107 protein-coding genes and 2 pseudogenes (2 of these 109 cut by a window edge) are annotated in these 115,343 nt (G+C 52.8%); 58 read left to right on the top strand and 51 right to left on the bottom strand.

From position 1 onward, the window contains the following. Together prfA and hemA are read right to left on the bottom strand one after the other, a co-directional pair. A protein-coding gene (prfA, locus tag AC6EMZ_RS09945; RefSeq protein WP_498402264.1) for a peptide chain release factor 1 crosses the window boundary here: on the bottom strand, nucleotides 1–345 show its 5' portion. It extends 738 nt beyond the left edge of the window; only the first 345 of its 1,083 coding nucleotides appear in the window; its start codon is at nucleotides 343–345; the stop codon falls past the left edge of the window. Nucleotides 346–387: 42 nt separating this feature from the next. Then, nucleotides 388–1,644 (bottom strand): glutamyl-tRNA reductase, encoded by a 1,257-nt coding sequence (gene hemA / locus AC6EMZ_RS09940; RefSeq protein WP_498402263.1) that lies wholly within the window; start codon nucleotides 1,642–1,644, stop codon nucleotides 388–390. A gap of 210 nt (nucleotides 1,645–1,854) precedes the next feature. Between hemA and lolB the strand changes: the two genes are divergently transcribed. From lolB to dauA, 4 genes are all read left to right on the top strand, one after another. Further along, nucleotides 1,855–2,466 carry a lipoprotein insertase outer membrane protein LolB gene (lolB, locus tag AC6EMZ_RS09935; protein WP_498402262.1) on the top strand — a complete coding sequence of 204 codons (612 nt, stop codon included), beginning with the start codon at nucleotides 1,855–1,857 and terminating at the stop codon, nucleotides 2,464–2,466. Continuing rightward, nucleotides 2,463–3,332 carry a 4-(cytidine 5'-diphospho)-2-C-methyl-D-erythritol kinase gene (gene ispE, locus AC6EMZ_RS09930; protein WP_498402261.1) on the top strand — a complete coding sequence of 290 codons (870 nt, stop codon included), beginning with the start codon at nucleotides 2,463–2,465 and terminating at the stop codon, nucleotides 3,330–3,332. The genes lolB and ispE overlap by 4 nt, the downstream gene beginning before the upstream one ends. A gap of 126 nt (nucleotides 3,333–3,458) precedes the next feature. Continuing rightward, complete coding sequence (gene prs, locus AC6EMZ_RS09925) at nucleotides 3,459–4,406, top strand: ribose-phosphate diphosphokinase (RefSeq protein WP_012017724.1); 948 nt, start codon at nucleotides 3,459–3,461, stop codon at nucleotides 4,404–4,406. A gap of 123 nt (nucleotides 4,407–4,529) precedes the next feature. After that, nucleotides 4,530–6,209 carry a C4-dicarboxylic acid transporter DauA gene (gene dauA, locus AC6EMZ_RS09920; RefSeq protein ID WP_498402260.1) on the top strand — a complete coding sequence of 560 codons (1,680 nt, stop codon included), beginning with the start codon at nucleotides 4,530–4,532 and terminating at the stop codon, nucleotides 6,207–6,209. A 66-nt stretch (nucleotides 6,210–6,275) separates the two neighbouring features. Here the strand turns inward: dauA and ychH are convergent, their stop codons facing one another. After that, nucleotides 6,276–6,551, bottom strand: a complete 276-nt coding sequence (gene ychH / locus AC6EMZ_RS09915) for a stress-induced protein YchH (protein WP_498402259.1) — start codon at nucleotides 6,549–6,551, stop codon at nucleotides 6,276–6,278. 273 nt (nucleotides 6,552–6,824) lie between these two features. Between ychH and pth the strand changes: the two genes are divergently transcribed. Both pth and ychF read left to right on the top strand, forming a co-directional pair. Continuing rightward, nucleotides 6,825–7,409 (top strand): aminoacyl-tRNA hydrolase, encoded by a 585-nt coding sequence (gene pth / locus AC6EMZ_RS09910; protein WP_498402258.1) that lies wholly within the window; start codon nucleotides 6,825–6,827, stop codon nucleotides 7,407–7,409. Between the two features lie 125 nt (nucleotides 7,410–7,534). Then, nucleotides 7,535–8,629 carry a redox-regulated ATPase YchF gene (gene ychF / locus AC6EMZ_RS09905; protein ID WP_498402257.1) on the top strand — a complete coding sequence of 365 codons (1,095 nt, stop codon included), beginning with the start codon at nucleotides 7,535–7,537 and terminating at the stop codon, nucleotides 8,627–8,629. Nucleotides 8,630–8,674: 45 nt separating this feature from the next. Here the strand turns inward: ychF and gadC are convergent, their stop codons facing one another. From gadC to evgA, 4 genes are all read right to left on the bottom strand, one after another. Continuing rightward, a complete protein-coding gene (gene gadC, locus AC6EMZ_RS09900) occupies nucleotides 8,675–10,213 on the bottom strand; it encodes a glutamate/gamma-aminobutyrate antiporter (RefSeq protein ID WP_498402256.1) in 1,539 nt (512 codons plus the stop codon). An 86-nt stretch (nucleotides 10,214–10,299) separates the two neighbouring features. Then, nucleotides 10,300–11,697, bottom strand: coding sequence for a glutamate decarboxylase (gene gad / locus AC6EMZ_RS09895; protein ID WP_498402255.1), 1,398 nt, complete (start codon nucleotides 11,695–11,697; stop codon nucleotides 10,300–10,302). A gap of 170 nt (nucleotides 11,698–11,867) precedes the next feature. After that, the gene (locus tag AC6EMZ_RS09890) at nucleotides 11,868–15,467 is read right to left on the bottom strand and encodes a response regulator (protein ID WP_498402254.1); all 3,600 of its coding nucleotides are present in this window, start codon (nucleotides 15,465–15,467) and stop codon (nucleotides 11,868–11,870) included. 4 nt (nucleotides 15,468–15,471) lie between these two features. Continuing rightward, nucleotides 15,472–16,086, bottom strand: a complete 615-nt coding sequence (evgA, locus tag AC6EMZ_RS09885; RefSeq protein ID WP_498402322.1) for an acid-sensing system DNA-binding response regulator EvgA — start codon at nucleotides 16,084–16,086, stop codon at nucleotides 15,472–15,474. A gap of 325 nt (nucleotides 16,087–16,411) precedes the next feature. Between evgA and AC6EMZ_RS09880 the strand changes: the two genes are divergently transcribed. From AC6EMZ_RS09880 to AC6EMZ_RS09860, 5 genes are all read left to right on the top strand, one after another. After that, nucleotides 16,412–17,575: an EmrA/EmrK family multidrug efflux transporter periplasmic adaptor subunit gene (locus AC6EMZ_RS09880; RefSeq protein ID WP_498402321.1), complete on the top strand. Its 1,164-nt coding sequence runs from the start codon at nucleotides 16,412–16,414 to the stop codon at nucleotides 17,573–17,575. A gap of 3 nt (nucleotides 17,576–17,578) precedes the next feature. Further along, the gene (locus tag AC6EMZ_RS09875; RefSeq protein ID WP_498402253.1) at nucleotides 17,579–19,111 is read left to right on the top strand and encodes a DHA2 family efflux MFS transporter permease subunit; all 1,533 of its coding nucleotides are present in this window, start codon (nucleotides 17,579–17,581) and stop codon (nucleotides 19,109–19,111) included. A 50-nt stretch (nucleotides 19,112–19,161) separates the two neighbouring features. Next, nucleotides 19,162–19,476, top strand: coding sequence for an HdeA/HdeB family chaperone (locus AC6EMZ_RS09870; RefSeq protein WP_498402252.1), 315 nt, complete (start codon nucleotides 19,162–19,164; stop codon nucleotides 19,474–19,476). 317 nt (nucleotides 19,477–19,793) lie between these two features. Beyond that, complete coding sequence (locus AC6EMZ_RS09865; protein ID WP_498402251.1) at nucleotides 19,794–20,351, top strand: helix-turn-helix transcriptional regulator; 558 nt, start codon at nucleotides 19,794–19,796, stop codon at nucleotides 20,349–20,351. A gap of 256 nt (nucleotides 20,352–20,607) precedes the next feature. Beyond that, nucleotides 20,608–21,189, top strand: coding sequence for a response regulator transcription factor (locus AC6EMZ_RS09860; protein ID WP_498402250.1), 582 nt, complete (start codon nucleotides 20,608–20,610; stop codon nucleotides 21,187–21,189). Here the strand turns inward: AC6EMZ_RS09860 and AC6EMZ_RS09855 are convergent. Next, the gene (locus AC6EMZ_RS09855; RefSeq protein WP_498402249.1) at nucleotides 21,186–21,680 is read right to left on the bottom strand and encodes a hypothetical protein; all 495 of its coding nucleotides are present in this window, start codon (nucleotides 21,678–21,680) and stop codon (nucleotides 21,186–21,188) included. The genes AC6EMZ_RS09860 and AC6EMZ_RS09855 overlap by 4 nt on opposite strands. Then, nucleotides 21,664–22,446, bottom strand: a complete 783-nt coding sequence (locus AC6EMZ_RS09850) for a winged helix-turn-helix domain-containing protein (RefSeq protein WP_498402248.1) — start codon at nucleotides 22,444–22,446, stop codon at nucleotides 21,664–21,666. The genes AC6EMZ_RS09855 and AC6EMZ_RS09850 overlap by 17 nt, the downstream gene beginning before the upstream one ends. A 459-nt stretch (nucleotides 22,447–22,905) precedes the next feature. Here AC6EMZ_RS09850 and AC6EMZ_RS09845 point away from each other — a divergent pair, with 459 nt between their 5' ends. The 8 genes from AC6EMZ_RS09845 (at nucleotide 22,906) to AC6EMZ_RS09810 (ending at nucleotide 32,322) form a co-directional block, all read left to right on the top strand. Then, nucleotides 22,906–23,454, top strand: a complete 549-nt coding sequence (locus AC6EMZ_RS09845; RefSeq protein ID WP_498402247.1) for a fimbrial protein — start codon at nucleotides 22,906–22,908, stop codon at nucleotides 23,452–23,454. Between the two features lie 44 nt (nucleotides 23,455–23,498). Then, entirely contained in the window at nucleotides 23,499–24,224 is a 726-nt protein-coding gene (locus tag AC6EMZ_RS09840) for a fimbrial biogenesis chaperone (protein ID WP_498402246.1), read from the top strand. Continuing rightward, nucleotides 24,199–24,759, top strand: coding sequence for a fimbrial protein (locus AC6EMZ_RS09835; protein WP_498402245.1), 561 nt, complete (start codon nucleotides 24,199–24,201; stop codon nucleotides 24,757–24,759). The genes AC6EMZ_RS09840 and AC6EMZ_RS09835 overlap by 26 nt, the downstream gene beginning before the upstream one ends. Before the next feature lie 7 nt (nucleotides 24,760–24,766). After that, nucleotides 24,767–25,471, top strand: coding sequence for a fimbrial biogenesis chaperone (locus tag AC6EMZ_RS09830; RefSeq protein WP_498402244.1), 705 nt, complete (start codon nucleotides 24,767–24,769; stop codon nucleotides 25,469–25,471). A 19-nt stretch (nucleotides 25,472–25,490) separates the two neighbouring features. Next, entirely contained in the window at nucleotides 25,491–26,234 is a 744-nt protein-coding gene (locus tag AC6EMZ_RS09825) for a fimbrial biogenesis chaperone (protein WP_498402243.1), read from the top strand. 53 nt (nucleotides 26,235–26,287) lie between these two features. Beyond that, on the top strand, nucleotides 26,288–28,864 hold the full coding sequence (locus AC6EMZ_RS09820) for a fimbria/pilus outer membrane usher protein (RefSeq protein WP_498402242.1): 2,577 nt from the start codon (nucleotides 26,288–26,290) through the stop codon (nucleotides 28,862–28,864). Between the two features lies 1 nt (nucleotide 28,865). After that, complete coding sequence (locus AC6EMZ_RS09815; protein ID WP_498402241.1) at nucleotides 28,866–29,951, top strand: hypothetical protein; 1,086 nt, start codon at nucleotides 28,866–28,868, stop codon at nucleotides 29,949–29,951. Between the two features lie 73 nt (nucleotides 29,952–30,024). Next, on the top strand, nucleotides 30,025–32,322 hold the full coding sequence (locus AC6EMZ_RS09810) for an FdhF/YdeP family oxidoreductase (RefSeq protein ID WP_498402240.1): 2,298 nt from the start codon (nucleotides 30,025–30,027) through the stop codon (nucleotides 32,320–32,322). A gap of 5 nt (nucleotides 32,323–32,327) precedes the next feature. On the opposite strand, the gene AC6EMZ_RS09805 is transcribed toward AC6EMZ_RS09810, so the two are convergent. Beyond that, the gene (locus AC6EMZ_RS09805; RefSeq protein ID WP_498402239.1) at nucleotides 32,328–33,164 is read right to left on the bottom strand and encodes an AraC family transcriptional regulator; all 837 of its coding nucleotides are present in this window, start codon (nucleotides 33,162–33,164) and stop codon (nucleotides 32,328–32,330) included. A 118-nt stretch (nucleotides 33,165–33,282) separates the two neighbouring features. Here AC6EMZ_RS09805 and AC6EMZ_RS09800 point away from each other — a divergent pair, with 118 nt between their 5' ends. From AC6EMZ_RS09800 to gap, 4 genes are all read left to right on the top strand, one after another. Beyond that, complete coding sequence (locus tag AC6EMZ_RS09800) at nucleotides 33,283–34,023, top strand: AzlC family ABC transporter permease (RefSeq protein ID WP_498402238.1); 741 nt, start codon at nucleotides 33,283–33,285, stop codon at nucleotides 34,021–34,023. Nucleotide 34,024: 1 nt separating this feature from the next. Further along, nucleotides 34,025–34,345, top strand: coding sequence for an AzlD domain-containing protein (locus tag AC6EMZ_RS09795; RefSeq protein ID WP_498402237.1), 321 nt, complete (start codon nucleotides 34,025–34,027; stop codon nucleotides 34,343–34,345). Nucleotides 34,346–34,392: 47 nt separating this feature from the next. Next, the gene (locus AC6EMZ_RS09790) at nucleotides 34,393–35,373 is read left to right on the top strand and encodes a GlxA family transcriptional regulator (RefSeq protein ID WP_498402236.1); all 981 of its coding nucleotides are present in this window, start codon (nucleotides 34,393–34,395) and stop codon (nucleotides 35,371–35,373) included. Between the two features lie 78 nt (nucleotides 35,374–35,451). Continuing rightward, nucleotides 35,452–36,462, top strand: coding sequence for a type I glyceraldehyde-3-phosphate dehydrogenase (gene gap / locus AC6EMZ_RS09785; RefSeq protein WP_498402235.1), 1,011 nt, complete (start codon nucleotides 35,452–35,454; stop codon nucleotides 36,460–36,462). A 41-nt stretch (nucleotides 36,463–36,503) separates the two neighbouring features. Here the strand turns inward: gap and AC6EMZ_RS09780 are convergent, their stop codons facing one another. Further along, nucleotides 36,504–37,691: an MFS transporter gene (locus tag AC6EMZ_RS09780; RefSeq protein WP_498402234.1), complete on the bottom strand. Its 1,188-nt coding sequence runs from the start codon at nucleotides 37,689–37,691 to the stop codon at nucleotides 36,504–36,506. A 114-nt stretch (nucleotides 37,692–37,805) separates the two neighbouring features. On the opposite strand from AC6EMZ_RS09780, the gene AC6EMZ_RS09775 reads away from it, so the two are divergent. Further along, nucleotides 37,806–38,762 carry an AraC family transcriptional regulator gene (locus AC6EMZ_RS09775; protein WP_498402233.1) on the top strand — a complete coding sequence of 319 codons (957 nt, stop codon included), beginning with the start codon at nucleotides 37,806–37,808 and terminating at the stop codon, nucleotides 38,760–38,762. A 12-nt stretch (nucleotides 38,763–38,774) separates the two neighbouring features. Here AC6EMZ_RS09775 and AC6EMZ_RS09770 read toward each other — a convergent pair whose 3' ends face one another. Further along, on the bottom strand, nucleotides 38,775–40,157 hold the full coding sequence (locus AC6EMZ_RS09770) for a carbohydrate porin (protein ID WP_498402232.1): 1,383 nt from the start codon (nucleotides 40,155–40,157) through the stop codon (nucleotides 38,775–38,777). Between the two features lie 440 nt (nucleotides 40,158–40,597). On the opposite strand from AC6EMZ_RS09770, the gene AC6EMZ_RS09765 reads away from it, so the two are divergent. Next, nucleotides 40,598–42,277: an alpha,alpha-trehalase gene (locus AC6EMZ_RS09765; RefSeq protein ID WP_498402231.1), complete on the top strand. Its 1,680-nt coding sequence runs from the start codon at nucleotides 40,598–40,600 to the stop codon at nucleotides 42,275–42,277. A 64-nt stretch (nucleotides 42,278–42,341) separates the two neighbouring features. Here the strand turns inward: AC6EMZ_RS09765 and fusA are convergent, their stop codons facing one another. Beyond that, nucleotides 42,342–44,444, bottom strand: coding sequence for an elongation factor G (fusA, locus tag AC6EMZ_RS09760; RefSeq protein ID WP_498402230.1), 2,103 nt, complete (start codon nucleotides 44,442–44,444; stop codon nucleotides 42,342–42,344). Nucleotides 44,445–44,604: 160 nt separating this feature from the next. Here fusA and AC6EMZ_RS09755 point away from each other — a divergent pair, with 160 nt between their 5' ends. After that, nucleotides 44,605–44,907, top strand: a complete 303-nt coding sequence (locus tag AC6EMZ_RS09755) for an ArsR/SmtB family transcription factor (protein ID WP_498402229.1) — start codon at nucleotides 44,605–44,607, stop codon at nucleotides 44,905–44,907. Between the two features lie 43 nt (nucleotides 44,908–44,950). Here the strand turns inward: AC6EMZ_RS09755 and AC6EMZ_RS09750 are convergent, their stop codons facing one another. Further along, entirely contained in the window at nucleotides 44,951–47,053 is a 2,103-nt protein-coding gene (locus tag AC6EMZ_RS09750; RefSeq protein WP_498402228.1) for a TonB-dependent siderophore receptor, read from the bottom strand. Nucleotides 47,054–47,180: 127 nt separating this feature from the next. Further along, the gene (locus AC6EMZ_RS09745) at nucleotides 47,181–47,435 is read right to left on the bottom strand and encodes a GlsB/YeaQ/YmgE family stress response membrane protein (protein WP_498402227.1); all 255 of its coding nucleotides are present in this window, start codon (nucleotides 47,433–47,435) and stop codon (nucleotides 47,181–47,183) included. A gap of 207 nt (nucleotides 47,436–47,642) precedes the next feature. Here AC6EMZ_RS09745 and ycgR point away from each other — a divergent pair, with 207 nt between their 5' ends. Then, on the top strand, nucleotides 47,643–48,374 hold the full coding sequence (gene ycgR, locus AC6EMZ_RS09740) for a flagellar brake protein YcgR (protein ID WP_498402226.1): 732 nt from the start codon (nucleotides 47,643–47,645) through the stop codon (nucleotides 48,372–48,374). 36 nt (nucleotides 48,375–48,410) lie between these two features. Here ycgR and emtA read toward each other — a convergent pair whose 3' ends face one another. After that, nucleotides 48,411–49,022, bottom strand: a complete 612-nt coding sequence (gene emtA, locus AC6EMZ_RS09735) for a membrane-bound lytic murein transglycosylase EmtA (RefSeq protein WP_498402225.1) — start codon at nucleotides 49,020–49,022, stop codon at nucleotides 48,411–48,413. 113 nt (nucleotides 49,023–49,135) lie between these two features. On the opposite strand from emtA, the gene ldcA reads away from it, so the two are divergent. After that, on the top strand, nucleotides 49,136–50,050 hold the full coding sequence (ldcA, locus tag AC6EMZ_RS09730) for a muramoyltetrapeptide carboxypeptidase (RefSeq protein WP_498402224.1): 915 nt from the start codon (nucleotides 49,136–49,138) through the stop codon (nucleotides 50,048–50,050). A 97-nt stretch (nucleotides 50,051–50,147) separates the two neighbouring features. Then, entirely contained in the window at nucleotides 50,148–51,881 is a 1,734-nt protein-coding gene (locus AC6EMZ_RS09725) for a potassium/proton antiporter (protein WP_498402223.1), read from the top strand. Here the strand turns inward: AC6EMZ_RS09725 and AC6EMZ_RS09720 are convergent. The 3 genes and pseudogenes from AC6EMZ_RS09720 to AC6EMZ_RS09710 all read right to left on the bottom strand — a co-directional run. Continuing rightward, nucleotides 51,825–51,965 (bottom strand): annotated as a pseudogene (locus AC6EMZ_RS09720) (hypothetical protein); the annotation flags it as partial. The gene AC6EMZ_RS09725 and the pseudogene AC6EMZ_RS09720 sit on opposite strands and share 57 nt — an antisense overlap. Beyond that, a complete protein-coding gene (gene dadX, locus AC6EMZ_RS09715) occupies nucleotides 51,923–52,993 on the bottom strand; it encodes a catabolic alanine racemase DadX (protein ID WP_498402222.1) in 1,071 nt (356 codons plus the stop codon). The pseudogene AC6EMZ_RS09720 and the gene dadX, both read right to left, overlap by 43 nt. A 12-nt stretch (nucleotides 52,994–53,005) precedes the next feature. After that, nucleotides 53,006–54,304, bottom strand: coding sequence for a D-amino acid dehydrogenase (locus AC6EMZ_RS09710; RefSeq protein ID WP_498402221.1), 1,299 nt, complete (start codon nucleotides 54,302–54,304; stop codon nucleotides 53,006–53,008). Nucleotides 54,305–54,625: 321 nt separating this feature from the next. Between AC6EMZ_RS09710 and AC6EMZ_RS09705 the strand changes: the two genes are divergently transcribed. Then, nucleotides 54,626–56,158, top strand: a complete 1,533-nt coding sequence (locus AC6EMZ_RS09705; protein ID WP_498402220.1) for a SpoVR family protein — start codon at nucleotides 54,626–54,628, stop codon at nucleotides 56,156–56,158. A 39-nt stretch (nucleotides 56,159–56,197) separates the two neighbouring features. Here the strand turns inward: AC6EMZ_RS09705 and fadR are convergent, their stop codons facing one another. After that, nucleotides 56,198–56,917 (bottom strand): fatty acid metabolism transcriptional regulator FadR, encoded by a 720-nt coding sequence (fadR, locus tag AC6EMZ_RS09700; RefSeq protein WP_498402219.1) that lies wholly within the window; start codon nucleotides 56,915–56,917, stop codon nucleotides 56,198–56,200. Nucleotides 56,918–57,118: 201 nt separating this feature from the next. On the opposite strand from fadR, the gene nhaB reads away from it, so the two are divergent. Both nhaB and dsbB read left to right on the top strand, forming a co-directional pair. Then, nucleotides 57,119–58,657, top strand: coding sequence for a Na(+)/H(+) antiporter NhaB (gene nhaB / locus AC6EMZ_RS09695; protein ID WP_498402218.1), 1,539 nt, complete (start codon nucleotides 57,119–57,121; stop codon nucleotides 58,655–58,657). 144 nt (nucleotides 58,658–58,801) lie between these two features. Continuing rightward, complete coding sequence (gene dsbB, locus AC6EMZ_RS09690; protein WP_498402217.1) at nucleotides 58,802–59,332, top strand: disulfide bond formation protein DsbB; 531 nt, start codon at nucleotides 58,802–58,804, stop codon at nucleotides 59,330–59,332. Between the two features lie 46 nt (nucleotides 59,333–59,378). Here the strand turns inward: dsbB and ycgN are convergent, their stop codons facing one another. The 3 genes from ycgN to AC6EMZ_RS09675 form a co-directional block, all read right to left on the bottom strand. Then, a complete protein-coding gene (gene ycgN / locus AC6EMZ_RS09685) occupies nucleotides 59,379–59,822 on the bottom strand; it encodes a cysteine cluster protein YcgN (protein ID WP_498402216.1) in 444 nt (147 codons plus the stop codon). 93 nt (nucleotides 59,823–59,915) lie between these two features. Continuing rightward, nucleotides 59,916–60,575, bottom strand: coding sequence for a fumarylacetoacetate hydrolase family protein (locus tag AC6EMZ_RS09680; protein WP_498402215.1), 660 nt, complete (start codon nucleotides 60,573–60,575; stop codon nucleotides 59,916–59,918). A gap of 47 nt (nucleotides 60,576–60,622) precedes the next feature. Further along, the gene (locus AC6EMZ_RS09675) at nucleotides 60,623–60,898 is read right to left on the bottom strand and encodes a YcgL domain-containing protein (protein WP_498402320.1); all 276 of its coding nucleotides are present in this window, start codon (nucleotides 60,896–60,898) and stop codon (nucleotides 60,623–60,625) included. A 124-nt stretch (nucleotides 60,899–61,022) separates the two neighbouring features. Between AC6EMZ_RS09675 and minC the strand changes: the two genes are divergently transcribed. From minC to minE, 3 genes are read left to right on the top strand one after another with little or no spacing between them, the layout of a single operon-like run. After that, a complete protein-coding gene (gene minC, locus AC6EMZ_RS09670; protein ID WP_498402214.1) occupies nucleotides 61,023–61,730 on the top strand; it encodes a septum site-determining protein MinC in 708 nt (235 codons plus the stop codon). A gap of 22 nt (nucleotides 61,731–61,752) precedes the next feature. Then, on the top strand, nucleotides 61,753–62,565 hold the full coding sequence (gene minD / locus AC6EMZ_RS09665) for a septum site-determining protein MinD (protein ID WP_498402213.1): 813 nt from the start codon (nucleotides 61,753–61,755) through the stop codon (nucleotides 62,563–62,565). 3 nt (nucleotides 62,566–62,568) lie between these two features. After that, nucleotides 62,569–62,835, top strand: coding sequence for a cell division topological specificity factor MinE (gene minE / locus AC6EMZ_RS09660; protein ID WP_498402212.1), 267 nt, complete (start codon nucleotides 62,569–62,571; stop codon nucleotides 62,833–62,835). Between the two features lie 95 nt (nucleotides 62,836–62,930). On the opposite strand, the gene rnd is transcribed toward minE, so the two are convergent. From rnd to yoaA, 5 genes are all read right to left on the bottom strand, one after another. Continuing rightward, the gene (gene rnd, locus AC6EMZ_RS09655) at nucleotides 62,931–64,058 is read right to left on the bottom strand and encodes a ribonuclease D (protein ID WP_498402319.1); all 1,128 of its coding nucleotides are present in this window, start codon (nucleotides 64,056–64,058) and stop codon (nucleotides 62,931–62,933) included. Between the two features lie 73 nt (nucleotides 64,059–64,131). Next, complete coding sequence (gene fadD, locus AC6EMZ_RS09650; protein WP_498402211.1) at nucleotides 64,132–65,817, bottom strand: long-chain-fatty-acid--CoA ligase FadD; 1,686 nt, start codon at nucleotides 65,815–65,817, stop codon at nucleotides 64,132–64,134. 202 nt (nucleotides 65,818–66,019) lie between these two features. Continuing rightward, nucleotides 66,020–66,601, bottom strand: coding sequence for a Slp/YeaY family lipoprotein (locus AC6EMZ_RS09645; protein ID WP_498402210.1), 582 nt, complete (start codon nucleotides 66,599–66,601; stop codon nucleotides 66,020–66,022). Between the two features lie 37 nt (nucleotides 66,602–66,638). Next, nucleotides 66,639–67,334, bottom strand: a complete 696-nt coding sequence (gene tsaB / locus AC6EMZ_RS09640) for a tRNA (adenosine(37)-N6)-threonylcarbamoyltransferase complex dimerization subunit type 1 TsaB (RefSeq protein ID WP_498402209.1) — start codon at nucleotides 67,332–67,334, stop codon at nucleotides 66,639–66,641. Between the two features lie 65 nt (nucleotides 67,335–67,399). After that, nucleotides 67,400–69,310 (bottom strand): DNA repair helicase YoaA, encoded by a 1,911-nt coding sequence (gene yoaA, locus AC6EMZ_RS09635; protein WP_498402208.1) that lies wholly within the window; start codon nucleotides 69,308–69,310, stop codon nucleotides 67,400–67,402. Between the two features lie 129 nt (nucleotides 69,311–69,439). On the opposite strand from yoaA, the gene AC6EMZ_RS09630 reads away from it, so the two are divergent. Next, nucleotides 69,440–69,784 carry a RidA family protein gene (locus AC6EMZ_RS09630; RefSeq protein ID WP_498402207.1) on the top strand — a complete coding sequence of 115 codons (345 nt, stop codon included), beginning with the start codon at nucleotides 69,440–69,442 and terminating at the stop codon, nucleotides 69,782–69,784. A 6-nt stretch (nucleotides 69,785–69,790) separates the two neighbouring features. Here AC6EMZ_RS09630 and AC6EMZ_RS09625 read toward each other — a convergent pair whose 3' ends face one another. Continuing rightward, nucleotides 69,791–69,976: a YoaH family protein gene (locus tag AC6EMZ_RS09625; protein ID WP_498402206.1), complete on the bottom strand. Its 186-nt coding sequence runs from the start codon at nucleotides 69,974–69,976 to the stop codon at nucleotides 69,791–69,793. Between the two features lie 52 nt (nucleotides 69,977–70,028). On the opposite strand from AC6EMZ_RS09625, the gene pabB reads away from it, so the two are divergent. The 4 genes from pabB (at nucleotide 70,029) to pdeD (ending at nucleotide 75,255) form a co-directional block, all read left to right on the top strand. After that, nucleotides 70,029–71,396: an aminodeoxychorismate synthase component 1 gene (gene pabB, locus AC6EMZ_RS09620; RefSeq protein WP_498402205.1), complete on the top strand. Its 1,368-nt coding sequence runs from the start codon at nucleotides 70,029–70,031 to the stop codon at nucleotides 71,394–71,396. A gap of 3 nt (nucleotides 71,397–71,399) precedes the next feature. Then, nucleotides 71,400–71,978: a CoA pyrophosphatase gene (locus AC6EMZ_RS09615; RefSeq protein WP_498402204.1), complete on the top strand. Its 579-nt coding sequence runs from the start codon at nucleotides 71,400–71,402 to the stop codon at nucleotides 71,976–71,978. Between the two features lie 184 nt (nucleotides 71,979–72,162). Beyond that, nucleotides 72,163–73,527: an L-serine ammonia-lyase gene (sdaA, locus tag AC6EMZ_RS09610; protein ID WP_498402203.1), complete on the top strand. Its 1,365-nt coding sequence runs from the start codon at nucleotides 72,163–72,165 to the stop codon at nucleotides 73,525–73,527. A gap of 129 nt (nucleotides 73,528–73,656) precedes the next feature. Continuing rightward, complete coding sequence (gene pdeD, locus AC6EMZ_RS09605) at nucleotides 73,657–75,255, top strand: cyclic di-3',5'-guanosine monophosphate phosphodiesterase PdeD (protein ID WP_498402202.1); 1,599 nt, start codon at nucleotides 73,657–73,659, stop codon at nucleotides 75,253–75,255. Between the two features lie 6 nt (nucleotides 75,256–75,261). Here the strand turns inward: pdeD and yoaE are convergent, their stop codons facing one another. Then, nucleotides 75,262–76,818, bottom strand: coding sequence for a CNNM family cation transport protein YoaE (gene yoaE / locus AC6EMZ_RS09600; protein WP_498402201.1), 1,557 nt, complete (start codon nucleotides 76,816–76,818; stop codon nucleotides 75,262–75,264). Beyond that, a complete protein-coding gene (locus AC6EMZ_RS09595) occupies nucleotides 76,806–76,964 on the bottom strand; it encodes a protein YoaL (RefSeq protein WP_498402200.1) in 159 nt (52 codons plus the stop codon). Before AC6EMZ_RS09595 ends, yoaE begins: the two co-directional genes overlap by 13 nt. Before the next feature lie 319 nt (nucleotides 76,965–77,283). Between AC6EMZ_RS09595 and manX the strand changes: the two genes are divergently transcribed. The 5 genes from manX to mntP all read left to right on the top strand — a co-directional run bounded on the left by manX (nucleotide 77,284) and on the right by mntP (nucleotide 81,443). Then, a complete protein-coding gene (manX, locus tag AC6EMZ_RS09590) occupies nucleotides 77,284–78,252 on the top strand; it encodes a PTS mannose transporter subunit IIAB (RefSeq protein WP_498402199.1) in 969 nt (322 codons plus the stop codon). 47 nt (nucleotides 78,253–78,299) lie between these two features. Continuing rightward, a complete protein-coding gene (locus tag AC6EMZ_RS09585; RefSeq protein ID WP_498402198.1) occupies nucleotides 78,300–79,100 on the top strand; it encodes a PTS mannose/fructose/sorbose transporter subunit IIC in 801 nt (266 codons plus the stop codon). Nucleotides 79,101–79,112: 12 nt separating this feature from the next. Then, nucleotides 79,113–79,964, top strand: a complete 852-nt coding sequence (locus AC6EMZ_RS09580) for a PTS mannose transporter subunit IID (RefSeq protein WP_498402197.1) — start codon at nucleotides 79,113–79,115, stop codon at nucleotides 79,962–79,964. Nucleotides 79,965–80,018: 54 nt separating this feature from the next. Then, complete coding sequence (locus tag AC6EMZ_RS09575) at nucleotides 80,019–80,477, top strand: DUF986 family protein (RefSeq protein ID WP_498402196.1); 459 nt, start codon at nucleotides 80,019–80,021, stop codon at nucleotides 80,475–80,477. Nucleotides 80,478–80,876: 399 nt separating this feature from the next. After that, nucleotides 80,877–81,443: a manganese efflux pump MntP gene (gene mntP, locus AC6EMZ_RS09570; RefSeq protein ID WP_498402195.1), complete on the top strand. Its 567-nt coding sequence runs from the start codon at nucleotides 80,877–80,879 to the stop codon at nucleotides 81,441–81,443. Here the strand turns inward: mntP and rlmA are convergent, their stop codons facing one another. From rlmA to mgrB, 7 genes and pseudogenes are all read right to left on the bottom strand, one after another. Then, nucleotides 81,444–82,259, bottom strand: a complete 816-nt coding sequence (gene rlmA, locus AC6EMZ_RS09565) for a 23S rRNA (guanine(745)-N(1))-methyltransferase (protein WP_498402194.1) — start codon at nucleotides 82,257–82,259, stop codon at nucleotides 81,444–81,446. 67 nt (nucleotides 82,260–82,326) lie between these two features. Continuing rightward, nucleotides 82,327–84,045, bottom strand: coding sequence for a peptidoglycan glycosyltransferase FtsI (ftsI, locus tag AC6EMZ_RS09560; protein WP_498402193.1), 1,719 nt, complete (start codon nucleotides 84,043–84,045; stop codon nucleotides 82,327–82,329). A gap of 220 nt (nucleotides 84,046–84,265) precedes the next feature. Continuing rightward, nucleotides 84,266–84,475, bottom strand: a complete 210-nt coding sequence (cspE, locus tag AC6EMZ_RS09555) for a transcription antiterminator/RNA stability regulator CspE (protein ID WP_313852280.1) — start codon at nucleotides 84,473–84,475, stop codon at nucleotides 84,266–84,268. Nucleotides 84,476–84,487: 12 nt separating this feature from the next. After that, nucleotides 84,488–84,632 (bottom strand): annotated as a pseudogene (locus AC6EMZ_RS09550) (DUF2627 domain-containing protein). 524 nt (nucleotides 84,633–85,156) lie between these two features. Beyond that, nucleotides 85,157–86,146, bottom strand: coding sequence for an MBL fold metallo-hydrolase (locus AC6EMZ_RS09545; RefSeq protein ID WP_498402192.1), 990 nt, complete (start codon nucleotides 86,144–86,146; stop codon nucleotides 85,157–85,159). Nucleotides 86,147–86,169: 23 nt separating this feature from the next. Further along, complete coding sequence (locus tag AC6EMZ_RS09540) at nucleotides 86,170–86,460, bottom strand: YebO family protein (RefSeq protein WP_498402191.1); 291 nt, start codon at nucleotides 86,458–86,460, stop codon at nucleotides 86,170–86,172. Between the two features lie 74 nt (nucleotides 86,461–86,534). Continuing rightward, nucleotides 86,535–86,678 (bottom strand): PhoP/PhoQ regulatory lipoprotein MgrB, encoded by a 144-nt coding sequence (gene mgrB / locus AC6EMZ_RS09535; protein ID WP_498402190.1) that lies wholly within the window; start codon nucleotides 86,676–86,678, stop codon nucleotides 86,535–86,537. 161 nt (nucleotides 86,679–86,839) lie between these two features. On the opposite strand from mgrB, the gene AC6EMZ_RS09530 reads away from it, so the two are divergent. Then, nucleotides 86,840–87,079, top strand: a complete 240-nt coding sequence (locus AC6EMZ_RS09530; RefSeq protein ID WP_498402318.1) for a YobH family protein — start codon at nucleotides 86,840–86,842, stop codon at nucleotides 87,077–87,079. 64 nt (nucleotides 87,080–87,143) lie between these two features. Here AC6EMZ_RS09530 and kdgR read toward each other — a convergent pair whose 3' ends face one another. Then, entirely contained in the window at nucleotides 87,144–87,935 is a 792-nt protein-coding gene (kdgR, locus tag AC6EMZ_RS09525; protein ID WP_498402189.1) for a DNA-binding transcriptional regulator KdgR, read from the bottom strand. Nucleotides 87,936–88,113: 178 nt separating this feature from the next. Between kdgR and AC6EMZ_RS09520 the strand changes: the two genes are divergently transcribed. Continuing rightward, nucleotides 88,114–89,487: an MFS transporter gene (locus tag AC6EMZ_RS09520; RefSeq protein WP_498402188.1), complete on the top strand. Its 1,374-nt coding sequence runs from the start codon at nucleotides 88,114–88,116 to the stop codon at nucleotides 89,485–89,487. Between the two features lie 55 nt (nucleotides 89,488–89,542). Here AC6EMZ_RS09520 and htpX read toward each other — a convergent pair whose 3' ends face one another. The 4 genes from htpX to AC6EMZ_RS09500 all read right to left on the bottom strand — a co-directional run bounded on the left by htpX (nucleotide 89,543) and on the right by AC6EMZ_RS09500 (nucleotide 93,966). Then, nucleotides 89,543–90,424: a protease HtpX gene (htpX, locus tag AC6EMZ_RS09515; protein ID WP_498402187.1), complete on the bottom strand. Its 882-nt coding sequence runs from the start codon at nucleotides 90,422–90,424 to the stop codon at nucleotides 89,543–89,545. 192 nt (nucleotides 90,425–90,616) lie between these two features. Beyond that, a complete protein-coding gene (gene prc / locus AC6EMZ_RS09510; protein ID WP_498402186.1) occupies nucleotides 90,617–92,665 on the bottom strand; it encodes a carboxy terminal-processing peptidase in 2,049 nt (682 codons plus the stop codon). Between the two features lie 19 nt (nucleotides 92,666–92,684). Further along, nucleotides 92,685–93,371: an RNA chaperone ProQ gene (gene proQ, locus AC6EMZ_RS09505; protein ID WP_498402185.1), complete on the bottom strand. Its 687-nt coding sequence runs from the start codon at nucleotides 93,369–93,371 to the stop codon at nucleotides 92,685–92,687. 97 nt (nucleotides 93,372–93,468) lie between these two features. Then, nucleotides 93,469–93,966: a GAF domain-containing protein gene (locus tag AC6EMZ_RS09500; RefSeq protein ID WP_498402184.1), complete on the bottom strand. Its 498-nt coding sequence runs from the start codon at nucleotides 93,964–93,966 to the stop codon at nucleotides 93,469–93,471. A gap of 132 nt (nucleotides 93,967–94,098) precedes the next feature. Between AC6EMZ_RS09500 and yebS the strand changes: the two genes are divergently transcribed. The 6 genes from yebS to AC6EMZ_RS09470 all read left to right on the top strand — a co-directional run bounded on the left by yebS (nucleotide 94,099) and on the right by AC6EMZ_RS09470 (nucleotide 101,251). Next, entirely contained in the window at nucleotides 94,099–95,382 is a 1,284-nt protein-coding gene (gene yebS, locus AC6EMZ_RS09495; protein WP_498402183.1) for a membrane integrity lipid transport subunit YebS, read from the top strand. After that, on the top strand, nucleotides 95,351–97,984 hold the full coding sequence (locus AC6EMZ_RS09490) for a PqiB family protein (RefSeq protein ID WP_498402182.1): 2,634 nt from the start codon (nucleotides 95,351–95,353) through the stop codon (nucleotides 97,982–97,984). Before yebS ends, AC6EMZ_RS09490 begins: the two co-directional genes overlap by 32 nt. A 76-nt stretch (nucleotides 97,985–98,060) precedes the next feature. Then, nucleotides 98,061–99,506, top strand: coding sequence for a 16S rRNA (cytosine(1407)-C(5))-methyltransferase RsmF (gene rsmF / locus AC6EMZ_RS09485; RefSeq protein WP_498402181.1), 1,446 nt, complete (start codon nucleotides 98,061–98,063; stop codon nucleotides 99,504–99,506). Between the two features lie 101 nt (nucleotides 99,507–99,607). Next, the gene (locus AC6EMZ_RS09480) at nucleotides 99,608–99,847 is read left to right on the top strand and encodes a YebV family protein (RefSeq protein ID WP_498402180.1); all 240 of its coding nucleotides are present in this window, start codon (nucleotides 99,608–99,610) and stop codon (nucleotides 99,845–99,847) included. 104 nt (nucleotides 99,848–99,951) lie between these two features. Then, nucleotides 99,952–100,143 (top strand): YdfD/YebW family protein, encoded by a 192-nt coding sequence (locus AC6EMZ_RS09475; RefSeq protein WP_498402179.1) that lies wholly within the window; start codon nucleotides 99,952–99,954, stop codon nucleotides 100,141–100,143. A gap of 166 nt (nucleotides 100,144–100,309) precedes the next feature. Then, nucleotides 100,310–101,251 (top strand): VirK/YbjX family protein, encoded by a 942-nt coding sequence (locus AC6EMZ_RS09470; RefSeq protein ID WP_498402178.1) that lies wholly within the window; start codon nucleotides 100,310–100,312, stop codon nucleotides 101,249–101,251. Nucleotides 101,252–101,657: 406 nt separating this feature from the next. On the opposite strand, the gene AC6EMZ_RS09465 is transcribed toward AC6EMZ_RS09470, so the two are convergent. The 3 genes from AC6EMZ_RS09465 to yobA are packed head-to-tail and all read right to left on the bottom strand — an operon-like array spanning nucleotide 101,658 to nucleotide 103,261. Beyond that, nucleotides 101,658–101,996, bottom strand: coding sequence for a YebY family protein (locus AC6EMZ_RS09465; protein ID WP_498402177.1), 339 nt, complete (start codon nucleotides 101,994–101,996; stop codon nucleotides 101,658–101,660). 16 nt (nucleotides 101,997–102,012) lie between these two features. Next, nucleotides 102,013–102,885, bottom strand: a complete 873-nt coding sequence (gene copD, locus AC6EMZ_RS09460; RefSeq protein WP_498402176.1) for a copper homeostasis membrane protein CopD — start codon at nucleotides 102,883–102,885, stop codon at nucleotides 102,013–102,015. 1 nt (nucleotide 102,886) lies between these two features. Next, entirely contained in the window at nucleotides 102,887–103,261 is a 375-nt protein-coding gene (gene yobA / locus AC6EMZ_RS09455) for a CopC domain-containing protein YobA (RefSeq protein WP_498402175.1), read from the bottom strand. A gap of 137 nt (nucleotides 103,262–103,398) precedes the next feature. On the opposite strand from yobA, the gene AC6EMZ_RS09450 reads away from it, so the two are divergent. Both AC6EMZ_RS09450 and exoX read left to right on the top strand, forming a co-directional pair. Continuing rightward, nucleotides 103,399–103,629, top strand: a complete 231-nt coding sequence (locus tag AC6EMZ_RS09450; protein ID WP_498402174.1) for a DNA polymerase III subunit theta — start codon at nucleotides 103,399–103,401, stop codon at nucleotides 103,627–103,629. Nucleotides 103,630–103,673: 44 nt separating this feature from the next. Next, entirely contained in the window at nucleotides 103,674–104,336 is a 663-nt protein-coding gene (gene exoX, locus AC6EMZ_RS09445) for an exodeoxyribonuclease X (protein ID WP_498402173.1), read from the top strand. Here the strand turns inward: exoX and ptrB are convergent. Both ptrB and AC6EMZ_RS09435 read right to left on the bottom strand, forming a co-directional pair. Beyond that, nucleotides 104,333–106,393, bottom strand: coding sequence for an oligopeptidase B (gene ptrB / locus AC6EMZ_RS09440; RefSeq protein WP_498402172.1), 2,061 nt, complete (start codon nucleotides 106,391–106,393; stop codon nucleotides 104,333–104,335). The two genes, exoX and ptrB, sit on opposite strands and share 4 nt — an antisense overlap. 87 nt (nucleotides 106,394–106,480) lie before the next feature. Beyond that, nucleotides 106,481–107,131, bottom strand: a complete 651-nt coding sequence (locus AC6EMZ_RS09435; protein ID WP_498402171.1) for a tellurite resistance TerB family protein — start codon at nucleotides 107,129–107,131, stop codon at nucleotides 106,481–106,483. A 182-nt stretch (nucleotides 107,132–107,313) separates the two neighbouring features. On the opposite strand from AC6EMZ_RS09435, the gene purT reads away from it, so the two are divergent. Continuing rightward, entirely contained in the window at nucleotides 107,314–108,492 is a 1,179-nt protein-coding gene (gene purT, locus AC6EMZ_RS09430) for a formate-dependent phosphoribosylglycinamide formyltransferase (RefSeq protein WP_498402170.1), read from the top strand. Between the two features lie 33 nt (nucleotides 108,493–108,525). On the opposite strand, the gene kdgA is transcribed toward purT, so the two are convergent. From kdgA to zwf, 3 genes are all read right to left on the bottom strand, one after another. Further along, nucleotides 108,526–109,167 carry a bifunctional 4-hydroxy-2-oxoglutarate aldolase/2-dehydro-3-deoxy-phosphogluconate aldolase gene (gene kdgA, locus AC6EMZ_RS09425; RefSeq protein ID WP_498402169.1) on the bottom strand — a complete coding sequence of 214 codons (642 nt, stop codon included), beginning with the start codon at nucleotides 109,165–109,167 and terminating at the stop codon, nucleotides 108,526–108,528. Between the two features lie 39 nt (nucleotides 109,168–109,206). Next, entirely contained in the window at nucleotides 109,207–111,018 is a 1,812-nt protein-coding gene (edd, locus tag AC6EMZ_RS09420; RefSeq protein WP_498402168.1) for a phosphogluconate dehydratase, read from the bottom strand. 234 nt (nucleotides 111,019–111,252) lie between these two features. Next, nucleotides 111,253–112,728 carry a glucose-6-phosphate dehydrogenase gene (gene zwf, locus AC6EMZ_RS09415; RefSeq protein ID WP_498402167.1) on the bottom strand — a complete coding sequence of 492 codons (1,476 nt, stop codon included), beginning with the start codon at nucleotides 112,726–112,728 and terminating at the stop codon, nucleotides 111,253–111,255. A gap of 358 nt (nucleotides 112,729–113,086) precedes the next feature. Here zwf and AC6EMZ_RS09410 point away from each other — a divergent pair, with 358 nt between their 5' ends. After that, nucleotides 113,087–113,956 carry a MurR/RpiR family transcriptional regulator gene (locus AC6EMZ_RS09410; RefSeq protein WP_498402317.1) on the top strand — a complete coding sequence of 290 codons (870 nt, stop codon included), beginning with the start codon at nucleotides 113,087–113,089 and terminating at the stop codon, nucleotides 113,954–113,956. Between the two features lie 107 nt (nucleotides 113,957–114,063). After that, a protein-coding gene (pyk, locus tag AC6EMZ_RS09405) for a pyruvate kinase (protein WP_498402166.1) crosses the window boundary here: on the top strand, nucleotides 114,064–115,343 show its 5' portion. The gene runs 163 nt beyond the window's last position; the window shows 1,280 of its 1,443 coding nt (coding positions 1–1,280); it begins with the start codon at nucleotides 114,064–114,066; the stop codon falls past the right edge of the window.

Below are 115,343 nucleotides of genomic sequence, written 5' to 3'. Positions count from 1 at the left end.
AACTTCGACAAAGGCGTTTCGCTCGTCATCCGGATCTTTTGGCAGCAGCAGAACCTGGAGCTCTTGCTCCATCGCTTCGGCGCGAGCTTTCGCATCCTGCAACTCTTCCTGCGCCATCTCGCGCATTTCAGGGTCATCAAGCATCATCTGGGCAGTTTCAATATCTTCCTGAACCTGCTGCCAGTTGGTGAAGCAACGTGAAACATCGCTCAGCTGCGCATACTCGCGCGACAGCGCGCGAAAACGATCCTGGTCTGCAATAGTCGCGGCATCGCCGAGCAGGGCCTGAACTTCTTCATGGCGCTCGTGCAGAGCTTCCAGTTTGGCGACGATAGAAGGCTTCATAGGCGTAAAGTGCACCTTGTCATAGAAAATGGGTATGGGGCGCTATTCCAGCCCGAGGCTGTTGCGCAGAATAGTCAGGCGTTCATCATCCCCGTTACGGGCGGCCTGCTGAAGAGATTTGGTTGGTGCATGGATCAGGCGGTTGGTCAGTTTCCATGCCAGATCCTGCATAATGACCTGCGGATCGCCACCCTGAGCCAGGGCCGCCATCGCTTTAGCAGTCAGGTCATCACGCACCTGTTCTGCCTGGCCACGGTATTCACGAATCGTCTCGCTGGCGCTTTGCGCACGCAGCCAGGCCATAAATTCGCTGGATTCCTGCTCAACAATCGTTTCTGCCTGAACCGCCGCCGCTTTGCGCTGCGCGAGGTTGTGCGAAATGATACTTTGCAGATCGTCCACGCTGTAAAGATAGGCGTTTGCCAGTTTGCCGACTTCCGGCTCGACATCGCGCGGTACGGCGATATCCACCAGCAGCATCGGCTGATTGCGACGCGATTTAAGCGCACGCTCCACCATCCCTTTACCAATAATCGGTAGCGGACTGGCGGTAGAACTAATAATGATGTCCGCGTCTTTTAAACGCGCATCGATGTCGCTCAGCGCAATGACTTCTGCACCCACTTCATCGGCCAGTACCTGCGCGCGTTCGCGGGTACGGTTAGCAATAATCATCTGCTTGACTTTGTGTTCACGCAGATGACGGGCCACTAACTCTATGGTTTCGCCCGCGCCGACCAGCAACACGGTCACCGTCGACAGCGATTCAAAGATTTGACGCGCAAGAGTACAGGCTGCGAAAGCAACAGAAACCGCACTGGCACCAATGTCGGTTTCGGTTCGCACACGCTTAGCCACGGAGAAGGATTTCTGGAACATACGCTCCAGTTCGCTGACTTTAAGATGCCCTTTCTGGGAGTCAGCAAAGGCTTTTTTGACTTGACCAAGAATTTGCGGCTCGCCGAGCACCAGTGAATCCAGGCCGCTGGCTACGCGCATCAAATGGCTGACCGCATCGTTATCGTGATGCCAGTACAGGCTACTGCGCAGCTCGTCTTCGTTCAGACCATGGTATTCGCATAACCAGTGAATAAGCGTTTCGTGCAGGTTATCTTTTTCTTCAACGCTCAGATACAGCTCGGTACGGTTGCAGGTTGAGAGCACCACTCCACCTTGCACCATCGGTTGTGCAAGTAAGCTGTCCAACGCCTGGTCGAGCGTATCCGGCGAAAACGTAACGCGTTCTCGCAGCGAAACCGGGGCTGTTTTGTGGTTAATACCGAGTGCTAAAAGGGTCATGTGAGCGGGAGTAGTACCAGCGTTAATAAGGTTAGCAGGTCGCATCATACAGGATGCGTGAGATCAATAAAAGAGACTGCCCCCTTTCGGAGTAATAGGCCTTCCACGCTAATTTCATGATTTAAGACAATATGAACGTAGACGCTCCTCCGCGCTGGCGCTAGCATTAAGGGTTATAACTGCAACGTATCTCAAGGATTTGTCATCATTATGACCCGAATGATTCGCCTGCTGCCGCTGGCTGCTCTGGTGCTTACCGCTTGTTCTATCACGCCCCCAAAAGGTCCAGGGAAAAGCCCTGACTCCCCGCAGTGGCGTCAACATCAACAGGACGTGCGCAGTTTAAGCCAATATCAAACGCGTGGTGCCTTTGCTTATTTATCCGATCAGCAAAAAGTTTACGCTCGCTTTTTCTGGCAGCAAACCGGCCAGGATCGCTACCGTCTGTTGCTGCTGAACCCGCTGGGCAGCACCGAGCTTGAACTGAAAGCGCAACCGGGTGAAGCGCAGATTACCGATAATAAAGGCCAAACTTATACGGGGACCGACGCGGAAGAGATGATTGGCAAATTGACCGGAATGCCGATTCCGATTAACAGCCTGCGTCAATGGATACTGGGGCTACCAGGTGAGGCAACCGACTATACGCTCGACGATAAGTATCGCCTGAGCGAAATACACTACACTCAAAACGGTAAAACGTGGAAAGTGGTGTACGGGGGTTATGACAGTAACAGTCAACCCGCCTTGCCATCTAATATGGAACTCACCGAAGGCAGCCAGCGTATTAAGCTGAAAATGGATAACTGGATCGTCAAATGATGAGCCAATGGCCCTCTCCGGCGAAGTTAAACCTGTTTTTATATATTACCGGGCAACGCGCTGACGGTTATCACACGCTGCAAACCTTATTTCAGTTTGTGGATTATGGTGACACGATTTTTATTGAGCCACGCGGTGACGGGCAAATTCATCTGCTGACGCCCGTTGAAGGCGTGGCAAGTGAAGACAACCTGATCGTGCGTGCCGCGCGATTGCTCATGAAGGCTGCGGCTGAATCTGGCCGTTTACCTGAAGGCAGCGGTGCTGATATTCGCATTGAGAAACGTTTGCCAATGGGCGGCGGTCTGGGGGGCGGGTCATCAAACGCAGCCACGATGCTTGTCGCGCTTAACCATCTTTGGGGCTGTGGGTTATCAACGGATGAACTGGCCCATCTCGGCCTTGCGCTGGGAGCGGATGTTCCCGTGTTCGTCCGGGGTCATGCCGCCTTTGCCGAAGGCGTCGGTGAAATTCTCACGCCAGCAGAACCGGAAGAAAAATGGTATTTGGTGGCTCATCCCGGCGTAAGTATCCCTACCCCATTGATTTTTAAGGATCCGGAGCTGCCGCGCAATACACCAGTACGGTCAATAGAAACGTTATTAAAGTGTGAATTCAGCAACGATTGCGAGGTTATCGCAAGAAAACGTTTTCGTAAGGTTGATGCGGCGCTTTCCTGGCTGTTAGAATACGCGCCGTCGCGCCTGACTGGCACAGGTGCTTGTGTCTTTGCTGAATTTGACACTGAGCCCGCCGCACGTCAGGTGCTAGAGCAAGCCCCGGAATGGCTGCATGGTTTTGTAGCACGTGGGATGAACACTTCCCCACTACAGCAAGCCATTCTGGCGCAGACTGAGTTTCGGTGACAACGTCACCCTGTTCCAGACGTTGCATCGCGCTCTTTAATACACCGCCTGGATAGCATTTCGCTTAGGCCCCGCAGTTTGCGGCGAATGCTATCCACCATTGGACGCATGCCTGAGGTTCTTCTCGTGCCTGATATGAAGCTTTTTGCTGGTAACGCCACCCCGGAACTAGCACAACGTATTGCCAACCGCCTGTACACTTCCCTCGGCGACGCCGCTGTAGGTCGCTTTAGCGACGGCGAAGTCAGCGTACAAATTAACGAAAATGTACGCGGTGGTGATATTTTCATCATCCAGTCCACCTGTGCTCCAACTAACGACAACCTCATGGAATTGGTTGTTATGGTCGACGCCCTGCGCCGTGCTTCCGCAGGCCGTATCACGGCAGTTATTCCTTACTTTGGTTATGCCCGTCAGGACCGTCGCGTCCGTTCCGCGCGTGTGCCTATCACCGCTAAAGTGGTTGCTGATTTCCTGTCAAGCGTAGGCGTAGACCGCGTTCTGACCGTTGACCTGCACGCTGAACAGATCCAGGGCTTCTTCGACGTTCCCGTTGATAACGTATTCGGCAGCCCAATCCTGCTCGAAGACATGCTGCAACTGAATCTGGACAACCCGATTGTGGTTTCTCCAGATATTGGCGGTGTGGTTCGTGCTCGTGCGATTGCTAAACTGCTCAACGATACCGACATGGCTATCATCGATAAACGCCGTCCGCGCGCTAACGTCTCTCAGGTGATGCACATCATCGGTGACGTCGCTGGCCGTGACTGTGTGCTGGTTGATGACATGATCGATACTGGCGGTACACTGTGTAAAGCCGCTGAAGCGCTGAAAGAACGTGGCGCTAAGCGCGTATTTGCCTACGCGACACACCCAATCTTCTCGGGTAATGCGGTTAATAATCTGCGCAACTCCGTCATTGATGAAGTGGTGGTTTGCGATACCATTCCGTTAAGCGAAGAGATCAAAGCGCTGCCAAACGTGCGTACTTTGACCCTGTCCGGAATGTTGGCCGAAGCGATTCGTCGTATCAGCAACGAAGAATCAATCTCTGCAATGTTCGAACACTAATCGAACACGGCCCAAAAACCCGCTGCGGCGGGTTTTTTTGTCTCTGACTTTTATTTGTATGATTAATGCCAACTTCACCTGCCATTCATATGACAGATGATGCGCTCACGGATGAAGATAATTGTGAAAAACCTAGCAAACTCACATGTTCTGCCCTTTCGCGCCCTCATCGACGCCTGCTGGAAAGAGAAATACACCTCATCACGTTTCCTCCGTGATGTCATTGCCGGGATAACCGTTGGGATCATTGCGATTCCGCTGGCGATGGCGCTGGCCATCGGAAGTGGCGTTCCACCACAATACGGGCTTTATACCTCGGCAGTCGCGGGTATTGTCATTGCTCTGACGGGCGGTTCACGCTTTAGCGTTTCGGGGCCGACGGCCGCCTTTGTGGTCATTCTCTATCCGGTTTCACAGCAGTTTGGGCTGGCGGGGCTATTGGTCGCGACGTTGATGTCGGGCGTCTTTTTGATCTTATTCGGTCTGGCGCGTTTCGGCAGGCTTATCGAATACATCCCCCTTTCCGTGACGCTCGGATTTACGTCCGGGATTGGTATTACCATCGGGACGATGCAAATCAAGGATTTCCTTGGCCTGCACCTCACCCATGTCCCCGAACATTATCTGCAAAAGGTTGGCGCTCTGTTTATGGCCTTGCCGAGCGCAAATATGGGTGATGCGGCAATCGGCATCGTGACGCTGGGGACGTTGATCCTTTGGCCGCGACTGGGCATTCGCCTGCCGGGCCATTTACCGGCGTTGCTATTGGGCTGCGCGGTGATGGGCGTAGTAAATCTGCTGGGCGGACAGGTGGCAACCATTGGCTCGCAGTTCCACTACATTCTGGCGGATGGCTCTCAGGGCAACGGTATCCCACAGCTTTTACCGCAGCTGGTGCTGCCATGGGATATGCCAGGCTCCAACTTCACGCTGAGCTGGGATTCCCTGCGCGCACTGTTGCCTGCGGCCTTCTCGATGGCGATGCTCGGTGCCATCGAATCGTTGCTCTGCGCGGTCGTGCTCGACGGAATGACCGGCACTAAGCATAAAGCCAACGGTGAACTGGTCGGTCAGGGGTTGGGGAATATTATCGCGCCATTCTTTGGCGGTATTACCGCGACCGCTGCGATTGCCCGTTCAGCGGCCAACGTCCGCGCGGGGGCGACGTCTCCTGTATCGGCGGTGATCCACTCTCTGCTGGTTATCCTGGCGTTACTGGCGCTCGCTCCGCTGCTCTCCTGGCTGCCCCTCTCCGCAATGGCCGCCCTGCTGCTGATGGTTGCCTGGAACATGAGCGAGGCGCATAAGGTCGTGCATCTGCTGCGACGTGCGCCAAAAGACGACATCATCGTGATGTTAATCTGCATGTCACTGACGGTGTTGTTCGATATGGTCATTGCGATTAGCGTTGGGATCGTCCTCGCGTCGCTGCTGTTTATGCGCCGGATTGCCCAGATGACCCGCCTCGCCCCGGTTAACGTTGAGGTACCTGACGACGTGCTGGTGTTGCGCGTGATTGGCCCGCTGTTTTTTGCTGCCGCCGAAGGATTGTTTAGCGATCTTGAGTCTCGTATTGGCGGGAAGCGGATTGTGGTACTGAAATGGGATGCCGTTCCGGTGCTCGATGCGGGTGGTCTGGATGCTTTCCAGCGCTTTGTTCAACGCCTGCCGGAAGGCTGTGAACTGAGAGTAAGTAATCTGGAGTTCCAGCCACTGCGCACCATGGCCCGCGCGGGCGTGCAACCTATTCCAGGTCGTCTTGCATTCTATCCAAACCGCGAGGCCGCACTGGCCGATCTGTGATGACCAGAGCAACATAAAAAAACGACTCCGAAAGGAGTCGTTCATTGCGTTTATCGTTGCGCGACACTAGCTGGGTTTATGCTGATCGCGGCGACAGCGTTTATCATAGTGGCGCACCCACCAGTATCTGTCGCTAACTTGTTCATGGCCGCTGATACGCGCACCGGCCAGCCACAATACCGCGCCTAAAAAAATGCTTAAAATTGCGCCATGCGCAAAATATTGCGGCAAATCGAGCTGCGGCAGCTGGTTTAGAATTGAATAACCCACGCCTGCTACCATGACGAACAGGCCTAATCCCATTAGCACGTTACCGAGTCTTGAAGCGTTTTTGCGTTTCATGTGTCACCTCCGGAACCTGGGTTTAAGGGAAAAATGTCCCTAATCCTTGTGTGTAAAGTATAGACAACGCCCCTTTTATGAGTTGCGTGAATGATCACATTAATGACCACCGTCACGACAAAAGTTTACAAATAAGCACCTGAACAACATGAAATTCTAATGATTCAGATAAGTAATTATTCATATCTCTCCATTCCTCACGCAGAATTTTGTCAAGCGGCGCAGCAACCAGTAAACTACGCGCCAGTTCTGGAACTCTTTAGGAAATGAAACGTGACGATTAAACTGATTGTCGGCCTCGCCAACCCAGGTGCGGAATATGCGGCAACTCGCCATAACGCGGGTGCCTGGTTTGTCGATCTGCTGTCCGAGCGGTTACGAGCCCCCCTGCGTGAAGAACCGAAATTCTTTGGTTATACCTCGCGTATTAACCTGGCCGGTGCCGACGTTCGCCTGCTTGTACCGACGACGTTTATGAATTTAAGCGGTAAAGCCGTTGCCGCGATGGCCACGTTTTATCGCATCAACCCTGATGAAATTTTGGTCGCGCACGATGAGCTGGATTTACCGCCCGGCGTGGCAAAATTTAAACTGGGTGGCGGTCACGGCGGGCATAATGGCCTGAAGGACATCATCAGCAAACTCGGCAATAACCCGAACTTTCACCGTTTACGCGTCGGAATTGGTCATCCGGGCGATAAAAACAAGGTTGTTGGATTTGTATTGGGTAAACCGCCCGCTTCCGAACAGAAGCTCATTGACGAAGCGGTAGATGAATCGGTGCGCTGTACTGAGATCTGGCTGCAAGATGGATTAACCAAAGCCACTAACCGTTTACATGCTTTTAAAGCGCAGTAACGGGGCAATAAGGCATTTTTACCGCGCGTGATGCAGGTTACGTGTATAATAGGCAAAGTTATTTACTTTTCTTCAATCGGTTAATGCTAACGGGTTGAATATCAAGATATTAAGGTGATCTAGAGATGGGATTTAAATGCGGTATCGTTGGTCTGCCAAACGTTGGCAAATCCACCCTGTTTAACGCGCTGACTAAAGCGGGCATCGAAGCAGCTAACTTCCCGTTCTGTACCATCGAGCCAAACACCGGTGTCGTACCGATGCCTGACCCTCGTCTGGATCAGCTGGCGGAAATCGTCAAACCGCAGCGTATCCTGCCAACCACCATGGAATTCGTGGATATCGCAGGCCTGGTCAAAGGCGCATCAAAAGGTGAAGGTTTGGGTAACCAGTTCCTGACCAACATCCGTGAGACCGAAGCAATTGGCCACGTTGTGCGTTGCTTTGAAAACGACAACATCATCCACGTGAACAACAAAGTGGATCCGGCTGACGATATCGACGTCATCAATACCGAGCTGGCACTGTCCGATCTTGAGACCTGTGAACGTGCCCTGCACCGCGTGCAGAAGCGTGCCAAAGGCGGCGACAAAGACGCGAAAGCAGAACAAGCCGCGCTGGAAAAATGTCTGCCTCAACTCGAAAACGCGGGCATGCTGCGCTCGCTGACAAACCTGACGGAAGAAGACAAGGCTGCCATCAAATACCTGAGCTTCCTGACGCTAAAACCAACCATGTACATCGCAAACGTCAATGAAGACGGTTTCGAGAACAACCCTTACCTGGACAAAGTGCGTGAAATCGCCGCCGGAGAAGGTTCTGTCGTGGTTGCTGTCTGTGCTGCCGTTGAATCTGATATCGCCGAACTGGACGATGCCGACCGCGAAGAATTCATGGCTGAACTGGGCATCGAAGAACCCGGCCTGAACCGTGTCATCCGCGCAGGCTACGAACTTCTGAATCTGCAAACTTACTTCACCGCTGGCGTAAAAGAAGTCCGCGCATGGACCATCCCGGTTGGCGCAACCGCACCACAGGCTGCCGGTAAAATCCACACCGACTTCGAAAAAGGCTTTATCCGCGCGCAGACTATCGCGTTTGAAGACTTCATCACCTACAAAGGTGAGCAAGGCGCAAAAGAAGCCGGCAAGATGCGTGCAGAAGGCAAAGACTATATCGTCAAAGATGGCGACGTGATGAACTTCTTGTTCAACGTCTAAGCGCTCCCCGCAAATAAAAAATCCACGCCTTAGCGTGGATTTTTTTTAGTCTATTTTCCTGCCCTTCACCACAACGTGGTGCGTTGCGGCAGCCCGAGGGTGGATAAAGAAATGCCCCTCCGGTGCCGACGCTTTGGTTAGCGGCTCAAGCGTCAAACCAGCTACAGCATTGCGTTTGTCATGAGTAGCATAAATGATAAACGGAATTGCCAGCACAATCAGGAAGCTCACCACCAGTACCCCGGTGTAGATATCGTTAGCATCGCCACCCGGCAGCCCGGTCGGCGGGAAGAACGAGACCACGAACGCCACTATCGAAGAGATCAAACCAATCAACGCTACGGTGACTTTCACCCTGTTACCACCGGGAATATTAAAGCTGCGCTTATTTTGCGGCTGCTTGCGGATGAGCTGAATATAGCCCATGAAAAGCATGATATAGCTACACAGATAAATCACTACGGTCAGCGCCAGCGCAATCAGGAACGACATATTATTACCCCCGCCGGTATTGGTCAGCACAACCAGCGCAATAGAGGTAATCACCAGTTGCGAAATAACCAGGGCAACCGGCACGCCGTTTTTGTTCATTCTGGCAAATCGTGCGGGCAGAATACCTTTCTGCGCTGTCACCAGCATTCCGCGAGAAGGCCCGACGATCCATGCTGAGATTTCTGCCAGTACGCCCAACAGCAGTAGCGCCGCGATACCACGAATCGCCCATTCAAATCCCAGACCAAAATGATTAATCAGTACGGTAAAGGTCTGCATGACGCCTGCGGAAAGATTAATCTCGGCGCGAGGAATCACCGCAGCGATGGCCAAACCGCCAATCGAGCTTAGCGCAATAGCCGCAACCATCAGCAGCAGCATCGCCAGCGGGTAGTCCCGACCGGGGTTTTTCATCTCGTTAACGTGGGTAGCCGAGGCTTCGACGCCCATATAGCTCAGGATAAATGCCACAAAGACGACGAGCGTTCCTACCTGGGTAACGTTCGGGAAGAACGTGGCCTCATCCATTTTAATCGCAATGGGCGCACCGGAATGCAGGTAAGAAACAGACAGAACAACCAGTATCGCCGCAGGCAATAAGATCCCGGCAAAGAAACCGATCTTCGCAATTCGCGCGGTATTTTTGGTGCCACCGAACTGGGTAAATGCCAGGCCCCACAGGATAATTAACCCCACAATGCTTTTCACTACCGGATCCTGGTTAAGCTCGGGCCATTTCAAAATATACGAGAGTGCGCCCAGCACGAAGTAAAGCATCGGAATAAACCCGATAGCAATCTGGAGATAGCCAAACGATATCGCCGCGAATCCCCATTTTTCACCCAGCGTTTTAGACACCCAGGTAAACACCCCGCCCTCCTGCCAACCGTCAACGGTTGCCATCTCTGCGGCGCACAGGCCAACGGGAATAAACCACAGAAGCCCGCCCAACAGCAGAAAGAAAATCAGGGAAAAACCGGACGTTGCGAACGTAGGGTATTCATAAACGGCCATCACCATCGACGCGGTAATAGCAAAAAAACCAAAAAGCGTAAGCTGCTTTGGCGCGGCTTGAGTTTGTATACTCGCCATAGCGTTCTCCTGAGAATAAATTTGACGCAGTAAGCCGTCCGGGCAACGGTATCCGCCGCCCGATAACGATATAAATGAGGTGCGCGTTAAGCGTGATTAAAGCCGCCGACCCGCGGTTGCGGCAGTGACGGGGTCAGCGGATGCTCGGCAAAATACGCCAGCGCGCGCTGCATATCTTTCAAAAGCAGACAGGCCAGGTCAAAGCTCACCCCATGGCGCACCAGAATGCGCTGGATAACCAGGTCTTCGCGATCGGCTGGCATGGAATAGGCTGGCACCTGCCAGCCGCTGGAGCGCAGCCTGTCCGCCAGGTCATATAAGGAATAATTGCCTATATTGGCACCTTCTTTCAGCTTCCACGCCAGCGCCGGGATCCCGCTCTGGCTGTCGCCGTCGAAGATCATCTCAAAGGGCCCCATGCTGCCAATCTCTTTCGCCAGATGCTGCGCGGTGGCATAGCAGGCATTGTGGATCTTGGCATAGCCTTCGCGGCCCAGGCGCAGGAAGTTATAGTACTGCGCGACGATCTGCCCACCCGGACGAGAAAAGTTAAGTGCGAACGTCGGCATATTCCCGCCAAGATAGTTCACCTTAAAGATCAGCTCTTCAGGCAGATCGGCCGCTTCGCGCCAGATAACCCAGCCCGCACCTAACGGCGCCAGGCCAAACTTGTGTCCTGAGGCATTGATAGACTTCACGCGCGGCAGGCGGAAATCCCACTCCAGCTCCGGCGCACAGAACGGTGCCAGGAAACCGCCGCTCGCGCCGTCAATGTGCATGGGAATATCCAGCCCGGTATCCTGCTGGAGCTTGTCGAGGGCATCGCTCACCGCTTTTACCGGCTCGTACTGGCAGGTAAAGGTCACGCCGAGCGTTGGCACTACGCCGATGGTATTTTCATCAACGCGCTTAAGCACCTCTTCCGGGCTCATGATCAGGCGATCTTTTTCAAGCGGGATTTCACGCAGCTCAACGTCAAAGTAGCGGGCAAATTTGTGCCAGCACACCTGCACCGGGCCGCAGATAAGATTAGGTTTATCGGTAGAAAGCCCCTGTGTGGCGCGTCTCTTTCGCCATTGCCATTTCAGCGCCAGCCCGCCGAGCATCGCGGCCTCGGAAGAACCAATCGTTGAACATCCGAGCGTTGTTTCCGGCGTGGGTGAATTCCACAGGTCGGCCAGCATTCTCACGCAGCGAGCTTCAATTTCAGCGGTTTGTGGATATTCATCCTTGTCGATCATATTTTTATCGATCGATAAATCCATCAGTTCATGAATTTCGTCGTCAACCCAGGTCTGGCAAAATGTCGCAAGATTCTGACGAGAATTGCCGTCCAGCATTAACTCATCACGAATCGCATTAAATACGTTTCGGGCATTGCGTTCCTGTAGAGGAAATTCGGTGGTGGGAAGCGCTGTTGCTAAATCAGCAGACGCGTAAATATCATCATTTTCATGATAAGACGATGCGGGCTTAAAATTCATAATACTGACCTTTATTCATTTAAAGTTGAGAGAATGCTTTAATCGCGATGCGACAACATGGGGATATTTTACGCAGAGTTGCAGGTCAGAATATATGAGAGGAATAAGTAAGAAATGTCAGTTATGGACTACGGCTGTAGTCCTGGGTCGCTGAGACCCAGGACTGCGTATTAATCGTGGATTACTTGCAAAAAAGCGATGGTGGCTTGGTTCAAGCCGCTTATCTGCTCCTCCAGACTGCGGATATCGCTCAGGATATCGACCGATCGCGGGTCAACGTCTAGCGCGCTTTCAATCTGCTCCGCCAGGCTGTGTATCGCCACCGCACCAAGGATTTGCGCCGTACCGTTGATACGATGAACATGGCGCTGTGCGACATCCCACTCCTCGCGATTAATGGCAGAACGCAGGGCTAAAATATCGCGCTTATTTTCGTTAAGCGACTGCTCCAGCATTTTTCGCATTAGCGATTTATCATTTAGCGCCAACGAGCGTAGCGTTTCCAGATTAATAAATTTTTCGAGCGGATCATGCCCGGCAGGCTTATCTATTTCGCGCAACGCCGCTTTTAATTTTGGCAGGTCAATTGGCTTAATGAGGCACACATTCATACCGCTTGCCAGACAACGTTCCTGGGTTTCAAAAAACGCGTTAGCGGTTAACCCCCAAATGTTGATCTCTTTATTCATGGCGCGCACGCGTCGTGTCAATTCCATCCCGTCCATGTTGGGCATATTAAGATCGGTTATCAGTAGATCGTAAGCCTGTTCATTAATCATACCAAGCGCCTCAACGCCGTCTTTCGCTTCATCAACGCGATAGCCCAGGGTATCTAACTGCCGACGCAGCAGCAGTCGATTAGTGGGATGATCGTCGGCAATCAAAATCCTCAGCGCCTTGAGCGGCTCTTCGCGCTTGTCGGTCACCACTGGCGCATGATCGTCCAGCCTGGTGTATTCCGTCGGTATCGTCACGCTTACACGCGTGCCAACGCCCGGCTGGCTCGTCATACACAGCTGCCCTCCCATACGTTCAGCCAGCTCGCGACAAATCATGAGTCCCAGACCAGAACCGACCTGCTGTTGACCACTTTGCGCCTGTCCAAACGGGGTAAACAGTTTTTTCTGTTCCTCTGCCGAAATACCTACCCCGCTATCCTGCACGTCTATCGTCAGCACGGTAAGATTCTCTGGGCGCGCGTCGAGCCGTACCGACACCTGGACACCGCCCACGTGGGTAAACTTCACCGCATTGCTGATGAGATTCGCAAGAATTTGCTTAACGGCCTGCGGATCGAGCCAGAGCGCCGTATCCTCCTCAATCTGGTCATCCATCGAAAGCTTGATCTTCTTCTGGTCGGCAAGACCTTCAAAATGGCTGATGGTCTGCTCTATTAACGCCCGAGAATCGACCCATTGAGGCGAGAATTCAAACTTGCCCGACTCTATTTTCTCCATATCCAGCACGTCACCGATAAGGCCGATCAGTGACTGCGCGGTAACATAGGCTAGATGGATAGATTCCTTGTTTTCTTCCGGCGTTTGCCTGCGCGTCGTCATCAGTTCCAGGAACCCCATTATCGCGCTGACCGGCGTGCGAATTTCATGACTCATGCTGGCCAGGAAGTTACTTTTGGCGCGACTGGCCTCAATGGCTTTATCTTTCTCGACCTGCAACGCATTCATCAGCCGTCTGGACTCAGTAATATCCTCCCAGCCGCAGATGATTGTCGGAGGCATCTTCGCAGGCATGCGGCAAAGCGTAACCCAGTGCAGAATAAGCCGATCTTCCGTACCGTTGTTCAACATCAGTTGATGTGGAACCACGACGTCCGGCGTTAGCCCTTGCTCAATCGTCTGATGAACCTCAGCAAAGATATTTGCCAATGGATGACGGCGATCGAACATGGAATACCGCAGGGCGGAATGCCGTTCGTCGCTGAAAAATGCGTTAAAGGCGTGGTTGTAACTTTCCAGTCCGCCCTCCGGCGTCATTACGTAGACAGGCACGGGGATGGCGTTAAACAGCGTCTGCCTGAAGCTAAGCTGATATTGCAACGCCGCCTCAGAGGCTTTACGCCTGCGTACGGCGCGCAGCAGGTACGCGCCCCACATCAGGCTACTGAGCACTAGCAGCGTGGCAAGGCCAATGACCCAATAGAACGGACGGCTGTAAAGATTCCACGTCTCAATTTTGACGTTGGTCATTTTTGTCCACTTTCCTGCCATCTCCAGCATCTCTTTCGGCGGGATATCGTCCAGCGCCTTGTTCAGTATGCTCAGCAGTTCAGGGGATTCCCGGGGTACTGCAAAGGTTATTTGCGCAGGAGGTTCGCCGGGAATGCGGCTGTAAATCAGCCGTTCAGGATAGTAGTGGTCAATAATAAAGCGCGATGCGAGCTGGGTGGAAATAACCGCGTCCACCTCTCCCTGGGCAAGACGGCTTAAAGCGCTGCTGGTGTTTCGCGATGTGACCCACTCTACGCCCGGATAGCGCCTTTTTAATTTGCCAGAAAGCGTGTGGTAGACGGGAATAGCCACCTTCATGCCCGCCGATAATTCGGCCACACCGGTTGGAGTCATGCGCGTCACGATGACAAACGGCGTCGCAATAAAGGGGTGGGTAAAGCTGACCAGCTCTTCCCGCTCGGCGCTATAGGTCGCCGTTGGCAGAATATCCCACTCACCCTTGCGCATAATACGAGCCATTTCATCGTTAGAATTGGCAATAATCGGGCTGAAGTCTAAGCCAGTTTGCAGGTTGATAAGGTTCAGTATATCGCCGACCAGCCCCCGAATGTCCTGATGATCGTCCACCATGCTAAAGGGCGCATAGTAAGGATTGACCAGAACCCGCAGCGTGGAATGTTTTCGCAACCAGCGCATCTCTTTGCCGGTTAAATCCAGCGGCCGATTTAGAAATGAAAGATTACCCAGTTGTATCCACGACTGTACAAGCTGATTGTGCATCGGTTCCGTAAGCGACTGTATAAATGCATCTACCATCGCAATCAAATTGTGCTGACTTTTATCCGCCACCAGCGCATTACTGATGAGCGGTGAGCGCCAGTATTTGACCATATTTAGCGTTTGATAAAAGTCGCGGGTAATTATAAAGCTGGTGGTGAGATTATTGCCGAAATAATAATCACTCTGTCCGTTGGCAACCGACGCTAAGGCCTGGTAATCATCTGAATAAGAGACAATACGCGCACGCGGCCATGAGGCTTTAATAAACGCCTCTGAAGGATAATGTTGAGTAATCGCAACGGTGACGTCATGACGGACATCGCTCAGCGGGCTCATCACCTGCCTTTGCCGACTCACAAGCGCAGGATACCCCTTCACCAGCGGCAGTGACGTGACAACGTCGGGATCAAGGGGGCCAACATCGACCGAAGACGTCAATACGAGATCCACCCGCCCGCTTTTAAGCGCATCGTACGCCTGCTGTCGGCCAGCATAACTTTGCACCACAATGGAGATACGCAGCGCTTTTTGAAGTAGAAAAAGATAGTCCGCGTTCATTCCACGATAGCGCCCGGTTGCGCTATTCATGCTCAACGGCGGGGATTCTGGCCCGTAAATGGCGACCGTTAGCGTTCGCTTTTTAGCCAGCCACAGCACATCATGGTTGCTTAGCGGGACCGGAGGCGTAATAACATCGTGGCTGCTGTAAAGGGTTAAGACCGTCGGCTCCTCGTCCGCGGCAAATGCCGGAACGGTAAAGCACAGCACAATGCCCAAAAAAATTGCAGCCAGCCTAATCATATTCTTAACCAATTTTATTTCGATTCGCGAATGAGAAAAGTTCCATTAATGATTTGCAGCCCAGTTTTTCCATCAGGCGGCTTTTATAGGTACTGACCGTTTTATTACTGATAAACATTTCGCCAGCAATTTGCTTATTATCAGCACCAGCCAGAATGGCGCGCATCACCTTTATTTCCTGGCTGGACAGCGACTGGAGCATCTGCTGCTCGCTGGATAATGAACCAACGAACGTATTGAGCGAAAAGGGAAAATAGCTGTAGCCATTCTTCGCCGCGCGGATAGCACACAGAATATTCGTCATCCCTTCTTTTTTGCTAATAAATGCATTAGCCCCGGCGTCTGCGCTACGTTTGCCATAGAAATGGTCGTTTTTTGCAGAAACGACAATAATAATTTGATTGAACTGCTGCTTACGAAGCTTTTCCACCACTTCAATCCCGCTCATCACCGGGATATCGACATCCACGATAACCACATCAGGCTGGAACTTCGCCACGGCGATCAGCGCTTCAGCGCCATCCCCGGCTTCACCAAGAACGCTCATGCCTTCATGTTCCAGCAGGTTGCGGATAGCCATCCTGGCCAAAGGGTGATCGTCAATGATAACTGCACTCATATTCATTTTTTCACTCATTATGGGTTCCTTGCCACCACAAAAAATTACCGCTTATTCATTTTATCACGCTGGACTACAGACGTAGGAAACGGCTTGCAGGTATTTCTGATATCTCTGCTGTGCCGGGACAACCCTATTGTATACAATTTTTCGCGCTGGCACTCCCCAAATGGAAAACAACTTTTATTGCGGTTTCAATTTATTGATGCCGCAATATTTGCGTAACGACCTCTTATCATCTCGCGATGTCTATTTTTTTACGCGGACGGGTCTTCTTCGCACAACCGTTACTGTTTTAAATAATAGAATAGCAGGTTTTGAAATTATGACAGATCGCTTTAATGACGTTAAAAACGTTAAAAACAACATTCAAAAACGTAAAATTATGCTACTTGCCTTGCTGATAGTAATGATTATTGCGGCTGGCCTGGCATCCTGGTGGTATTACAGCCTTCGTGGCACCCAGAATACTGACGATGCTTATGTGATGGGAAATCAAATCACTGTCTCTTCACAGATTGCTGGCAGCGTGGTCACCGTTCATTACACCGATACCGATTTAGTTCATCAAGGCGAAGTGCTGGTCACGCTGGATGATTCCGACGAAAAACTTAGCTATTCAAAAGCAGCCGGTTATCTTGCCAATGTGGTCAGAACGGTTAAGCAGGTTTACATCGCGGATGAAGAGTACAGCGCCAACATCCAACAGGCCAACATTGCCCTGCAGCAAGCGCATGCTGACTATCAGCGCCGCGTACAGCTACGTGGCTCGGCAGCTATTTCAAAGGAAGATTTGCAACATGCAAAGGATGCTGTGAGCAGCAGCAAAGCCGCGCTGGATGTTGCAACCCAAAAATACCGTGGCAACAGAGCACTCATTCAAGGGGATTCGCTCGAAAAGCAACCCGAAATCCTTCAGGCCTCCGAAGCGCTCCGCGAAGCCTGGATCGCACTCCAGCGGACAAAAATACGCAGCCCCGCAACCGGTTATATTGCCCAGCGCAATGTGCAGGTAGGTGAAACTCTGAGCGCGGGCCAGCCGCTGCTGTCTATTGTTCCGACCAGTCAAATCTGGATCGATGCCAATTTCAAAGAAACCCAGCTGAGCGGGGTCAGAATCGGCCAGAAGGTGCAGGTGGTAACCGACCTTTATGGGAACGATGTCATTTTTGATGGAAAAGTTGACGGTATCAGTATGGGTACCGGCGGCGCATTCTCGCTGCTGCCCGCCCAGAACGCCACCGGGAACTGGATCAAAGTTGTGCAACGACTCCCGGTGCGCATCACGCTTGATGCCGGGCAAGTTGCCGAACATCCCCTGCGCATTGGTCTTTCAGCCAACGTTACGCTGAAAGAAGGCGATGAAAGCGGCCAGTCGCTGGCGTCCACTCAGCGCATTAAGCCCGCTTACCATAGCAGCGCCCTGGTCATCGACATGTCGCCTGTTAACAGTGAAATCACCCGTATCATCCACGCTAACGCGAAGTGATTAATGATGACTAACGCTTCCCAACCGCTAAAAGGGTTTGCATTAATCCTGGTGACAATTTCCCTGTCGCTGGCAACCTTTATGCAGATGCTGGACTCCACGATTTCAAACGTGGCGATCCCGACGATCTCCGGTTTTCTTGGTGCCTCAACGGATGAAGGGACGTGGGTGATTACCTCATTCGGCGTCGCCAACGCGATTTCTATCCCCATTACCGGCCGTCTGGCACAGCGTTTTGGCGAGCGTCGGTCATTTTTATCCTCCGTTTCGCTATTCGCCCTCGCCTCGCTATGCTGTGGGATGTCGGATAGCCTGGGTACGCTCATCTTCTGCCGTGTGATTCAGGGGTTGGTTGCGGGTCCATTAATCCCACTGTCGCAAAGCCTGTTGATGCGTAATTATCCTCCAGAAAAACGTAACCTTGCGCTGGCGCTGTGGTCGATGACGGTGATTATTGCCCCCATTTTTGGCCCAATTATCGGCGGCTATATTTGTGATAATTACCACTGGAGCTGGATTTTTTTAATCAACGTTCCTATTGGGATTCTGGTCGTCTTCCTCACCACCTTTATGTTAAAAGGCCGAGAGACCCCGACCGAACCGGTCAAAATTAACTATATCGCCCTCAGTCTGCTAGTGATTGGCGTGGGTAGCCTACAAATCATGTTGGATAAAGGGAAAGACCTGGACTGGTTTAATTCCACCACGATTATTGTGCTGGCCGCCATCGCGGTAATAGGGATTATTACCCTAATTATCTGGGAAGCAACCAACGATAACCCGATCATCGATCTTAGCCTGTTTCGTTCCCGAAACTTTAGTATCGGGGTGCTTTGCATCGCCTGCTCATATTTAATTTATGCCGGTGCCATTGTGTTAATGCCGCAGCTGCTGCAAACGGTCTACGAATACACATCGGTTTCCGCCGGGCTTGCCTATGCGCCCGTTGGCATCATGCCGCTGCTGATCGCCCCGCTCATCGGACGCTACGGCAATAATATTGATATGCGCATCCTGGTGACGTTCAGCTTTATTATGTACGCCGTCTGTTTTTACTGGCGCGCAATCACCTTTAATCTGGGGCTGGATTTCACCTGGATGGTGATACCGCAGTTTTTGCAGGGTTTTGCCGTCGCTTGCTTTTTTTTACCGCTCACCACCATTTCTCTCTCGGGATTAGCTCCGGAGAAATTTGCCGCCGCCACCAGCTTAAGCAACTTTTTCCGGACGCTGTCGGGATCGATAGGCACGACGATAACCATGACGCTCTGGAGTCGTCGTGAGTCATTTCATCACGCACAGCTAACAGAGTCGATAACGCCCTTTAATCCCCAGTCGGTTGGGCTATTTAGTAAATTACAGGGAATGGGATTTAGCCAGCAGCAAATTGCTGCCTATATCAACGATCAAATCACGCAGCAAAGTCTGCTGATGTCTGCCAACGACATATTTTATATGTCAGCGCATATCTTCCTGGTGTTGACGCTATTGGTATGGTTTGCAAAGCCACCCTTTAAAAGCGCATCAGTGGGATGACCAGAAATCTACACCTACTTTTTAAACCCACAACTATTGTAAATGGAAATATGATGAAAAAAACAGTTCACGTAATGTTATTCACGGCCACTGTATTAGCCTTGACGTGTGCAGCGCAGGCAAAAACAGTGAATGCAAATGCGAGCAATGATCCGAATGCGATGACCTGCCAGGAATATATTGATATGAACCCAAAGGCGATGACGCCGGTGGCATTCTGGGTAGTCAATAAAGATACACATTATAAAGATGGTGACTATGTCGATTTAGAAGATGTTGAAACCGTTTCTGCTCCCCTCCTGCTTAACATTTGCCATGCAAAACCGGAAAGCAAGCTGACTCAATGGATCGACAAGATTAAGTAAACGCTTCATCAACGTGTTCGTTATTGGCAGTATATTATGGCGGGCATTATATTGCTCGCCTTTCAGATCTTTCTATTTTTTCCTTCCCTTTATCTTAATTTAGCGGAATTTTTCATTCCCGGAACCGCTAACCTTCTATTTTATATATAAAAATATTGTTTTAATCTCATCACTGCGCAAAAAGGCGGACATTTGACGCCCTTGAATACCCGTGGATATACTCGTTATCGTTAATGATATTAATAAGGTTACCTGAGCAGCGCCCTATTTGCGCACGCTTTGGATGGGACGTTTTTTACCAGGAGGTCAGTATTCTGATGATTTTGATGAATACAAATTATTGCTGTGCATTAAGTCAGGTTGCTTTTCAATCTATTATGGACTCTATCCGGGAAGATACTGAACTGATAAAAGGCTATATTGCCATTGTCGACGGTGATGCTCATGGCATTCACAATGTCCTGAAATCAGTATATGAGATGCGAAGGAAGGGAAAAGTGGTCTATATGGTCACTCTTATCTCGCAGGATAGGAAATGCTCCCCCATCATCTGGCATCTTTCTGATTATGTCATTGAAAAGAAAATAACCTACTGTGAGCTGAAGGAACTGATCGGTTCGATGCTCAGATCGAAACCTAAGCACCTGTCGGATAACGTATTCGGCGATATCCTGGGTGAAATATTTAAGGTTTCACATAAAGAAAACGGAGTGCTGGAACTGCTGCTTGCGGGTCGGTCGCAGTCTGAAATCTCCCAGCTATTAAATATCTCTGTTAAAACCGTCAGTGCTTATAAAATTAGATCCATTCGAAGGCATGGCGTCAGAAATTTCAACGAGCTATATATGCTCAAGCAAAACAATAGTCATTATTGAGCCTTCAATAAAATAGTCAGATGCAAATGTAGCGAACTTCATGCCGCGAAGCGAATTGCGTAAGCATTTAAATCTGATTGATGAGCCTAGGGTTTATAATTTAGCATTAAAACCTATAATTAATGCACAATGCACTATAAGTTACCAGGGAATGGCTTTGTGAGTAGATTATTGCATCAATCGAAACGAAGCCACGCTCAGTGTATTGCTGACTGTCCGGTGCCGTTTTTATCCGATTATTAGTCAGGAAGTTTTTATGCAATTACTTGATACCCCCTACTCATGTTTTTTGAGTCGGCTTGCCTTTAGCTGTCTTATTCAAACTTTGGTTGAGGAACAAAATACCGCCTTCAGCCGCTGCGAAGGTTACATTGTTTTTATCGATGGTGATTCGAAAGATACTTATGGCCTGATAAAATATTTGCACCAGCGCCGTAAAGAAAAAAACGATCTCTACATCATTACGCTGTCATCCAATATCGAAGTGCTCTCTTCCGCTATCAGACACTTATCGGACGGTGTCGTGGATAAAAAAATCTCATATGAAAGTTTGAAGGCTCTGATAGGTAATGTGGGAACGCTTAGGCCGAAGGCGCTTGAGGACGTTATCTTTGGCGATATTGTTGGCGAAATGCTGAGATCGACTCACAACGAACAGCGTGTTCTGGAGCTGCTTGTTGCAGGTTACTCGCAGGTGGATATTGCCCGCATACTAAATCTATCGGCCAAAACCATCAGCGGATACAAGATGAAGGCGGTAAGAAAAAGAGGGGCCAGAAACTTTAATGAGTTGTATATCAGAAAGTTTGGCCAGCCCCCCGAATCAACACGGCGTTAATCAGCCTGGATGCACATAAGCGCGGGCGAAAATGCGTTCCAGATAATATAGCCATTGTCGAGCGAGGTGAGCCTCAGACGTCTTACCTCGCCTGAAAAATCGAATATTGAGGTGTTGAAGCGTTCGTTCGGCATCGTGTCGCTCACCTTTTTACTCACCGCCAGGTGCTGCATAGCCAGATAACCTTCACCTTCGTAGCGGTAGTCAAAGTCGATATCGCGCAGCAGCTTATACTGTTTAGCCCCTGCCGCATCCTTAGCCGTTGCGGAGACATTAATTCTTCCATGCCCTTCGCCGTCAAGGTGCAGCGTGAGCACGCCTTCGGTTTTGATATCCGTCCACGAAGAAAAATAAGAGGTGCAGTCCACTTTTGGCCCTCTTTCCTTTTCATAAAAATGGCGCAGAACAACATTAAGCAGCAAGGCAATAACAATTGGCGCGAGGGCAATCAGCCACAGAGTACGGGGCTTCTTTTCATTCAGAAAAATCATAAATGGCCTTGCAGTCAGAAAAGTGTGTTTCCGTATCGTCATTTTTTATGCAGCGTGTCATAAAGACGCGACCGGTATTTTGATAAAGATCCTGCTCGCTCGATTGAAAGATAAACACAGCGTTGGGAACGCACGCCAGCCTCGACGAGGCTAATCCCAGCGCGAGCTGTTCCTTACGTTTTGAAACTTCCGCAGGACTTTTATTAAGGCTATACAGCGGACAGGCTCCAATTGAGCCAATGCCAAAAAGTTTTGAGTGTGGGAAATCATAATCCAGCGGGCTTAATGCCTGACTAAAAGGCTGGACGATAAAAAACGCTGAAATCATGAGACTGATTGCCACCACTATCCTGCGAAGCCCGCGGCTTGTCTTCCCCGTTTTTTGGGCAGCAGATAAAGGAACAGACGGGTTTTTAACGTCCTCACGCTTTGCTTCATCACAAAAAACTTTATCTCCGGATATATAAAAACCTACTCTGGGAAGGGTTTGAAGGATGTCGCCTTCACACCCAAGTTCGGCCAGCGATTTACGAATCAACGACACGTACTGATTCACGGAATTGTTCGAAGGTTCAAGCCCGTACTTTTCCCAAATGTTGTTAAGCAGTTCTTCTCGGCTAATAATTTTATCTGCGTTATCCAAAAGATAGGTAAAAAGCCGCGCGGGGATAGTCGTCAACGCCACCCTTTTATCGGGTTGTGCAATACTCCACAGCGTCCCGTCTTCACTTCTGAATATAACCGTTTGGGCAATCGTAAAGGTCATAGCGCCCCGTTCTCCGTGGGTTTTAACATGTTTAAAATGCCTTACACATCATAATAGCTCGCGGCTCTACGCCATTCATTAATTTTTTCAATATGCTCTGAGTCATTCTTAAATCACAGGCATGAAGGCCGCGTAGCATGCTTGATCCGATAAAAGGATTCAACTTATAAGTTTTTTTAACTTTTTTTTAAATTTAATTCAAGAAAAGGCCACTCTGCGATCGCTCCCGGAAAATTAAAAATACCACCATAATACATATGGTTATGCATCAATCAATAATGCTTTTGATATTTTTATCAGACAACGGGAAATAAACAAAAGGAATGTCCTATTTTAAAAATATTTAAAATTACTAATATGTCGGCAAATTGCAGCACAGCAATAATGTAGAGAGTAACTCTGAGTATAGCCAAATTATTCCTAAAGGATGATTTAATTTTTTTAAATAAGGTAATGAACATGCGTAAATTTATTTTCACTCTGACTCCTGTCGCTTTAGTGTTGCTGGCAACTTCCGGCGTATCCATGGCGGCGTCCAACGCCCAAATGACGATTACGGCGAACGTTGTCGCCGCGACCTGTGACGTTTCGGTTTCGAACAGCAGCCTGGACCTGGGTAACTTTTCTAAATCCAGCTTCACCGGCGTTGCCACGCCGGTCGCCAGCAGCGTGAAAAATTTCACCGTCGGCCTGAGCAACTGTGAAGCACCGAAAGCGGCAGGCGACACGGCGAAAGTGGTGATTTCCGGACAAACGCTGGGCGGCAACCCAAATATGTTTAACAGCACCGGCACCAACACCGGCGTAATGATTAGCCCGGTATCTGCGCCAAACCAGTACATCAACGCCGGTGACAACCTGCTGATCGCCACCGCAGCCGACCCAGCGGCAGCGGGCGACTTCAACGGAAAAGCACTGAGCCTGCAGGCTGGCCTGGCATCGACTTCTACCACGCCAGATATCGGCATGGTTAGCGCGCCGGTTGTCTTCAGCTTTGTCTACAACTAATGACCTTTCGGCGGGCCTGTGGCCCGCCTTTTCAGGAACGATGTATGATGCGTTTTTTTCTCTTGCCCGCGTTGATGATCGTCGCGCCTGGCATCACCACTCCAGTTTGGGCAGATGGCTTTGGCATTAACGCCACCCGACTCATTTATCCTGAGAAAGCCGCCAGTATCAGCGTAGCCGTGCGCAATACCCAGTCCAGTACCCCTTATCTGGTTCAGGCTGCCGTCAGCGGTACGCAGGACACCCGCACACCCGCTCCGTTCACCGTGACGCCCCCGCTGTTCCGGCTTGAGCCCCAGAGCATCAACCAACTGCGTATTGCCAGGAACCCCGCGTCGCTGCCGACCGACCGTGAGTCCATCTTTTATCTGCATGCCACTGCCATCCCGGCAAGCACAACGTCCACGGCATCGCAAAACGAAGGGGGGATTCAAGGAAGCACCCGTTTTGGGGTGGGTAACATCATCAAGCTGTTTTACCGCCCGGCAGACCTGAAAGGTTCTTCCGTGGACGCTCAGCGCGGCCTTCGCTTCGCGCGCGTACAGGGTGGCCTGATGGTGACCAACCCGTCACCTTACTTTGTCAGCCTGACCTCGCTGAAAGCGAATGGCGTCAAGCTGGCGCTGGATACACCCAACGCGCTGATGATCGCCCCTCGCGGCAGCAATACCTGGCCTTTAAAAACACCGCTCACGGCCAACACCAGGGTGGAATGGCAGACGATTAACGACACCGGAGGCACCGATGCGTTTAGCACCAGCGTTCCTTAACGTGCCGATAGCAGCCGCGCTTAGCCTGTGCTGCTTATTCCCCCAAACCGTTTCCGCCGTGACGCTTAACTTTTCCGCCATGCTGTACAACGGAACCTGCACCCTTAACCTGGACAAAAGTGCGCTGAGGCTGCCCGACGTTTCGCTGTCGAGCCTGGCGCCGCAGCGGCTCTATTCTGCACAGCCTTTTCAGCTTTCGGTGACCGAGTGTACGGGCGGGGGAGCAAGCAACCTCACCCCCATGGTCGCGGTGACCGGCCCGGGCGTAAGCCAGGACAATAAGTGGCTTTTTCGGCAGGCAAACTCCGCACCGGGTATGGGCATCATGGTTTTCCAGACCGACGCTGAGCCAGGCTACGGCTTGGCGGAGCTTCGTAGCGGAGCAACCTTACCGCTGGCAGATGTGGGTAAAAAACCCGTCGATCAGACGCTGGGCTTTTACGCCGCCGCAAGCTGCATCAGTTCACAAAGCTGCGCGGACGTTGGAACCGGTGTTGTCACCGCCAGCCTGATGTTCATTTTTGCCTATCAGTGAGGATGCGATGAGATTGGCTTCTCTCTGCGGCGCGCTGGGCGCGGCGCTGATGCTTAACCTGTCCTGTGCTCATGCGGATCAGGGTGGCATACGCCTGAATCAGACTCGGGTGATTTTTTCTGCCGGCGACAGCGCGCAAAACCTCACCGTTGAGAACTCCGGCAGTCGAACCTGGCTGATTCAAACCCAGATCGCCTCGACTGATGACACCTCAAAGGGCGCGCCTGTGCCCTTTATCGTGACGCCGCCGCTTTTCTCCCTGAAAGGTGACAGCCGACAGCTGCTGCGCATTTTGCCGCAGGATCATTCCCTGCCCGCCGATCGGGAATCGCTGTTTTACCTCTCCGTTTCGGCCATTCCCTCGCAGGACGAGCCCCTGATCGACCGGGGTCGGCTGTCGGTCGGCATGCGCTTTGTGCTGAAGCTTTTTTATCGACCGCGTGGAATGAGCGCCCCGCACGACGATACGGCCTGTCGGTTAGCCATTCGCCGCGACGATAAGGGCGTGAGCGTGACTAATCCTACGCCCTACTTTCAGACGCTGGGCGAACTGTCGCTGGACGGTAAGGCAGTCGATTTGACGCAGCAGCCAGCCATGGTGGCACCGCACAGCAACCTGTCTCTGACATCACCAGGCCGGGCAACGCGGGCGAGCTGGCAAACCATTACCGACTACGGCGGCCTGTCCGGCAGCTGTCAACAAACACTCTGAGAACTCCGGATAACGAATCATGACGCGTCTTCTTAAAATAATATCGGCCCTCCTGTTAATGGGCATGGGCCCAAGCGTGCTCGCGGCGCCGGAAAGCGCCCCGCAGGGCATCTCCTTTTACACCCTGCGGGTGATTTATTCCGCCCATGATAAGCAGGGCGTTTCCCTGACCGCCCATAACAACAGCCCTTCGCCTTACCTGGTGCAGTCCTGGCTTCGCCCGGTGGATAGCGCAACGGGCGACGTGGATCTGCACTGGCAGGGCGAGCCCGGGATACCTTTCGTCGTCACGCCGCCCCTTTCACGCATTGAAGCCAACGGCGAATTGGCCCTGCGCATTCGCCGCAACGACGTTCCGCTGCCTCAGGATCGGGAATCGGTATTTTTTATCTCGATGAAGGCGATGCCGGTACAGCCGCAGAAGTCGGAGCAGGGAAAAATGGTGATGACCGTCGTGAGCAACCTCAAGTTGTTCTATCGCCCCGACGGCCTCAAGCGCCGCGCCGTTGAGGAGATGGCGCCCAAGCTGAAGTTTCACAGGGAAGGTCATGACCTGGTTGCCACCAACCCCACGCCATACTGGCTGACGTTTTCGCATCTTGCTTCGGGTGCGTCCGAACTGGGCAAAGCGGGCCTGCGCCTTATGGTGCCGCCGTTCGGCCAACGGTCCTACCCCATTGACACATCCTCTGGTGCCAGCGTGACGTGGCGACTGATCGATGAAGACGGATGGGATACGCCGGACTTCAACCAGCCTCTGTGAACCGACCGATCCGCGTCGGCTGATTAATTCATTTATCGAAAAGCTTAAAAATAATGAAAATACATCCTCTTGCCGCCGCGCTCCTTGCGCTGCTGGCCGATAGCCTGCTTGATTCCGCCGTCCCGAAGGTCTGGGCTCGCGACTACTTCGATCCCGCGCTACTTTCTCTGGGCGGCCAGACCGTAATTACCGATCTCAGCGCCTTTGAAACGGCCGGGCACACGCCGGCGGGTACCTATCTGGTTACCGTATTCGTTAACCAAAAAGAGTACAGCCAGCGCAGTATGGTCTTTTCTGCCGGGCCAGGCGGAAAGGTGATGCCTGAGCTAACCCCTGCCCTGCTGTCTGAAATGGGCGTGAATACCGTGGCGCTGCCTGCCTTTAGCGGCTTGCCCGAAGACCAGCCCGTGGACGACCTGACGACGCTCATTCCCCAGGCTCGCGTGAATTTCGACTTCCCGCAGCAGCGCCTGGAACTGAGCATTCCTCAGATTGCCATGAAGCCCGACGCCAGAGGATCGGTCGATCCGGCCCTGTGGGACGACGGCATTCCTGCCTTTTTGCTGAATTATTCCCTGAACGCGGGCCATAGCCGACAGGACGGGCAGCTGGGGCAAAGCGACAGCGACCAGACCAACCTTTTCGCCAGCTTCCGCAGCGGGCTGAACTGGCAGGCGTGGCGCCTGCGCAGCGATGTCACTTACACCCGCAATGAAAGCCAGAACGGTAACGATGATTCCCAGCGCTACCAGAAAACGCAGTTTTCGAATACCTATCTGCAACGGGATATTCGCGCCTGGCGTTCAGATATTCTCGCGGGGGAAAGCTATACCAGCAACGATGTCTTCGACAGCATCCCGTTTCGCGGCGTCAAGCTAAGCTCCAGCGAAGATATGCTGCCCATGAGCCTGCGAGGCTTTGCGCCGGTCGTCACCGGTATTGCGCAGAGCAACGCCCGCGTCAGCATTAGCCAGAACGGCAACGTGGTTTATCAGAGCTACGTGGCCCCCGGCGCGTTCCGGATTGACGATTTGTACCAGACCGGCCAGGGCGGCGATTTAACCGTCACCGTGACCGAAGCGGACGGCAGCGTGCGCACCTGGACGCAAACCTACTCCGCATTGCCGGTCATGCTGCGCCCCGGCGGTCTCCGATATGAGATTACCGCCGGACGCTATCACGGCGGCGTCACCGTCGGTTCCCGCGAGGCCGACTTTGTTCTGAGCACCCTGATGTATGGCTTGCCGCAAAACGTGACGCTGTACGGCGGCGGGCTGATGGCCAGGGACTACGCCTCCGTGGTCGTCGGAAGCGGCATATCGCTGGGTTCGCTGGGCGCGCTTTCTGCTGACGTAACCACGTCATCAGCCACGCTGAGCGCCGGGCAGCGCCAAAGCGGGCAGTCGTACCGCGCGCGCTATGCGAAAAGCCTGCTCAGCACCGGCACGTCGGTCGATCTGACAGCCTACCGATACTCCACGCAAAATTACCTCAGCTTTGCTGACTTCAACAATACGGGCTATCGGCTCAATGAAGATCAGGTTCCGTGGGCGCTGGCACGCCAGCGTTCGGTATTTGAAGTGCGAGTGAGCCAGCAGTTAGGCAACTATGGATCGCTGTATCTGTCAGGATCGCGGCAGGATTACTGGGGACAGGAAGAGAGCAACACCGCCCTGTCCGCAGGCTATAACACCACCCTGCGCGGCATCAGCTATGGTCTGGCCTACAGCATCGATCGGGTAAAATCCAGCGACACCTGGCCGCAAAACCGCCAGCTTTCCCTGAACGTTCAGGTGCCTTTCAGCCTGTTTAGCCCGGCGCAGGCTGTGAATCGCAGCTATGCCAACTACCAGGCGACGCACAACAGCCGGGGCGGCGTGACACAGCAGGCCGGGGTAAGCGGCACGGGGCTGGACGACCATCTGTCGTACAGCGTGATGGAAGGCTGGAGCAATGGCCACGATGACGCCGCGACCAGCACGCTTAACCTCGGCTGGCAGGGCACCAAAGGGATGGTAAGCGGCGGCTACAGCCGCAGCCGGACCAACAGCGCGGCTAACGTTAGCGGAAACGGCGGCCTCTTAATCCACGCTGGCGGCGTAACGCTGGGCCAACAGATGGGCACTTCGGTGGCCCTGGTCAGCGCGCCCGACGCGAACGATATGGAGGTGATGGCCGGAAACGTGCGTACCGACAGCCGCGGCTACGCGGTGGTGCCTTATCTTTCCGCCTATCAGCAAAACGCCATCACGCTCAACCCGGCGACGCTCCCGGACAACGTTGACATGACGCACAACAGCGTCAACGTCTATCCAACCAAAGGAGCCGTCGTGAAGGCTGGATTCAATACCCGCGTCGGCTATCAGGCGCTTATCACCCTCACCCGCGCCGGTCGGCCCGTTCCCTTTGGCACGCTGGTGACGCTTGAGGGCGACGACGGTCAGGATCGCAACGGCATCATGGGTGACGCCGGTCAGGTCTGGTTGAGCGGTCTTCCCGAGCAGGGCCGCCTGCGCGCAGTATGGGGCGCGAGCGTGGATCAGCAGTGCCGGGCAGACTTCAACCTGGCCCGCGCAAAGGTGTCAGAAAATAACCCGGTGCGTTCCCTTAAAGTCGATTGTGAGTCATAAAATGAAAAATAATATCCTTAAATTGAGCCTGCTGGCGCTGGCAGCATCGCTGGCGCCCTCCGTATCAGCCGAAGTGATCACTATCGGTAAAGGCAGCGGCGTGGTCTGGGAGGGCATGCCCTTTAATAAGACGCAAAGCGGCCCGTTACAAAACAGTGAGCTGAGGACACGATTTGGACTCCTGTCCGTGTCTAATTCAAGAGGCGCGTGTATGGGTCAAAGTGACCTGAAACAAATTGGCGGCTATATGGCCCTGCCTTTGGGCACCTCCGGTGCGGGACTTGTTCCCCGTGCGACCGGCACAGCAACCTATTATCGCTATAACGGAACCTATGAAACCCTCACAGGGACTGTCGGCCTTCCGCAGACGAAAGGCTCTACGTCGGCGGGGGCAAGCACAACGTCGCCGACTGGTTACGAGTGGTGCTTACCTCCCTCCATGACCGACAATAGCGTTTTTTACAGTGGCTCAAGAAACAGGACGGCGACGCTGGCGGGAACCTGGGCTATCGTCGCTGATGGGAACCAAAAAAATGCAGAGGTCACCGTGCCTGCGATGTATTTCGGAAGCTATTCAAGAATAACGGAGGGCGATCTCACCGTTTCGATTCTGCCTTCAAACATTACCCTGCGCATCTCCACGCTGGAATGCACGGTGAATACGCCGACGGCCATTAACTTTCAGAGCGTGATGCGCGACGTGAAGACAGGTGCTGAACTGTCCTCACTCTCCTACCCGTTGGTGGCCACCTGCGGCCAGGCATCGGACAGAATCAATGCCAACATCAACCTGCAATTCCGCGCGCTGTCCGGACTGGAATCAGGTAACGCTGCCAGGTTAGCCCTGAACCAGGGCGGAGGCTATATCACGGGCGAAATCGATAACGGCGTCACGGGCAGCGGCATATGCACCGCCTCAACCGGCCTGCCCTTTAATAACACGACGGTCAAGATCGGCGCGATAACCAGCGCCGAATCCAGCAAAACCTTCACCAACCAGGTGACATGGCGGCTGTGCTCCGCAGGCAACGCCCTGCCTACCGGCGCGGTGGATGCCGCAGCGGAGATGCTGGTCACCTTTAACTAATATTGATGCAATTTTGTTGTTATTTCGTTAACTCTTGCGGTGTAGACTCTACAAAAACGCCACGGGAGTGCCAATGAACAATAAGAACAACCCAAAACGTGCCGTCCCCGGGATCCGCCATTATGACGGCCCTGCGGGCGGCTGGGGTGCATTAAAAGCGACGGCAATTGCGGTGCGTACTCAGATGGATACGCTGGACGCCCCTGCCACGCTACTGCGTACCAACCAGCCTGATGGCTTCGACTGTCCGGGCTGCGCGTGGCCCGATAAAGAACATAAATCCACCTTCCAGTTTTGTGAAAACGGCGCAAAGGCGGTGACGTGGGAAGCCACCAATAAACGCGTGACGCCAGAATTTTTTGCCAACAACACCGTCACTGCACTGCTGGCCAAAAGCGACTTTGAGCTTGAAGGATATGGCCGCCTGACTCATCCCCTCGAATACCATCCGCAAAGCGACACGTTCCGGCCGGTGGAATGGGAACGGGCTTTTGCACGCATTGGTGAGATCCTGCGTGAGCTGCCTCCCGATACCGTCGAGTTTTATACTTCTGGCCGGACCTCCAATGAAGCGGCTTATCTGTATCAGCTGTATGCCCGTGAGCTTGGCACCAACAATTTCCCTGACTGTTCCAATATGTGCCACGAGGCGACGAGCGTCGGACTCCCGCGTTCCATCGGCATTGGTAAAGGCACCGTTTCCCTGGATGATTTCGACCATACCGAGCTGGTGATTTCAATGGGCCATAATCCCGGGACCAACCATCCGCGCATGATGGGCACGCTGCATGAGCTGGCCCGTCGCGGGGTGCCGATTATTGTCTTCAACCCGATGCGGGAAAGAGCGCTGGAACGCTTCGCCGACCCGCAAAGCGTGGTGGAAATGGCAACCTATGGCTCGACCAATATCGCCTCGACCTATTTTCAGGTGAAAGCCGGGGGTGATGCCGCGGCGCTGAAAGGGATCGCGAAGCATCTGCTCCAGATGGAAGCGGAGCGCGGTGGCGTGCTCGACGACGATTTTATTGCCACGCACACTCAGGGATTTGACGAATTTTCAGCCGATATTCGCGCCACATCGTGGGACGCTATTGAACGCGAGTCGGGCTTATCCCGGCATGATTTACACTCCGTGGCCGAAGCCTACGCCACATCCCGGGCCACTATTATCACCTACGGCATGGGTATCACTCAGCACAACAAGGGAACGTCAAACGTGCGCCTGATCGCCGACCTGCTGCTGATGCGCGGTAATATCGGCAAACCCGGCGCGGGAATCTGTCCGCTCCGGGGGCACTCTAACGTACAAGGCAACCGTACGGTCGGCATTACGGAAAAACCGTCTGCGGCGTTCCTGGCCCGGCTGGAAGAAGTATTTGGTTTTGTTCCACCCTCGCACCATGGGCACGACGCGGTACAAACCACGCAGGCAATGATCGGCGGAGAGGCGAAAGCACTGATTTGCCTCGGCGGTAACTTTGCGGTCGCCATGCCCGAGCACGAGCGGGTATTTCCGGCAATGAGAACGCTGGATCTCTGCGTTCATGTCGGTACGAAACTGAACCGCTCGCATCTGCTGACCGGTAAAGAAACGTTTATCTTCCCCTGTCTGGGCCGGACAGAACTGGATATTCAGCGCACCGGCAAGCAGTCCATCACCGTTGAGGATTCCATGTCGATGGTTCACGCCTCCGCCGGTAATCTCAACCCCGCCTCGCCGCACCTGCTCTCAGAACCGGCGATCGTAGCGGGAATGGCAAAGGCGACGCTGACAAACAGCCAGGTCGACTGGGCGGGTCTGGTGGCTGATTACGATCTTATCCGCGACCTCATTGAAAAAACTCTGCCCGGCTTCGAGCGTTACAACGAACGCATCCGGATCCCCGGTGGGTTCCGGATGCCGCTGCCGCCAACCGAACGACTCTGGCCGACCGCGACCGGTAAAGCCATGTTTTCCGTTTTTGCCGGGGTCGAAGAGAATCAAAAAGGTACAGGCGAAGACATCTTGCGGCTGGTGACGCTGCGAAGCCACGATCAGTACAACACCACGATTTACGCGCTGGACGATCGCTACCGCGGGGTGTTTGGTCGCCGGGATGTGCTGTTTATGAACGAAGCAGACATGGCGCAGCGGGGCCTGGAACACGGCGACTGCGTAGATATTACCACCGCCCTGCCGGGCCGCGATTTGCGTCTGGAGGCAATGACAGTGGTGGCGTATAGCATCGCATCCGGCACCGTCGGGGCATATTATCCCGAGGCAAACGTGCTGGTGCCGCTGGATTATCTTGATAAGGAGAGCGGCACGCCGTCGTATAAGTCGGTCCCCGTGCGAGTGGTGTTGCGCTCAAAAGAGATTGTCGCGTTGTAAGCCCGTTACGCCGACGCCGCGGCAAACACGCCCGGCGTCGTGCCAAAATGCGCGCGAAAGTGTTTAATTAAATGGCTTTGATCGAAGAACCCCACGTCCGTTGCCACCTGCGCCGCATTGACGCCCTTTGCCAGCAGCCCTTTCGCACGAACCAGCCGCAACTGGGTTAAATACTGGTGCACGGACAGCCCGGTGATGGCCTGAAAGGTACGCATAAAATAGAACTCACTGAGCCCTGCCACGCTGGCGACGTCTTTGACCGTGACCGACTGCTGATAGCGGCACTGAAGGTAGTCCAGCGCCCGGCTAATATCCGCGCGCAACATCGCCTGCCGGCCGCTGTGCACGGTGCGTTCGCCATAGCGCCCCACCAGCTGGTTCATCACCCGGTACATCACGCACTCTTTTTCCAGTGGATCCTTGCTCTCGCTTAATACTGCGGAGGCCTGTAATAAGCGGCGGGCCATCTGTGGATCGTGCCGCATTCCTTCTGAGCCAAAATTGACCGCCCCTCGGCCACGAAGCACCGTTTCGCCCACCTCATTCACCAGTGCTTGTGAAGGATAAAACGCGCAATAATCCCAGCCTTCATCACGCTGTACGGCTTCGCCGGTATGCACCTCGCCTGGCGCAATCACCATCACCGTACCGGGCGCGGCAATGCCTTTTTCCCGACAAATACGCGTGCGCTGTGCGCCCCGGGCAAACGCGGCAATCACAAACTCATCGTGAAAATGGGCAGGATAGCTGTGCTCGTAGCAGGAGGCGCGAAGGATCTCCATCCCGCCATGCAGCGCGCCGTCTCGCCAGAGTTTGATATCGTCCCGCGTCTTTTTCGCCACCGTTATGCCTTAAGCCTCTGTTGATCAATAATTTTGCCAATGAGCAGGATTTTACTATATCGATTTTTGCTAATTATTAAGATTATCATTCAGTGAATGAATTTGATGGGACAATTTGATGTTGATGAAAATAAGGGCCGCGCAACGCGACGAGGCCCGCGCTGAATTCCGCGCGGGAGTGACGGCATGTCTACCGACGATCCCCGGCTACTGGAGCATTGGCTTTGCCGCAGGTGCCATCGGCACGCTTTCTGGGTTTACGACGCTGCAAACCGCGCTGCTGGCGAGCGCCCTTTACGCCGGTTCAGCCCAGTTTTTATTTTACTCCCTGTGGGCAACCGGCGCTGAAGTGGCCTCTGTGGTGCTGAGCGTGTTCCTGGTCAACCTTCGCTATCTGCTGATGAGCTCCGCGATGAGCGTGTTTTTTCGCGACTACAGCACCGGCCAGAAGATCGTCAGCGGCCTGCTGCTGACCGATGAAACCTTCGGCGTGGCGGTTCAGCACGGTAGCCAGCAAAGCAAGGTGCCGTTTGCCTGGATGCTCGGCCTCAACATCGCGGCCTGGCTTAACTGGATCCTTGCCTGCATCGTGGGCGCAGGGCTGGCCTCCGCCCTTCCGCCATCATTAATGGAGGGATTGAGCTTTAGCCTGGTGTCGATGTTTATTGGTCTGGTCTTGATGATCTGGTTTGCCAGCCGTCGTAAGGCGCTGGAATCGTTCAGTATTGCTGCCGCCGTTGTCATCACCCTGCTCACCGCAAGCCACACGGATATCAGCGTGGTGGTGATTGTGGCAGCATCGGTTTCTGCCACGCTGGCGACCCTGGGCCTGCGCCTCTTTTTCAAGGGAGTGAAATAAAATGGAAAGGAACATCCTGCTGGCCATTTTTGCTGCGGCACTGGTCACCGCGCTGATGCGAACGGTGCCGATTTTGCTGCTGTCACGTTTTCGGCTGGCCCCAGTCGTGCAGCAGTGGCTGAGCTTTATTCCCTCTGCCATTATGGCAGCGATTATCACTGCGGAACTTGTCGGTAAACCCGCGCTGACCAGTTCGGGCGTGAGCATTTCCTTATTGGCCGCGATTGCCGCGACCGTTGCCGGTATCGTCACCCGCAGCCTGTTTGCTACGGTCATCGTCGGGATGGTGGCGTTCGCCGGGCTGAGCTACGCATTAGCGTAGCGGTAAACCCGCTTGACTTATTTTGTAATGAAGATACTTTTCAGGACATGAAGAAAATCCTGATTATCGTTCCCGACGGCGGTATGTTGTTTGAGGCCGCCGGTATCGCCGACATTCTGATGCAGGCCAACCGTCTGCACCCGGAAGGCCCGAGGCATGCCCGCTACCGCACTATGATTGCCACCCCTCAGCCCCATCAGGTGATCCACGGCCAGTCCGGGTTAAACCTGCTGGCCGACTATCGCCTGCCTGAGCTCGATCCCCGGGAGCCGCTTGATACCATAATCATTACCGGGCGTGGCATGAATGACCTCGAAAGCACCGCCGTGGTGGACTGGTTGCACTTGGCCGCACCACATGCCCGTCGCGTGGCCTCCATATGCGGCGGTGCGATGTTGCTGGCTCAAACGGGTCTGCTGGACGGTCGCCGGGCGACCACCCACTGGCGGCTGCTGGAAACCCTGCAAGTGATGTATCCGAAGGTGAAAGTCGAAGGGGGTCCGCTGTATATTCAGGACGGCTCCGTCTGGACATCCGGCGGGGTCAGTTCTGGCTTCGATTTAACCCTGGCGTTGGTGGAAGAGGACTACGGCTTCACCCTTGCTCGGGACGTTGCACAAGATATGGTGATGTATCTGCGCCGCCCCGGTGGTCAGCTACAATTCAGCCGTTATAACCTGCAACAGTCTGGCGCTTCAGGTCCCCTTAGCGCGTTACAAACCTGGATCCTGCAAAATCTGACCGCCGATTTGTGCGTCGAGAATCTGGCAGAAAAGGCGGCCATGAGCCCCCGTAATTTTACCCGCGTATTTACCCGTGATACAGGTGCATCCCCGGCACGCTATGTTACCGAAGCGCGCCTGGCCGCAGCCCGGCAGTTGCTGGAGCAAAGCACCGATTCGCTGGAGCTGATTGCCGAAAAAAGCGGCTTTGGCAGCAGCATTAACCTGCGCCGAGTCTTTGAAAAACAGCTCCATCTGACCCCAGGCGAGTATCGCCAGCGCTTCCACTGTCGCAAGATGGCGTAATGTGATCCTTTTTTGTCATTTACGCCACTTCAGATGACGCCTACTGTGAACACAGAAATCACAGATAAGGAGTGGATCATGGTTAAGGTCGGTATTAACGGTTTTGGTCGAATTGGGCGCAACGTTTTACGCGCCGCCCTCGGCAATCCAGATCTTCAGATTGTGGCAATTAACGATCTGACAGACAGCAAAACGCTCGCTCACCTGTTGAAGTACGATTCCCTTCTCGGCACCCTACCGGGAACCGTCGAGGCCGCTGACGGCGCGTTGCAGGTAAATGGTCAACGGATCACCGTGTTTAGCGAACGTGACCCGGCGAACATCCCGTGGCGCGACGTTGACGTCGATATTGTCATCGAGGCCACCGGGTTCTTTACCGAACGCGAGAAAGCCGCGGTACACATCGAGCACGGTGGTGCGAAGCGCGTCATCATTTCCGCGCCGGGTAAAAACGACGATCTGACGATTGTGCTGGGGGTGAACGACACGCTCTACGATCCGGCAAAACATTACGTGGTCAGCAACGGGAGCTGTACCACAAATGGGCTGGCTCCGGCGGCGCAGGTGCTGCATCAGCATTTCGGGATTGAACACGGTTTGATGAACACCACTCACGCCTACACCAATAGCCAGGTGCTACACGATCAGCCGGAGAAAGACCTGCGTGGTGCTCGCGCCGCCGCACTGTCGATTGTGCCTTACTCCAGCGGTGCCGCTAAGGCACTGGGGAGAGTCATCCCCGAACTGGACGGTCGCCTGACGGGATATTCGCTGCGTGTGCCGGTTCCGGTGGTGTCGATTGTCGACCTGACGGTTACGCTCGGTCGGGACGTGACGGTTGAAGAGGTGAATAACGCCTTCCGTGAAGCCGCCGCTTCCGGGCCGTTGCAGGGTATTTTGGGTTACAGCGATGAGCCGCTGGTATCGAGCGATTATCAGGGCGATCCACGTTCGTCCATTATCGATGGGCTGTCGACGCTGGTGATTGGCGGCAATATGGTCAAGATCCTGGCGTGGTATGACAACGAATGGGGATTCTCAAACCGTCTGGTCGATCTGGCGGTGCTGATGGATAAGAAAGGGTTGTAACTTACCTTTGCCACACCCGTCCTCGGGTGTGGCATTCTCATTTATTCCGCTTTAACCCTCACGCCCATCAATACAATCACCATCGCCGAGACCAGCAGCAGGCCGCTACCCGCGAACACGCCGCTGGCTCCGTTGAGATCAAATATCGCCCCGCCGCCCGCCGCACCTGCACCGATAGCAAACTGAATGGATGCCACCAGCAATCCGCCCGCGCTTTCGGCTTCATCAGGAACGGTTGTCGCAAGCCAGGTTGACCAGCCTACCGGCACCAGACCAAAGGCAAAGCCCCACAGCGCGACCAGTAAACCGTCCAGCAGCGCCAGATGGCCATAGACCGCCATGGTCAGCGCCAGTATCCCCATCACAAACGGTACCAGCGCCAGCGTCAGGCGTAAATTATGCGCCAGTAAATAACCAGCAATTGAGGTGCCGACAAAATTGGCGAGTCCAAAACCGAGCAAAATCAGGGAAATAGTCTCAACACTTGCCTGCCCAACGGTTTCCAGGAACGGACGCAGGTAGGTAAAGAAAGCGAAATGTCCGCTGAAGATAAGCACCGTCGCCAGCAGACCACCGATCATTCCCGGACGACGCAACACCCGTAACAATGTTCCCAGGCTACCGCTGCTTTCTGGCTTCATTGATGGCAATACCCAGAGCTGCCACAGCAGCGCCACAATGCTCGGCACAATGCAGAGAATAAAGACGTTTCGCCAGCCAATCAGGCTTCCCAGATAGCTGCCGAGCGGTGCGGCGACCACGGTGGCAATCGACACGCTGGAGAAGATCACCGCCAGCGCTTTCGGCACTTTGTCGGCAGGTACCAGCCGCATTGCCGTAGCGGTAGACATGGCCCAGAATCCACCGATGGCTACGCCAAGCAGCAAGCGTCCAAACAGCAATACGTTTAGCGTCGGCGCAAAGGCCACCAGCAGGCTGGAGATGATTTGCAGGATCGAGAAAAACATCAGTACCCAGCGGCGGTCGATGCTTTTGGTCGCGGAGGTAATCAATAATCCCGTCACCAGCGCCACCAGCGCCGTCGCGGTTACCGCCTGGCCTGCCATCCCCTCCGTTACGCCTAAACTGGCCGCCATCGGCGTTAATAAACTGGCCGGTAAAAACTCTGCCGTAATCAGGCCGAATACCCCCAATCCCAGTGAATAGACGGCTCGCCAGGCGGGTTTTGTGGGCGCGATAGCCTCACTCGCCGCGATACATGAATTCATCTGTTACTCTCCCGTTAGAAAATGTGACAACCGTCACGAAGCATAGAGCGTTCCCTGTGGACGATCTATGACATATAATCTTCACTTATTGATTATTCGTCCGGAGTTATGCCAATGACCGTTCAGTCACCCGATTTGATCAGCGAGCTTCTGCGTGGGATGCGGCTTTCCGGGGTGAAATATCGCCGTATCGAAGCCCACGCGCCTTTTGGCGTGGCGTTCAACTACGTACCAGGCAAGGCGCAATTTCATTTTGTTAGCCAGGGAACGGCACTGCTGCGTATGGAGAGCGGCGCGACCTTTGCCCTGAACAATGGCGATGCGCTGTTTATTCCCAACGGGAATTCGCACGCGTTGCTCTCAGATGAACAGGCCGCTATTACGCCGGTGTCCGCGTTTCCCAGCGAATCGATTTGCAACTCGGTTTCTGCCATCCGGTGCGAGTCATGTCCCGACAGCGATAAGACGGTGATATTCAGCGGGTGTATGGATTTCGAGCTGGGCGGGATGCAGCCGCTGATTAAAGCGATGCCCGAAGTGATGATGGTGAGCCGTCTGATGTCGACCTGGCCGGAAATCCATCCGCTGCTGGCGGCTATGGAGCGCGAGTCGATGACCCGCCAGGTCGGATTTGCGGGAATACTGGCGCGTCTTGCTGATGTGGTCGCCGCGCTTATCGTCCGCGGGTGGGTTGAAGCAGGCTGCGGAAAGGCCACCGGCTGGGTGCAGGTGCTGCGCGATCCGCGTCTGAGCCGGGCGATTTACGCGATGCATCAGCAGCCCGGTGTGAACTGGAGCGTGGCGGAGCTTGCCAAAGAAGCGGGTACGTCCCGTTCGGTGTTTGCCGAACGTTTCCTGTCCGCCACCGGGACCACGCCCGCAAAGTATTTGAGCGAGTTACGCATGCGGTTGGCGGTGCAGTATATTCGGCACGAGCATCAGGCGATTGAAACGGTGGCATTGCGGCTGGGCTATGGGTCGCTGGCGGCATTTAGCCGGGCGTTTAAACGCATCGTTGGACAGGCGCCAGGCACGCTGCGGGAGATCCGTCAGACTTCCGAAGAAGTCTGACGAGTAGCCAGCTTAGAAGTAGTATTTGAAACGCACGCGGCCGCCGTAGCGATCGTCGTTATTTGACTCGCCCTCGTTCGGATGCGCTTCCACCCAGGAGGCGTAGGCACCGAGATAAATATTGAAGTTTTTCATCTTCATCACGTTCGGGAACAGGTACGACGCGTGAAGGGTATGGATGTCGTAATCGCCAGGATCGGTGACCCAACAGTCGTTATCGCAGTCGGCGTCAAAATTCGCCGTATTGAATTCATCAATCTGGTTGTGTGCGTAGATATAACCGAGCTCAAAGTTACGCCACAGCCCGTTGACGCCTGCGGTAAAATCGGTTTCATCGGTGGCATCCATATAGGCGGTGCTGGCGTTCAGCACCAGACCGTTATCCGGATCGTTTTTCTGCCCATTCCACGTCATCGTCAACCCGTAACCCGTACGGTCAGACTGATCGACCCATTTACCCGAGTTATCGTAGTAACCGTAGGCGTTGGTCACGAGGTTTTTCTCCATCGCTACCGCCGCCGAGAAGGCCTCATCCTGCCAGGAGATGACCGGACGCACATAAGCGACGTTCTTTTCATTTTCTAAATCGATGCCATGGTACTGCTGGTCAACGTAAAGCTGGCTGCCATCTTCCAGCAACGTATTCACTTCGAAATACCAGTTATCGATTGTTTTACTCATCATGAAGTTGCCGCCGTGGTCGCTACGCCCGCGCCCTTCTTTCATCATGTAAATATAACCGTAGCCATCGCTATAAAGATCGTTCGCGGTATTGCCAGAATATTCAACAAACGTATCCTGATTTAACGGGAACATATCGTAAGCTTCAAAGCGTCCGACTTTAATTTGCCAGTTATTCTCATTACCAAAGAAGAAGGCAGCATCATCGAGGAACATACTGCCGGTGAGATCCGCCAATGGCTGAACGGAGAAACCTGCAAAATTACCGTCATCCATGCGACGGTAGCCGTCAAAGCCTAATAATATACGGCCATTGATATCCCAGCGTTCATTATTCCCGGAGGCCCAGTTTTCATTGGCACTGGTTTTTATTGAGGTCAACGCCCCTGTTTTACTGGCCGCATCCATATTAAATTCGACATCGCCATAAAATTTAATATCACCGAAACCAGAAAGCGTGAGCTTAGGTATCGCTGAGGATGAAACCGGCTCAGCTGACTCGACGGCGACGGTCGGCACGCTGTTAATCGGGGTAGTTTGCTGTTGTTGCAATGCCTGTATTTGCGCTTCAGCGTTCGTTGCACGGCTCTCTGCACTTTCCAGACGCGCTTCAAGCTGGGCCAGTTTATCTTCCAGGCTGACGTTATTTTTTGCCGCCATGACGCCGGTTGAGCAAAGCGCACTCACAATCAGAGCAAGATATTTTACTCTCATAGATTCCTTCCTGATAAATAATGGTTGATAGCCAAAAGTAACCCGCTGTATTTCGCCCAATCATCGCCAAGGTATCTATTATGTTTTTTCTTTAAAGAGTTATGATTTTTACTTAATGTGATCGCGAAAGGACATTGTTCAAAATAAAGACGTGAATTACCTCTCGACGATCACACTGTGTATTACATGAACCTGCAATGTGTCTTTTATTTTATTATTATCTTTTATATATAATATTATTAATATTTATAATTTAGCGATCGACAATAATTACCACAAATGGAAATAGCGTCGATAACCGTCTTCTCAACGCAACGGTAAATTGTCTGGTTCTGCGCAAAATGGGATATCTGACACGCGAAGCCGCCGATATTCGTCTAAGGTTTTCAGGTGATTGACGACAGCGGCCACGCTGCTCAGTGAATAAAGGAGAACACCCGATGATAAGACCTCAACTGCGCCCTACGCTTCTACATCTTGCGCTGGGAGGCGCTCTGTTTGGCGTTGCCGCACTCAGCTACGCTGAAAATCAGCCGGTCAGCCAACAACCTTCCCCAGATATTTTGCTCGGTCCACTCTTTAACGATGTACAGAGCGCAAAGCTGTTTCCCGATCAGAAAACCTTTGCCGACGCGGTGCCTAAAAGCGATCCCCTGACGATCCTGGCCGATTACCGTATGCAGCATAATCAGTCCGGCTTTGACCTGCGCCACTTCGTTGAAATGAACTTCAGCTTACCGACCGAAGGCGAGAAATATGTTCCCCCTTCCGGACAAAGCCTGCGCGAGCATATCGATGGCCTCTGGCCCGTCCTGACGCGAACCACCGATACCGCCGAAAAATGGTCCTCACTGCTGCCGCTACCTAAGCCTTATGTGGTGCCGGGTGGGCGTTTCCGCGAAGTCTATTACTGGGACAGTTACTTCACGATGCTGGGGCTGGCGGAAAGCGACCACTTGGACAAAATCAGCGATATGGTGGCGAACTTTGCCTACGAGATTGACATCTGGGGTCATATCCCTAACGGCAACCGGACCTACTATCTGAGCCGCTCGCAGCCGCCTTTCTTCTCCCTGATGGTGGAACTGCTGGCAACCCATGACGGCGATGCGCTGAAAAAATATCGTCCGCAGATGGAAAAAGAGTATGCCTACTGGATGGAAGGCGTCGATACGTTGCAGCCGGGTCAGGCTAATCAGCGGGTGGTGAAACTGGACGACGGTTCGATCCTCAACCGCTACTGGGATGACAAAGACACCCCGCGCCCGGAATCGTGGCTTGATGACGTCACGACCGCCAAAAGTAACCCGAACCGCCCGGCGACAGAAATCTATCGCGATCTGCGTTCGGCAGCTGCCTCCGGCTGGGATTTCAGTTCGCGCTGGATGGACGATCCGCAGAAGCTTGGCACGATCCGCACCACCAGCATCGTTCCTGTTGACCTGAATGCACTGATGTTCAAGATGGAAAAACTGCTGGCAAAATCGAGCCAGGAAGCGGGAGATGCCGACGGTGCAAGCAAATATGAAGCACTGGCGAATGCGCGACAAAAAGCGATGGAGAGCCACCTGTGGAATGACAAAGAGGGCTGGTACGCCGATTACGATCTGAAGAGTAAAAAGGTGCGTAATCAGCTGACCGCAGCCGCACTTTTCCCGCTGTACGTGAATGCGGCCTCGAACGATCGTGCCGCCAAAGTGGCAAGCGCAGCAGCGTCACGGTTGTTAAAACCGGGCGGTATTTCAACCACCACCATTAATAGCGGTCAGCAATGGGATGCCCCCAATGGCTGGGCACCGCTGCAATGGGTCGCGGCTGAAGGCTTACAAAACTATGGCCATAAGAAAGTGGCAATGGACGTGACCTGGCGCTTCCTGACCAACGTGCAGCATACCTACGACCGTGAACAGAAACTGGTGGAAAAGTATGACGTGTCGACGACAGGAACCGGCGGAGGTGGCGGGGAGTATCCGTTGCAGGATGGATTCGGCTGGACCAACGGCGTGACGTTGAAAATGCTGGATTGGGTCTGTCCGAAGGAGAAACCATGCGACAGTTTGCCAACCACGCAACCCGCAGCAAACGATGAAACTGCGCCGCAGCAACGTGCGGCACAGTAGAGTGTGAGCATGCCCTCTGTCCTCAGGATAGAGGGCGTACTCTTATTGATTGCCCAGCCTCAGCTTATCCTTTTGCCCGGCTGGCAATGATAGCTTCAGCGACATTGCGTGGCGCTTCCGCGTAATGGTGGAACTCCATGCTGTAGGTGGCTCGCCCTTGTGACATTGACCGCAGCGTAGTGGCGTAACCAAACATCTCCGCCAGCGGGACATCCGCGCGAATAATCTGGCTTCCAAACCGTTCATCCATGCCCTGCACCATTCCGCGACGGGAAGAGAGATCGCCCATGATGTTCCCGGCGTACTCTTCTGGTGTTTCTACTTCCACATGCATCATCGGCTCAAGAATCGCCGGATCCGCCCTGCGCGCGCCCTCTTTAAAGCCAAAGATTGCCGCCATGCGGAAAGCCATCTCCGAGGAGTCGACATCATGATACGAACCAAAGGTCAGGGTCGCTTTGACATCGACAACCGGATAACCCGCCAGCACGCCGCTGTTGATGGCTTCGCGCAGCCCTTTTTCCACAGAAGGAATGTACTCGCGCGGCACCACGCCGCCTTTAGTGGCATCTTCAAATTTGAAGCCCTCGCCCGGTGGCAGTGGTTCAAGACTCAGCACTACGTGACCGTACTGCCCTTTCCCGCCTGACTGGCGCACGAATTTGCCCTCAATATCCTTCACGGCTTTACGCAATGTCTCGCGATACGTCACCTGAGGTCGCCCGATATTGGCCTCTACGCCAAACTCACGCTTCATACGATCGACGATGATTTCCAGATGGAGCTCACCCATTCCCGAGATAATGGTCTGCCCTGACTCTTCGTCAGTATGCAGTCGGAACGAAGGATCTTCCGCCGCCAGACGTTGCAGCGCAATGCCCATTCTTTCCTGATCTGCCTTGGTTTTTGGCTCAATCGCCAGCGAAATCACCGGCTCCGGAAACTCCATTCGCTCAAGGGTGATCACGTTATCCAGATCGCTCAGGGTATCGCCGGTAGTCACATCTTTTAGACCTACACACGCGGCGATGTCGCCCGCCCGCAGCTCATCCACTTCATGACGGTCGTTGGCATGCATTTGCACAATACGACCAATACGCTCTTTCTTCCCTTTCACTGGGTTATAGACCGCATCGCCTTTTTTCAACACGCCGGAATAGACGCGGATAAAGGTCAACTGGCCGACGTAGGGGTCCGTCATCAGTTTAAACGCCAGCGCCGAGAACGGTTCGTCATCGCTGGGATGGCGTTCGGCGTGCTGTCCTTTTTCATCCACACCGTCGATGGCGGGAATATCCAGCGGCGACGGCATCAGTTCGATTACCGCGTCGAGCATGCGCTGCACGCCTTTGTTTTTAAACGCGCTCCCGCACAGCATGGGCTGGATTTCCCCGGCAATGGTGCGTGCGCGTAGTCCGCTGACGATCTCTGCTTCGTCCAGATCGCCCGTTTCCAGATATTTGTCCATCAGCGTGTCGCTGGCTTCAGCGGCGGCTGAGACCATATTTTCCCGCCATTCCTGCGCAGTGCTCAGCAGCGCATCCGGAACCGGCGCATAGCTAAAGGTCATGCCCTGGGTCGCGTCATCCCACAGAATGGCGCGCATTTTGATGAGGTCCACCACCCCGGTGAAGTGTTCTTCTGCACCAATGGGGATCACAATCGGAACCGGGTTCGCTTTCAGGCGATCGCGCATCATCTGCACGACGCGGAAGAAATCAGCGCCCTGTCGGTCCATTTTATTCACAAAGGCCAGTCGCGGTACGTGGTATTTGTTGGCCTGCCGCCAGACGGTTTCTGACTGCGGCTGTACGCCACCGACGGAGTCGTACACCATTACCGCGCCATCGAGCACGCGCATGGATCGTTCCACTTCTATGGTGAAATCCACGTGGCCGGGAGTGTCGATAATGTTGATCCGGTGCGGTTCAAATCCACCGTCCATACCAGGCCAGAAGCAGCTAACGGCAGCGGAGGTGATGGTAATTCCGCGCTCTTGCTCCTGCGCCATCCAGTCTGTTGTTGCCGCGCCATCGTGGACTTCACCCAGTTTATGGCTCATTCCGGTGTAAAACAGGATGCGCTCGGTGGTGGTCGTTTTACCGGCATCGATATGCGCGGAGATACCGATGTTGCGATAACGTTCGAGGGGGATGGGTCGGGGCATGATAGATCCTTAGTCAATGTGACTTGATAGTGACGACCGGGATGGTCGCCTTAGTGTTCGTTTGTTATAATAGTCCTATTGTACGAGTATATTCGAACTATTTTTTCAGGAGTGGGCTATCATTGGTATAGCTCAACCTGATGTGTTATCCAGGAAGCCTATGATTGCCAACCATCCCGAACCTGAACAAATACTGCTGGAAAATGTGCTTTTCGCCCTCGGTAACCCGCTGCGGCTGGCGATTGTTCGCCAGATTGCCGATGGCAGCGAATCAAGCTGCAATGCGCTGCGCCCGCAGGATGTGGCGAAATCCACCATGACTCACCACTGGCGCGTACTGCGTGACAGCGGCGTCATCTGGCAACGCCCACAGGGGCGGGAGAATATTATTTCACTGCGAAGAGAGGATTTAGACGCGCGTTTTCCGGGTCTAATGACCACGTTGTTACAGGTGATGCGATAGGAAAAATAACGCCCCTCTCATGATGAAAGGGGCAATGTGACGATCAGAACGCGTAGCTGGCCCCAAGCTGCCAGGTACGATCGCGACCAATCCAGCAGTTGGTGGCATCGTAACAGGTGAACGTTTCTTTATTGGTGATGTTCTGCGCGCTAACTTTCAGGGTTAATCCGTCAAGCGTTGGCAGGATTTCCCCCATCTGATAAGACGCCGCCAGATCGTACTGCGTGATACCGCCCAGTTTGCCCTGGTTGTTCGCAGGCGCTATCTCCATCGGCCCGGTATAGCGTGCCCCGGCCCCCAGATTCAGGCCTCTGAGCAACGCGCTATCAAAGGTGTAATCCCCCCACAGGTTAAACGCATTTTCTGGCACCTGCGTCGGGCGTTTGCCCTGATATTTGTCATCTTCGGTATTGATCGCGTGGGTGTAGGCGTAGTTCGCAATCAGCGTCAGGTTATCCGTCGGACGGCTGACAACCGACAGTTCTGCCCCTTTTGATTCCACCTCACCCGTTTGGCGATAGTTCAGGAAGCCCGGATCCGTGGTGACGACATTTTTCTGGCGAATGTTAAACACCGACGCGGTAAAAGTGGTGGCGTAGTCCGCCAGCAGGTATTTCACCCCACCTTCAACCTGCTTGCTGGTGGTCGGCTTGACGTCTTTTGCCATTAACGTGCCTTGCGGCGATACCGGGGAGAATCCTTCTGAGTAGCTGATAAACGGCGAGATGCCATTTTCAAACGCGTACAACGCCCCCAGGCGTTTGGTCACCCGATCCTGCGATACCCAGGCCTTGTTATCGTTTTGCAGATAGTTGGTGGTCACCGAACGGTAATCGTCGTAGCGCAGGCTCCCCAGCAGGTTTAAACCGCCGAATTCCACCTGATCTTGAAGGTAGTAACCGTTTTGCTGGTAGCTCAGACGGTTTTTCTGCGCGGTATATAAGCCAAGCTCGCTGTCGTGGATTTGGCCATAATCCGGGTCACGCATATCGATACCCGGCGTTGTCGAGGCATAACGATAATGAAAATGCGAATTCAACTTCTGGTAGTCAAATCCCGCCAGCAGATGGTGTTTCCACTCGCCCCATTCAACGGTTTTAGTGACCTGGTTGTCCATATTGAAGCTTTGCAGATCTTCGTCTGTGGTATAGGCAAAGCGGTTCAACTGATAGTTCTCGCTCCCGGGGCCCGTCGAATAAACGCTGCGCTGATGGGTATCAACATCGAAATAGCGCGCTTTCTGATTAAAACCCCAGCCGTTATCAAACTGATGTTCAAAGCTGTAGCCCAGCATCCACTGACGCTGCTTAAAGCCGCTCCACTCATCACCTGCATAGTCACGGCGATCGGCGTATTGGGAACGGAGATATGACAGCGGCAGAGGATTGGACGGCGTCAGGCTGGGGGAATTTTGCGCCAGCGCATCGAGAGTCAGCCGCGTTTGGCTGTCGGGCTGCCAGGTTACGGACGGTGCGACAAGATAGTTTTCTGTACGGGTGGTGTGCGGTTGATCGTCGCCTTCAAGGGCTTTACCGAGCAGGCGGTAGTTCCAGTCGCTATCGGCAATTTGCCCCGTTGAATCCAGATAACCTTCTTTCAGATTGCGCGTGCCGGTATTGAACCCTATTTCGGTATGAGGATCTTTTTGCGGCTTTTTCCCCTGGATATTAACCAGCCCGCCTGGTGAGCCGCCGCCATAGAGCACTGACGCCGGGCCTTTGAGGATATCTACGCTGTCAATCAGCAGCGGATCGATGCGTGCTTTCGTATTACCGGTCACGTTATAAGGCAGTTGCAGGCCGTTGTAATACTCCTGTTCCACGGTAAAACCGCGAATTTTGTACTCGCTCATGTACGAGGTATTGCCGCGCACTTCGGTAGACACTCCCGGCGCATAGCGCAGAATTTCGTTGACCGAATTAGCGTGTCGCTGTGCAATCTCTTTGGCTGAAATCGTGTTGATGACCTGTGGGGTTTTACTTTCCGCAACGGCTGATTTGGTGGCGCTGTTCGTCCACTCCGGCAGCACGCTGCTTTGCTCCGATCCGGTGACCACTATTGTTGATTCTTCTGCAAACGCAGAGGTCTGCAACGCGAGCGTTACCGCCCCTGCCAACGCACAAATCGCAAAACGTGAGGTGTTCATATTGTCGTCTTATTATTAGATGATACAAGAAACGACAATTATTATCATTTCGATTAGCAAATCAATATGCGCGCAAAAAAAACGGCCCTCAATGAGAGCCGTCCTTACTATCTGTGTGCTTCTGAGTTTAGGTACGTCTGAGCAATCTGAATACCCCGAGGACGACGATCGCGCCCACTACGGCCACCAGGAAACTATGCAGATTAAAGCCACTGACGCTGCCTCCCACGCCAAACATGGTCGCCAGCCAGCCACCGACCACGGCACCTATAACCCCGAGTACGCAGGTCAGAATAAAACCACCGCCATCACGCCCAGGCATGATGAACTTTGCAATCACGCCAGCGATAAGACCAAAAACAATCCACGCGATGATACCCATACCGATGCCCTCTTGCAGATTAAACGCCTGCGCAGAAAATCTTCCACGCGATTCGCTTAAGTATAGGCGAACAGTTGAAAACCGTTTTCGGTCACAGACTTAATTGCTCAACAATTTCAAAAAATATTCACCGGTTTGTATTAAGTTCCGCCGCAGGCTGCCGATAATTCAACGACAGTCTGTCAGACAACCGAGGAGCCATTCGGCGTGAGTAATTACAGTGAGCAGTTCCTGAAGCAAAATCCGCTGGCTGTATTAGGGGTATTACGCGACCTGTTTAAGGGCGAAGTTCCTTTGCGCATCAGTTGGGGTAGTAATCAATTTATCAGCAAGATCCTTGAGGCAACGCCGGATCGTCTGGTCATTGACCTGGGTAGCCAGGAGCACGAAAACCGGGCGGCACTGCGTGCGCAAAATCTTGCCGTGATGGCCGAAACCAAAGGGGCAAAGGTGGAATTCGTCTTGCCCCGACTTGAACAGGGTGATTATCAAAACCTGCCCGCTTTTATTGCGCCACTCCCTGACAGCCTGTGGTTTGTGCAGCGCCGAGAATATTTTCGTATCAGCGCCCCGCTTCATCCCGCCTATTTTTGTAAGGCCAAAATGCCTGACAAAAAAGAGATTCGCTTCCGACTCTTCGACCTTTCGCTAGGCGGTATGGGCGCACTGATGGATGTCGCAAAACCCGACGGTCTGGTGGAAGGGATGCGTTTTTCACAAATCGAACTGGATATGGGCGGCTGGGGGCGATTTTACTTCGATGCGCAGCTGATCTCTGTCAGCGAACGCAAAGTCGTCGATAGCAAAAACGAAACGATTACCACGCCGCGTCTGAGCTTCCGTTTTCTCAACGTTGGACCCGGTGCCGAGCGCGAACTTCAGCGGATTATTTTTTCACTGGAGCGTGAAGCGCGGGAACGCGCGAATAAGGTACTGTGATGTGCGCCGGACAGCTTGGGCTGCCCGGCTGGGGAATTACATGGCGTCCATCGCTTTCTGTACTTTCCAGATATAGCGTGGCGCCTGCGGCGACGGATGGTTTTTCACGACATGTTCGAAGAACTCGTCTTTATCCATATCGTTGATCTCTTCAATGGCCTCTTTACGATCTGACGAGAAGGTCCGCAGTAGTGCTCCTGCCCCGTTCACGTAAGACACCACCAGCGCGTACTGCATGACTTCAGGATCGTCGATACCTTTAAGAATGCCATGCTCAAGAATGCTCAAGTACGCTGTACCCATCGAGATATTACGTTCTGGGTTTTTCAGCTCGCTGGTGGAAGGCTGTCCTTTCCATCCCATGTAGCGATAGACTTCTCGTCCTGCCGTAGAAGCTTTGAGCTGCATTAGCCCAACCGCATTCGATTTGCTCACAAGCGCTGGATTGCCGCCAGATTCTACTGCAATAATCGCGGTGACCAGCCGTGGACTCACGCCCCAGGCTTTACCGGCTTTTTCGCTGATTGGCATCCATTGCATTGCCCGTTTAACCGGAACGTCGGGATTCCACGGCGGGTTTTGATAATCTTGTTTCGAACTACAGCCTGCAAGCAATACAATCAAAAAAGCAAACCATCTCAATTTCACGTCATCTATCCTTATTGCCGGTCATCGCGGTTACTCTGGCCTCCCTCTTGAAGGAGACAGCGCATAGGCGGCATGATATAGACATTTAGTTTCTCATTCAGCAAGGAATTGCCATGGCTCAGTTTCACCTTATCGCCCCCTCTGGCTATTGCATTAACCAGGATGCCGCACTGCACGGTGTTGAGCGTTTACTCGAAGCGGGCCACGCGGTAACAAATCAGACAATTATCCCTCGCCGCCAGCAGCGTTTTGCCGGAACCGAGCCGCAAAGACTGGCTGATATCAACGATCTGGTCAGCGTTGAGGGGGCAAATAACATCGTCATGGCGGTGCGCGGTGGATATGGTGCCAGCCGTTTGCTGGAGAGCATTCACTGGGCCGGGCTGGCGAAACGTCAACAGCACGATCCCTTATTGATTTGTGGGCACAGTGATTTCACTGTGATTCAGCTCGGTTTACTGGCCTTGCATAACGTCATCACCTTCAGTGGGCCAATGCTGGCGGGCAATTTCGGTGCCCCGGAACTGGACGCCTTTACGCAGGAACATTTCTGGCGCGCGATGCGAAACCCAACATTTAGCGTGGAATGGCACGGCGAAGGCCCACAGTGTGAGAGTGAAGGTCAGCTGTGGGGCGGCAATCTGGCGATGCTGGTCTCGCTGATTGGTACACCCTGGCTGCCCAATATTGAGAACGGTATTCTGGTGCTGGAGGATATCAATGAACATCCTTTCCGCGTCGAGCGAATGCTGCTTCAGCTTTACCACGCCGGGATCCTCTCGCGTCAATCAGCCATCGTGCTGGGCAGCTTTAGCGGCGCGTTGCCCAATGAATATGACGCGGGTTACTCTCTTGAAACGATGGTGGACTTTATCCGTTCGCGGCTTGATGTTCCGGTGATTACCGGGCTGGCATTTGGTCATGAACAGCAAACCGTTACCTTGCCTCTCGGCGCGCAGGCCAGCTTGATCCACGCTGATTCTGACAGCCGATTAACCATCAGCGGCCATCCTTACATAAAGGCATAAAAAAGCTGTTAAACCACCTCAATAAAACGCTGTTTCTGTCGTTAATATGGTAGGGTTTTAGTATTAACAACAACATTGAGGTGGGAGTAAGACAACATTGGATGCCGCAGCGATAATCAGTCTTTTCATTCTGGGTTCAGTATTAGTAACCTGTAGTATTTTATTAAGTTCATTTTCATCGCGTCTCGGCATACCCATCCTCGTCATATTCCTTGCCATCGGCATGCTTGCAGGCATCGATGGCATCGGCGGTATCCCTTTCGATAACTATCCTTTTGCCTACATGGTGAGTAACCTCGCGCTGGCGGTGATCCTGCTCGACGGCGGGATGCGCACCCAGGCCAGCTCGTTTCGCGTGGCGTTAGGTCCGGCGCTGTCGTTAGCAACCGTTGGCGTACTTATCACCTCCGGGCTGACCGGCATGATGGCGGCGTGGCTGTTTCATCTGAACATAATGGAAGGACTGCTGATTGGTGCCATCGTCGGTTCAACCGATGCCGCAGCGGTGTTTTCCTTGCTCGGGGGTAAAGGGCTCAACGAGCGTGTCGGCTCAACGCTGGAAATTGAATCTGGCAGTAACGACCCGATGGCCGTGTTCCTTACCATCACCCTGATTGAGATGATCCAGCAGCATGAAACCGGCCTTAGCTGGATGTTCGCGTGGCATATTCTGCAGCAGTTTGGCCTGGGGATTATCATCGGCCTGGGGGGTGGCTACCTCTTGCAACAGATGATCAACCGCATTTCTCTGCCTGCGGGGCTTTATCCTCTGCTGGCGCTGAGCGGTGGGATCCTGATTTTTGCCGTGACCACCGCGCTGGACGGCAGCGGCATTCTGGCCGTGTATTTGTGCGGCTTCTTGCTGGGTAATCGCCCTATTCGTAACCGTCATGCCATTTTGCAGAACTTCGACGGTCTGGCGTGGCTGGCACAAATCGGCATGTTCCTGGTGCTGGGACTGCTGGTGACACCGTCCGATTTACTGCCGATTGCCATTCCGGCGCTGCTGTTGTCTGCGTGGATGATTTTCGTTGCTCGTCCCTTGTCGGTGTTTGCCGGACTGCTGCCGTTTCGCGGATTCAACCTGCGCGAGCGCATTTTCATCAGTTGGGTGGGCCTGCGCGGCGCGGTGCCGATTATCCTTGCCGTCTTCCCGATGATGGCCGGGCTGGATAATTCGCGATTATTCTTTAACGTTGCGTTCTTTGTGGTGCTGATCTCGCTGCTGTTCCAGGGCACCTCTTTAGGATGGGCGGCGAAAAAGGCCAAAGTGGTGGTGCCACCCGTCGGCTTACCGGTCTCTCGCGTCGGTCTGGATATTCATCCTGAAAATCCGTGGGAGCAGTTTGTCTACCAGTTAAGTGCAGACAAATGGTGCGTGGGCGCATCGCTTCGCGATTTGCATATGCCTACCGAAACCCGCATTGCGGCGATGTTTCGCGATAATGTCCTGCTCCATCCCACCGGCAGCACGCGCCTGCGTGAGGGCGACATTCTTTGCGTCATCGGTCGGGAAAGCGATCTCCCGGCTCTTGGCAAGTTGTTCAGTCAGTCGCCGCCCGTTGCGCTCGACCAGCGCTTCTTCGGCGACTTTATTCTGGAAGCCAGCGCCAAATTCGCCGATGTGGCGCTGATTTATGGCCTGGAAGAAGGCACGGAGTATCGCGACAAACAGCAAACGTTAGGCGAGATCGTACAACAGCTGCTGGGTGCAGCGCCGGTCGTCGGCGATCAGGTTGAATTTGCCGGGATGATCTGGACGGTTGCAGAGAAAGAAGATAACGCCGTGCGTAAAGTCGGCGTACGCGTTGCAGAAGAAGACGTGGAGTGATGCTTTTGCCCGGCGACGCTGAGCGCGCCGGGCATAGAAAGTTACACTGTCACAACAGGTACGCGTGGGGCCAGTGCCGTCAATAGCTCATACCCTACTGTCCCCGCAGCGGCGGCAACATCGTCTACCTTCACCTCGTTGCCCCAGAGTTCAACGGGAGTACCAATACCCGCCTGCGGGCAAGGCGTAAGATCGATTGCCATCATATCCATCGAGACGGTACCCACGGTGCCGGTCCGTACGCCATCGACCCATACCGGCGTACCGTCAGGGGCAATGCGCGGGTAACCATCAGCATATCCCCCTGCCACGATGCCTATCCTCTGTTCACCGTTCGCACGATAACGACTGCCATAGCCGACGGTATCACCGGCTTTGAGCGTCTGGACGCCGATGATTTCACTGCGTAAGGTCATCACCGGTTTCAGTCCGCTAGTGGCGATGTCTTGCCACTGACCAGACGGTGAAGCACCGTAAAGAATAATGCCCGGTCGCACCCAGTCATAATGCGCTTCTGGATGCCACAGGGTAGCGGCAGAATTAGACAATGAACGCGCACACGCCAGCCCTTCCGCAGCCTGTTCAACGCGAGCCATCGCATCAGCAATGCCGTCCGGCTTTTCGGCATCGGCAAAGTGCGCCATCAACGTCATCTCGCCGACGTTTTTCAGGGCGCGCAGCAGTTGCCACACGGTATGAACGCGATCCGGCTGGAAGCCCAGGCGGTTCATGCCGCTATTCATTTTAAGGTAAATATCCAGCGGCGCATGCAGCCTGGCATTTTGTAAGGCTTTTATCTGCCAGTTGCTGTGTACGCTGGTCGTCAGGCGATATTTATCCAGCAGAGGTAGCTCATCGGCATGGAAAAAGCCTTCAAGCAGTAGAATCGGGCCTTTCCAGCCGCGTTCACGCAGCAGGATGGCCTCTTCCAGATTAAGCAGAGCGAATCCATCGGTCGCGCTAAGCGCACTCCAGATAGACTCAATTCCGTGGCCATATGCATTGGCTTTCACCACCGACCACACGCGGGAGCCTGGCGCAGCACGGCGGACTATCTGCAGGTTATTTTTTAGCGCCTGCAAATCCAACTGAGCCAGAATAGGACGGGACATGACTGCTCCTTGTTAATTATGCGCGCCATGCAGATGCTGCGGGCGAGACGGCGTAAACCCGGATTGATAGCGCGCGGCGCTCAAGTCATCAAACGGAATCGCCGGAGTACGGCCAGAAATCAAATCGCTCAGCAACTGACCCGAACCGCATGCCATGGTCCAGCCCAGCGTGCCGTGACCGGTGTTGGTCCATAAATTCTTATAAGGCGTGCGACCCACAACCGGTGTGCCGTCCGGCGTCATGGGGCGTAAACCGGTCCAGAAAGTCGCTTGCTCGACAAATCCGCCGCGTGGGAAAAGATCGCGAACGACCATCTCCAGCGTTTCGCGGCGCGGTTTTAGCAATTCCGTGTTAAAGCCTACGATTTCAGCCATCCCCCCTACGCGAATGCGGTTATCAAAGCGGGTAATGGCGATTTTGTAGGTTTCATCAAGGATAGTTGAAACTGGCGCACCGCTGTCTTCTTTCACCGGAATGGTCAGCGAGTAGCCTTTTAACGGATAGACGGGAATATCAAGAATGCCTTTCAGCATGGCGGTGGAATAGGATCCAAACGCCATCACGTAGGCATCGGCTTTAATCACCTCATCACCGCATTTCACGCCATAGATTTTTTCACCTTCTGACAAGAGCTTATCGACAGAGGTGTTGTATCGAAACGTCACGCCAGCCTGTTCGCACATTTTCGCCAGACGCTGGGTAAAGAGCTGGCAGTCACCGGTTTCATCATTTGGCAGGCGTAACCCGCCGGTCAACTTGTGGGCGACCTCTGCAAGCGCCGGTTCAACCTGCGCAAGCTGACTGGACTCCAGCAGTTGATACGGCACGCCGGCATCTTTAAGCACGGCGATGTCGCACGTCGCGTTTTCATACTGTTGTGCGGTCCTGAATAGCTGCAACGTACCGCCCTGGCGGCCTTCGTATTCAATGCCGGTCGTGGTTCGCAACGTTTTCAGGCAGTCGCGGCTGTATTCTGCAAGGCGCACCATGCGGCCTTTGTTTTCCATATAATGGCGGGTGTCGCAGTTGCGTAGCATTTGCCACATCCACTTGAGCTGAGACGACGTGCCATCGAGACTGATCGCCAGCGGTGCATGCCGCTGGAACATCCACTTAATCGCCTTTAGCGGAACACCAGGCGCGGCCCAGGGCGCGGCGTAGCCGGGAGAGATTTGCCCGGCATTGGCCGCACTGGTTTCAAGTGCAGAACCGGCCTCGCGATCGATAACGGTAACCTCATGCCCAGCCTGGCTTAAATACCAGGCGCTGGTTACCCCAACGACACCACTTCCCAGTATGACAACACGCATAGCCACTCCATTATGTGCAAAAGAATAATCATCTAATTACAGATTGATAACCTAGTTGAAAATATTATTCAACATACGACTTTTTTATGGTGACTCATCTCACATCTTGCCCAGCCAGTGGGGATGACGGTAATTTGGGATCTCCTGCTGCGCGCCATTTTTAACCAGTAGAAAATCCTGCCAACAACCCGTTTTTTGCCGCATCAAAAAGGCGAAATCGCAAAGAATAAATTTCTTCGCCAACACGCTTTTGAACGCGTTGTTCTATGCTTGAAAGGAGGCTCTCCAGACAGAGAGAGCACCGACAATGAGGGCGCGCTAATGGCTATAATTGATTCTATGAACAAGGACAGCACACGTTTGAGCGACGGACCCGACTGGACGTTTGAGTTGCTGGATGTCTACCTGGCTGAAATCGACCGGGTGGCGAAACTGTATCGTCTGGATACCTATCCCCATCAAATTGAAGTCATTACCTCCGAGCAAATGATGGATGCCTACTCCAGCGTTGGGATGCCTATCAATTACCCGCACTGGTCATTTGGCAAAAAATTCATTGAGACGGAACGCCTTTATAAGCATGGTCAGCAAGGTCTGGCCTACGAAATCGTCATCAATTCCAACCCGTGTATTGCCTATCTGATGGAAGAAAATACCATCACTATGCAGGCTCTGGTGATGGCGCACGCCTGTTACGGGCATAACTCTTTCTTCAAGAACAATTACCTGTTCCGTAGCTGGACCGATGCCAGTTCAATTGTCGATTATTTGATTTTCGCGCGTAAGTACATCACCGAGTGTGAAGAGCGTTACGGGGTGGATGAGGTCGAGAAATTGCTCGACTCCTGCCATGCGCTGATGAATTACGGTGTGGATCGTTATAAACGTCCACAAAAAATATCGTTGCAGGAAGAGAAAGCGAGACAGAAAAGCCGTGAAGAGTATCTGCAAAGCCAGGTGAATATGCTGTGGCGTACGCTGCCCAAACGCGAAGAAGAGAAAGCCGTTGCCGAAGTGCGCCGTTACCCTTCTGAGCCACAGGAGAACATTCTCTACTTTATGGAGAAAAATGCGCCGTTGCTGGAACCCTGGCAGCGTGAAATCTTGCGTATAGTGCGCAAGGTGAGCCAGTATTTTTACCCACAAAAACAGACCCAGGTAATGAACGAAGGCTGGGCCACCTTCTGGCATTACACCATCCTTAATCATCTGTACGACGAAGGTAAGGTCTCCGAACGGTTTATGCTGGAGTTTCTGCATAGTCATACCAACGTGGTGTTCCAGCCGCCGTATAACAGCCCGTGGTACAGCGGCATTAACCCTTACGCCCTTGGGTTTGCGATGTTCCAGGACATCAAGCGCATTTGCCAGTCACCGACGGAAGAGGACAAATACTGGTTCCCGGATATTGCGGGTTCCGACTGGTTGGAAACGCTGCATTTTGCGATGCGTGATTTCAAAGATGAAAGCTTTATCAGCCAGTTTATGTCGCCAAAAATCATGCGTGATTTCCGCCTCTTTACCGTGCTGGACGACGACCACAATAACTATCTTGAGATTTCGGCGATTCACAATGAAGAGGGTTACCGTGAAATCCGTTCGCGTCTCTCCTCTCAGTACAATCTGAGCAATCTGGAGCCGAACATTCAGGTATGGAACGTGGATTTACGTGGCGATCGCTCACTGACGCTCCGTTATATTCCGCATAATCGTGCGCCGCTGGATAAAGGACGGAAAGAAGTGCTCAAGCACGTTCATCGCCTGTGGGGATTCGATGTGTTGATGGAGCAGCAAAACGAAGACGGTAGCGTGGAGTTACTTGAACGCTGCCCGGCACGACCCGGCGCGCTTTGATCATCTAAAAAAGCCTCTCGAATGAGAGGCTTTTTATTGTCAGTGACTGTGAATCGCTAAATCGCTCGGCAGATTCTTCTGCATGCGGTGCCAGATTTCGCCAGAGTCATGGCCGTATCGGCGCACCGTTTCGTATACCTGATCGTGCAGCCCCTCGGAACAGAGCTCGCTCAGTTTATGATAGAAACTGAGGGCCAGAGCGCGGGCTTCTGGATTGGCGAAATAGTGGCGACCAATGCGAGTATACAGCCCTTTCATGCCATTGATGATCAGCCCGTAAATCGGGTTGCCCGACGCAAAAGCGAGACCGCGGAAGATGTTGTAGTCCAGGCTAGCAAAGGCGTCAGCATGGTCTTCAATGGCGCTTGCTGTCGCCAACACTTCCAGAGCTTTGTCCGGATGCTGACGGAAAGCCGTCCGAATGAAGATGGTCGAGATGTTGGTACGTACCGACAGTAAATTATCAATGAGCTGCGGGACGCTTTCATGATCGAGACGCGCCAGCGTTTCCAGAATATTCAGACCCGACGTTTCCCAGAAGTTATTCACTTTGGTCGGTTTGCCGTGCTGAATCGTCAGCCAACCGTCGCGCGCCAGACGCTGAAGGACTTCGCGTAAGGTGGTACGAGTGACGCCAATAAGTTCAGAGAGTTCGCGTTCAGCGGGAAGAATCGTTCCTGGAGCAAAACGGTTATTCCAGATGCTTTCAATGATGTACTCTTCAGCGAAACCCGCCGGGCTTTGCGCCTTTATGACCATAGTGAGATTTCCATTACACAGCTTTAGCTAATGGACTCATCATACCAGAGCCCAGTAATGACAGGTAGCACAGCGAGACAGGAAAAAAGGGATCGCTGTTTCACTTTTATCAAATACCCGTCCCTGGTCAGAAAACATCATTCCCGTCAATTATGCGTATAATAATGTTTTGCTTAACTTTGGCGGGGAAGGAAGTCTGTCGTGGAAATTTCTTATGGGCGCGCCCTGTGGCGCAATTTTTTAGGCCAGTCCCCTGACTGGTACAAGCTAACGTTAGTCGTTTTTCTTATTATCAACCCGCTGGTGTTTATTATTCATCCGTTTACCGCCGGATGGCTGTTGGTGGCGGAGTTTATCTTCACCCTGGCGATGGCGCTGAAATGCTATCCGTTGCTGCCAGGCGGCCTGCTCGCCATTGAAGCTGTCTTTGTGGGGATGACCAGTGCCGAACAGGTTAAACACGAACTGGCGAATAACCTTGAAGTGCTCCTGCTGCTGATCTTTATGGTCGCGGGGATCTACTTTATGAAGCAGCTGTTACTCTTCATTTTTACCCGCCTGCTGTTGAGCATTCGCTCGAAAACGGTGCTTTCGCTCTCCTTCTGCCTTGCTGCGGCCTTCCTTTCGGCGTTCCTGGATGCGTTGACCGTTGTCGCCGTTGTGATTAGCGTCGCCGTCGGGTTTTACAGTATTTATCATCGGGTCGCTTCCGCGAAACCTGAAGAAGATCTTTACGATGATAGTCAGGTGAACATCCATCAACGCGAAGTGTTGGACCAGTTCCGCTCGTTTTTACGCAGCCTGATGATGCACGCTGGGGTCGGCACCGCACTTGGCGGCGTGATGACGATGGTCGGTGAACCCCAAAACCTGATCATTGCCAAAGCCGCTGGCTGGAACTTTACCGAGTTTTTCCTTCGCGTAGCGCCGGTCAGCGTTCCGGTGTTTATCTGCGGTTTAGTGACCTGTTTTCTGCTGGAGAAAACGAAAACCTTTGGTTACGGTGCTCAATTGCCGGGTCCGGTACGCGACGTCCTCCACGAATTTGATCTGAACAGCCGCCGTCAACGTAGCCGTCAGGAGACGCTAGGCCTGATCGCGCAAGGTCTGATTGGCGTCTGGCTGATCATTGCCCTCGCCTTCCATCTGGCGGAAGTTGGCTTGATTGGCCTGTCGGTGATTATTCTGGCAACCTCATTTACCGGCGTGACCGATGAACATGCGATTGGGAAGGCCTTCAGCGAAGCCTTGCCCTTTACGGCCCTGCTGGCCGTATTTTTTGCCATCGTGGCGGTCATCATCGATCAGCAGTTGTTCTCGCCAATTATCCACTTTGTTTTACAGGCGGCACCCGATTCCCAACTGTCGCTTTTTTATCTGTTCAATGGCCTGCTGTCGTCGATATCCGATAACGTGTTTGTCGGCTCGGTGTATATTAATGAGGCGAAAGCAGCACTGGATCAGGGTGCCATTAATATCGGTCAATTTGAACTGCTGGCGGTTGCGATTAATACGGGAACCAATCTGCCTTCAGTCGCGACGCCAAACGGCCAGGCGGCATTCTTATTCCTGCTGACATCAGCGCTTGCACCACTCATTCGACTTTCATATGGAAGGATGGTGTGGATGGCGCTGCCTTATACGCTGGTTTTAACGCTCGTCGGCTTGCTGTGCGTCAAATTTACCCTCATTCCCTATACGCAATGGTTGATGCAAATAGGTATACTGGCCGCGCATTAAGCACCTGTCACCGGGCAGTTCGCTGCCCGGTTTGACTTTCTGCATTATAAATATCCAATTACGCTTTATTTTGCTAAGACCGGGTGGCGCGTGAAACGAATTCGTTTACACTGCGCTTTCTAAGCATGTTCCAGGGAAATGATTATGTTGCGATTTTTGAACCAATGCTCTCGCGGTCGCGGAGCGTGGTTATTGATGGCCCTGACCGCCTTTGCGCTAGAAATGGTAGCGCTCTGGTTCCAGCACGGGATGGGGCTGAAACCCTGCGTGCTGTGTATTTACGAACGTTGTGCACTTTTCGGCATTATGGCTGCGGGTCTGGTCGGTGCTATCGCGCCTAAAACCCCGCTGCGCTATGCCGGGATTGCGATTTGGCTTTACAGCGCATGGAAAGGCATCCAACTTGCGTGGGAACACACCATGATGCAACTGCATCCTTCACCGTTTATGACCTGTGATTTTGCCGCACGTTTCCCAAGCTGGCTGCCGCTGGATAAATGGTTACCGCAGGTGTTTGTCGCTTCCGGCGATTGCTCCGTGCGTCAGTGGGAATTTCTGACGCTGGAAATGCCACAGTGGCTGGTCGGCATTTTTGTTGCTTACTTTGTCGTGGGGCTACTGGTGCTCATTTCCCAGCCGCTGAAACCAAAAAGACGCGATTTGTTCGGTCGCTAAGAACAAGCTGTACGCATTAAAAAACCCGCTTCGGCGGGTTTTTTATTTATGCTCGTTTTGGGTGGTTCAGAATATGGTCTTCCCAGTCCTGTACCTCTGACTCTTTCACCGCGATATGGCGCACTGAAATGCGCTCACCATGCATAGCGACTTTAGAGCCGGTGAGCAGCGGATGCCAGTCCGGTAGCCCTTTTCCTTCTGCCAGCAGACGATATGCGCAGGTGTGCGGCAGCCATTCAAACGTAGGCAGGTTATCGCGAGTCAGCTTGATGCAGTCGGCTTCATATTCGAAACGACGTTCGTAGTTACGACACTGGCAGGTCTTGATGTTCAGCTGCTTACAGGCGACGTTAGTAAAGTAGATCTCGTCCGTGTCTTCATCCATTAACTTATGCAAGCAGCATTGCCCGCAGCCGTCACACAGCGACTCCCACTCTACGTCGGTCATTTCGTCGAGAGTTTTGTTTTGCCAGAAAGGGGTTTCGCTCATAAGGATGTCCACACGTCAAAAGAAAGCGCACCTTATAACCAGTCTGGCACGGGGATGCAAGTTTTGCCGCCGATAAAAAGCGGTAAACATGTTTTACAGCACGCGAGTCTTAACCGATTGCCCGTTAAAGCCTATCTCGAGTTCATCACCGCTTACCAGTGGGCCGACCCCTTCTGGCGTTCCCGTAAGGATCACATCACCGGGTTTGAGGGTAAAATAGCGGCTCATATAGGCAATCAGCGGCAGAATTTTATGAATCATATCCGACGTATTACCCTGCTGGCGTACATCACCGTTTACTTTCAGACTTAACGCCGTGCTTTGCGGATCGCCGCTGAATTCCGACGCGGGGATAAACCCGGAAATGGGGCAAGAATTATCAAATCCTTTCGCCTTTTCCCACGGCTGACCGGCCTTTTTCATTTTGCCCTGCACGTCACGCAGCGTCAGATCCAACGCAATACCGTAGCCAGCAATCGCTTTTTGCACATGCTCTTCTGAGGCCTGACGAAGCGTTGCGCCAATCAGCACCGCCAGTTCGACTTCGTGGTGAACAGAACCCAGACCTTGCGGTAATGCCAGCGGCTGACGGATATCGCAAAGCGCGGTCTCTGGCTTGATAAACAACACGGGCTCTTCTGGCACAGCACTGCCCATTTCCTGAATATGCTTCGCATAGTTGCTGCCAACGCAGACAACTTTGCTGACGGGATAATCCAGTAATGCGCCTTGCCAGTTGTGATGTTGATACATGCTCGTCCCCTAAACGGTTGATATGTCACCCACGGAATAGACCGGAGTTATTTTTTGCCGTCACGCTCGAGATGCTGTTTTAATAAATTCTCAGGAGGTGGCGGAAGCTGTAAATAATAGCCCTGTTCTTTCAATGCCGTTTTCACTTTATCCAAATCGGCATTGACCAATTTTTTACGACCATCCAAAGGCAGCAGCATCGCCAGCTGCGGCGCGCCAAAACCTTTCATCAATTCCTCAGGCACGCGGGAAAAATCGTCTCTCTTTTCGACATAAAGATAGGTCTGGTCGCGTTTGGTACTTCGATAGATCACACAAAACATGTTTTTACTCTGAATTAACGGGTGGTTGCTTGCCTCAATATACCAGTGACTATAACATGCCTGATACTCTTCGGAATATCGTATCGAATGCGCTGCGATTAATAGCAAATTGAGTAAGGCCAGGATGTCAAACACGCCCATCGAGCTTAAAGGCAGTAGCTTCACCTTATCAGTGGTTCATTTGCATGATGCAAAACCCGAGGTTATTCGTCAGGCGTTAGAAGACAAAATCGCTCAGGCGCCCGCTTTTCTGAAGCACGCCCCCGTGGTGGTGAACGTCAGTGGCCTGGCCGCGCCGGTTAACTGGCAGCATCTCCAGCAGGCCGTTTCCTCTACCGGACTGCGCATCGTGGGTATCAGCGGCTGTAAAGATGCCCGTCTAAAAGATGAAATCGACCGCGCTGGTCTGCCTCTTCTGACTGAAGGGAAAGAAAAAGCAGCGCGTTCGGTGCCGAAAGATGTTCCTGTCTCCCCACCACCTGCGCAAAACGTAACGCCAGTCACAAAAACGCGAATGATTGATGTGCCGATTCGTTCCGGCCAACGCATTTATGCGCCAAACTGTGATCTGATTGTTACAAGCCACGTTAGCGCGGGTGCAGAGTTGATTGCTGATGGCAATATCCATGTCTACGGTATGATGCGAGGACGCGCGCTGGCAGGTGCCAGTGGCGACAGAGACGCACAAATTTTTTGTACCCATCTGACGGCGGAACTGGTTTCCATCGCAGGGGAATATTGGCTGAGCGATAACATCCCAGCCGAATTTTATGGCAAAGCGGCACGTCTGCGACTGGCAGATGACGCTTTGACTGTTCAACCGTTGAATTGATCCCTTTTAACAAGGAATTTCTATGGCACGCATTATTGTTGTGACTTCTGGTAAAGGAGGCGTTGGCAAGACCACCTCCAGCGCGGCCATCGCTACTGGTTTGGCCCAGAAGGGAAAGAAAACCGTCGTTATCGATTTCGATATCGGCCTGCGTAATCTGGATTTGATTATGGGCTGTGAGCGTCGCGTTGTTTATGACTTCGTTAACGTCATTCAGGGCGATGCCACCTTAAACCAGGCGCTGATTAAAGATAAGCGCACGGAGAATCTGTTTATTCTCCCGGCTTCTCAAACTCGTGATAAAGACGCCCTGACCCGCGAAGGCGTGGAAAAGGTCCTCGACGAGCTGAAGAAGATGGAGTTCGACTTTGTAGTTTGCGATTCCCCTGCCGGTATCGAAACGGGCGCGTTGATGGCGCTATACTTTGCTGATGAAGCGATCATCACCACGAACCCTGAAGTGTCGTCTGTGCGTGACTCTGACCGTATATTGGGTATTCTTGCCTCTAAATCCCGCCGCGCGGAAAATGGCCAGGATCCGATTAAAGAGCACCTGCTGCTGACCCGTTACAACCCAGGTCGCGTCAACAAAGGTGACATGCTGAGCATGGAAGACGTGCTGGAAATCCTGCGCATTAAACTGCTTGGGGTTATTCCTGAAGATCAGTCGGTCCTGCGCGCGTCTAACCAGGGCGAGCCAGTGATCCTCGATATTACAGCAGATGCCGGTAAAGCGTATGCCGACACCGTTGACCGTCTGCTGGGAGAAGAACGTCCTTTCCGCTTCATTGAAGAAGAAAAGAAAGGTTTCCTCAAACGCCTGTTCGGAGGATAAGTTATGGCATTACTGGACTTTTTTCTCTCGCGGAAAAAAAGCACCGCAAACATCGCGAAAGAGCGACTGCAAATTATCGTCGCGGAACGTCGCCGCAGCGATGCTGAACCGCATTATTTGCCACAGCTGCGCAAAGACATTCTGGAAGTGATTTGTCGATACGTGCAGATCGACCCGGAGATGGTCACCGTGCAACTGGAGCAAAAGGACGGGGATATTTCGATTCTGGAGCTGAACGTCACGCTTCCGGAAACGGAAGAATCACGTTAAAAATTTTTGATTTTGTGGATTTTGCAGGCGGAACAAACAGTACGCCGCCTGGCAAATCCCCCGGTGGCGGTATGCTCACCGGGGTGACAAAATCATTAACGCGGATACCCTTCCAGCAGTACTTTGAGGCGATCGGCCATCAAATCCCCACGCCAGCCGGAAATCAGTTCTGGCTGGCCTGCTTGCGTTTTCAGCTTCCAGTGCCAGTTTAGCAACTGGTTAATCTGACGACGTGACGCCAGAAGTTCAGGGCTCACTTTGTTTTCTGTTCCCACTTCCAGCACCAGCGCTTTGATATCTTTGAATGCTTTGCGATAGCCGGGCATATCCATCAGATTCAACAGCGGCTCAGGCAGTTCATCTTCTGGCAGTTGCTGCGCTTTAGCGACTAATGCCAGCAGCGTTTTACCGTGGAAGCGAATCTCACTACCTGACAGACCGATACTGTCCAGTTCACCCATGCTGCCAGGCATATAGCGCGCCACAGCCCAAAGATGCTCTTCTCGGACGACAAAATTCACCGCCAGATCGCGCTCACGTGCTTTACGCAACCGCCAGTCGGCCAGCAGTTGCAGGCAGGCCAGTTGACGAGTGCGCAACTGCCAGGCATTGGTGATGTCACGCCACGCATCCTTTGGATCGACAACTTCCTGACGACGCTGCTGGGTCATGCGACATTCATTCAGCGCGGCGTCCAGCCAACCGGCAGCTTCTGCCTCTTTCATCAGCTGTCCGGCGATAGGCAACAGATAGAACACGTCCGCGGCGGCATAGTCGAGCTGACGTTCGGTGAGCGGGCGAGCCAGCCAGTCGGTACGGGATTCACTCTTATCAAGCACCAGCCCCGTGTACTCTTCGACCATGGCAGCAAAACCCCAGGAGAGTGGTCGTCCTGAAAACGCCGCCAGAATTTGCGTATCAATCAACGGCTCCGGCATCACGCCAAAGGTGTTGAGGAACACTTCCAGATCTTCGCTGCCCGCATGCAGATATTTGGTGACAGCGGTATCAAGCAGCAGCTCACGCATGGGTGACCAGTCGGTGATACCAAGCGGGTCAATCAGCGAAACCTTCTTGCCATCGTACATCTGGATCAACCCCAGTTGCGGATAGTAGGTCCGGGTACGGACAAATTCGGTATCCAGGGCGATAGCAGGAAAGTCACGAGTGACGTCGCAAAGCGATGCCAGTTCGTCGTTGGTAGTGATCATCTGGTAATTCAAAACGATTTCTCTTTGGTTTGCGCCCATAAAAAACGCCGGCTAAACCGGCGTCTTTGAGTGACTAACACGAAGCTTAAGCTTTATTGTCCACTTTGGAACGCGCTTCGTCACGTAATTCTCGTCGTAATATCTTCCCGACGTTCGATTTAGGTAATTCATCACGGAACTCGACCAGTTTTGGCACTTTGTATCCGGTTAGCTGGCGACGACAGAAGGCAATAAGCGCTTCTTCCGTAAGCGAGGCCTCTTTTTTGACCACAAAGATCTTAACGGTCTCACCGCTACTGCCGGAAGGCACGCCGACGGCGGCAACTTCCAGCACACCATTATGCTGCATGACCACGTCTTCAATTTCATTTGGGTAAACGTTGAAACCTGAAACGAGGATCATATCTTTTTTGCGATCGACGATGCGTAAGAATCCTTCATCATCCATTACGGCAATATCGCCGGTGTGTAACCAGCCATCTTTCACAATTTCATCGGTGGCATCGGGACGCTGCCAGTAGCCCAGCATCACCTGCGGGCCTTTCACACACAGCTCGCCCGGTTCACCGTGCGCCACTTCGTTATCGTCGTCGTCCACCAGTTTGGCTTCCGTCGAAGGTACCGGCAGACCAATGCTACCGCTGTGATAATCAATATCGTGCGGATTTACACTCACCAGTGGTGCGCACTCGGTCAGCCCGTAGCCTTCCAGTAAATACTGACCGGTCAACTTCACCCAACGATCGGCAACGGCTTGCTGAACGGGCATCCCGCCACCCGCAGAGAGGTGCAACGAGGAGAAATCGAGCTGCTGGAATTCGTTGTTATTTAACAGCGCATTAAAGAGCGTGTTAACGCCCGTCATCGCGGTGAAGGGATATTTAGCCAGCTCTTTGACTAACCCAGGAATATCGCGAGGGTTGGTAATCAGCAGATTTTGCCCGCCCAGTTCGATAAACAGCAGGCAGTTCATGGTCAGGGCGAAAATGTGGTACAGCGGCAGCGCCGTTACCACCAGCTCTTTACCACGGTGTAACAGCGGCCCGTAGGTTGCATTCACCTGTTCGAGATTCGCGAGCATGTTGCGGTGGGTTAACATCGCCCCTTTCGCCACGCCCGTCGTTCCGCCAGTGTATTGCAGGAAAGCCAAATCGTCTGACGATACTTCAGGCTTCACGTACTGCATTCGATAGCCGTTGTGCAGCGCGCGACGGAAAGAGATCGCATCCGGCAAATGGTATTTCGGTACCAGGCGCTTCACATATTTGACGACAAAGTTGACCAACGTCCCTTTCGCCGTCGAAAGCTGGTCACCCATTCGGGTAAGAATGACGTGGCGGACCTGGGTTTTATCGACGACTTTTTCCAGCGTGTGGGCAAAGTTGGAAACAATCACAATCGCCGCCGCCCCGCTGTCGTTTAACTGATGTTCCAGCTCACGAGGGGTATAGAGCGGGTTCACGTTTACCACGATCATTCCCGCACGCAGGATGCCAAAGAGCGCCACGGGATACTGAAGCAGATTTGGCATCATCAGGGCAACGCGATCGCCTTTCTTCAGCCCTAATCCTTCTTGCAGATAGGCCGCAAATGCCCGACTACGCTCTTCCAGCTTGCGGAAAGTCATCACTTCGCCCATGTTCACAAACGCAGGCTGATCCGCGTAGCGTGTGACGGCGTTTTCAAATAGTTCAACCAGGGATTGATAGCGGTCAGGATTGATCTCCGCAGGAACATCTGCGGGATAACGGTTTAGCCAAACCTTTTTCACTGCATCACCTCTGAAGAGCACATTCGTCGTCATCACAACCCCGATAATAAACAGTTCGTTAACATTATATTAACTCAGCGTACCAGTTTATTAATTGTTCAGATTTAAGGTTGCGAAGCGCGTCACTCTTTTTTTTGTTTTATCCGTAAAAAAACAGAGACAGCGGCTGAGCCGCTGTCTCTAATCTAGTAATAACAATAAGTTACTCTGTGACTATCGTCTGAATCTGCGCAGGGCCTGGGTTATACCAGCCCCATCCGCCATAGCCATAGCGGTAAGGATGTGGACCCCACATCCACGGATCGATAGGCTGCGGAGGCATCATAATTTGCTGCGTGACGCGCCATCGTTTGTAGCCATTTGCCTGCATGGTCATAAACTTATATGGCGTATTGCCGATTTTACCCTGCACCGTGCCCGTGATGGGTCCTACGACCGTCACCAGCTGTCCGCGAAAATCCACCGGATCGAGGAAACCATTCACATCAGCGTAAATACGCCCACGGGAAGCTTCGCCAAGCTCTGGCCGCGCACCGCTGTCTAAGGTCACGGTCGCGATTTCGAGACGCGTCTTACCCTGCTGGTTAAGCACTTCAATGACTTTGCCGCCGAAACGTGCTTCCTGACCTACGAATAGCTCAGGGGCATTCATCACGCGCACCAAATCTTGCTGCGGTGCCGGACTGGTGCCCTTGATCGCGTCAGGAACCGTGACACAACCACTTAATGCGACGGCGATGGCTCCCGCCAGGATAAGACGTACTGCTTTACTTTGAACCGCCATGATGCGACTCCCTTTTCTCAGTTCTTATTACTGAGATTCACGCTCTGCCTGGAAGTTTCTTCCATGCCACTTCATTTCGCAAATAAACTGGCTCAGCCTGTTCAACTGCAACGGTTTTTCCTGCGGCTAATAGCTGGCACGCAATAGGTAACATGTCTTCTGCAGCGGGTAATAGCATGTTGCCATCGACGAGCGTCAGGCCACTTTCCGTTGCCATGTCTGGCCACGCCTTCCACCCGGTCCCCACAGTCGCCCATTCGCCAGAAAGGTGTTTCAACCTTTCACTCACTGCGTCGGGTTTAAGCACGGATTCGGTCTCTTCGCCATGCCATACGCCCTGCTCGTCTCGGGTATATTCCGCCCAGTAGACTTCGCCCATGCGGGCATCGATAGCAGCCAGCACGCGAGTCGCTCCAATGTTACGCCATGCGCCTTGCGCCATGGTCGCGAGCGTGGAGACGCCAATCATAGGGAGTGATGCGCCCAGCGCCAGGCCCTGAGCGATACCAATGCCAATTCGTACGCCGGTAAAGCTGCCCGGCCCACGGCCAAACGCCAGCGCGTCGAGTTGAGTTAAGGAGGTTTTGCCCCTCTCCAACATCAGTTTTACCTGGGGCAGAATACGTTGGGTATGTTCCCGGGGGCACTCTTCAAAATGGGCAAAGAGGGTACCGTTATCCCACAGGGCGGCAGAACACGCCTCTGTAGCGGTATCAATAGCCAGAATTCGCATGGGCTTCGCGCTCTCGCAATAGTCAGTCACAAAATGGCGCGCATTTTAGCACACCCGAAAATAAATTACTCCGCCGTTGGATTTGCCAGGAAACGAACCGCACGGCTGATATCCCGTGTGCGTGGCGCAGGCGGCAAGCTGGCAACAAATGTTGCGCCATACGGACGCATGACCAGGCGGTTATCGCAGATGACCAATACGCCACGGTCATCCGTATCACGAATTAAACGCCCCACGCCCTGCTTGAGGGTGATCACCGCATCAGGCAACTGTACGTCTTCGAAAGGATCGCCGCCCCGCAAGCGACAATCTTCCATACGCGCCTTGAGCAACGGGTCTTCTGGCGAGGTAAACGGCAGTTTATCGATGATAACTAAAGAGAGCGCATCACCCCGCACGTCAACCCCTTCCCAGAAGCTGCTGGTCGCCACCAGCAGGGCGTTACCCGCCGTGACGAACTGCTGTAATAGTTGTCCCTTGCTGGTCTCTCCCTGTAACAAAACGGGCAACGTCATGGTGGCACGGAACTGTTCAGCCAAATCGCGCATCATGGCGTGCGACGTACACAGCATAAAGCAGCGACCGTTGTTTGCCTCGATCATCGGCTTGAGCATGGCGGCCAGCTGTTTCGCCGCGCCCGGTTGATTCGGCAACGGTAAATTACGCGGAACGCAAAGCAAGGCCTGCGTTTCATAGTCGAATGGGCTCGGGAGCAGCAGTGATTCCGTTTGCTCAATACCCAGACGTTCGGTGAAGTGGTGCAAATCGTCATTCACGGAAAGCGTGGCGGAGGTAAAGATCCAACTACCCGGTTTTTGCGCCATCACTTCTTTGAATTTATCCGCCACGGTCAGCGGCGTGAGCGCCAGAGTAAACTGACGTGAGGTGCATTCGTACCAGTAACTAAAGCCGGGCTGGCTGGTGTCTTTCAGACGTTTCAGCCGCGTACGATAAAGCGTGGCCCGTTCAAAAGCGGCATCAAGCAGTGCGCTTCGTCCAAGCGAGAGTTTTGCCACGTCGTAACACAGCTCCAGCGCGTCATCGAGCAGCAGTAATGCACGTTGAATATTGCTGTCGGCCAGCAGTTCACGTAGGTTGCCGCGAAAGCCCGGCTCGCCCAGTTGCAGGCGGAAATCCTGCGCGCTTTGCGCCAGTCTATCGGCACACTTCTGCAACTGCTGGGTGTCTCTTAATTCAGTGCGATAGGCGATGGTGAAATCTTTGGCGAGATCCTGCAACTGGCGGCTTGAAAGTGACTGGCCAAAATACTGGCTGGCAATGTCGGGTAGTTGATGGGCTTCATCGAAGATCATCACTTCTGCCTCGGGAATTAATTCGCCAAAACCGCTGTCTTTGACCACCATATCCGCCAGGAAAAGATGGTGGTTGACGACCACTACGTCGGCATCCATCGCGGTTTTACGGGCTTTAACCACAAAACAGTCTTTATACAGCGGGCAGTCGCTTCCAAGACAGTTATCGTTGGTACTGGTGACCAGGGGCCACGCCTGAGAATCTTCAGCAACGCTTGCGCACGTACTGATATCACCATCGGTGGTCTGGTTCGCCCAGGCGCGCAAGATGATGACATCACTGAGCGTTTGCACCGGCAGATCGCCGCCTGCCAGCGCTTGTGCCTCCAGACGCTCCAGGCACAAATAGTTTGAACGCCCTTTCAGAAGCGCCAGACGACCTTTGTAATTGAGCGCTTTAGCGACCGTTGGCAGGTCTCGACTATACAGCTGATCCTGCAACGCTTTCGAGCCAGTAGAGATGATCACTTTCTTTTTTGAGCGCAATGCGGGAGCCAGATAGGCATAGGTTTTACCCGTACCCGTACCCGCCTCGACCACCAGCGGCTGGGTAGTATTAATGGCGCGCGTTACTGCTTCCGCCATATGCCGCTGCGGTTCGCGCGGTTTGAAGCCGGGAATCGCCTGCGCGAGTTGACCCTCTACTGAAAAATCGTCTGCCACGTTTCTCTCTCACTGTATTTTTGCACAGGGATTATGTCAGCCCACCCTCTGCTGTGCCAGTCGAAATAGTGACGCCGAAGGAACAATATGGCAGTCTTGCCGCATTAAGCCATTTACGAGGAAGGATTTATGACCATTAAGCGCATTGATGCCGAAGCCCGCTGGTCTGACGTTGTTATTCATAATCAGACGCTTTACTACACGGGCGTGCCGGAAAATCTGGAGGCAGACGCCTTCGAGCAAACCGCCAATACCCTGGCGCAGATTGACGCGGTGCTGGAAAAGCAAGGTAGCGATAAGTCACGCATTCTGGATGCCACGATCTTCCTTGCTAATAAAGAGGATTTCGCAGCAATGAATAAAGCCTGGGATGCCTGGGTTGTGGCGGGTCACGCGCCTGTACGCTGTACCGTACAGGCCACGTTGATGAAACCGCAGTATAAGGTTGAGATCAAAATAATCGCGGCCGTTTAAGCCAGATTACTCTTCGTCTTCATCATCTTCAAAAAGCGCCACAATCCGTTCGCCGGTATGCGTGGCGCGAATCTCCTGGGCCACGAAAGTAATCGCCTCTCCGCTGCTCATACCCTGGGTCATGAGTTCCTGAATTCGCTCTACCGCTTTCTGCTGCTGTTCATGGCTAAGAGAAGGTAAACCTGCAAACATTGTCAACTCCTGCTAAATTATCAGCGCTAATTATTTCACGCTGCCCGGTAGTATGCCACACATGAAGACGTTATCCCCCACTGTCATTACATTACCGTGGCGCCACGACGCCGCAGAATTCTGGTTTGCTCGTTTAAGCCATCTTCCCTGGGCGATGCTGCTCCACTCAGGTCATGCGGATCATCCTCACAGCCGTTTCGATATTCTGGTTGCCGACCCTGTGGGTACCCTTGTCACGCAGGGCCAAAACACTCACGTTTCGCTTACTGACACCCGCACGAGTACCGACGATCCGCTTGCGCTGCTGGAGCAGGCGCTTGCGTCGTTGTCGCTACCTACGACGTCAAACCCGGACCTGCCCTTTCAGGGCGGCGCACTGGGGCTTTTCGGCTATGATTTAGGCCGCCGTTTCGAAACCTTGCCCGACACGGCGAAAAACGATATTGCCCTACCGGATATGGCCGTGGGGTTATACGACTGGGCGATGATTATCGATAACCATAAGCAGGTGGTTTCACTGCTCAGCCATACTGATGTCAATGCGCGACTCGCCTGGCTTGAGGAACAACGTTCCCCTGTCCGTGACGATTTCAGACTGACGACAGAATGGCGCTCTAATATGAGCCCGCAGGAATATGCCGACAAATTCGCACGTGTTCAGGCCTACCTGCACAGCGGCGATTGCTATCAGGTGAACCTCGCCCAGCGTTTTCAGGCCTCGTATCATGGTGATGAATGGCAGGCTTTTACGCGCCTGAATGCTCATAATCGAGCCCCGTTCAGCGCATTTATACGTCTGGAGGACGGTGCCATTCTTAGCCTGTCGCCTGAGCGTTTTATCCTTCTGGCGGACGGCACTATCCAGACTCGACCGATTAAAGGCACATTACCCCGACTCGCCGATCCCGCAGCCGACCAGCTACAGGCTGAGAAACTGGCCGCCTCGCCGAAAGATCGCGCCGAAAACCTGATGATTGTCGATCTTATGCGTAACGATATTGGACGGGTTGCGGTGCCCGGCAGCGTCCGCGTGCCTGAGCTGTTTGTCGTTGAACCCTTCCCGGCGGTGCATCATCTGGTTAGCACTATCACGGCTCGGCTGCCTGCGTCGCGGTCTGCCTGCGATCTGCTGCGTGCCGCCTTTCCGGGTGGCTCCATCACCGGTGCGCCAAAAGTGCGGGCGATGGAAATCATCGACGAACTCGAACCGCATCGACGTAATGCCTGGTGCGGGAGCATCGGCTATCTGAGCCTTTGCGGCACGATGGATACCAGCATCACCATCCGTACGCTGACAGCCTACGAAGGCCAACTGTATTGTTCCGCTGGCGGCGGAGTGGTGGCCGATAGCCAGCCGCAGGCGGAATATCAGGAAACGTTTGATAAAGTGAACCGCATCCTGCAACTACTGGAGAGCTAAACGATGGATACCCACGACCTGACTTTGGATCATTTTCTGTCTCGTTTTCAGCTTTTGCGGCCACAGGTTAACAACGCCACACTGAACAGCCGTCAGGCGGCGGTGTTAATCCCGGTGGTACGTCGAGAACAGCCCGGCCTGCTGCTGACGAAGCGTTCCGCTCGAATGCGTAAACACCCAGGCCAGGTCGCCTTCCCCGGCGGTGCCGTCGATGCAACGGACGCCTCACTGATTGCCGCCGCGCTACGCGAAGCGCATGAGGAGGTTGCCATACCGCCGGAATGCGTTGAAGTGATTGGTGTGCTGCCCCCGGTGGACAGCGTGACCGGTTTCCAGGTCACGCCGGTCGTCGGTATTATTCCTCCAAATCTGCGCTATCACGCCAACGCCGGTGAAGTGGATGCCGTGTTCGAAATGCCGCTTGCTGAAGCGCTGCGTTTAGGGCGTTACCATCCTTTGGATATTCAACGTCGTGGACACGATCACCGGGTCTGGCTGTCGTGGTATCAGCATTATTTTGTTTGGGGCATGACGGCGGGGATAATTCGTGAGTTGGCCCTGCAAATCGGCCTGAAACCTTGACTATACTTTACATTCCGCTTGTTTCTGCAAGTTTGCGAGGCATGTCGCGACATTAGTAAAACACGGGTTAACCATTAGTTTAATTCATGTGAATACTTCGGACGATATTGAGCTTCCCTCTTACACTATGCGCAGTTATAACATCGTTACTGGAACCTCCAGTAACCCTGTCAGGAGTGAGAAAGTGATTAGTCTATTCGACATGTTCAAAGTGGGGATTGGTCCATCCTCTTCCCACACTGTAGGGCCGATGAAGGCCGGTAAACAGTTCGTCGATGACCTGGTCGAAAAAGGATTACTGGAAAGCGTTACCCGCGTTGCTGTAGATGTTTACGGTTCGCTGTCTTTGACGGGTAAAGGCCACCACACCGATATCGCCATCATTATGGGTCTGGCCGGAAATATGCCGGACACCGTAGATATTGACGCCATTCCGGCGTTTATTCGTGACGTAGAAAACCGGGGTCGTCTGCTGCTGGCAAACGGCCAGCATGAAGTCGATTTCCCGCAGGATGACGGTATGCGTTTTCGCAGCGATAACCTGTCCCTGCATGAAAACGGTATGCAGATCCACGCCTTCAACGGCGACAAGGTTCTCTACAGCAAAACCTACTACTCCATTGGCGGCGGTTTTATCGTTGATGAAGAACATTTCGGTAAAGACGCTTCAGGCGACGTCAACGTTCCTTATCCCTTCAAATCCGCGCAAGAAATGCTGGGTTACTGTCATGAGACCGGGTTATCCCTGTCCGGCATGGTGATGAAGAACGAACTGGCGTTGCACAGCAAGCAAGAGATTGAAGCGTATTTTGGCAACGTGTGGCAAACCATGCAGGCCTGTATCGATCGCGGTATCAATACCGAAGGCGTGTTACCTGGTCCTCTGCGCGTTCCGCGCCGTGCTTCTGCGTTGCGTCGTATGTTGGTCACCACCGATAAATTCTCCAACGATCCGATGAACGTTATCGATTGGGTGAACATGTTCGCGCTGGCGGTCAACGAAGAAAATGCGGCGGGTGGTCGTGTAGTGACCGCTCCGACCAACGGCGCATGCGGTATCGTCCCGGCAGTTCTGGCCTACTACGATCACTTTATCGAGCCGGTCACGTCTGACATTTACATTCGCTACTTCCTTGCAGCGGGTGCGGTCGGTGCTCTGTACAAAATGAACGCCTCTATTTCGGGTGCAGAAGTGGGCTGTCAGGGCGAAGTTGGCGTTGCCTGTTCAATGGCAGCAGCGGGACTGGCGGAACTGCTGGGTGCAAGCCCTGAGCAGGTGTGCGTCGCGGCTGAAATTGGCATGGAGCATAACCTGGGTCTTACCTGCGATCCGGTCGCGGGTCAGGTACAGGTTCCGTGCATTGAGCGTAACGCAATTGCGTCCGTCAAAGCGATTAACGCCACGCGCATGGCGATGCGCCGTACCAGCGAACCTCGCGTTTCGTTGGATAAGGTTATCGAAACCATGTACGAAACGGGCAAAGATATGAATGCCAAATATCGTGAGACTTCACGCGGTGGTCTGGCTATCAAGGTGCAGTGCGACTAAGCTTTCCCTTCGCCCATCCCCCCTGGATGGGCGAAATTTCCTTCTCTTCTCGTCGACTTAACATTTCCCCACTACACTTCCTGTGTAGCCCCTGGCATTTGGTGCTGGTGGCGTTTCAGGCGCCCTTTCATGCAAACTGCACAAAGGATCATAAAAAAATATCGCCGAAAACGCGTTATCGTCTGTGTGACGGTGGCACTTCTTACGCTCATCCTGACGTTGGGTATTCGTTTTATTTCGCAGCGTAATTTAAATCAGGAACGTATTCTCGCTTTCGCCACTCACTCGGTTAACGCACTCGATAAAGTCCTCCTCCCCCTTCAGGCTGGACGCGCTGCACTTCAGGCACTCGTCGGCTTGCCCTGCACCGATGCCCATTTAATGCTGCGAAAGCAGGCTGCAACATTACAAACGGTGCGATCCATTGCGTTGGTCAAAGGCGGCATTGTGTATTGCTCCAGCATCTTCGGTGACAGGGATGTGCCGTTACGTTTGATCCAGCCTGCACTTCCCTCCAGTGAATCTCAGCTCGTGCTGTCAACCGACCAGTCTCTGCTAAAAGGCAGCCCTGTTCTTATCCAGTGGTACCCCGTCTCTGATACTGGTGAAGATGGCGTCATGCAGATTGTGAATATCGATCTTATTACGCGAATGATGCTGGAACCGCAGCGCCCGTTGATAACCGATGTCATCCTGGGCGTGGGGACTAAATTCCTTCGCGATGGTCAGAAAGTTACCGCTTCGCTGACCTTTGACGACAACGATGCGGTTGTGCGGAAATCATCCGAACACTTCCCTTTTACCATCATCGTGAGCGGCCCTGGTGCGAGCGGGCTGGCACTACAAAATTTGCCTTCACAGCTCCCGCTGGCGCTCCTGATAAGCCTGCTGCTGGGCTATATCGCCTGGCTTGCTACCGCCAGCAGGATGAGCTTCACCTGGGAAATTAACCTCGGTTTAGCTGCACGTGAGTTCGAATTATTTTGTCAGCCACTGCTGAATGCCGGCACACAGAAATGCGTTGGGGTGGAGATTCTGTTGCGCTGGAATAATCCCCGTCAGGGATGGATCTCACCTGACGTTTTTATTCCGCTGGCAGAAGAACACAACCTGATTGTTCCTTTGACGCGCTTCGTCATGACCGAAACTGTACGCCAGATTGGCTATTTTCCGGCTCATTCAGGCTTTCATATTGGGATTAATGTTGCAGCCAGCCATTTTCGCAACGGGACCTTACTTCAGGATCTCAACCGCTACTGGTTTAGCGCCAAACCTAAGCAACAATTGATCGTTGAGCTTACCGAACGCGATGCGCTTCACGAGGCTGACTATCGGATGGTGCGGGAATTAAACCGTAAGGGCGTTAAGCTGGCGATTGATGATTTTGGCACCGGAAATAGCTCCCTCTCATGGCTTGAGAAATTGCGCCCGGACGTGCTGAAGATTGATAAATCCTTTACCACGGCGCTCGGCACTGACGCCGTGAACTCAACGGTAACGGATATTATTATTGCTCTGGGGCAACGATTGCATATCGAACTGGTTGCAGAAGGCGTGGAGACTCAGGAGCAGGCGCGCTATTTACGCCATCACGGAGTCCAGATATTGCAGGGATTTTTATATGCGCGGCCAATGCCGCTAAGAGATTTTCCGAAGTGGCTGGCGGAGAGTACGCCTCCGCCAGCGCAGCGTAACGGGCAAATATTACCGCTTTTGCCGTTACGTTAAGCCAGATTACTCTTCTTCATCGTGCTCGGACTGCTCTTTAACAATACGCACCATATCAACGCGATAATCATTTGCCGCGACAATGGCTATCTTCAGCGGCGGCAGTTCAAGGATATCGCCCGCACGTGGGATCTGACCGTTGATAGCGATAACCAGTCCGGCAACAGTGGCAATATCTTCTTCATCGTTGATGATATTGTCCAGACCCAGCGTATGCTGAAGCGCATGCAGGTCAGTCGTGCCTTTGACCAGCCAGCCGTCACCATCAGCGGTAATTTCTGGCGTTTCATCGGCGTCAGGGAACTCACCGGCAATGGCTTCCAGCACGTCCAGCGGCGTGACTAATCCCTGGACCACGCCAAACTCGTTGGTCACGATAACGAAACTGCCGCGAGCACGACGCAGAACGGTCAGCAGGTTGATTGGGTCCAACGTTTCTGGCACCACGATCGCCGGAGTGGCAGCCGCGATAGCATCAACTTTTGCACCCTCTTCCAACGCGACCAGCATCTCTTTGGCACGGACTACGCCGATTATTTCATCCAGCTCGCCGCGACACACCGGGAACAAGCTGTGCGGTGAAGAGAGCAACTGCTGGCGGATTTCGTCTACGCTCAGATTGGCATCAACCCAGCTGATTTCGCCACGTGGCGTCATGATGCCACGCAAAGAACGTGATGCCAGGGAGAGCACGCCATTAATCATGTAACGCTCTTGCTCGACGAACGCACCTTCCGGTACAGGCACTGGCGCACCGCTCGTCGTTTCTGGCTGAACGGTCTGTCGACGGCCACCCATCAGGCGCAGAATCGCGTCTGCGGTACGGGCACGCAGCGGCTGTATAGATTGCTGCTTGATAAAGTTACGGCGCGCAATCTGGTTGAACAATTCGATAAGAATCGAGAAACCAATCGCCGCGTACAAATAGCCTTTAGGAATATGGAAGCCAAAGCCTTCTGCTACCAGGCTTAGACCAATCATCAGCAGGAAGCTAAGACACAGCACCACCACCGTTGGATGTTCGTTCACAAAACGCGTCAGCGGCTTAGAAGCCAAAAGCATCACTGCCATCGCAATCACAACGGCTGCCATCATCACCGGGAGATGGTTGACCATCCCGACTGCGGTAATCACCGCGTCCAGTGAGAAGACGGCGTCGAGCACCACGATTTGCATCACCACGACCCAGAAACTCGCATAACCTTTACCGTGGCCGTCATCATGTTGATGGTTTTCAAGCCGTTCATGCAGTTCGGTTGTGGCCTTGAACAACAGGAAGAGTCCCCCCACCAGCATGATCAAATCACGCCCGGAGAAGGTGAAGTCCCAAACGGTAAAGAGCGGTTTGGTGAGGGTCACCATCCACGAAATCACGGAAAGCAGCGCAAGACGCATAATCAGCGCCAGCGACAGGCCGATTAAACGGGCTTTATCACGTTGTTTCGGCGGCAGCTTATCCGCAAGGATGGCAATAAACACCAGGTTGTCGATACCGAGAACGATTTCAAGCACAACCAGCGTGAGTAATCCCACCCAGATTGACGGGTCCATTAAGAATTCCATGACAAGCTCCTGCTAAAGGAATGACAAAACGGCGCCCCGAAAGCGTTAGGCGAAATGGCGGTAAATTGGGCAAATAAGTGGCGAGGATCGCCGATAAGCAAGGCGCTAAAAGGCCTGGTAGATGACTGACGTCGGTGACGGTCCATACAGTGGGCTACAGCCCTATACTCCTGAACAATTAAACGGAGGCTAAACATATCAGAGACAAGCCGTTTTTAGCAAAGATTTACTTTCCTTTGCAAACATCTGTTACACACTCGATTTTCATTACAGATTTTTCTGCAAGGCGAAGCTAAATTACGGATCTTCATCACATAAATTATTTTTTCACTATCTAAAATAAATCGCGGAAGTCTTCGTTAATTTAACTCTAACCCTTTATCTGAATCGATTCGGTTCCCCGAGGACGATTCCCAATACGGACTGCCTGGCAGACGTATCAATGATAATAAAAGGAGGTAGCAAGTGACCATTGCTATTGTAATAGGCACACATGGTTGGGCTGCAGAGCAGTTACTCAAAACGGCAGAAATGCTGTTGGGTGAGCAGGAAAACGTCGGCTGGATCGATTTCGTTCCCGGCGAAAACGCCGAAACGCTGATTGAGAAGTACACGGCTCAACTGGAGAAGCTGGATACCAGCAAAGGCGTGCTGTTTCTCGTTGATACATGGGGAGGCAGTCCGTTCAACGCTGCCAGCCGCATTGTCGTCGATAAAGAGCATTATGAAGTCATCGCAGGCGTAAACATCCCGATGCTGGTGGAAACACTCATGGCGCGTGATGACAACCCAAGTTTTGACGAACTGGTCGCTCTGGCTGTCGAAACGGGTCGTGAAGGCGTGAAAGCATTGAAAGCGCAGCCGGTTGTGAAAGCAGCCCCTGCGCCAGCAGCTCCAGTTGTGAAATCCAACGCACCCGCAAAACCGATGGGACCGAACGATTACATGGTGATCGGCCTGGCGCGTATCGATGACCGTTTGATTCATGGTCAGGTAGCAACGCGTTGGACTAAAGAAACCAACGTAAAACGCATTATCGTCGTGAGTGATGAAGTGGCCGCCGATACCGTACGCAGAACGCTTCTTACTCAAGTGGCTCCACCGGGTGTGACCGCGCACGTCGTCGATGTCGCGAAGATGATTCGCGTCTACAACAACCCGAAATATGCGGGTGAGCGCGTAATGCTGCTGTTTACCAATCCAACAGATGTCGAACGTGTTGTAGAAGGCGGCGTCAAGATTACCTCCGTTAACATTGGTGGTATCGCGTTCCGTCAGGGTAAAACCCAGGTCAACAACGCGATTTCAGTCGATGAGAAAGATATCGAAGCATTCAAGAAGTTGAATGCCCGCGGTATTGAGCTGGAAGCCCGTAAGGTGTCCACCGATCAGAAACTGAAAATGATGGATTTGATCGGCAAAGTTGGGAAATAACCCTGCGCTGATTTTTCACATAAAGCTTATGTCATAGGAGAAGTACAATGGAGATTACCACTCTTCAGATTGTGCTGGTGTTCGTCGTTGCGTGTATTGCCGGTATGGAATCCGTACTTGATGAATTTCAGTTTCACCGCCCACTGGTGGCCTGTACGTTGATTGGCCTCGTTCTTGGCGATATGAAAACCGGTATTATCATCGGTGGTACGCTGGAAATGATCGCCCTGGGTTGGATGAACATCGGTGCGGCTGTTGCGCCTGACGCCGCGCTGGCATCCATTATTTCGACCGTTCTGGTTATCGCGGGCCATCAAAATATCGGTGCTGGTATCGCGTTGGCGATTCCGCTGGCAGCAGCCGGTCAGGTATTGACCATTATCGTTCGTACTATCACCGTTGCTTTCCAGCATGCGGCAGATAAGGCGGCCGAGAGCGGGAACCTGAGTGCACTATCCTGGATCCACGTCTCTTCACTCTTCCTGCAAGCAATGCGTATCGCTATCCCGGCGGTTATCGTCGCGATTTCTGTCGGTACCAGCGAAGTACAGGGTCTGTTGAACGCCATTCCTGAAGTGGTCACCAGCGGTCTGAACATTGCCGGCGGCATGATTGTGGTCGTTGGTTATGCGATGGTCATCAACATGATGCGCGCAGGCTACCTGATGCCATTCTTCTACCTCGGCTTTGTTACCGCTGCGTTTACTAACTTCAACCTGGTTGCTTTGGGTGTGATTGGTGCAGTGATGGCAATCCTCTACATCCAGCTGAGCCCGAAATATAACCGCGTCGCGGGTGCACCAGCGCAGGCTGCTGGCAGCAACGATCTCGATAACGAACTGGACTAGCAGGTGAACGAAATGGTTGATATGACTAAAACTACCACCGAGAAAAAACTCACTCCGGGTGATATTCGTGGCGTGTTCCTTCGTTCTAACCTGTTCCAGGGTTCATGGAACTTCGAACGTATGCAGGCACTGGGCTTCTGTTTCTCCATGGTACCGGCGATTAAACGCCTGTATCCGGAAAATAACGAAGCGCGTCGTCAGGCGATTAAGCGTCACCTTGAGTTTTTCAACACCCATCCCTATGTAGCCGCTCCTGTTCTGGGCGTTACGCTGGCAATGGAAGAGCAACGTGCCAACGGCGCAGAGATTGATGATGGTGCCATCAACGGTATCAAAGTTGGTCTGATGGGGCCGCTGGCAGGCGTAGGTGACCCGATTTTCTGGGGTACCGTCCGTCCGGTATTTGCCGCCCTTGGCGCAGGTATTGCGATGAGTGGCAGCCTGCTGGGTCCGCTGCTGTTCTTCATTCTGTTCAACGCCGTCCGTCTGCTGACCCGTTATTACGGTGTGGCGTACGGATATAAGAAAGGTGTTGATATCGTTCAGGATATGGGCGGCGGCTTCCTGCAGAAATTGACCGAGGGGGCGTCAATTCTCGGCCTGTTTGTCATGGGGGCGTTGGTAAACAAGTGGACGCACGTTAACATCCCGCTGGTGGTCTCGCGTATTACCGACCAGACCGGGAAAGAAAACGTCACCACAGTGCAGACCATCCTTGACCAGTTGATGCCAGGCCTGGTGCCGTTGCTGCTTACCTTCGCCTGTATGTGGCTGTTGCGTAAGAAAGTTAACGCACTGTGGATTATCGTGGGCTTCTTCGTTATCGGTATCGTAGGCTATGCAATCGGCCTGCTAGGTCTGTAAATTTAGGTTTTATACACCGGGGGCTTGCCCCCGGTTTTTTTATCTGGAGGATGAATGACGGTTACGGATATCGTACTGGTTGTGTTTATTGTGGCCCTTCTGGCTTATGCCATCTATGACGAATTCATCATGCCCCGTCGACACGGCGCAACGCTGCTCACAGTCCCTCTCCTGCGACGTGGACGGATAGACGCGTTTATCTTCGCTGGATTATTGGTCATCTTGATCTACAACAACGTGATGAGCCAGGGTGAATTATTAACCACATGGTTATTATGTACGCTGGCATTAATGGCGATGTACCTGTTTTGGATCCGCGCACCAAAACTCATCTTTAAAAGCCACGGGTTTTTCTTCGCCAACGTGTGGATAGAATATAACCGCATTAAAGAGATGAATTTATCCGAGGATGGTGTACTGGTCATGCAATTAGAGCAACGCCGTTTACTGATCCGGGTGAAAGATATTGATGACCTTGAAAAGATTTATAAGATTATGGTTAAAACTCAATAAGTTAAATTTATAGCATCGGCTATATACTGCCGATAAAATGCGCAGACAATATATAGCCATAGCTATATCTCTCGATGTAATTAACTTATATTTATTAACGTTATTTTCACTGATAAATCTAAATGAAAATCGTTATCAACTAGTTAATGAAATAACACATCCGTGTTGTTGTTTTATATTCTCAAAATATGTTAAGGTTGCGCCCGTCGTTGGGGAGTAGCCGATTTCCTGTCTACAGGAAATGTACGTGTCAACATACTCGTTGAAAAACGTGGTGCGTACGGATGTATTACAGCACAAATACTGTGCGTAAAAATCAGGCGAGACCATAGACGCATCAACTGCTGTTTACTGGGGGCAGTGATGTGTCATATGGATATCCCCGGTCTGGACGCTGTTATGAATATCTCCGCCACGATCCTTCTCGCCTTTGGTATGTCCATGGATGCTTTCGCTGCTTCCATCGGTAAAGGCGCGACGCTGCATAAACCTAAATTCTCCGAAGCCCTGCGCACCGGCCTTATTTTTGGCGCGATTGAGACGCTCACTCCACTTATCGGTTGGGGGCTCGGTATGCTTGCCAGTCAGTTTGTCCTCGAATGGAACCAGTGGATTGCGTTTATTTTATTGGTGTTCCTGGGTGGGCGAATGGTTATCGAAGGTTTTCGCGCAAACACAGATGAGGATCAAGCCCCGCTTCATCGCCATGGCTTCTGGCTGCTGGTCACCACCGCTATCGCAACCAGCCTTGACGCGATGGCCGTCGGCGTGGGACTCGCCTTCCTTCAGGTCAATATTATTGCCACCGCATTGGCGATCGGTTGTGCCACATTAATCATGTCTACGCTTGGAATAATGGTTGGTCGATTTATCGGCCCGCTGCTTGGCAAACGAGCCGAGATCCTCGGTGGCGTGGTATTAATTGGAATTGGTACGCAAATTCTCTGGTCGCATTACGCTGGTTAGTTAGACGTCGCGCTGCCAGCAGTGGATACTGAAATCCGTCTGGCAGCGAAATTCTGTTTGTTTTGCCAACGCTTCCCACACTTCTGGCTTTGCCCGCCAGGCAAAAGGCGTCATCTGCAACAGAGCAACCGCCTCAGTGCCCGTCAGCTGCATTTCATAGCCTAAAGACTGCTCATGTTTAAGCGTGAAACCCTCCAGTTGCTCGGAATGTGGCGCATGTAAACGCACTTCGTCGTAAATCAGCCCTTTCATCTCCATCAAATGCCGTGGCCCTGGCGTGACGGTGACAACCCATCCGTTCGGTTTAACGACTCTCGCCAGTTCCTGAGCTTTACAGGGAGCATAGATACGAATAACAGCATCCTGAGTTGCCTCTTCGAAAGGCAATCGGTGGCTGGATGCGACGCAAAATGTCACCTGCGGATAGCGCTTTGCGGCGGCGCGGATAGCTGATTTAGACACATCCAGACCCACGGTGGTAGCGCCAAATCGTGCCGCCACGTCGGCGAACATCGCCGTGTAATAACCCTCACCACAACCAATATCCAGGATCGAGGTTGCATGTTCAGTCAGCATTTTGGTCAGCCACTGTGCAACAGCTTCACGAAGAGGCTCGTAATGCGCGGCGTCCAGGAAGGCACGACGCGCCTGCATCATCTCCGCGCTGTCACCAGGATCGCGGGAACGTTTGTGCTGAACGGGTAACAAATTAACGTACCCTTCTTTCGCCATATCAAATCGATGCCCCTGCGGACAGGTCAAACTATTATCTGCGAGCGTTAGCCGCGCGTGGCATAAGGGACAACTGAAAGACATGGTCACTCCGGTGCTGTATCAAAGGGCGAAAGTGTAACGCTAATCGCCCCGGTATAAAACGCCTGGGTTAGCGCATCACGATAAGATGACTGGAATCCGCCGCTAATCCATCGGGCTCAACGTTTTCAATACGTAATACGTCCCCCATAATCTGGCTGAAGACCGGTGCGGAAACCGCGCCACCGTAATAGCGACCATTCTCAGGATCGTTTATCACCACCGCCAGCGCAAACTTTGGATGGCTGGCAGGCGCTACACCCGCCGTATAGGCGATATATTTGTCGATGTATTTCCCGTCATCACCGATTTTTTTAGCCGTCCCCGTTTTGACTGCGACGCGATAGTCGCGGACTGCCGCTTTGATTCCGCCGCCGCCAGGGAGTGCGACGCTTTCCATCATATGTTCGACCTGATGGACGATATCTTCAGGCATCACCTGATGCCCCATAACCGGCGGATCGATTCGCGTAATCGACAATGGGCGCTCAAGACCATAGCTGCCCACCGTAGCGTAAACATGTGCCAGTTGCAGAGGCGTCACCATCAAACCATAGCCAAAAGCGAACGTTGCGCGATCGAGTTGGCTCCAGAACTTGCGTTGCGGAAGCAGCCCGCTGCTTTCGCCGGTTAACCCGAGTCCGGTGGTGGTGCCGAACCCAAAACCTTTATAGGTATCCAGCAGATGCTGAATTGGCATTGCCAGCGACAGGCGGGAAACGCCTGTATCGCTGGATTTTTGCAGAATACCCGTCAGCGTCAGCTCCGGATAATAGCCCACGTCACGAATACGATGGCCATCGAGGGTATACGGATGTGTATCAATAACGCTGTCTGGCTGGACCAGCCCCTGCTGGAGCGCCGTCATCAAAACCAGCGGCTTAACCGTTGAGCCAGGTTCAAAGGTGTCGCTGATGGCCCGATTGCGAAAGTCATCCAGCGTCGCGCCATCACGGTTGTTGGGGTTAAAGTCCGGGAAACTCGCCATTGAGAGAATTTCGCCAGTTTGCACGTTGATCAATACCGCGGCTCCGGATTCAGCCTTGTTCCACGCCACTGCGTTATCTAACGCGTCTTCCGTGATGGTCTGCAGGCGCTCATCAATGCTCAGAGCGATATTGTGCGCGGGAACGGCGGGGACTTCAGTCAGGTTTTCAACAACGTGCCCGTAACGGTCTTCGCGTACACGACGGACTCCCGCTTTCCCGGTGAGTTGAGTGTTAAAGCTTTTCTCCACTCCTTCAATACCTTGCCCATCAATATTGGTGAAACCAATAAGATTCGCCGCCACATGCCCGGCTGGATAAAAACGTCGAGATTCATCGCGCAGGTTGATACCGGGCAGATTGAGCCTGTCAATCCACTGCGCCTGAGTGGGGTCGACCTGCCGGGCAAGGTAAATAAAGCGCCCTTTGGGGTTGCTGTTAATACGCGCCGCGAGCGTGCTCAGTGAGATGTGTAATGCCGTCGCCAGCGCCCGCCAGCGATCATCAAAGCCAACCCCACCTTTTGCCAGTACCGTTTTGGGATCGGCCCAAACGGCTCTTACCGGCACGCTCACCGCAAGCGGCCTACCCTCTCTGTCGGTAATCATGCCTCGCGGGGCATCAATGGCAACCTCACGAAGCGAGCGCATATCTTCTTGTTTAACCAGATTGTCAGGTTTAATGATTTGTAGCCAGGCAACACGCCCAAGAAGAAACGCGAGGCTAAGGAAAATAGCGAGGCAAAGTAATGCAAAACGAGCCGGCGTAAAGTTACCGGCAGAGCTCAAGACGTTCTTTTTCACCTGTGCTCCAGGTCTGATTAAACAACGCCCTGATTTAACGAGAAAAAGAGAAGTTATTGACGGGAAACAATGCTTCAGACATCGCAGTTTTGCAACAAACTGCTAACAGGAACAGCATCGGTAACATTTTGAAAAAAAACGTATTAAAAAGCCCCGCATTTGCGAGGCTTTATGTCTGAGGATGAAACGCCAGAGCGTCTCTAAATCAGCATTGATTCGATCAGATCGCGTTTACGTTAACAGCAGCCGGACCTTTCTGGCCATCCTGAATTTCGAACTCAACGTTCTGGCCTTCAGCCAGAGTTTTGAAGCCGTTACCCTGGATTGCAGAGAAGTGTACGAACACATCTTTGCTGCCGTCAGCAGGAGTAATGAAACCAAAACCTTTAGATTCGTTGAACCACTTAACTTGACCTTTAATCTTTGCCATTTGCAAAATTCCTTAGAGTGTTTTCTTCGCCCGCAGGCATTAACTTAGATAAAACTGAGACATTACTGCTTGAGGCACTAATATAAGGTTCGGCAGAGAAGCGGTATTCAACGACAACGTGTTTACTCAGGACTTCTTTACTGAAAATGCCACACATAAACAGAACTGTACCTCGTTTGACCCAAAACGTGTTATCACATACAACGATAATTATGGCAAGCCATTTTTAAACGTGTCTCGATCCGCTGCACAAATTACGATGCCAGGCTGTTAAATTCTGCACAATTATGCACCTGAGATCTTGAATAATTGCTGGCATAGACTACCCAAGCGGGAACCATAGAGTCGCTGTAATCTAAGGCTTTTTTAGCATAAGCCTCCTACTCTCCTTCCTCGCGTAAGCGCAAAAACCGAGTCGAATGCAATAAGTAAGTTAGAACAATTTGCGAAAAGTTATGCTGAAATCATCGTATCGATTGATATTGTCACAATGAAATAACATTGTTTATTCCACGCTGCCTTGAGCTATCCCGTTATGAGGATGATTATTGTGCCTATGCACCAAAATAATGAAACTTTTATGAATCTGCATCAAAACAAAGCAAGAGAAACGTTTCGATAAAAATAAAACTATTCTGAATCGAGGCAATACAGAATATATGGAAACAAATCGTCTAAGACTTAAAGGGATAAATATTGACCAATTTTCAGAACCCTAAAGTTTTCATTAACTGATACTACATTATTAAGCGCCTTATATAGCTCGGCAACAGGTTCATCAAGGGATTCATCCGCCAGTTCAAAAACGCCCCAGTGAATTGGAAACGCCACTGGCATCCCTATCTGTTGCCAGAGCTTAACCGCTAACTGCGGATCCATGTGATGACCAGACATGAACCATCGTGGTGCATAGGCCCCAACGGGTAACGCCGCTGCATCAATCTTACCCAACCGTTCAGGAATAGCTAACAGCTCGGGCGTATATCCCGTGTCGCCACTAAACCAGAAGCGGTGTTGACGACCTTCAAATACCCAGCCACACCACAGCGATCGATTGCGGTCCTGTAAGGTTCGCATGCTCCAGTGCTGTGCCGGAACAGCGGTCAACGTCATCCCCTGGAAAATCACGCACTGCCACCAGTCGAGTTCAACAATATTTTGTGCACCGCGACGACGAAACCACGCTGCCAGCCCCAGCGGAACAAAAACAGTGAGATCAGGGAATCGTTGCAGTAGCCGACGTACCGTTGCCGAGTCGAGATGATCGTAATGATTATGAGAAATGACTAAGGCATCAAGAAGCGGGAGTTGTTCAATGGTGATGGCGAGGGGTGTCTTACGTTCTGGCCCGGCGAAAGCCACTGGTGAAGCACGACGAGAGAAAACAGGGTCGGTCAGAAGAAAGCGTTCATTGAGTCGAAGCAGTACGCTGGCGTGACCCAACCACCACACCCCATCTTCAGGTAATTCGTTGAGTTGTGCGGGTTGCCACCATTGTTGTATGAAATCGCTGTAGCCTAACGCGGGCGGCTTAGGCAAACCTGCCGCCTTTCGCTCATTGCGCCATCGTTCCAGGTCACCTGGTTGATGGTCCGTTAAACCAGGGTTGCGAAAGCCGTTAGGTGTATGGTGCGTAAGGGAGGGATCGTACCAGGGATTTTTCCAGACCACAGCCACCTCCCCTGTTGTGCTATTTAGCGTTCCGCGACCAGACGAATGAAATCATCTTCATCCTCTTTAGCCTCTTCTACAGGGGCATTCGGCGCTGGTTTTTCTTCAGGTTCATTCGCTTCACAGAGACGACGCAATAACGCATTCTGGCGCTTCTGCTGATCGAGCAATGCTTCAAGCAGTTCTATCTGCTCGTCAGTGCGCGAGCTTGCGCGATTAATGAAGAACCACAACACTAATCCGACGATCATCACAACTAACGATATCGCCAGCGAAGCTACGTTAAGCAGCCCCGAACTCGTTAACTCACCCATTTCACCACCTCAAATAAAACGCCTATTTTAGCACTGACGCAGAGGAAGGAAATCATCTTCACAAAAAATGCGTGTTACCACGGGATAAATTGATTGATTGCACAAACGCCGCTAAAAAACTGTACGTCCTGATCGCACATTACATTGATCATCTGCGTCCACAGGATGACGCATGCAATCAAAGCAACGATCAGAATTACCCAGCGTATTTTTTTCACTCCGAACTCCGTCTTATGACCTGATATTGCCAGGTTATCACGGTTATCTTAAACAGAGACTAACTGTACCTGCATCAACTTGTTTTCGGAATCATGCACTTGTTTCATAGAGTAAACCGGTTACGCTTGATCCATCATGAGTAAAAAAATAAGAGGCAATGATGCACGTAATGATTCGAACGATTATTGCACTAGCGATTGTGTGGACTGGATTGTTATTGACTGGCTACGGTGTGCTTGTGGGAAGCACTGAAAACGCAGCAGGACTGGGTATCCAGTGCAAATATCTCACGGCACGAGGAACCAGCACGGCGCAGTATCTGCACTCCAGTAGCGGGTTCATCGGGTTATCTAGCTGCCCGGTATTACGAAAAAGTGAAATGGTTGTCGATAACGGTTAATCAAGGTCAGATCTCACATCAACAAAAACGCCGCAGAAAATGCGGCGTTTTTCATTTATCTGATTCAGAAAGGATAGTCGTTATAGCCCATTTGTTCTGAAATCTTACGTGCAGCGGTATGCAGCATCTCAACGTACTCGTGCAGGCGTTCTTCAGAGAAACGCAGGGTGGGGAATGAGATACTCAGTCCGGCAATGACGACGCCGAAGCGGTCGAAAACAGGCACACCGATACAACGTAATCCCTCTTCCTGCTCTTCGTTGTCTTCGCCATAACCTTGTTGACGAACCGTGTCGAGTACCGTTAACAGCTCATCGGTGCTGGTAATAGTACGTTCAGTACTGCGCTTGTATTCGACATCTTCGAGGATTTCTTTTACTTCTTCGCGGTCACGCCACGCCAGCAGTACTTTACCGATCGCGGTGCTGTAAAGCGGGTTACGACGCCCGATTCGCGAGTACATGCGCAGGTTGTACATGGAGTCGATTTTATGGATATAAACAATGCTGTCTTCATCCAAAGCGCCCAGGTGAACCGTCTCTTTCGTCAAACGCGAGAGTTCACGCATCTGAATATCTGCGCTACGAATAAGATCCACGTTTTGCAGCGCACGTGCGCCCAACTCAAACAGTTTCAGCGTCAGAGAATACTTCTCGGATTCGCCTTCCTGCGCTACGTATCCCAGTGACTTCATGGTTTGCAAAAAGCGATAAACGGTGCTTTTCGACATCATCACACGCTGCGACAACTCTGTAATACCAATTTCACGCTCTTCACCGAGCGCCTGCAAGATGCCAAACACCTTCAGCACGGAAGAAACAGAATCTGGCTGCTTGTCCAAATCTGCAATTGCCATTTATCACCTCATTGCGAGTGTTTTATAAAAATCAGAACCGGTTTTTATTATAAATTCGCGGCTCGCTCGCTGCAATCGTTCTGCGTTTGGTTCGTTACAAATCTGCGACATAAAACCGAAATATCAGTGCTAAAATAGTGACACTAAGAATAATTTCACGCTGAGCCTTTCATTACCAATGGAAAAAAATCTCTCTGATGGCGTTCCGCTACCGCAGCGGTACGGTGCTATAGCCACGATTATCATCGGTATTTCTATGGCCGTTCTCGATGGTGCAATCGCGAACGTGGCATTACCCACTATCGCTCACGACCTTAATGCCTCGCCTGCCAGTTCAATTTGGGTCGTTAACGCCTACCAGATTGCGATTGTGGTGTCTTTGCTCTCGTTCTCTTTCCTGGGCGATATGTTCGGATATCGCCGCGTTTATCAGTGCGGCCTGGTTGTCTTCACCATCACTTCGCTTTTTTGCGCGCTCTCAGACTCGCTGTATACCTTGACCTTCGCACGTATCGCGCAAGGATTCGGTGGCGCCGCGCTAATGAGCGTGAATACCGCATTGATACGCTTGATCTATCCTCAGAGCCAGCTCGGGCGGGGAATGGGGATTAACTCCTTCATCGTCGCGGTGTCATCGGCCGCAGGGCCAACGATCGCCGCTGCGATACTTTCTGTAGCCTCCTGGCAATGGCTGTTTTTAATCAACGTACCGCTGGGCATTGTTGCCCTCCTTTTTGCAATGCGCTTTCTTCCGGCAAACGGGGCAAAAAACACCATGCCCCGCTTCGATTTGCCAAGCGCCATCATGAATGCTCTGACCTTTGGTCTGCTGATCACGGCGCTAAGTGGGTTCGCCCAGGGCCAGTCGCTGACGTTAATCGGTGCTGAGATTGTCGCTATGCTGGTAATTGGATTCTTTTTTGTACGTCGTCAACTGGCGCTACCTGTGCCTTTGCTGCCTGTAGACCTCCTGCGTATCCCGTTGTTTTCACTGTCGATTGGTACTTCAATCTGTTCATTCTGCGCACAAATGCTTGCTTTAGTGTCACTGCCCTTCTTTTTACAAAGCGTTGTAGGACGTACAGAAGTGGAAACGGGGCTACTGCTGACACCGTGGCCACTGGCAACCATGGTGATGGCTCCGCTGGCGGGCTATCTTATCGAACGAGTACACGCAGGGCTGCTGGGAGCATTGGGCTTAGCGGTCATGGCAACCGGTCTTTTTGCACTTGCGATGCTGCCTGCGACGCCAACGGATATGGACATTATCTGGAGAATGGTACTGTGCGGTGCCGGTTTTGGTCTGTTCCAGTCACCAAACAACCACACTATTATGTCTGCGGCCCCTCGCCATCGCAGCGGTGGCGCTAGCGGAATGTTGGGCACAGCAAGACTGCTAGGACAAAGCTCAGGGGCGGCGCTGGTCGCGTTGATGTTTAATCTGTCAGGCACTAATGGCACCCACATTGCCCTGTTAACCGCCGGTATCCTTGCCACTCTGGCCGCCGTCATCAGTGGGCTACGCGTGACACAACCACGTTCGCAAGCATAAAAAAAGGCCGGGAGGCGATAACACCTTTCCCGGCCAGTTTTCAGTGGAGCGGTACTTACTTGATATATGCCCCGGTACGCAGCGCTTCGATACGCTTGTCGAGCGGTGGGTGGGTCATAAACATCTCACTCAACGACTTCGATTTACCGTTGATGCAAAATGCCATCATGCTGGTGGCTTCCTGCGGCTCATAGCTGGTTTTCAGACGCTGCAGTGCAGCAATCATCTTCTCACGACCCACCAGCTTTGCAGAACCGGCATCGGCATGGAATTCGCGATGACGTGAGAACCACATGGTGATAATACTCGCCAGAATCCCGAAGACCAGTTCAAGCACCATAGCAACCACAAAGTAAATCATTGGGTTACCGTTGCTACTTTCACCTTCATCACGGTTACCGCCCATAAAGCCAGCGGCAATTTGCGCCAGGATGCGTGAGATAAAGATAACGAAGGTGTTCACCACGCCCTGAATCAGCGTCATGGTTACCATATCACCGTTAGCAATATGGCTGATTTCATGCGCGATAACCGCTTCAGCTTCATCACGGCTCATGTTTTGCAGCAAACCCGTACTGACCGCTACCAGCGACGCATCTCGACGAGCACCTGTTGCAAAGGCGTTGATATCCGGCGCGTGATAAATCGCAACCTGCGGCATAGCAATGCCCGCCTGGCGCGACTGCTGCGCGACCGTATTCATCAACCACTTTTCCATATCGTTACGCGGCTGCTCGATAACTTCACCGCCTACGGATTTCAGCGCCATCCACTTCGACATCAACAACGAGATGAAGGAACCACCAAAACCAAACAGCAGCGCCATAATCAGCAGGCCTTGAACGCTACTTGATTGAATTCCCGTCAGGCTTAGCACAAGCCCGAAAACCACCATAACCGCCAGGTTGGTGAGCAGGAAGAGCGCGATTCGCATCATAATTTTCTTTTAACCTCTGTTGAACAAAACGCACTATGCGATTACCCACATCGTATGGGTATTGTGGCCATTTTCAAGGATTCGACATGCGTAAGTCACCAGAAAGACACAACTTTACATTGTTTAATGTCTTACTTACGGGAGGATGCAGAACTAAAAAAAACAGGCACAATTTCTTGTGCCTGTTCAGGTCTATTTTGCCGGAGCCGGCTGCGTTGCAGGTTTGTCTTTTTCCTGCTTAGCCAGGTCGAGAGCGATGTGTACCGTCTCGTCCAGATAAGGATCTGGCTCCTGGTAATCTTTCGGCAGATCGTCCAGTTTCTTCAGCAACGGCTTACCTTCGCGTTTGAAGCGGTCGTTGATGCGCGCCAGTCGGGTTGCGTCATCTTCCGCGTTCTCTTTCTCACGCTGATTGAAGTTAAGCGAAACGATATTCCTTTTCTCTTTCAGGGCATTGAACCGCGCAATGTCCTTCATGATGTACTGGAATTCAGGATCTTTCGCGATACGTTCGTTATGAAGTTTCAGCAGTGAAGGACCAAACTGAGTCATATCGCCAGACTTCACGAAGGTGGCAGCGTTGATGCTATCCCACGGCAACGCGTTGTCTTCGAATTTCTCGCCAGTTTCCGTCTCTTCAGTGCCGGTTGGCATCATAATATCCGGGGTCACGCCTTTACGTTGGGTACTGCCGCCATTCACACGATAAAACTTCTGAATGGTGTATTGCACAGAACCCAGAGCGGGCCATTCAGGGCGCAGCATTTGGTCGTAAATGCGGTTCAGCGATCGATACTGCTGAACGGTACCTTTACCGAACGTTGGCTCGCCAACAATCAGCGCGCGGCCATAATCCTGCATCGCAGCGGCAAAGATTTCAGAAGCCGAGGCACTGAAACGGTCAACCAATACGACCAACGGGCCTTTGTAGTAAACCACGCCATCGGTATCGGCATCTTCACGCACTTTACCGTTGTTATCACGCACCTGAACAACTGGACCTGATGGGATAAACAGCCCGGAAAGCGATACCGCTTCCGTCAATGCACCACCACCGTTGGTACGCAGATCGATAATCACGCTGCTAACGTTTTGCTTTTCAAGCTTCTGCAGTTGTACTTTGACATCGTCCGTCAAACCAACGTAGAAACCTGGGATATCAAGAACGCCGACTTTCTCTTTGCCGACCGTTTTCACGGTCATCTTCACGGCGCGGTCTTCTAGACGAATACGCTCGCGGGTCAGGGTCACGATACGGGTTTTAGTACCTTTACCCGCCGGCAGTATCTCAAGGCGAACCTTGCTGCCCTTTGGACCTTTGATCAACGCAACGACATCGTCAAGACGCCAGCCGATCACATCGACCATACTCTGGCCCGTCTGACCAACGCCAACAATACGGTCACCGACGCTAATCGCTTTGCTTTTCGAGGCCGGGCCGCCTGCTACCATGGAGTTGATGACCGTGTAGTCTTCGTCCATTTGTAACACCGCGCCAATACCTTCCAGAGACAGGCTCATTTCAGTATTAAACTGTTCGGTATTACGAGGGGAAAGGTAGTTGGTGTGCGGATCGATTTCGTGAGCAAATGCGGTCATGGCCAGCGAGAAAACATCTTCACTGTTGGTCTGAGCCAGGCGGCGGATCGCCGATTTGTAACGACGAGTTAGGGTTTCGCGGATCTCTTGCTCATTTTTTCCGGTGAGCTTTAGGCTGAGCTCATCGAATTTAACTTTGCTGTCCCACAGTGCGTTAAGCTCGGCTTCATCTTTCGGCCAGGGCGCTTTGCTGCGATCCAGATTAAAGTTGTCAGTGCCGGTGAAGTCCATTGGACGTTCCAGCACTTTCAGCGCGTATTGATAACGTTCAAAACGGCGCTTCTGCGATTCATTATATAAGTCGTAGAACAGATCCAGCTTACCGCTGCGCAGCTCGTCACCGACTTCGGTTTTACGTTTTGCAAACTGTTCAATATCGCTCGCTAACAGCACGTTGTGACTGTAATCAAGCAAATTCAGGTAGCGATCGAAGATTTTGGCCGAAAAGGCCTGATCGAGATCGAACTGACGATAGTGGGAACGCGTGAAGCGCGATGTTACGCGCTCACTGACCGTCGCGTGCTGAGTCTCTTCCTTTAACACCGGAATTTGATCGGCACGCGTAATATCGTCCACAGCGAAAGCGTGGCCTGTTATGGCAAACAGGCCAGCCAGCGCGGTGATCTTAAAAAGAGTGTTCATGCCAGACTTGGCCTCCGTTTCAGAACACCAAGTGTTCTGCGCGTACAATCATTGACATACCAGAAGTCAGCTGCACACGAACGCCATCTTTGGTGATTTCGAGTACGGTGGCGTCCATCGCATTGTTACCCGCTTTCACCTTCAGAGCCTGACCCACGCTTAACGCGTTAATGTCAGAAACCGGAGTGTGGCGTTGTTCTTCGCGAGGCGCACGCTGTGCTTTAGCGGCTGGTTTATCAGCACGTGGTTTACGCTCGCTATTCTCCGCGCGACGTGGCGCAGGACGAGGTTTACGTTCACGGCGAGGCGTTTCTTCCTGACCGTTTGCTGCCGCCGCTTCGCGTTTTTTCGCTTGCTGCTCGGCACGCTGCGCCTGAACGCGCGCTTTGGCTTCTTCAAGCTGCTTACGAGCATGCTCAACGTGCTGCTCGTCTAGCTCACCGCAAGGGTTGCCGTCGAGATCGACACGCGATGCGCCAGCTTTGATACCGTAAAGGTAACGCCAGCTTGAAGTATAAAGACGTAAGGCGGAACGGAGCTGAGTTTTGCTGAGATTCATCTCACCTTCAACACGCGCCACCAAATCCTGAAAAATACCGACTTTCAGGGGACGAGCTTCGCCTTCAGCACTAAAGCACTGTGGGAAACGCTCGGCCAGAAATGCGATGACTTCTTTACTGCTATTCAACTTAGGTTGATTTTCCATGAAATTTCCTGATTACAACGGACGTTGCCAACTAGCCGCAGGCATGAACAGGCGACATTATAATGACGCTATCAGTAAATGCTACGTTATCCGTTGATTATCCTGCGACGCTCGCAAAGAATTTTTGATAATCGGTTGCGATTAATACGTTTTCCAGATGAGCGACCAGCTCACGAAGCCCCTGCTCATCTTCATCGCTAAAGCGACCAAACACGGTGCTGTCGATATCCAGAACGCCAATAATCTGATTTTTAACCACCAGCGGTAGAACAATTTCAGAATTACTTGCCGAGTCACACGCAATGTGGCCATCAAAAGCGTGAACATCTTCAACGCGTTGAACCTGGTTTTGAGCCACTGCAGTACCACATACGCCACGGCCTACGGGAATTCTCACACAGGCAAGCTTGCCCTGGAACGGTCCGAGCACCAGCGTTTCACCTTCCAGCAGGTAGAAACCAGCCCAGTTCACATCAGACAGGCGTTCAAACAGCAGCGCGCTGGTATTGGCCAGCGTGGCTAAAAAGCTGGTTTCCCCTGTCATTAATGCCTGGAAATCGCGGTTCAAATCCGCGTAGAATTCTGTTTTGTTCATTATTCAATCACTTGGTTGTCTTACAAAAAAATAGAGCATAGCCTATTAAAATAAACATTAAATGCGCTCATTCTCAAGATGAATCCTGATATGAGTTAATATAACGTTAATTAATCCTTTTATGCGCGACTGATGGCACTCAAAAATCCCAAAATCACACCGGCTAAAAAGATCACTGTCCATTCGGTCAGCGATGCGCTACCTCGTGCACATTATCAGCGTTGCCCACAGTGCGATACGCTTTTTATGTTGCCGAAGATGAAATCGCACCAGAGCGCGTACTGCCCTCGTTGCGACGCAAAAATTCGCGACGGACGAGACTGGTCCTTAACCCGTTTGGCGGCCATGGCCGTGACCATGATACTCCTCATGCCTTTCGCGTGGAGCGAGCCGTTGCTTAAGCTCTATCTGCTGGGGGTGCGTATTGATGCCAACCTTTTGCAGGGCATCTGGCAAATGACCCAACAGGGCGATCCATTGACCGGAGCAATGGTGCTCTTCTGTACGGTAGGTGCTCCTGTCGTGCTGGTCGCGGCTATCGCCTATCTGTGGTTTGGTAACATTCTGGGCATGAATTTGCGACCTGTGTTACTGATGCTGGAGAAGCTTAAAGAGTGGGTGATGCTGGATATCTATCTTGTGGGTATCGGGGTGGCGTCGATAAAAGTACAGGACTATGCCTTTTTGCAGCCGGGCGTCGGTCTGTTCGCGTTTATCGCGCTGGTATTACTTAGCATCCTGACGCTGATTCATCTTAACGTTGAGCAGCTGTGGGAGCGTTTTTATCCGCAGCGCCCGGCCACGCGTCCCGACCCAAATTTGCGTGCCTGCCTGGGATGTCATTTCACCGGACTGCCCGATGAGCGTGGCCGCTGCCCGCGCTGCCATATCCCTTTGCGCTTGAGGCGCAATAATAGTCTGCAAAAATGTTGGGCCGCGCTGATTGCGTCGATGGTGCTGCTCTTCCCCGCTAATTTACTGCCGATTTCGGTTATTTATGTCAACGGGGCGAGGCAGGAAGATACGATTATGTCCGGTATTGTTTCCCTGGCGCACAGTAATTTCGCCGTTGCCGGAGTGGTTTTTGTTGCCAGTATTTTGGTGCCTTTTACGAAAGTCATCGTGATGTTTACCTTGCTGATTAGCATTCAGTTTAAATGTGAGCAAGGTTTACGCGCACGCATCCTGTTGCTGCGCTTTGTGACCTGGATTGGCCGCTGGTCAATGTTGGATTTGTTTGTTATTTCGTTGATGATGTCGCTGATAAATCGCGACCAGTTACTCGCTTTTACAATGGGACCCGCGGCTTTTTATTTCGGCTCTGCGGTGATATTGACTATTCTTGCAGTGGAATGGCTGGATAGCCGCTTACTTTGGGATGCACATGAGTCAGGAAACGCCCGCTTCGCCGACTGAAGCGAGAATCAAAACTAAACGTCGTATTTCGCCATTCTGGTTGCTGCCCGTCATTGCGCTAATGATTGCAGGCTGGCTAATCTGGACCAGTTATGAAGATCGCGGCAACACTATCACGATTGATTTCCAGACAGCGGACGGCATTGTTGCCGGGCGCACGCCTGTTCGTTTTCAGGGCGTCGAGGTGGGAACGGTCCAGGATATCCGACTCGGTAAGGACCTGAATAAAATCCAGGTGAGTGCCAGCATTAAGTCCGATATGCAGGATGCGTTACGCAGCGAAACGCAGTTCTGGCTGGTCACGCCAAAAGCGTCTCTGGCGGGCGTGTCCGGTCTGGACGCTCTCGTTGGCGGGAACTATATCGGCATGATGCCCGGAAAAGGTGAGCCTCAGGAACATTTCACCGCCCTGGATACGCAGCCGAAATACCGGCTCAACAACGGCGATCTGATGATTCATCTGCATTCACCCGATTTGGGGTCGCTCAACAGCGGCTCGCTGGTCTATTTCCGCAAGATTCCCGTCGGGCGCGTTTATGACTATGCGATCAATCCCAATAAACAGGGCGTAACCATTGACGTTCTGATCGAGCGCCGTTTCACTACGCTTGTGAAAAAAGGCAGCCGTTTCTGGAACGTTTCGGGCGTCGATGCCGACGTAAGCTTAAGCGGAGCCAAAGTGAAGCTCGAAAGCCTCGCCGCGTTGGTTAACGGCGCGATTGCTTTCGACTCCCCTGAAGGTTCTAAATCAGCCGCCGCTGATGACGAGTTTGGTCTGTATGCTGATTTGGCACACAGCCAGCGTGGTGTGATCGTTAAGCTGGTGCTCCCTGATGCGAAAGGCCTGAAGGCGGGCTCAACGCCGCTGATGTATCAGGGTCTGGAGGTGGGACAGTTAACCAAAATGACCCTCAACCCTGGCGGCTCAGTTACCGGTGAAATGACGGTCGATCCGAGCGTGGTCGATCTGTTACGCGAAAAGACCCGCATTGAGATGCGCAGTCCTAAGCTGTCGCTGAGCGACGCCAGCATCAGCAGCCTGCTGACGGGCACCACGTTTGAGCTGATTCCCGGTGAAGGCCAACCCAACAACAATTTTGTGATTGCCCCTGCCGATAAAGCCCTGCTGCAAAAGCCAGGCGTAATGACTCTGACGCTTTATGCTCCGGAGAGTTACGGTATTGAAGCCGGTCAGCCGTTAATTTTACACGGCGTTCAGGTCGGTCAGGTGCTGGAGCGCAAACTGACGGAAAAAGGCGTTACGTTTTCCGTCGCAGTTGATCCAGTTTATCGAGACCTGGTGCGCGGCGACAGTAAGTTTGTGGTGAACAGCCGCGTGGATATCAAAGTCGGCCTTGATGGCGTTGAGTTCCTCGGTGCCAGCGCCAGCGAATGGGTGAATGGCGGCATTCGCATCTTGCCAGGCCAAAAGGGAGACATGCGCGAGAACTATCCGCTGTATGCCAATCTTGATAAAGCTATTGAAAACAGCATGAGCGATTTACCGACCACCACGCTAACGCTCAGCGCAGATACCCTGCCCGACGTTCAGGCTGGCTCTGTCGTGTTATATCGCAAGTTCCAGGTTGGGGAAGTGATTACCGTGCGCCCGCGTGCCGACGCGTTTGATATTGAATTGCATGTCAAACCGGAATATCGCAAATTGCTAACGGCTAACAGCGTGTTCTGGGCCGAGGGAGGGGCAAAAGTTCAGCTTAACGGTAGCGGCTTAACCGTGCAGGCCGCTCCTCTTTCCCGCGCGCTACGTGGTGCGATTAGCTTCGACAACCTGAGCGGTGCGGGGGCAAATCAGCGTAAAGGTGATAAGCGAATCCTCTATCCGTCCGAAACCGCGGCACGTGCGGTGGGTGGACAGATAACCCTGCACGCCTTTGATGCAGGCAAGCTGGCCGAAGGAATGCCGATCCGCTATCTGGGGATCGATATTGGGCAGATTCAGAAACTGACGTTGATTACCGCGCGCAACGAAGTTCAGGCCACCGCCGTACTTTATCCGGAATATGTGCAGAATTTTGCCCGTACCGGAACGCGATTCTCCGTGGTGACGCCGCAGATTTCTGCCGCCGGGGTTGAACATCTCGACACCATTTTGCAGCCCTATATCAACGTTGAACCAGGGCGTGGCAATGCCCGCCGCGACTTTGAGCTTCAGGAAGCCACCATCACCGACTCGCGCTATCTTGACGGGTTGAGTATCGTGGTTGAAGTGCCTGAAGCCGGTTCAATGAGTATCGGTACGCCAGTATTGTTCCGGGGTCTTGAAGTGGGCACCGTCACCGGCCTGACGTTAGGCACGTTGTCGGATCGCGTGATGGTTGGCCTGAGGATCAGTGAACGCTTCCAGCATCTGGTGCGTAATAACTCCGTCTTCTGGCTGGCATCGGGTTACTCACTCGACTTCGGCCTGACGGGCGGCGTGGTGAAAACCGGCACCTTTAACCAGTTCATTCGCGGCGGTATTGCGTTTGCTACGCCACCGGGTACGCCGTTGGCACCGAAAGCGCAGCCTGGCAAACACTTCCTGCTGCTTGAAAGCGAACCTAAAGAGTGGCGTGAGTGGGGAACTGCGCTGCCACGTTAATCGGTGGGCTCCGGTGCCAATGCACCGGAGCCTTTGTGGTACACTGCGCCCCTGAATGATTCCCTGTGGTGTGCTCGTGGCTCAAAACTCCGTATTTCTTCCTGATGAATTCCTGGCGCAAATGCGCGAGGCTCTTCCTGCTCATCTCTCCTTCGATGCATTTATTGATGCCTGTCAGCGCCCTTTGCGCCGCAGCATTCGTATCAATACGTTAAAAATTAGCGTTGAGGATTTTCTGCAACTGGTATCGCCTTACCGTTGGCAACTGACGCCAGTGCCGTGGTGCAAAGAAGGTTTTTGGATCGAGCGTGAAGATGAAGAAGCGTTACCTCTGGGAAGCACGGCTGAGCATTTAAGCGGCTTATTTTACATTCAGGAAGCCAGCTCAATGCTGCCTGTCGCTGCGCTGTTTGCCGATAACAATCAACCTTTACGCGTTATGGATGTGGCCGCGGCGCCAGGTTCCAAAACGACGCAAATTGCTGCCCGAATGCAAAATCGCGGTGCAATACTGGCGAACGAGTATTCCGCCAGTCGTGTGAAGGTGCTGCACGCTAATATCAGCCGATGCGGGATTGATAACGTCGCGCTGACGCATTTTGATGGCCGGGTGTTTGGCGCAGCGCTGCCTGAATCCTTTGATGCTATTTTGCTGGACGCCCCCTGCTCCGGCGAAGGCGTAGTTCGTAAAGATCCTGACGCCTTAAAAAACTGGTCCGTGGCAAGCAATCTTGATATTGCCGCCACCCAGCGGGAACTGATTAACAGCGCCTTTCACGCGCTACGTCCCGGCGGCACGCTGGTGTATTCCACCTGCACTCTTAATCGTGACGAAAACGAGGCGGTCTGCCTGTGGCTTAAAGAGCAATATCCGGACGCTGTTGAAATCTTGCCCTTAGGCTCACTTTTTGAATCGGCAAAAGAGGCGCTAACGCCTGAAGGCTTCCTGCACGTGTTCCCGCAGATTTTCGATTGTGAAGGATTTTTTGTCGCGCACCTGCGTAAAACCACCGCGATCACGCCACTGCCTGCACCCAATTTCAAAGTAGGTAATTTTCCATTCACCCCAATGAAAACGCGCGAAAGCGCACAAATTGCCGCCGCCGCGCAACAGGTTGGCCTGCGCTGGGATGAGCATCAGCGCCTCTGGCAGCGAGACAAAGAGGTGTGGCTTTTCCCGACAGAAATCGAGCCGCTGATTGGTAAAGTACGATTTTCACGTATCGGCATTCGTCTTGCTGAAGTGCATAACAAAGGTTATCGCTGGCAGCACGAAGCCGTTATTGCGCTGGCAAAGGGTGAAAATACCTTTGCCCTAACGCACAAAGAAGCCGAAGAATGGTATCGCGGACGCGATATTTATCCGGACAGGTCGCCTGAGCGTGACGAAGTCATTGTGACCTATCAGGGCTTTGCGCTGGGGCTGGCAAAAAAGGTCGGTTCAAGACTAAAAAACAGTTACCCGCGTGAGCTGGTTCGCGATGGGCGATTATTCACCGGTAGCGAAAGCGACGAACACTAAATCGCACGTTTTAACTGGCGCTTTTGCTCTCCTGAACTACGCTGAAAAATGGGTGATCATACTGGTCGTACCAGATTTTAAGCCATTTTCCGGAGAGCATTATGACGAAAACCAGCGTGCGTATTGGCGCTTTTGAGATCGACGATGCTGAATTGCGCGGCGATACTCAAGGCGATCGAACGTTAACCATCCCCTGTAAATCCGACCCGGATTTATGTATGCAGCTAGACGCCTGGGATGCTGACACCAGTATTCCAGCCATTCTTGATGGTGAACATTCCGTACTATACCGTGAGCATTACGATCAGAAGTCCGATGCCTGGGTCATGCGTCTTGCCTGACTCAAAAAGAACCCGCCCAAAGGCGGGTTATTTATCCCCGCAAATTTCCCCTGTGTTAAATCATCCCCTACACTATCAATACGGAAGCCAGATCAGAGGATGAGATGTTCGCACTGGTACTTTTTGTATGTTATCTGGACGGCGGGTGTGATGACATCGTTATAGATGTCTACAACACCGAGCAGCAGTGCATGACGTCGAGAAAGGAGCAGCGAATCCGCCATGGCGGCTGTTATCCGGTCGAGGAGTTTATCGATAGCTTTTGGTCGCCCGCGCGGGAATACGGAGACTTCTGATTATTACCATTTTGCCAGCGTCCGGGCCGTAATTGATAACATCGGCGCAGTTTATGTTGCCAACTTAAATCGTCAGTAAACAAAGGCGTAATAAAGGTTTAGCCGCTCTTAAATACCATCAAGCAGGCCCTTAGAATATATCCATAATTCTAAAGAGGTCTCCATCGTGTCAAATACCAGCCTGCAAATTGATGTGTCGGAAGCACAGCCCGTCAATATTATCTCCGCGCTGACCAACGGGCAGCTTGTCCCTGGCCCGATCTGGACGAAGCGCGAATACCGTCTAAAGTTCTTCCTGCGCTCGTTGCTATTCTGGTCCTCGACAAATCGTATGCTGGGCGCACTTTCTCGCCGCGCTGACTTCGATAAGCTGCTGGCTGCGCAAATCACCTTGCCGAGTAAAACACATCGACAGTACCTGGCTCGTGGGATGGGTGCTAACCAGCGTGCCGATGCCATTATCCATCACTACGAATGGCTCGATGCTTTACCTGATACAGGACTTAAAAACGCGCTAACGAACCCAGTCGCGCAGCCGGTTGTCCACTTTCACGCAAAAGATGAAGCTGGTTATACCGTTTATGCCTCCTCCGCCACCAAAGCCGAGCGTGAAGGCGAAAGTACGCTTTGGCTTTGTGATGAAGAAGATACGCTGCTGGCGAGCCTGACGTTCAGCGTCGTTCCAGCAGGCGATCGTTCTGCACTGGTGATTGGTGGTTTACAGGGACCGCGCCGTGGTGTCACGCGTGAAACCATCAAAAATGCCACCCGAGCCTGTCACGGCCTGTTTCCAAAACGCGTGCTGATGGAGGTTATTTTTAACCTGACGGCGCAAAGCGGCATCAGCGCCATTTATGGGGTTAGCGATGAAGGCCATGTATTTCGCGCCCTGCGCTATCGTTTGAGCAAAGGCCGCCATTTCCACGCCAGCTATGACGAGTTCTGGGCATCCATTGATGGCAAAAAGCTCTCGTCCTTCCGCTGGCAGTTGCCGCTTCAGATGGAGCGTAAAACCCTGGAAAGCATCGCCAGTAAAAAACGCGCCGAATATCGCCGCCGTTTTGGACTGCTGGATGAAATTGCGATTGCGATAAAATCCCGGTTTTAACCCCTGGCGGCTTACGCGAATATCATCCGAAAATTTAACAAAACAGCCAAAAAGCGCTGGACTTTCGCCTGCCGTGTTGTGGTATGGTTAAAACAGAAGCACAGGGCGGCTTCCGCTGCGATGAACGGTAAATCGGGAAATAGTTTTACTTTCATGCAGATAAAAAGAGACCGAATACGATTCCTGTATTCGGTCCAGGGAAATGGCTCTTGGGAGAGAGCCGTGCGCTAAAAGTTGGCATTAATGCAGGCTAAGTACGCCTGACACCTTAAGAATAGATGACGACGCCAGGTTTTCCAGTCCGCAGCAAAAGTGGCCTGAAAAAAAGCGTTTAAACATCTCAAAAAAGAAAAAACCGCAATGCTTCCTGAGAGAAGCCTGCGGTTTTTTTATTGGAAAGACCGAGCTAGCAGAGCTTATCCGCGCGCTCAATAAACGGTTGCAGACTCTTCTTCTGGCTTGGGTTTGCCGGGTCATCAATCTGAATAATGCTTATCGGCTGGCCTTTGCTGCTGCCGCTGGCAACCTGCTGCTCAGCGATGTCATTCAGCGGGTACTGCACCAGCGTACTGGGGTTGATTGCGTACAGGGCATGCCCGGGACGACAGGTCAGCATCACCTCTTCGCGGTTAAATGCCCAGTTATCTTTACCCACTTCAAAACGGCTAACGGTTATCACCTGTGGCGCCGCAAATGCTGTGCTGGTACAGGCCAGCAATAAAATAGAAAGTACTGTTTTTTTCATACGTTGTTTAACCTTGTCAGAAGGGTTCCCAGGTGGCAAACAGGCTGACCGCTGCCAAAACCAGAGCCCCTAGTGCAACCTCTGCCTGTGTCATCCAGATAAAATATTGTTGCGCCCGCCCGGTGTCGGTACGCAGTCGCGGAACCAAAAGATACCGATTCAACAGCGCAATAACCACCATCATCGCCACCAACGCACATTTGAACAAAAGAAGCTGCCCATAGTCCGTCTGCCACGGCAGCTTAGCGCCCAGGATCAACAGACCGTTGATAATGCCAGTGAAGATAACGCCGGCAACAGCGTAATGCCCCACGCGCGAAAAACGCATCATGGTGTAGATAGCCTGAACGCGCCAGCGCCCGTTGGCCAGACGCAGGCAAATTAGCAGCGGTAGCAGACCGCCCACCCACGTTGCGGCGCACAGGAGATGGACGGCGTGATTCACGCGCTGTAGTACGCCGGGAAGCCCATCACGCATCGCCGCGTGTCCAACACCCGCGAGCAGGATAAACTGCCCTAACGTTAATAAGAGCAACAGCCTGGCATTCTTTTTAGGGGCAATCCAGGCCGCACACGCGGTGAGTAACGCGAGTATCATCTGCCACAGCCAGACGCTGCCAAACTGAGTGGTGATGACGGCGCGCCAGATATCCGGGCGCATCACATCCCCCCAGCCGTCGCCCATTAATCCACCCTGAACGGCCATCATCAACACTGCCGTAGCCAGGCTCACCAGTACCGCCGCTTTTTGCTGCCACAGTAAACGATTGGCCATCAGGCGCTGTAGCGAGAAAGGGGCAAGCCAGGCGCTGTAAAGCGCATTGCCAAAAATCAGCATCAAGGCAGTAAAATGCACAAACCGCAGGGCGACGAAGCTTAACGCCAGCATGTTATTTCACGCTAAAACGATAGTTGCCCTTGGTTTTGTGACCATCGACGGACACCACATGCCATTCCACTTCATAGGCACCAGGGGTTAACGATTGTTCAAGAGGCACGATAAGTTGGGTTTTGTCGTTTTCAGCACGTTTGACCGCCCCAACGCTAACCACCTGCTGTTTGTCGCCAGCGATCGTAACGCCGCTAAATTTAGGCTCAATCCCCTCAGAAAAATTAAGCGTCAACGCTTGCGGAGCAGCGTCCACCACCGCGTCAGCCGCCGGGTATTGATGCTTCAGATGAGCATGAGCTAGAGCTGCAGGCGCTGCCGCCAGAGAGAGGACAACGACCAGTGCGCGAACCGCGCGGGATGGGTTGAAAACCATATCAATCATTCCTTTTTGTTATGCCTATATGACAGAGGATAACCCTGTATAATATCTGAGTCGAGAACCATCCGGAGATGGCTTGTCAACGCAGGGCAACCGCGGTAACGTTGGCGCCGAAAATTCAGGAGAAGAGAATGAAGACCAATCTGGCAGCCCTTCCTCAGGAAGAGATGGATAAGATCAATGTCGATCTTGCCGCCGCAGGCGTGGCATTCAAGGAACGGTATAATATGCCCATCATTGCCGAAGTCGTCGAGCGCGACCAGCCTGCACATTTGCGGGACTGGTTTAGAGAGCGATTAATCGCTCATCGCCTGAAGTCCGTCACGCTATCGCGTTTACCGTACGAACCAAAGGTTAAGTAAGCTTAACGAACTGCGCATTTTATTTTTACGGCCAGGAGCAAGCCATGCTGCGTGTTATTGATACCGAAACCTGCGACCTTCAGGGTGGGATTGTCGAGGTGGCGTCCGTTGATGTCGTCGACGGAAAGATTGTCAATCCCATGAGTCATCTGGTGCGCCCCGACCGCCCTATTAGCCCACAGGCGATGGCCATTCACCGCATCACAGAATCAATGGTAGTGGATAAGCCGTGGATTGAAGAGGTTATCCCAAACTACTACGGGAGCACGTGGTACGTCGCGCATAACGCCAGCTTCGATCGTCGCGTCCTGCCAGAAATGCCCGGCGAATGGATTTGTACCATGAAACTGGCGCGTCGCTTATGGCCAGGCATTAAGTACAGCAATATGGCGCTATACAAATCACGCAAGCTCAATGTGAAGACGCCAGAAGGGCTGCATCATCACCGCGCACTGTATGATTGCTATATCACGGCAGCGTTGCTGATCGATATAATGAATAACTCAGGATGGACGCCGGATGATATGGCGACCATCACTGGCCGCCCTGCGTTGATGACGACCTTTACCTTCGGCAAGTATCGCGGTAAAGCGGTTTCTGAAGTGGCAGAACGCGACCCTGGTTATTTACGCTGGTTATACAACAACCTCGATAAAATGAGCCCGGAACTGCGTTTAACGCTCCGCCATTACCTGAATGAAGCTTAACGAGCCGTCTGGCCTGGCAACGAGTCTTGCGCCAGGCCAATCAAAAATGCGTATTCCAGCGAGACGCCTTCATAAGATTTAAATCGTCCTGACTTCCCGCCATGTCCCGAGTCCATATCGGTGCAGAGCAGCAGCAAATTATCATCTGTTTTCAGCTCGCGTAGCTTCGCCACCCACTTTGCCGGTTCCCAGTATTGTACCTGGGAGTCATGCAGCCCCGTCGTCACCAGCATGTGCGGATAGGCTTTTGCCTCGACGTTATCGTAAGGGCTGTACTCCTTCATATAGCGATAATAGGTTTCATCCTGCGGATTCCCCCATTCTTCAAACTCACCTGTCGTCAGGGGGATAGATTCATCCAGCATCGTGGTGACGACATCAACGAAGGGCACCTGCGCAACAATGCCTTTAAATAGCTCCGGTCGATGGTTGATGACGGTGCCCATTAGCATCCCGCCCGCACTGCCGCCCATCCCAAAACATCGCTCAGGATCGCCGTATCCTTGTGCAATTAGTGCGTCGCAGACGTCGAGATAATCGTTAAAGGTATTTTTCTTGTTCAGGAATTTACCGTCTTCATACCAGTGCTGACCAAGTTCTCCCCCGCCACGGATATGGGCAATGGCAAAGACAAATCCTCTGTCGAGCAAGCTCAGTCGACTGCCGCTGAAATCCGCATCCATGCTCGATCCATACGAACCGTAGCCGTACACCAGCAGCGGATTTTTACCTTTGCGGAAATGATCTTTGTGATAAACCAGCGAAACGGGGACTTCAACGCCATCACGTGCAATCACCCAAAGGTGTTCGCTACGGTACAGGCTGGCGTCAAAACCCGTCACCTCAGCCTGTTTAATGACGCGCCGTTGCCCGGTGTCCATATCAAGTTCAAACAGCGTATCGGGCGTGGTCATTGACGAATAGCCATATCGCAGACGCGAAGATTCTGGTTCGGGATTATAGCCAATCCAGGTGACGTAGGCCGGATCGTCAAAAGCAATCCCGATTGATTCGCGGCTTTTACGATTGATTTGTCTGATGCTGGTCAACCCACGCTGACGCTCTTCGACAACCAGCCAGTCGGTGAAGAGCGTGAAACCTTCAAGCATCACATGCTCGCGCGCCGGAATTAACACTTCCCACTTACGCTCGTCGCGGACTTTTGTTTTATAGAGACCAAAGTTTTTGCCTTCGCGATTGGAGCGCAGGTAAAAGGCGTGCTGGAAATGATCGAGACTGTATTCATGATCTTTACGCCGCGGCAAAAAACAGAGCGGTTGCGCATCGGGTAATTCGGCATCGAGCAGCAGTACTTCCGTCGTGGTGGCGCTGGCAAGTGAAATGATCACGTAGTGTCGCGACGTGGTTTTGTGCAAGCTGACGTAAAACATTTCATCTTTTTCTTCGTAGACCAGCTCATCATCACATGAGGCGGTGCCAACCGTATGCCGCCATACCTGGTAGGGCAAAAGCGTAGACGCATGTTTTTTAACGTAGTAAACGGTTTCAGAATCGTTCGCCCAGACAAAACCGGACGCGACGTTATCCAGCATTTCCGGATACCAGTTTCCCGTCTCAAGATTGCGGAATCGCAACCCATACTGGCGTCGGGAAAGATAATCTTCGGCCAGCGCCATAATGGTATTGTCTGGGGATACCGACATCCCGCCAAGGGTATAAAACTCACTGTGCGAGGCGCGTTGATTGGCATCCAGCAGGATCTCCCAGTCGTCCCACTCGGCGTTAAGCACCGACTGTCGCTGGTAAATGGCGTATTCATTGCCCGGTTCGTAGATGTGCCGGTAGCGGTAGCCGTTCCGGGTCCACGGCGCAGAGATATCATGCTGGGGAACGCGCGCGACCATCTCAGCGAGCAGGCTGTCCTGTAGCACCTGCTGAGAGGACATAACCTTTCGGCCATAGTCATTCTCCTGATGCAGATAGTCGAGGACCTCTGGCTGCGAACGCGAGTCGTCCCGCAGCCAGTAATAATTATCGATGCGCGTATCACCATGGGTGGTGATCGCTTTGGGAACAGATCGGGCTTTTGGCAGCATGTCAGTTTTTCTTTTGCGTTTTACACCCTATAAGGGTGGCAAATCGCACGCATGATGCAAGCGAAACGTGACAAGCGAAGGCGAGAATTATCCCGGTAATGCCTGTTTCTGTTGCTTAATATCCTGCTCAATCCCTTCACGGACATCCTTAGGAATATTCAGTGCATCTCCCAGCGCATTAAGGTAACTGCGCTCCATAAAATGATCGACATCGATGGCCGCACAGCTCAGGAAGTAAAGCTCCAGCGCTTCCTCTTCATTTTTAACACTTTGCGCCAGACGAATCGGATCCAAAGGCTGCTCAATGGCCTGCGCTACCAGCACTCTCCCCTGCTCCTCGACGCCCGCCTCTCGCATCTGCTGTTCGATGGCAGAGCGTTCCTGAGCATCAATATGTCCGTCACTTTTTGCGGCAAACACCAGCGCAAGAATGAGTCGCTCGGTACGCACATCTATCGGTGAGGTATGCTGCCCATACTCCGGTTCCGCCTGATGCGCCGTTCGCACCCGTTCCTTGTACTTATTCCACAGCACCGTTCCGGCCACCGCACCGCCACCTGCCAGCAGCGCACCCGTGCCGTATTTTGCCAGCAGTTTACGCGATGATTTATTGGCAACCAGTAAGCCCGCCAACCCCCCGAGTGCGCCGGGTACGAGCAGCTTGCTCAGCCCTTGCTGACCGGACGACGATACCTTTTGACCCAACATTGATTGCAATTGATTTAACCAGCCTGACATGATTTTCCCCATTTAACGGTTGGTAATCTTCACAGCGTAAGCGAGTTGATGTCAGGAAATGTCTGCCTGCACTAAAGATGCGAAAATGTCGCAGCCACGCAGCCGCGCTTAATCCTCGTCGAGGCAAGACAGACGCAAACGTTTTCGTTTATACTGCGCGCAACTTTTTCAGGGGGATATTTATGACTCGTTTAGGAACCGCACTGCGTCCAGCCGCGACGCGCGTAATGCTGTTAGGCTCAGGAGAGCTGGGAAAAGAAGTCGCCATTGAGTGCCAGCGCCTGGGTGTTGAGGTCATCGCCGTCGATCGTTATGCCGATGCACCCGCCATGCACGTTGCACACCGCGCATACGTCATTAATATGCTGGATGGCGATGCCTTACGCGCGCTTATTGAAAAAGAAAAACCTGACTTTGTCGTACCTGAAATCGAAGCGATTGCTACCGAAACGTTGATAGCACTGGAAGCAGACGGCCAGCGCGTCGTGCCTTGCGCCCAGGCGGCCAAACTCACCATGAATCGCGAGGGCATTCGTCGCCTGGCAGCAGAAACGTTAGCGATCCCAACCTCAAGCTACCGTTTTGCTGGCGTTAAGACCGAGTTCGTCCAGGCCGTAAATGAGATTGGCTACCCGTGCATCATTAAGCCGGTCATGAGCTCCTCCGGTAAAGGGCAAAGCTTTATCCGTAGCGAAGAGACGCTGGATAAAGCGTGGGATTACGCCCAGCAAGGCGGACGAGCGGGCGCTGGACGCGTGATTGTCGAAGGCGTGGTGAAATTTGATTTTGAGATAACCCTGCTCACTGTCAATGCCGTCGACGGCGTGCATTTCTGCGACCCCATTGGTCATCGCCAGGAAGATGGCGATTACCGCGAATCATGGCAACCTCAACGGATGAGCGCCCTGGCACTTGAGCGCGCGCAGGACATCGCCCGTCACGTCGTCGTCGCGCTGGGCGGATATGGTTTGTTCGGCGTTGAGCTGTTTGTCTGCGGTGACGACGTGATCTTCAGTGAAGTCTCTCCTCGCCCACACGATACCGGTATGGTGACGTTGATTTCACAAGATCTCTCAGAGTTTGCCCTGCACGTTCGTGCTTTCCTTGGTCTGCCAATTGGCGGAATTCGTCAGTATGGCCCTGCCGCATCCGCTGTGATCCTGCCGCAGCTGACCAGCCAGAACGTGACGTTTGATAACATTGATGCCGCCGTGGGTGCCGGCCTGCAGGTGCGATTGTTTGGTAAACCGGAGATTGACGGAACGCGCCGTTTGGGTGTGGCGTTAGCCGTGGCGGATGATGTAGAAGAGGCCGTTGCGCGGGCGAAAAAGGCTGCCGCAAGTGTGAAGGTCGAGGGATAAAAAAACGGGCCGTTTGGCCCGTTTATCTGTGCTTTACTGCTTAGCGCCTTCGACTGCTTCACGCGCCAGCTGAGTGATGCGATCCCAGTCGCCCGTTTCCAGCGCATCCGCCGGAACCAGCCAGGAGCCGCCGATACAGAGAACGCTTTTCAGCGCCAGGTAATCACGGTAGTTCGCCGGAGAGATGCCGCCAGTCGGGCAGAAACGCACCTGAGAGAACGGGCCTGCAATTGCCTGCAGCGCTTTGGTGCCGCCGTTAGCTTCAGCCGGGAAGAATTTAAACTCTTTCAATCCGTAATCCATGCCCAGCATCAGTTCAGACACGGTGCTGATACCAGGGATTAACGGAATGGTACCTTCGGTTGCCGCTTTCAACAGTGGCTCAGTCAAGCCTGGGCTAATCGCAAACTGCGCGCCCGCTTCGGTGACTTCTGCCAGCTGCTGTGGATTCAGCACGGTACCCGCACCGATAATGGCCTCAGGGACTTCTTTTGCAATCGCGCGGATAGCATCCATTGCACACGCGGTACGCAGCGTGACTTCCAGAACACGAACACCACCTGCAACCAGCGCTTTCGCCATCGGGACAGCGTGCTCCAGTTTATTCACCACGATAACCGGTACTACAGGACCAGTTGTCAGGATTGCTTCTGCACTTGTTTTCCAGTTTTTCATCAGAGTTTTTCTCTCGCCAGATCGATAAATCTTGTCGTCTTAAAACGTTATACAGGTTGCGCCCTGCTCAGCACCGGAGAGTTTCTCACGCAGCGCGCTGAACATTTCGCGTCCTGTTCCCACACGCGACGCGCTGAGGTCAGGAATATGCGGCTTACGGGCTTCAAGTACGGCGTCATCCACCAGCAGGGTCAGTTCACCTGTCTGGCCATTAACACGAATGATGTCGCCATCGCGTACTTTTGCCAGCAACCCACCATCGTAGGCTTCGGGAGTGACGTGAATCGCTGAAGGCACTTTACCTGATGCACCAGAGAGACGTCCATCGGTGACCAACGCAATTTTGAAACAGCGGTCCAATAATACACCAAGTGGTGGCATAAGTTTATGTAATTCTGGCATACCGTTCGCTTTTGGCCCTTGATGACGCACCACAATCACGCAATCTTTATTCAGAAGTCCGGCTTCAAAAGCAGGTAAGACGTCATGCTGGCTCTCAAAGATAATCGCGGGCGCTTCAACGACCTGATTCTCAACCGGTACGGCAGAGGTTTTCATGACCGCGCGACCCAGGTTACCGCTCAGCACTTTGGTGCCACCGTGACGAGAAAACGGTTTTTCAAACGTCGCGACGACCTGTTCATCCAGAGGCGCCTGCGCGCCTTCACGCCAGTCGAGTTCGCCATTGTTCAGCCACGGTTCCATGGTGTAACGCTGTAAGCCAAAGCCTGCAACGGTGTTAACGTCTTCGTGCAGCAGGCCGCCTTTCAGCAGCTCACGAATGAGGACCGGTACGCCGCCCGCCGCCTGGAAGTGGTTGATATCTGCCGGGCCGTTCGGATAGAGGCGAGCCATCAGCGGTACCACGTCAGACAGGTCAGAGAAGTCATCCCAGTTAATCAGGATGCCGGCCGCGCGAGCCATTGCCACCAGATGCATGGTGTGGTTGGTTGAACCGCCGGTTGCCAGCAACGCGACAATACCATTCACGATGACTTTTTCATCAACCATTTTGCCCAGCGGCATCCACTCGTTCCCGTTGCCGGTAAGACGTGTCACCTGACGCGCTGCGGCTTCGGTCAGTGCCTGACGCAGTGGAGCATCCGGCTGAATGAAGGATGAGCCCGGCAACTGCATGCCCATAAATTCAACCACCATCTGATTGGTGTTGGCGGTGCCGTAAAATGTACAGGTGCCCGGCGCATGATAAGAAGCCGCTTCGGCCTCAAGTAAGGCAATACGATCGGCTTTTCCTTCGGCATAAAGTTGGCGAATACGCACTTTTTCTTTATTTGGTAACCCGCTCGCCATCGGGCCTGACGGCACAAAAATAGCAGGTAAGTGGCCAAAGGACAGCGCCGCCATCGCCAGGCCCGGGACAATCTTGTCGCAGACGCCCAGATATAGCGCGCCATCAAACATATTATGAGACAGGCCAACTGCGGCAGACATGGCGATCACTTCGCGACTGAGCAAAGACAGCTCCATGCCGTCCTGTCCCTGCGTCACACCATCACACATCGCCGGAACGCCGCCCGCAACCTGCCCGACTGCATTGGCGCTGTGCAGGGCTTTACGGATGATTTCTGGATAGTGTTCATAAGGCTGGTGCGCGGAGAGCATGTCGTTATAGGAGGTGATGATCGCAATATTGTTACGCAACATGCTTTTCAACGAAGCTTTATCGTCCGGCTGACAGGCCGCAAAGCCATGAGCAAGATTACCGCAGGCCAGCTGGGAACGATGTACCGTGTCGGTTTTGGCCTGTTGGATACGGGCGAGGTATGCAGAACGTGTCTTTTCCGAGCGTTCGATAATGCGCTGCGTTACCCGTAACATTACTGAATTCATAAAAGCTCCTCAAATTTATCTGTCCGTGCTCGGGGGTTTACAAGGTGATGCGCATGTATTAACAAGGCTGAAACGCTTGCAGTCCGGAGCTCAGGGGCAAAATCACTGAGGCCAGTGTAATAAAAAAAGCTCCGTGGGTGAATCCACACGGAGCTTAAATGATTAAAAATTATGCCACAATCTGTGTTAGATCATGTTACCGGTAAAATAACCCCTTAGGATTAACCGGATTTATTACTCGAACTCGTTCCAGGAGCGGCCATCACGGGTGATCATCGCTACGGATGCCACGGGTCCCCAGGTCCCTGCCTGATACGGTTTTGGCGCATCCTGATCGGCAGCCCAGGCTTCGGTGATGGAGTCGACCCATTTCCATGCCTCTTCTACTTCATCACGACGAACGAAGAGCGCCTGAATTCCGCGCATTGTTTCGAGTAGCAGACGCTCGTAAGCATCGGCAAGGTGCGTTTCGTTGAAGGTTTCTGAGTAGCTCAGATCCAGCTTCGTGGTCTGCAAGTTGTGCTTATGATCGAGACCAGGCACTTTGTTCAGAACCTGAATATCCACACCTTCATCAGGCTGCAAACGAATGGTCAGTTTGTTCTGCGGAAGTTCCTGCCAGGACTCTTTAAACAGGTTCAGCTCTGGGTTTTTGAAGTAAACCACCACTTCTGAACACTTGGTCGGCAAACGCTTACCGGTGCGCAGATAGAATGGAACACCCGCCCAACGCCAGTTGTCGATATCCACGCGAATAGCGACGAAGGTCTCAGTGTTGCTGGACTTGTTCGCGCCCTCTTCTTCCAGATAGCCAGGAACTTTTTTACCCTGAGCGAAACCGGCAGTGTACTGCCCACGCACGGTCTTCTCACGCACGTTCGAGCGATCGATACGGCGCAGCGACTTCAATACTTTCACTTTCTCATCGCGGATGTTATCAGCAGAGAGATCGGACGGTGGAGACATGGCGATCATGCAAAGGATTTGCAACAGGTGGTTCTGGATCATGTCGCGCATCTGCCCGGCCTGATCGAAGTAACCCCAGCGCCCTTCAATGCCTACTTCCTCGGCCACGGTAATTTCCACGTGATCGATAGTGCGGTTGTCCCAGTTGTTTGCGAACAGCGAGTTGGCAAAACGCAGGGCCAGCAGGTTCAGTACCGTTTCTTTACCCAGATAATGGTCGATACGGTAAACCTGGCACTCTTCAAAATACTCACCCACCTGGTCGTTGATTTCACGGGAGGTGGCAAGAGAGGTACCCAGCGGCTTTTCCATAACGACGCGTGCCGGTTTAGCGTTTAACTTCGCTTCACCCAGACCTTTGCAAATGGCACCAAAGGTGCTTGGCGGCATGGCGAAATAGTTAATTGTGACGCGTTCTTTCTGGTCCAGCATTTCACCCAGGCGATTGAAGGCGCTAACGTCGTTCACGTCCAGGTTGCAGAAATCAAGACGTCCACTTAGCGCATCCCACAGGCTTTCATCGATTTTCTCTTTCATGAAAGTCTCGATCGCTTCGCGTACGACTTTGGTGTAAGCGTCTTTATCCCAGTCAGCGCGGCCTACGCCCAGGATACGCGTATCCGGATGAAGCTGGCCTGCTTTTTCCAGTTGGTACAGGGAAGGCAGCAATTTTCGGCGTGCAAGATCGCCTTTCGCGCCGAAAATGACCAGGTCACATGCCTGGGCTGTTTGCGTTACCGCCATGTCATTCTCCTCAGTTGGATGTCCTGGTGCTTATGCCCGGATATCGTTGTAATTTTATTACAATGCACTGTACTGCTTTTACGTCATTCCCGAAACCATTAGCGCTTAGCCTCGCGTGCGATACCGCGATTTTTCGCTTATTACACGCTTCTGTAACGGCTATCACGATGAAACCGTTGAAACTTTGCTCTGCCCGGCCGTTGTCAAAACCCGACAGCGATCAAGTAATGAAAAAAAACAACAACATTTCGTGCCGTTGATTACCCTTTAGGGAAGTCGCAGGGGTATATTCTTGCTAATTCGAATCACGATTTCATCAATTTGTGAAATCGCTTCCACCCATGAGCGCCTTGTCATCATGAACATGCTGGAAAAAATCCAGTTTCAACTGGAACACCTTAGCAAATCCGAGCGAAAAGTGGCTGAAGTAATTCTCGCTTCCCCTGCTCAGGCTATTCATTCAAGCATCGCGACGCTCGCGCAAGTGTCGGGCGTCAGTGAACCCACCGTTAACCGATTCTGCCGTAGCCTTGAGACCCGGGGATTCCCCGATTTCAAACTTCATCTCGCGCAAAGCCTGGCAAACGGCACGCCCTATGTAAATCGCAATGTTGACGAAGATGACAGCGTAGAAGCCTACACCGGAAAAATCTTTGAATCGGCGATGGCGACCCTCGACCACGTTCGTCAGTCGCTGGACAAAGCCGCGGTGAACCGCGCCGTGGATTTACTCACGCAGGCAAAAAAGATCGCCTTTTTCGGTCTTGGGTCCTCGGCGGCCGTAGCCCATGACGCGATGAATAAATTTTTCCGTTTTAACGTTCCCGTCATCTATTCCGATGACATTGTGTTACAACGCATGAGCTGTATGAATTGTAACGAGGACGATGTGGTTGTGCTTATCTCTCATACGGGACGCACGAAAAGCCTGGTGGAGCTGGCACAGCTGGCGCGTGAGAACGATGCCATGGTTATCGCACTCACCACCGCAGATACGCCGCTGGCACGCGAGGCGACCCTGGCCATCACGCTTGATGTGCCGGAAGATACCGACATGTATATGCCAATGGTGTCGCGAATTGCGCAATTAACGGTCATTGACGTGTTGGCAACCGGCTTTACCCTCCGTCGCGGGGCAAAATTCAGAGATAACTTGAAGCGGGTCAAAGAAGCGCTCAAGGAATCGCGTTTTGATAAAGAACTGCTCTTTAAGGGCGATGCACCCTAATTTTTTATAACAAGGTTGTTACTTTTTTCGGTATTCGGTAAGTTTCTACACAGCACCGAATCAATGTTCACGCAACACCAAAGTTGTATCAGTCAACGGAGTATTACATGTCCAGAAGGCTTCGCAGAACCAAGATCGTTACTACCTTAGGCCCGGCTACAGATCGCGATAATAACCTTGAGAAAATTATCGCAGCAGGTGCCAACGTGGTACGCATGAACTTCTCTCACGGAACCCCAGAAGATCACAAATTACGTGCAGATAAGGTCCGCGAGATCGCGGCAAAATTGGGACGTCACGTCGCCATCCTGGGTGACCTGCAAGGTCCGAAGATCCGCGTATCGACGTTTAAAGAAGGCAAAGTTTTCCTTAACATCGGCGATAAATTCCTCCTCGACGCTAACCTGGGTAAAGGTGAAGGCGATAAAGAGAAAGTGGGTATCGACTATAAAGGTTTGCCTGCTGACGTAGTACCAGGCGACATCCTGCTGCTTGATGATGGTCGCGTACAGCTCAAAGTGCTGGAAGTTCAGGGCATGAAAGTGTTCACCGAAGTGACCGTTGGTGGCCCGCTCTCGAACAACAAAGGCATCAATAAACTGGGTGGTGGTTTATCCGCAGAAGCCCTGACCGAGAAAGACAAAGCCGACATTATTACCGCCGCACAGATTGGCGTCGATTACCTGGCCGTCTCCTTCCCTCGTTGCGGTGAAGATTTGAACTACGCCCGCCGTCTGGCGCGTGATGCTGGCTGCGATGCAAAAATTGTTGCCAAAGTCGAACGTGCAGAAGCGGTTTGTAGCCAGGATGCAATGGATGACGTGATTCTGGCCTCTGACGTGGTGATGGTTGCTCGTGGCGATCTGGGCGTTGAAATCGGCGATCCGGAACTGGTCGGCATCCAAAAAGCGCTGATCCGTCGTGCGCGCCAGCTTAACCGCTCGGTGATCACCGCGACCCAGATGATGGAGTCGATGATTACTAACCCAATGCCAACCCGTGCAGAAGTCATGGACGTGGCAAACGCCGTGCTGGACGGTACCGATGCGGTGATGCTGTCAGCAGAAACCGCAGCAGGTCAGTATCCGGCAGAAACCGTGGCCGCGATGGCGCGTGTCTGTTTGGGTGCTGAAAAAATCCCAAGCATCAACGTGTCTAAGCACCGTCTGGACATTCAGTTCGATAATGTGGAAGAAGCCATTTCCATGTCCGCAATGTATGCGGCGAACCATCTGAAAGGCGTAACGGCGATCATCACCATGACCGAATCCGGGCGTACTGCGCTGATGACCTCACGTATCAGCTCCGGCTTGCCTATCTTCGCCATGTCTCGTCATGAGCGTACGCTGAACCTGACTACGCTGTATCGCGGCGTAACGCCAGTGTA

It is taken from the genome of Enterobacter sp. SCRI0065, assembly GCF_059766475.1.
The sequence above is the reverse complement of the archived record's forward strand: the minus strand, read 5'-3'. Positions and strand labels throughout refer to the sequence as shown.

Excerpts from the sequence above, each read along its gene's own strand:
- AC6EMZ_RS09585 (WP_498402198.1), top strand. The coding sequence starts at position 78,300 with ATGGAGATTACCACTCTTCAGATTGTGCTGGTGTTCGTCGTTGCGTGT.
- rlmA (WP_498402194.1), bottom strand. The coding sequence starts at position 82,259 with ATGTCTTTCAGTTGTCCCTTATGCCACGCGCGGCTAACGCTCGCAGAT.
- AC6EMZ_RS09680 (WP_498402215.1), bottom strand. The coding sequence starts at position 60,575 with ATGTATCAACATCACAACTGGCAAGGCGCATTACTGGATTATCCCGTC.
- AC6EMZ_RS09580 (WP_498402197.1), top strand. The coding sequence starts at position 79,113 with ATGGTTGATATGACTAAAACTACCACCGAGAAAAAACTCACTCCGGGT.
- dadX (WP_498402222.1), bottom strand. The coding sequence starts at position 52,993 with ATGTCCCGTCCTATTCTGGCTCAGTTGGATTTGCAGGCGCTAAAAAAT.
- mntP (WP_498402195.1), top strand. The coding sequence starts at position 80,877 with ATGAATATCTCCGCCACGATCCTTCTCGCCTTTGGTATGTCCATGGAT.
- AC6EMZ_RS09845 (WP_498402247.1), top strand. The coding sequence starts at position 22,906 with ATGCGTAAATTTATTTTCACTCTGACTCCTGTCGCTTTAGTGTTGCTG.
- AC6EMZ_RS09530 (WP_498402318.1), top strand. The coding sequence starts at position 86,840 with ATGCACGTAATGATTCGAACGATTATTGCACTAGCGATTGTGTGGACT.
- AC6EMZ_RS09625 (WP_498402206.1), bottom strand. The coding sequence starts at position 69,976 with ATGTTTGCAGGTTTACCTTCTCTTAGCCATGAACAGCAGCAGAAAGCG.
- pdeD (WP_498402202.1), top strand. The coding sequence starts at position 73,657 with ATGCAAACTGCACAAAGGATCATAAAAAAATATCGCCGAAAACGCGTT.
- evgA (WP_498402322.1), bottom strand. The coding sequence starts at position 16,086 with ATGAGTGCAGTTATCATTGACGATCACCCTTTGGCCAGGATGGCTATC.
- kdgA (WP_498402169.1), bottom strand. The coding sequence starts at position 109,167 with ATGAAAAACTGGAAAACAAGTGCAGAAGCAATCCTGACAACTGGTCCT.
- AC6EMZ_RS09450 (WP_498402174.1), top strand. The coding sequence starts at position 103,399 with ATGAAGACCAATCTGGCAGCCCTTCCTCAGGAAGAGATGGATAAGATC.
- pabB (WP_498402205.1), top strand. The coding sequence starts at position 70,029 with ATGCCACACATGAAGACGTTATCCCCCACTGTCATTACATTACCGTGG.
- gadC (WP_498402256.1), bottom strand. The coding sequence starts at position 10,213 with ATGGCGAGTATACAAACTCAAGCCGCGCCAAAGCAGCTTACGCTTTTT.
- ycgN (WP_498402216.1), bottom strand. The coding sequence starts at position 59,822 with ATGAGCGAAACCCCTTTCTGGCAAAACAAAACTCTCGACGAAATGACC.
- ispE (WP_498402261.1), top strand. The coding sequence starts at position 2,463 with ATGATGAGCCAATGGCCCTCTCCGGCGAAGTTAAACCTGTTTTTATAT.
- AC6EMZ_RS09825 (WP_498402243.1), top strand. The coding sequence starts at position 25,491 with ATGACGCGTCTTCTTAAAATAATATCGGCCCTCCTGTTAATGGGCATG.
- yoaE (WP_498402201.1), bottom strand. The coding sequence starts at position 76,818 with ATGGAATTCTTAATGGACCCGTCAATCTGGGTGGGATTACTCACGCTG.
- AC6EMZ_RS09840 (WP_498402246.1), top strand. The coding sequence starts at position 23,499 with ATGATGCGTTTTTTTCTCTTGCCCGCGTTGATGATCGTCGCGCCTGGC.
- AC6EMZ_RS09575 (WP_498402196.1), top strand. The coding sequence starts at position 80,019 with ATGACGGTTACGGATATCGTACTGGTTGTGTTTATTGTGGCCCTTCTG.
- AC6EMZ_RS09645 (WP_498402210.1), bottom strand. The coding sequence starts at position 66,601 with ATGGCGGTTCAAAGTAAAGCAGTACGTCTTATCCTGGCGGGAGCCATC.
- AC6EMZ_RS09500 (WP_498402184.1), bottom strand. The coding sequence starts at position 93,966 with ATGAACAAAACAGAATTCTACGCGGATTTGAACCGCGATTTCCAGGCA.
- AC6EMZ_RS09880 (WP_498402321.1), top strand. The coding sequence starts at position 16,412 with ATGACAGATCGCTTTAATGACGTTAAAAACGTTAAAAACAACATTCAA.
- hemA (WP_498402263.1), bottom strand. The coding sequence starts at position 1,644 with ATGACCCTTTTAGCACTCGGTATTAACCACAAAACAGCCCCGGTTTCG.
- AC6EMZ_RS09540 (WP_498402191.1), bottom strand. The coding sequence starts at position 86,460 with ATGGGTGAGTTAACGAGTTCGGGGCTGCTTAACGTAGCTTCGCTGGCG.
- AC6EMZ_RS09875 (WP_498402253.1), top strand. The coding sequence starts at position 17,579 with ATGATGACTAACGCTTCCCAACCGCTAAAAGGGTTTGCATTAATCCTG.
- ptrB (WP_498402172.1), bottom strand. The coding sequence starts at position 106,393 with ATGCTGCCAAAAGCCCGATCTGTTCCCAAAGCGATCACCACCCATGGT.
- proQ (WP_498402185.1), bottom strand. The coding sequence starts at position 93,371 with ATGGAAAATCAACCTAAGTTGAATAGCAGTAAAGAAGTCATCGCATTT.
- kdgR (WP_498402189.1), bottom strand. The coding sequence starts at position 87,935 with ATGGCAATTGCAGATTTGGACAAGCAGCCAGATTCTGTTTCTTCCGTG.
- minC (WP_498402214.1), top strand. The coding sequence starts at position 61,023 with ATGTCAAACACGCCCATCGAGCTTAAAGGCAGTAGCTTCACCTTATCA.
- AC6EMZ_RS09855 (WP_498402249.1), bottom strand. The coding sequence starts at position 21,680 with ATGATTTTTCTGAATGAAAAGAAGCCCCGTACTCTGTGGCTGATTGCC.
- ychF (WP_498402257.1), top strand. The coding sequence starts at position 7,535 with ATGGGATTTAAATGCGGTATCGTTGGTCTGCCAAACGTTGGCAAATCC.
- AC6EMZ_RS09865 (WP_498402251.1), top strand. The coding sequence starts at position 19,794 with ATGATTTTGATGAATACAAATTATTGCTGTGCATTAAGTCAGGTTGCT.
- tsaB (WP_498402209.1), bottom strand. The coding sequence starts at position 67,334 with ATGCGAATTCTGGCTATTGATACCGCTACAGAGGCGTGTTCTGCCGCC.
- prc (WP_498402186.1), bottom strand. The coding sequence starts at position 92,665 with ATGAACACTCTTTTTAAGATCACCGCGCTGGCTGGCCTGTTTGCCATA.
- AC6EMZ_RS09710 (WP_498402221.1), bottom strand. The coding sequence starts at position 54,304 with ATGCGTGTTGTCATACTGGGAAGTGGTGTCGTTGGGGTAACCAGCGCC.
- purT (WP_498402170.1), top strand. The coding sequence starts at position 107,314 with ATGACTCGTTTAGGAACCGCACTGCGTCCAGCCGCGACGCGCGTAATG.
- ldcA (WP_498402224.1), top strand. The coding sequence starts at position 49,136 with ATGGCTCAGTTTCACCTTATCGCCCCCTCTGGCTATTGCATTAACCAG.
- yebS (WP_498402183.1), top strand. The coding sequence starts at position 94,099 with ATGGCACTCAAAAATCCCAAAATCACACCGGCTAAAAAGATCACTGTC.
- fusA (WP_498402230.1), bottom strand. The coding sequence starts at position 44,444 with ATGCCCCGACCCATCCCCCTCGAACGTTATCGCAACATCGGTATCTCC.
- AC6EMZ_RS09820 (WP_498402242.1), top strand. The coding sequence starts at position 26,288 with ATGAAAATACATCCTCTTGCCGCCGCGCTCCTTGCGCTGCTGGCCGAT.
- AC6EMZ_RS09860 (WP_498402250.1), top strand. The coding sequence starts at position 20,608 with ATGCAATTACTTGATACCCCCTACTCATGTTTTTTGAGTCGGCTTGCC.
- AC6EMZ_RS09475 (WP_498402179.1), top strand. The coding sequence starts at position 99,952 with ATGTTCGCACTGGTACTTTTTGTATGTTATCTGGACGGCGGGTGTGAT.
- zwf (WP_498402167.1), bottom strand. The coding sequence starts at position 112,728 with ATGGCGGTAACGCAAACAGCCCAGGCATGTGACCTGGTCATTTTCGGC.
- minE (WP_498402212.1), top strand. The coding sequence starts at position 62,569 with ATGGCATTACTGGACTTTTTTCTCTCGCGGAAAAAAAGCACCGCAAAC.
- fadR (WP_498402219.1), bottom strand. The coding sequence starts at position 56,917 with ATGGTCATAAAGGCGCAAAGCCCGGCGGGTTTCGCTGAAGAGTACATC.
- copD (WP_498402176.1), bottom strand. The coding sequence starts at position 102,885 with ATGCTGGCGTTAAGCTTCGTCGCCCTGCGGTTTGTGCATTTTACTGCC.
- edd (WP_498402168.1), bottom strand. The coding sequence starts at position 111,018 with ATGAATTCAGTAATGTTACGGGTAACGCAGCGCATTATCGAACGCTCG.
- gad (WP_498402255.1), bottom strand. The coding sequence starts at position 11,697 with ATGAATTTTAAGCCCGCATCGTCTTATCATGAAAATGATGATATTTAC.
- AC6EMZ_RS09780 (WP_498402234.1), bottom strand. The coding sequence starts at position 37,691 with ATGAATTCATGTATCGCGGCGAGTGAGGCTATCGCGCCCACAAAACCC.
- AC6EMZ_RS09770 (WP_498402232.1), bottom strand. The coding sequence starts at position 40,157 with ATGAGAGTAAAATATCTTGCTCTGATTGTGAGTGCGCTTTGCTCAACC.
- htpX (WP_498402187.1), bottom strand. The coding sequence starts at position 90,424 with ATGATGCGAATCGCGCTCTTCCTGCTCACCAACCTGGCGGTTATGGTG.
- AC6EMZ_RS09815 (WP_498402241.1), top strand. The coding sequence starts at position 28,866 with ATGAAAAATAATATCCTTAAATTGAGCCTGCTGGCGCTGGCAGCATCG.
- AC6EMZ_RS09465 (WP_498402177.1), bottom strand. The coding sequence starts at position 101,996 with ATGAAAAAAACAGTACTTTCTATTTTATTGCTGGCCTGTACCAGCACA.
- AC6EMZ_RS09800 (WP_498402238.1), top strand. The coding sequence starts at position 33,283 with ATGTTGATGAAAATAAGGGCCGCGCAACGCGACGAGGCCCGCGCTGAA.
- lolB (WP_498402262.1), top strand. The coding sequence starts at position 1,855 with ATGACCCGAATGATTCGCCTGCTGCCGCTGGCTGCTCTGGTGCTTACC.
- AC6EMZ_RS09850 (WP_498402248.1), bottom strand. The coding sequence starts at position 22,446 with ATGACCTTTACGATTGCCCAAACGGTTATATTCAGAAGTGAAGACGGG.
- AC6EMZ_RS09755 (WP_498402229.1), top strand. The coding sequence starts at position 44,605 with ATGATTGCCAACCATCCCGAACCTGAACAAATACTGCTGGAAAATGTG.
- AC6EMZ_RS09675 (WP_498402320.1), bottom strand. The coding sequence starts at position 60,898 with ATGTTTTGTGTGATCTATCGAAGTACCAAACGCGACCAGACCTATCTT.
- AC6EMZ_RS09615 (WP_498402204.1), top strand. The coding sequence starts at position 71,400 with ATGGATACCCACGACCTGACTTTGGATCATTTTCTGTCTCGTTTTCAG.
- AC6EMZ_RS09630 (WP_498402207.1), top strand. The coding sequence starts at position 69,440 with ATGACCATTAAGCGCATTGATGCCGAAGCCCGCTGGTCTGACGTTGTT.
- AC6EMZ_RS09830 (WP_498402244.1), top strand. The coding sequence starts at position 24,767 with ATGAGATTGGCTTCTCTCTGCGGCGCGCTGGGCGCGGCGCTGATGCTT.
- AC6EMZ_RS09775 (WP_498402233.1), top strand. The coding sequence starts at position 37,806 with ATGACCGTTCAGTCACCCGATTTGATCAGCGAGCTTCTGCGTGGGATG.
- AC6EMZ_RS09410 (WP_498402317.1), top strand. The coding sequence starts at position 113,087 with ATGAACATGCTGGAAAAAATCCAGTTTCAACTGGAACACCTTAGCAAA.
- AC6EMZ_RS09890 (WP_498402254.1), bottom strand. The coding sequence starts at position 15,467 with ATGATTAGGCTGGCTGCAATTTTTTTGGGCATTGTGCTGTGCTTTACC.
- AC6EMZ_RS09745 (WP_498402227.1), bottom strand. The coding sequence starts at position 47,435 with ATGGGTATCATCGCGTGGATTGTTTTTGGTCTTATCGCTGGCGTGATT.
- AC6EMZ_RS09765 (WP_498402231.1), top strand. The coding sequence starts at position 40,598 with ATGATAAGACCTCAACTGCGCCCTACGCTTCTACATCTTGCGCTGGGA.
- AC6EMZ_RS09435 (WP_498402171.1), bottom strand. The coding sequence starts at position 107,131 with ATGTCAGGCTGGTTAAATCAATTGCAATCAATGTTGGGTCAAAAGGTA.
- AC6EMZ_RS09750 (WP_498402228.1), bottom strand. The coding sequence starts at position 47,053 with ATGAACACCTCACGTTTTGCGATTTGTGCGTTGGCAGGGGCGGTAACG.
- AC6EMZ_RS09790 (WP_498402236.1), top strand. The coding sequence starts at position 34,393 with ATGAAGAAAATCCTGATTATCGTTCCCGACGGCGGTATGTTGTTTGAG.
- exoX (WP_498402173.1), top strand. The coding sequence starts at position 103,674 with ATGCTGCGTGTTATTGATACCGAAACCTGCGACCTTCAGGGTGGGATT.
- cspE (WP_313852280.1), bottom strand. The coding sequence starts at position 84,475 with ATGGCAAAGATTAAAGGTCAAGTTAAGTGGTTCAACGAATCTAAAGGT.
- AC6EMZ_RS09810 (WP_498402240.1), top strand. The coding sequence starts at position 30,025 with ATGAACAATAAGAACAACCCAAAACGTGCCGTCCCCGGGATCCGCCAT.
- AC6EMZ_RS09795 (WP_498402237.1), top strand. The coding sequence starts at position 34,025 with ATGGAAAGGAACATCCTGCTGGCCATTTTTGCTGCGGCACTGGTCACC.
- ychH (WP_498402259.1), bottom strand. The coding sequence starts at position 6,551 with ATGAAACGCAAAAACGCTTCAAGACTCGGTAACGTGCTAATGGGATTA.
- gap (WP_498402235.1), top strand. The coding sequence starts at position 35,452 with ATGGTTAAGGTCGGTATTAACGGTTTTGGTCGAATTGGGCGCAACGTT.
- AC6EMZ_RS09490 (WP_498402182.1), top strand. The coding sequence starts at position 95,351 with ATGAGTCAGGAAACGCCCGCTTCGCCGACTGAAGCGAGAATCAAAACT.
- AC6EMZ_RS09595 (WP_498402200.1), bottom strand. The coding sequence starts at position 76,964 with ATGGACCGTCACCGACGTCAGTCATCTACCAGGCCTTTTAGCGCCTTG.
- AC6EMZ_RS09520 (WP_498402188.1), top strand. The coding sequence starts at position 88,114 with ATGGAAAAAAATCTCTCTGATGGCGTTCCGCTACCGCAGCGGTACGGT.
- AC6EMZ_RS09870 (WP_498402252.1), top strand. The coding sequence starts at position 19,162 with ATGATGAAAAAAACAGTTCACGTAATGTTATTCACGGCCACTGTATTA.
- dsbB (WP_498402217.1), top strand. The coding sequence starts at position 58,802 with ATGTTGCGATTTTTGAACCAATGCTCTCGCGGTCGCGGAGCGTGGTTA.
- AC6EMZ_RS09480 (WP_498402180.1), top strand. The coding sequence starts at position 99,608 with ATGACGAAAACCAGCGTGCGTATTGGCGCTTTTGAGATCGACGATGCT.
- yobA (WP_498402175.1), bottom strand. The coding sequence starts at position 103,261 with ATGGTTTTCAACCCATCCCGCGCGGTTCGCGCACTGGTCGTTGTCCTC.
- AC6EMZ_RS09705 (WP_498402220.1), top strand. The coding sequence starts at position 54,626 with ATGGCTATAATTGATTCTATGAACAAGGACAGCACACGTTTGAGCGAC.
- AC6EMZ_RS09835 (WP_498402245.1), top strand. The coding sequence starts at position 24,199 with ATGCGTTTAGCACCAGCGTTCCTTAACGTGCCGATAGCAGCCGCGCTT.
- minD (WP_498402213.1), top strand. The coding sequence starts at position 61,753 with ATGGCACGCATTATTGTTGTGACTTCTGGTAAAGGAGGCGTTGGCAAG.